Source organism: Rugamonas rubra (assembly GCF_900114705.1).
Taxonomy (GTDB): domain Bacteria; phylum Pseudomonadota; class Gammaproteobacteria; order Burkholderiales; family Burkholderiaceae_D; genus Rugamonas; species Rugamonas rubra.
This window is the reverse complement of record NZ_FOTW01000008.1, coordinates 110,949-226,291: the sequence shown is the minus strand read 5'-3', so window position 1 is coordinate 226,291 and position 115,343 is coordinate 110,949. Positions and strand designations below refer to the sequence as shown.

Here is a 115,343-nt window from a genome sequence, read left to right as displayed (position 1 = left end):
GGTCCAGCTTGGGACCGCTGCGCACCACGTAGCACTTGTCCGGGTCCATGCCGCCGCGCTCGACGGCGATCTTCTTGTACGACTCGTTGGTGGCGATCGACACGTCGGCCGTCTTGAACGACCAGCGCTCGAACAACACCATCAGCTTGTAGAAGAAGTCGCGCCGGCCGAACTTGGCCTCGTACAACTCGGGGTTGATGTCGTGGTGGTCGAACAGGAACTTCTTGCCCATCGTCAGCTTGAAGAAGCCGCCGATCAGGAACAGCAGGTCGGGCGGGTTGCAGGCGTGGATGATGTCGAAGCCGCGGGCGAACTGCACTTTCCAGGCCAGCCGGAAGGTGTGGAACAAGGCCAGCGAGTACTCCACCAGATAGCCCTTGGCGCCCTCGGCCTCGAGCGGCAGGCGGTAGCGGTGGATGTGGATGCCGTCGATCAACTCGTAGCGGCCCTCGTAGCCCTTGCCGGTCGGACAGATGATCGACACCTCGTAGCCGTTGGCGTGCAGGGTGGTCGCCTCCTGCCAGACCCGGCGGTCGAACGGCGACGGCAGGTTCTCGACCAGGATCAGGACGCGGCGCTTCTTACCAGCAAATGCCATCGTACTGACCTCCGCTTTGCTCGGTGCTGATGCGCACCAGGTCGACCACGCTCTGGCCCGGCTTGAGCAGGCCCGGCAGCGCCTTGAACTCGGCCGCGCCGTTGCCCACCACGATGGTCTCGGCGAAGGCCAGCACCTCCTCCATCGAGTCGACCATCAGCTTGGAGATGTGCGGAATGTGGTTCAGGATGTAGTCCTGGTTGGCGCCGGTCAGCGCCGCCAGGTTGACGTTCTTGTCGTACAGTTTCAGCTCGTAGCCCTTGCCCAGCAGGTGCTCGATAACGTCGACCAGCGGCGATTCGCGCAGGTCATCGGTGCCGGCCTTGAACGAGAAGCCGAGGATGCCGACCTTGCGCGCGCCCTTGTCCATGATCATCTTCAGGCCCTTGTCGACCTGCTTCTGGTTGGACGGCAGGATGCTGTTGAGCAGCGGCAGGTCCAGGTCCAGGCTGCGCGCCTTGTAGGTCAACGCGCGCACGTCCTTGGGCAGGCAGGAGCCGCCGAAGGCGAAGCCCGGCTTCATGTAGTAGGACGACAGGTTCAGCTTGGTGTCCTGGCAGAAGATCTCCATCACCTTGTGGCCGTCGATGCCGACCGCCTTGCAGATGTTACCGATCTCGTTGGCGAAGGCCACCTTGACGGCGTGCCAGGTGTTGTCGGTGTACTTGACCATCTCGGCCGTCTCGACGTTGGTGCGCACCAGCGGCGCCTCCATCTTGGCGTACAGCTCGACGAGCAGCGCGCCGGCCCGCTCGTCACTCTCGCCGATGACCGTCTTCGGTGGGTGGTAGTAGTCGTAGACCGCGGTGCCCTCGCGCAGGAACTCGGGGTTGTTGCAGACGCCGAAGTCGACGCCCGCCTTCTTGCCGGAGGCAGCCTCCAAGGTCGGGATCACCAGGTTGCTCATCGAGCCGGGCAGCATGGTGCTGCGCGCCACCACCACGTGGAAGGCGTCCTTGTCCTTGATGGCGGCGCCGATCTGCTCGCAGACCTTGCGCACGTGGCTCAGGTCGAGGTTGCCGTTCAACTGCGACGGCGTGCCGACGCAGATCAAGGACATGTCGCTGCCCAGCACGGCGTCGCGCACGTCGACGGTGGCGCGCAGCAGGCCGCTCTTGACGGTGGCGGCGATCATCTCGCCGATGTCCTTCTCGATGATCGGCGTGACGCCCTGGTTGATCAGGTCGACCTTGGTGCGATTCGGATCGACGCCGATCACCTCGTGGCCGTCGCTGGCCAAACAACCTGCCGATACCGCGCCCACATAACCCAGGCCAAAGATACTGATTTTCAAAATATGCTCCTCAAAAAATGGTTATTCCGTCGGTGACCAGTGGAATTCGGTCACTATTTCCGTCGTGCCGTTGATGCTCCCCCGCCACACGGCGGTGGTGATCGGTGATTTTTCGTCGAACTTGCGCGAGATCCAGCCGCCAATCGGCGTCTCGCTGGCGCGCAGCAGTTGCGCACCGGCGCCGAAGGCGCAGGCCAGCGTCAGGCCGAGGCGCCGTCCGCGCGCGCGCACCCGCGCGCCGTCGAGGCCGACTTGACAGCCTTCGGCGAAGTGCCAATGCAGCGCCACCTCGTGTTCGCCCCGACATTGTAATATGTCTTTTACAACAACACGGTTTTTCTGCGTATCGAACTCGACCTGGCGGCGGTGCGTCAGCGGATCGGACAGCCGGCAATAGCCATCGTGCTGGCCGTCGAACAACTGCACGGGTCCCGAGGGCTGGTGCGCCAGCAGGCTGGCGTTCGCCTTGCGCAACCACATGAAGTTGCCGCCGATTTCGGACTGGTCCTGGCCGTCGACGCAAACGGTGTTGTGCGCGGCGGTGCTGCGGAAGTAGTCGCGCCACGCCTTTTGCGTATGGTAGGCGTAGGTGCCCGGATCGATCAGGAACTCCTCGCCGCCAAGCGACAGGGTGAACGCCAGCGCGTCGGCGTGGCCGTGGGCGGCGATCGACAGGTAGCCGAGCGGCGCGCAGTCGGCCACCAGGCGCACCTCGGCCGGCGTGCCGAAACCATTCCCGAGCAGATAGTAGCCGCCCTCCGGGAAGGCCTGCACCGGGCGCTCCTCGGCCGGCGCCGCCAGGGAGTCCCAGCCGAGCAGGCCGGCCGCACCCAGCAGCCAGCGGCTCTTGTCGTCATAGGCGCCAGCCTTGCGCTTGAAGTCGGCGCGGCCGAACAACACGGCGCAACTAGCTAGCAGGGAGCGGTACGGCGACCATGCGCCGTCGTGCGCCAGACGCACCATCTGGGCGTCGTCGGCGTCGCCGATCATCGGCATGTTGCCACCGGCGTCGAGCAGGGCCGCGATGAAATCGGCCAGGCGTTCGAGCCGCTCCAGATAGGCCGCCGAAAAACCGGCGCCGTGGACCTGGCCGAACAACTGGCACAGCAGCATCATGTCCATCACCTCGTGCTGATAGTAGACCGCCTGCTCGCGGTTGACGCCGTCCGCCGTGTTCTGCTTCAGGGCCTCCACCTCCAGGCCCCGCCGGGCCAGCGCCTGCCAGCGCGCGCTGGCAGGCCAGCACGGCCAGACCAGGCTGGCGACGAACAGGCCCATGTACTCGCCGAACAGATGGTTGTTGGCCGATGAGTGGCGCGAAAAATATCCCTGGATGAAATGGCAGTGCTGGTAGACGCTGTCGAGCCACTGGCGCTGGAAGCGCTGTCCCTCGGCGCCGGCGAACAAGGGTGAACTGGCGCCGCCCAGCAACTCCCAGGCGCACGCCCAGTTGAGCAGGCGCACCGCCAGCTCAAGCGAACTGGTCCAATGTACGCCCTGCGGATAGGGGCACTGCTCGAACCAGGATTGCAACAGCGCGCGCGCGCCGTCGGCGTAGCGCTGCTCGCCGCTGACCCGCCACGCCTGGGCCAGGGTGACCAGCTCGAGATGGCGGCTCGGCTCCCACAGGTATTTGATGTCGCCGACCACGCGCTCGCTGCGGTAGTCGATCTGCTTGCCCAGCCCCATCGGCGCGTGCGTGCCGGTCTTGGGGTCGCAGTTCCAGCGCGGCGGAAAGCCCAGTTGGGCGCCGCGCAGGGCGAACACGTTCCAACGGCCGGCCAGGATGGCGTCGGCGGCGGCGGCCAACGCCACCGCGTCGACCTGTGCCGGCGCCTCGCCCAGCAGGGCCGGCATGGCCCCGGCCAAGCGCGGCGCCGGCACTTGCGCAACCAGCCCCAGGCCGAACTTGCTGGCCTTCTTCTGCGCCAGCTGGCGCACGCGCCAGAGGATTTCCGGCAGCCCCATCAGTTTAAGACGGTTGATCTTCCAGGCGAGCGTAGTCATCGTGCGGCGAACCCCAGGCTGAGGTAGACCGACTCGAGTTGCGGCAGCACCGCTTGCGCCGAGAAGGTGGAGGCCACCTTGCGCCGCGCCGCCTCGCCCATGCGCCGCGCCAGCGCTGGGTCGGCCAGCAGGCGCGACCAGCGCTCGGCCAGCGCCGCCACGTCGCCCGGGGCGACCAGGAAGCCTTCGACGCCGTCGCTGACAGCCTCGGGGATGCCGCCGACCGGGGTGGTCAGCACCGGCAATCCCGCCGCCATCGCCTCAAGCACACTCATCGGCAGGCCCTCGCTGTAGGAGGGCAGCACGTACACCACAGCCCGCGCCAAGCGGGCGGCCTTGTCGGCGCTGGAGACCCAGCCCAGTAGGTCGACGCGGTCGGCGATGCCCAGCGCCTGCGCGCGCGCACGCACCTGTTCCACCTCGCCGTCGCCGCCCAGTTGCAGGCGCAGCGGCAGCCCGGGCTGCGCTGCGCGCACGGCGGCGGCGGCGCTGAGCAGATCGTAGCTGCCTTTGTTGTGCCCCAGACGGCCGAGGAACAGCGTCTGTCCGGCGACCCGCGCCTCGTCGCCCGCCGGCTCTGCCAGCAGAACCGGGTTGTAGATCGCCGTGATGTGGCGGTTGCCGCTGATGCTGGCGACCCAACTCTTCCAGGTCTGCGACAACACCACAACGTGGGCCGCGTGGTCGAAGACGTAGCGCACCAGCCGTTTTTTCACGGCCCCGCAGTCGCGTTCGTAAAAATCGTGGAAGGCGCCGCTGTGCAGGTGCAGCACGGCAGGCACACGAAACGCGAAGGCGGCCAAGAAGAACACGGATTTGCGCCAGAAGCTGGCGCGGCGCGAGACGTGGACGTGCAGCAGGCCGACCTGGCCGCGCAGCAGGAGGCCGGCGAAGCGCCACAGGGCTGCGGCGAGGATGCGCAGCTTGGCGCCGGCGCCGCCGTCGCAATGGGTGGCGATGTACTCGATGGGCAGGCGCTCGAACAAGCCGGCGGCGCGATACACGTTGACTACGGCGGAGATGCCACCCATGGTGTCGAAACGTGTTCCTATCATTACTATTTTCTTCATGCTTCCTCGTTGCTGAATGGAATTCGCGGGCGGGCCACGCCATCGCCAGACATGGCGGCCCGCAGCCGGCGCAACGATCCGCTGCGCGTCGGCCGACATTCTATCAAGTTGTCACGGAAATAATGCTATGCACGACACAATTTATGTTTCTGGCGGCATTTGGCCCGGCCGCCGCCGCGCCACCTGGGCCGCGCCGCTTGAGTGGCGCGGCGCAACGACACGAAGGCCTGCGGTTTATTTGCCGGAGGCGCGGATCGGCTTTGCGGGCACTCCGGCCACTCTGCTCCCCGGCGCGACGTCGGACAAGACGACGGCACCGGCCGCCACGACGGCACCAGCGCCGATCACCACCGGCCCCAGAATTTTGGCCCCCACACCCAAGAAAACGCCATCATGGATGACGGGCACTTCGTGCCTACCGGCCCGTCCACCGATTACAACTTGGGCACCAACATAGATATTTGAACCCAACACGGCCCGCTCGTGCACCACGACGCCCAAGCCCTGATAGGCAAAGGTCACCCCCTTGCCCACCTTGACCGACGGCGGCAACACCACGGCGAAAAGAATCCGGTTCAGCAAATACAGGCAGCGCGGCAGGAGCGGCACCCCCATTCGAAACAGGCAAGAGTAGAGACGAAAGATCTGGATCAAAGGTGGGCTCCCTACATTACGCCGGGCGCGGCGCCGGCTTCAGATGACTTGCCTGTTAGGGCGCCATATCGCCGCCCAACTACCTCGGCCAACACTCGATAGCTCCGGTGCTGCTCAATATAGCCGGGTCCCGAACTGGCGCGCGCGCGCGCCAGTTCGGGGTCGGCCAAAATCCGCAACATACCGTCGGCCAAGGCCTCTGCGGTACTTTCGGTTAGGCTGCCGGACTGACTCGACGCTAACACCTCGACCTGGTCTGGATTGTCGTTCCCCACACACGGCAGCGCCAGTGCCAGATACTCAAGGATCTTCGTCGGCGAATTGGTGTCGAGCAGCGCCCCCCTCGGCACATATGACACGGCCAGATCGGACCCGGCCAGTAGAGGCCAGGCTTGGCGCGAGGCCATCCAGCCTGTGACATGCACGGCCTCGGACAAGCCGAGCTGCGCCGCACTGGCCAGCAGCGAGTCCAGGTCGGGGCGGTAGGAGGCGTCGCCGATCAGCAACAAGCGGGCCGTCGGATGAACACGGCGAACATGACCCAATGCCTCGACCACAACGTGCAGGCAGCGAGGTCGGTCGAGCGTCCCCAAATAGGCGATGACGGGCAAACCTTGCCAGCCATCGAGACGCTCTGGCACCACCGCCTGCGGATTCAGCACCTCCGTGTCCACCCCCATCGGCACCGCGCTCATCTTTTCGCGCGAAATACCCTGCGCCGCGACAACATCCAACATCGCCGCGCTTTGTACGAAGACGTGCTTAGCGCCGGGCAAAACAACCCGATTCAGAATCCAACGCTCAGTCAAGCCCTTGACCAACACGGCATACGCGCGTAGGCCACCGCCGGCGGCGATCTGAGCGCGCGCGTTGTCGATGCGCCCGTTGCACATCATGAACGACATCCAGTACACAAAAGGTATACCCTTCAGCCGCGCAAAAAGTAGGGCCAGCCAGCCGATGGCGACCATGTCGCGCACTTGGATCACGTCGTAGTTCGACTTGTCGACGCGCCAGAGCTGACGCAAACAAAGCGCCAAGTAGGCAAGCTCACGACGCAAGCGATTCGGCGAATATGCGGAACAACTCAATCCGGGCCGGTCCGTTGCACCCGGTGCGGCGGCGCTGGCCGGGCCGACCAGGTGACAATCGACGCCCAGCCTCGGTAGATAGCGTCCGAATAGGACGGCGACGTCGGCCCGGAACGTGGGCAGCGGTTCCGGAACGAATTGCAACAGCCGCAGCCGTGATGGGAAATTCAATGCGAGCCTCCAACAAAAAAAAGGAAGCGACGGGAGTCGCTTCCGATATGACCGCCCAGCGACGGTGAGGACCAGCGGCCGGAGCGCCCCAAGCGGCGCGCCCCGGCTTGCGTTAGGGCTGTAGCGTGATCGATTGCGTGCCGACCGTCAGCGACCGCCCATTCGACGTGGTTGTCAAGGATACCACAGGATGCTTGCAACCGACGTCCAATAGCATAAGGAACTCGGCCGACTTCAACGCGCTGGTCTTGACATATGCGCCGTGGAACTCGGTGGAGCCCGGTTTCGGCGCCGGCCCGACGATCGACTTGTACACCTGTCCCGAACTGTTAGGGATCGGCCTGACACAAACCGACTGGTCGATGTTGACGATCTTGGCCTCACCAGTGCCGCTGACGTTGATGGCGACCGGCGCGTGCAAATTCCATTCGAACGTTCGCGCCGTCGCCGAGGCCAGTTTGTCGAGCACAACAAAGGCGTCCTGACTACGGAGATACCAGACCTGGCGGCGCGCCGACGTCAGCGCTCCGGCAAAAGCGGCCGTCGCATCGCCCTCGACGAAATCGACCGCCGTGGAAGCGGAGAAGCCAACGATCTTGCCGTTACGCACCATCGGCTCCTTGTAGCCCTCGGTGCGCTGCCCCTGGCCGCCGTCGAAGGTCACCGCGTTCTTCGACTTGGTGGCGCGATACCAATCTGTCCACATCGGCGAGTTGTACCAGTCGTACCAGCCGGTGCCGATCAACAGCTTGCGGCCGCCGCGGTTGAGGGTGAAGCCGTTCTGGTCGCCGTGGCTGTGGTTGAAGGAACCGTATGGGCTGGACTTGAAGTAGAACGAGGTGCGTGCCCGGTCGGCGATGTTGCTATGGATGGCGGCCCAACCGATACTCGGGTAGTAGGCGGAATTGGGCGGCGGCGCGCTGCTGGTCGCGCGCAGCACCGGCAACGGGTAGGCGATCTGCAACTGGGTCAAAGGATCCTCGTCGCCGGCGATGTTCTTGTAGAACCACGCGGCTTGGGGTGAGTTGACCCGCGAGGCGAGCGCCTTCATATAGCGCAGATCCGGCGTTTCCTCGTTGCCGTCGCCAAAAGTATGCGAGGGTGTGCCGGGAGGCGTGAAGTGCATGAAGAACTGCAGAAATCCACGTGTCCAAGGCTTGCTGAAGATATCGATCCCCGTTGCCGTGCTCATCGGTTGCCAGACCTGCAGCGCGGCATCGATCGCATATTGACCATAGGCCGTGCCGTTCGAGTAGCCGCCCTCCGGACCGCTCCAATGGAAGATGTAGTTGACGTAGTTGCGGAACGAGAAGTCGAACCAATCAACTGCGGCGGGAACATCGCCCAGCGCAAGCGTCGCCACCATCGCCAAGTAGCCCAAATTCGAGCCGCCGTGTTCGTCGAACGGCATCTGGTCGAGCCAGCCGTTCTTGCTGGACAAGTCGTTATACACGTCGGCGGCGCGCTGACCGGCGTTCTTGACCCACGCCGCGCGTCGCGTCGCGTCCAGATCCGCAGCCAGGAAGTCGGCCGCCTTCAGCAGAGAGGCGGCAATCGGCAAGGTTATGATGTCGAACTGAGCGTAGCCGGTCGGCCCGGCCGGACTGAGGCCAGCGAGCTGGTCGCCGCGCAACAAGGCCTCGCCCAGGTAGGCGCGGTCGCCGGTCAGGCGGAACACCAGGGCCGCTGCCTCAAGCTGGCGGCGGACGATGTTAACGTGCGTGCGGATGTTGGACCACTGGGCGTTGACATCAGCGGTTACCACTTTGGTCGTGGTCAGCTTCCACATGCTGTCCTTGACGGGCGGCTCGGAGGTGATGACGCGCTTCACATCGGCCATCAGGCGGGTCAGCGCGCCCCCACGCTCGGCGACCATCGCCGCACTCCAGGCGCTGCGCACCGGCATACCGGCAGGCATGGCGCGCGGCCGTGGGCGGCTGAGAATGGACGCGCGCATCACCGCCGATTCCGGCACCTCGAACACGGCCGAACTGGCGTTGAGGACGAAGCTGCGCGGCGTCGACCATTCCTGCGTCGTGGCCGGGCGTACCCGCCACGAGTAGGTGCCGGCGGTCATCGCACGGGCGGGCCAGTACCAGTTCTTCAGTACCGTTACTGTCGTGATCTTGCCAGCAGTCGGCCCGCTGATTTCCAATACATACGCCGACGGATTGGTCCCGTGGCGCGACCAGGAGAAGGCGGGAGGATTTTGCGCCTGTGCCTCCAGATTGGTGGGCAACGGACGTGTCGCCAACGGATCGGTCGACTGTGCCCAATCAGCATGGCAGGGGATCCAAACGACGGCGGCAGCAATCAGCAGCGCGTGCCGAGCAAGGCGTGATGTATTGAATGGCATAGAATTCTCCGGATGCGAGAAGAAGTGCGAACGATTGATTGACTATGGGCGCAAGTCAGTGGCGAGTGCGCCGCCGGTGGTATAGGACGGAGCCATCTGCCGAAAAAAAATCTTACGATAAACTAAAGTATCCCGAGGGAATTACAAACTAACTTGCTCGACCTCATCATTACTATACAACAGAAGCCGTCAGGACAGCCTATTTTTTCCACCAAGCCAGTTTTTGCACCGTTCTACAACACCCATTCCACCCGGCACACACATCAGTAAGGTGGCCCACCAGCGCTTCGCGCACGGCCCACGACGGATTGTCGCCAGTTGCCGCAAGGCCGCGTGGCGCCGCCCATCAAGCAAGGCGGTGCGGGCCAAGCTGACACGCGCATCGGAGACCAACCACAGCGCCGCCTCGCGCATCTGCGCCGGAGTCTCGCCGTCGAGCGCACGCTTCTCGAGCCGCGCCAGCGCCGGCAGCAACGTCCGCACCGAGTTGCTAGCGACGAGACTTCCAGCGACGGCAACACGGTAGGCGACCAGCGGCGACGGGCAGTAAATCAGCTGCAATTTTTCCATCAGACGAAACCACAAATCAAGATCCTCGCCCATCGATTCTCCAGGCGGGAAAAACGGCCCAAACGGCAGCAACTCGGCGCGACGCACCGCGACTGAATTGGTGCAAAACAGCGAGCCGAAGCGCAGTCGGTAAAAACCATTCTCAACCACTTCGAACTGGGCCGAAACAGACATGACGCCAACACCCGCATCCTGGGATCCATCTGGAATACGTTCGTAGCCGGTGGCATAGAAAGCGCCAGCAGGGTGCCGCGTAGCCATCGCTACTACAGTTTCCAGATAACCGGGACGATACCAGTCATCGGCATCCAAAAAACAGATCAGTTCGCCAGTCGCAGCCTCGATGCCGAAGTTCCTCGCTCGAGACACTCCACCGTTCGGCACCCGAAACAAGCGAACCTGGGGTTGATTCATCGCTGCAACCAACTCGGCGCCATTGTCCAGCGACCCGTCATCTACGACAATAATCTCGACGTCGCGGTGGGATTGCGTCAAAACCGACCGAATCGCCGCCTCGACAAAAGGCGCTTTGTTGTAAAGTGGAATGATAACCGAACAGAGCATCACTATGCGACCTCAGCGAGGGCACGAGCCTGAGCAGGCGCGATTTGCGGCGACTGCTGCAGCGCTTCAGCGCGTTGTTTCCAAAATGCCGCTAGGACGATCAGGAGCAACAACTGCATGAGTTGCTCGGTGCCGAAGCCGATCAGCGCCAGCGGCACCTCGCTGAAGGAGCGCGAGAGCATCAACAAAAAAAGTGCGCCGGACAGACCGTGGCTAGCACGCAGCGTCTTCAGCGTAAACGCCAGCATTGCAGCGGCGTACAAGAACAACCCAGCGGCGCCAACAGCCCCGGCACTGGCCAGACTCTGGTAAAGCTGATTGTGAGCATGATAGGCATAAGGAATACGGATTTGCAGGCGGTAGGCGTCGTCGAAAATAGTCAAGCCGTAACCGAACACCGGATTGCGGTACCACTCTTGTATCGCGATCCGCCAGATTTGATCGCGCCCTGTCAAACTCACCAGTTCGGCCCCCGCGCTGGAGTCGAAAAAGCGTGCAATGCGGTCACCCATGCCACCGAACATGAACGCGACGCAGATCACGGTCAGCCCGCCCAGCGCGCAGATGATAACGACAACCGGGATGTGAGGGCGGCGAAAATCTAACAAGCGTTTGCTAACCGAAACGCCGGCCTGAAAATAGAAAAGGCTACAAGATCCAAGCAGAAACGCGATATAGCTAGATTTCGACTGGGTCAGCAACAATGCAACTCCGCCAACACACCAGGCTAAGATGGTCATCCAGCGCCGCCGGTAGGGCGAGTGCCACAAGCAGAACAGGAACGCCGCAGCAAGCGGCCCCAGACTGTTCGCATGGGTGTTGAGACCGGCCAGACGGATGTGCACACCGGGAAGGATGCCGACGTAATTGTGGCTCATCACAAGCTCCGGCCGAATTGCCCCCGCCGCGAGACCGGCCAACACAAAGACAAATACGCCGTTGCGAAAACTGCGTACCGCCGCCTCGCCCTCGGCGCGCGAAGTGAGCAAGGCGGCAGCTCCGGCAGCCGCGAACATAAAGTAATCTTTTAGCAATGATGGATGGGCCGACCATAAGGCTGCGGTGACGATGTTGCCAGTGTAGTAGGCACAGAAACCAACCATCAGTAAAGTGGGCAGCGATGCCCGCTGGCGCCCGGCGAGAGCAAACTGGCCCAAGCGTTCCAACGGAATCAACAACAACAGCAAGGTGGCGATACGACTGGACCAAGCTACCACCGCGTGCTTGGTCGGAGGCGGGCCCGCCAGCAACTCGTCAAACATGAACAGATTCCGGTGTGACAACAGCGTCGCGATACCGATGGAGAACAAGACCGGATAGAAAATATAGGGCAACAACCCATCCCGATGCTTGTGTCCAAGGTGAAGCAGCACCGCGATCGCGAAGACCAACGAGAAGGCGATGACCAGCACAACCACGCCATAGATAATCAGTTCCATGCTTTTCTCTTATCCTTTATTGCAAGCGCTAAGGTAACCGGACAGGCGCCCCGGCAAGGGCGGGCTGAAGCGCGCAAGCATCGTCGCCACGCGCGCGCCTAGCACACGCGGAAACAACAACACCACCAAGACAACAACGCCGACTCCGGCCAGCGCACCGCCGGCGAGTGGCAGCATCGGCGCCCTCCCCGCTAGCCGCCCCAGCATTCCGCCCGCCAAGCTGGCGCCGGTGGCGATCAGTACCACAACTACACTGCGTCCGGCCATTGGCGCCAAATCGGCAACACCGATGCCGAGCCGGCGGCACGCCGCTGCGCCAACAACTAGAGCACGCGCCAGCAGACTACCGGCGGCGATCAAGGCAACAGTGTCGGCGCCCCTTCCGGCGAAGGTGGGCAGCGCGTAGAGCATGGCCAACAACACCGGCAACTGCAGCAGACTCTCCAGATGCTTGCCACCCGTGTTCCAAAGGATGGGCGTCGACATGCCCCAAGTGATGTAAAGCGGCATGGCCAACGCCAAGATCGCGAACAAAGACGCGGAATCCGCCCAGGCTGGGCCGTATACGGTGCCGATCAAATCCCCCGCGATGCATGCCAAGGCGACAAACATCGGCGCGATTACGATCCAGATCATGGCGATAACGGACAGATAGGCCTCGCGCAGCCGCGCCCGATCATCCTGTAGCCTCGCCCCTGCCGCCAGGAACGCCGGCTGCAGGGCCGTGAGAAACAATGAGTTGGGCGTGTTGGCCAGGTTGTAAGCGATGTTGTATAGGCCAACCGCGTGCGCATTCAAGTAGCGTCCAAGGAAGATCCGGTCCAGATTGTTGAGAAACCAGTTGCACAGATTCGTCGCGAAGACCGTCACCCCGACCTGCGTGAAATCGCGCGCGCCGGGATACCACAACAAGGGCCACCACGAATGCGGGTGGCGCAGAATGCTCAGCAGAAAAGCGGAAAGCGTCTGGGTCAACCAGGCTGCCACCAGCGACCAAACACCCAAACCCATATAAGCGCAGCCGATGCCCACTACCAGATAGCCGACGACGTAGCTGGTGATCTGAATGATATTGAGCGCGCGAAAATCCATGTTCCGGCGCAGCAAACTACTCGCCGGCGCGGTGACGGCGCTGATCACGCAAGTCAAACTCAGCCAGCGAACGATGGGCTCGACGCGCGGCTCGTTGAAGTACTGGGCCACCATCGGCGCCAGCAAGAACAACAGAACCGTCGCCACACCGCCGGAAATAAACTGCCAAGTGAAGGCGAAGCGGATGTCCTTGTCGTCGATCTGTTGGTTTTGGATCAAGCCCCAGGAAAAACCGAAGTCCGCCAGAAAGTTGCTGAATGTCATCACGATCAAACCCAGCGCGAACAAGCCATAAACCTCCGGGCCCAACATGCGCGCCAACACCACCTGGGTGCACAGCTGCAGCGCGAAGCGGGCGACGGTGCCGACCACGGCCCATTTGACCGCACTGACGCTCTTGCGCTCAATATCGTGGCCCGCGCTCATGCTGGCGGCCGTAAAGACGGAGCTCGCGCTGGCCGCCAGGAGGGGAGTATCGTGTGAAGCAAAATAGGATTCCTGATTAAAAAGAAGGAGCCGGCAGCCAAGGGACGAGGCCCGCCGCCGCCGCGCGCTATCCGTTGAAGGTGCCGATCAGGCGCGTCCGGTCTTTGCTCTTGATGTTGTCCAACAAGGCCTGGACGAACTGCGCCTGCACGCCGTAGGCGCGGTTGACGTCGGTGTCGATGGTCGACACCCGCACCAGCATGCCGTCGGGCACCGTGCCCTCCAGGCCGTAGCGAAGCCGCTGCAGGCGCTGCTGGAAGTCGGGCCGGGTCATCTTGTCGCCGATAGTGATCCAATACGTGATCGGTTCGCTGCGGTTGCCGCTGACGGCCAACAGGCGCTTGACCGGCAGCACGCCGTAGCTGGTGTCCAGACTGACGAACTGGTCCTGTTTGATCTCGAAGCCCTGCGAGGCGTAGCACACCTCGGGCCGGTGCACGCCCATGCTGTCGCCTTGGTCGCCGCCGTAGGCCATCGACAGCATCACGCGGTCGCCGTTGCGGTTGACGTAGGTGCGCGACAGTGTCTGGTTATAGATCCGGTCCAGCCTCGCCTGCGTGTCCGGATCGACCTGCAACGGTACTATCGTGTCGTCGACCCGCCAGTCGGCGAAGGTGGCCGGAATCATCGTGTCCAGCTGTAACTTGTCGCGCCGGTCCGCCATCTTGTTGGTCGGCGCCACGATCTTGCTCAGGCCGGCCGAGGACACCATCAACAGGCACATCACCATGCTGGCCACTACTGTTTTTTTCATGTCTAGATCTCCTTAGGCCGCAGTCGCGGCGCGTTTCTTCACCACCCACTGCAGCACCGAGTCAAGACACAGTATCAGCACCAGCGCGGTGATGAACAGCACCATGCCGGCGAAGCCGTGCAGGAAGCCCTGGCCGGCGGCGTCGCCGAAGAAATAGGTGATCAGCGTCAAGGTAATGACCCGGATCACGTTGGCAGAAAACGAGATCGGAATGATCAGCAGCGCCAACGCAATGTTACGGAACGGCGAGGTGTGGCGCACCACGTTCAGGTAGAACAGCCCCAACGCCTCCAGCGTCAGCAACGTCTGCAGACCGGCGCAAGCGTCGGCCACCAGCAGTTGGTACTGCCCGATCTGCAGGATCACGCCGTTGCGGGCGATCGGCAGGCCGGCGGCATAAAGGATGTGCTCGGTCGCGTACGACACCGCCATCTTCATCGGCATGGTCAGCTGGCTCACCAGAGGTCCCGGCAGCGGCACCATGAACAACATGAAGAAGAATGGGAACCAGACGGCGGCCAGGGCCTTGCCGCCGCGCTTGAGCAGAAGGATCGCCGCCGCCAGCATGATCAGCGACAGGATCTCCATCGACAAGATCTGCTGCGAACGGCCCAGCACGTACATCGCCAGCGCGACGACCAGCAACGGCCAGCCGGCCGGCGTACCGGCGCGCCCGGCGCTGCGCGCCAGCATCTCCGGCCACTGGCGGTAGATCAACCAGGCCGACAAGGCCAAGATGATGGGCCCGTGGGCCTGCTCCTCGGTCGACCAAACGCCGCGGAACAAGCCGTACACGGTGGGCAGCAGCAACGCCAGGAAGCCCAGCGCCAGCGGCAGCCATTCCGGCAGCAGCTCCCGGTCGGCGAAAAGGCGCGCCAGTGCTGGCCGATTACCTGGGGGATTCATCAAAAATCAACCATGACGGAGCCAACCACCTCGACACCGTTCTGCCCCATCTGCTCGGTCATCGAGCTGATGCTGGACATCAGTGTCTTGTTCTTGCGTGCCACCAGCAACACGCCGCCAGCGCGCGCGGCCACGGCCAGCGCGTCGGAACCGGTGGCGAACGGCGCCACGTCGTAGATCACGGCGTCGTAGTTGGCCTCCAATTGCGTGTTCAGGCCGCCGAACGAGGTGCGGCTGAGCAGCTCGGCCGGGTTCGGCGGCAAGGTGCCGGCGCCGAGCAGCGACAGGGCGACAAAGGCGTTGATCTTGGCGATGGCGTCCATTTCGGCGCGCCCGGCCAACATGTCGGACAGGCCCTGCTTGGCGGTCACGCCGAAGATCTCGCCCTGCTTCGGATGGCGCAAATTGGCGTCGACCAGCAGCGTGCGCTCGCCCAATTGCGAGAACACCACCGCCAGGTTGGCGGCGAACAGGCTGGCGCCGTCGCCGGAGTCGATGCCCAGCACCACCAACGACTTGCGGCCGCGGGCGAACCACCGCAGCATCAGCTGGCTGCGCACGGCGCGCAGCACCTCCACCTGCGGGCTGAACGGTTGATAGGCGGCCACCAGCAGGGGCGAGAAGCGCCCCTCGCCCGGTTGCAGATAGGGGTAGTCGAACTGGCGCGCCAGCACTTGCTGGATGTCGGCCTCGGTAATCAGGCCGAGCCGCTGCGCCGCCTCGCCGAAGCGGATGCCCAGCTCTTTCTGCATGCGCAACACGCGCTCGGCGTTCTCCGGCGTGATCTTGCCGGACTCGAGCAGCAGTCCGCCGATGCTGGAATCGGCGCCGCGGGGTGGCGTGGAGAGGGGGGTGACAGGTTGCATTTTGTGGGGTTCCATCTTAGTTAAGACGCAGGCGTCGCGGCAGCAGGGCGTTCAGTCGCGCGTTACCATGGCGCTTGGGCGCCCAGTCGACCACGCCGAAGACGGGAATCTGCAGGGCCTCGCGCAAATCGTTCTCCGAACGGACGCGGCGGTTGAGCAACTCGACCATGAAGGCCAGGCCGACGCCGAGGAACACGCCGAGGAACAGCGACAGCAGCACGTTGCGCACCACCTTCGGACCGTCCGGTTCGATCGGCGCCACGGCCGGGTTGAGCACGGCGATGTCCGACTGCTCCGACTGGCCCTCGATCTTGGTCTGCGAGAAGCGCTGCGAGGCCGAGTCGAAGGCGCGCTGGGCGCTCTCGACGTCCTTGGCCAACACGCCCATCTCGTCGCGGGTGCGGTTGAGCTCGAGGACCTTGTTCTTTTGCTCGAGCAGGGCGGCGCGCACCGAAGCCTCGCGCTGTTGGAAGATCTGCGCGTTGTTGCCGACGCTCCGGGAGGCGACGCGGATCTGCTCGTCGAGGTCGCGGCGCATCTTGTCGACCTCAGCCTTGGCGCTCTGGTATTGCGGATGGTTGCGGTCGAGGCGCTGGGCGATCTCCGACAGCTTGGCCTCGGCGTTGCCCAGGCCCACCTTCAGGTTCTGGATCAGCGCGTTCGAGGCCACGTCGGGCGACTCGCCGGAACTACCCTGCGCCATGCGTTGGCGCGACTGCGCCTCCATCAACTGGCCCTGGGCGCCGACCAACTGGGCCGACAGGTCGTTCAAGCGGTTCGATTCGACGTCGAGGCGATTGTCGACACTGACGATGCCGTGTTCCTGCTGGTACTTCGACAGCCGGCTTTGCGCCTTCTCGACGTTGTCGCGCAACGCCTTGGTTTGCTCGTCGAAGTACACCGAGGCCTTCTTCATCGGCTCGACCTTCAACTGGATGCTGACTTTTTGGTACTCCTCGGCGAAGGCGTTGGCGACGGCGGCGACGAACTGCGGGTCGGAACCCTTGAAGCTGATGTCTACCACGCTGCTTTCCCGCGCCGGCACGATCTCTAGCTTGCGCAGCAACAGGTCGGCGAGCCAGTCGCGCACCGAACCGCGGCCCTCGGTTGCCGAGTTGAACTGGGCCACCACCGCCGGGCTGGAAGCCAGCTTCAGCTGGTCGACCACCTGCAGCGCCACCTTTTTGCTCGAGGCGATATCGATCTGCGTGGCCATATAGCCGGGCAACAATTGGCCGGGCATGGTCACGCCGGTCAGCGGGTCGACGCCCTTGTAGTTCAACAGCAGGGTGCTGGTGGCCTTGTATGACTTCGGCAACAACAAACTCACTGTCAGCGCGGCGAGCACCGTCAGCAGCAGCGTGAAGAAGACGAGCTTCTTGCGCGCGCCGAGGATCAGCAGAAATTGGGAGAGATTCATATATAAAACTTTCTAAGCGAAAAAGACGCCATTGGGCGTTCCGGACCGCGCGACAGGCGGCTTAGAACAGGCTTTCCTTGACATACACGACGTCGTCGGTCTGCAACAGGTCGTCCTGTTTGGCGTTGATAATCTGCACCACGCCCTGGCTGTCGCGCCGTTTGATCTGCATGCCGCGTTCGGTCCCGCGCGGGGTAAGTCCGCCACCGGTCGACAGCGCCTGCACGACGGTCATCGAGCGCTCCAGGCGGAAGGTGCCGGGACGCTGCACCTCGCCATAGATGTAAAACCGCGGAGCGCGTTCAACATAGATGATGTCGTTCGCCGCCAGGTCGACGTCGCGTTCCAGGTCGCCGCTGCGCACCATCTGGATCAGGTCGATCACCTCTTTGCTGGCCTTGCCGCCGCGCTTGCGGATCAGCGTCAGGCTGTCGCCGCCGTCGCCGTTGATGCCGCCGGCCACCGCGAGCATGTCGACCACACTGCGCTTACCCTCCAGCGGATAGCGGCCGGGGCGGAACACCTGGCCCAGCACGGACACCTGCTGGCTCTGGATCGAGGTAACGATCATGTTCACCTGGGCCTTGCGCACGAAGCCGCCGCTCTCGAGCATGCTGGCGATTTTCTTCTCGGCGCTCGACACCGACAGGCCACCCAGCGCGACCTCGCCGATCAGCGGAAAGGTGATGGCGCCGCTTTCACTGACGCGCGTCTCCAAACCGAGGTCCGGGCTGCCGTACACCGACACCTTGAGCACGTCCCCCGGACCGAGCAAAATGTCCGCTGCCGATGCGCTGCCGAAACCGAAGGCAATCAACAGTGCCATCATCCAATACGTGAGTCGTTTCATGGTGTACCCATATCTAAAGTCAAAAAAATAGTCTTCGCCGGCGCGCCGGATCCGCTCCAGCCTATTTCAGGCCGGCAACGCCACGCTCGTTGGCCTCGTTGCTTCCACTCGCCGAAGCTGCCGGCGCGGCGGCAGGCGCGGCGGCGGCGGCAGGCGCGGCGCCCTTGCCGGGAGCGATCGTCTTGTCCAGGTATTCGATCTTCGCCGCCGCGCGCAAACGCGCCAACTCGGCGTCGGCCGCCTCCTTGTTCTTCTTGTTGAACAGGAACTGTTCGATCTGGCCGGTGGCCTGCTCCAGCGTGACCGGATTGTCGCGGATGTCGGCGATCGAGATCAGCAGTGAGCGCTGGCCCTCGCGGATGATGAACAACTGCCCCTTGGGCATCGCCAACAGCTTGGACGACAATTCCGGCGGCAAATCGGCCGTCGAGCGCGCCAGCTGGGTGCGGCCGAACTTGATCTTGTGCGCGTCGAGCCAGGCCGCGACCTCGTCGAGCGACTTGGCCGCATCCATTGCCGCCTTCAAGGCGTCGTTCATGTCATTGCTGGCGATGACCAGCTCCTTCATGTCGATCTGCTTGCGGCGCACGAAAAATTCCGGATGCTTGTCAAAGTAATCAGCCACCTCGGCCGGCGTCGGCTTGGCCGGCGTGCCGATGCGTTTTTGCATATACGCCTGGGCCACGATGAGGGCCTTGGCCCGTTCGATCGACTGCACCACCTTCGGGTCGCGGTCGACCTTATCCTTGGCAGCCTCGTTCATCAACAGTTGGCGGTCGACCAGCGACTGCAACAGCTGCTTGCGCGCGCTTTCCTGTTGCTCGCTCTGCACACCGGCGCGCTGCATTTCCTCATTGAGCTGCAAGACCGTGATCTCCTCGCCGTTGACGCTGGCGAGCGCCTGGCCGGACTTTTTCTCCTTCTCGCCGCAGGCGCCCAGGCCGACAGCCACGGTGACGAGCAAACCGGCGCACAGCAAGCGCCTGCCTGAACCGATTTTTTTAGTTTTCATCAAACCTGCGATATCAAAATGGTTCAAGATAATTCCTTTACGATTCATGGTTCGGTATGCCCGACGGCGGCCGAGGGCGACGCGCCATCGCCGGCCAATTCTGCCACACGATGCGAGAACGGCCACCGCCGATTGGTTTTTTTGCGAGGGGAAGTATGCAACCCCGGCCCCAACATTGTCAATATTGTAAAATTATGGTGGTGCGATTGTAATAATATCAACGAACAAGGTATTATAGCAACAACTATTCGTTCCCGCGCGCCGGCGCGCGGCTCAATGCGCGTTTTCGCGCGCCAGCACCACCTTCACCGTGCACAAGATGATCCACAAGTCCAACCACAGCGACCAGCTTCGCAGGTAGTCGAGATCGTAGCGGATCCGCGCCTCCATCTTATCCAGCGTCTCGGTTTCGCCGCGCAGCCCGTTCACCTGCGCCCAGCCGGTGATGCCCGGCTTGACCTTATGGCGCAGCATATAGCCCTTGATTAGTTTCCGGTACTGCTCGTTGTGGGCGACCGCGTGCGGACGCGGTCCGACTATGCTCATCCGGCCCTGCAGGACATTGATGAACTGCGGCAGCTCGTCGAGCGAACTGCGGCGCAAGAAGGCGCCGATCCGCGTCACCCGCTGGTCGTTCTTGGTGGCCTGCACTACTTTGGCGCCGTCCTCGGCGACCGTCATCGAACGGAACTTGTAGACGATGATCTCCTCACCGTACAGGCCGTAACGCCGCTGGCGGAAGATGACCGGCCCCGGCGAAGTCAATTTGACGGCCAGCGCAATGATCAACATTAGCGGCAGCAGGGCAAGCTGGATCAGCAGGGCCAACAGGATGTCACTGGCGCGCTTGACCATGCTGTTGAAGCCGGTGAACGGGCTCTCGCAGATGGCGATCACCGGCATGCCGCCGACATTGTCGAAACGCGCCTGCATCAAATCGAACACATAAATGTCCGGCAGAAAATAGACGGAGGCGGTGGTGTCCTGCAGCTCGTCAAGCAGCTTGCGGATGCGCGGCTGGGCCGAGATCGGTTGGCTGATGAAGATCATCTTGATGTGGTGTTCGCGCACAAAACCGGCAATATCGGACATTTTGCCGAGCATCGGATGGGCCAGGTCGGGCGGGCGGCGGTCTTCGGTGCGGTCGTCGAAGAAGCCGCGCACGGCCATGAACAGATTGGGGTTGCGTTCGATGGTGTTGGCGAACTTGATGCCGACGTCGTTGGCGCCGATAATCGCGACCGAGCGGACCTCGCTTTCCTTGCCCGGGTCCGAACCGATCTTGCGCACCGCCAAATGGCTGACCAACAAGATGAAGGGAGTGGAGACAAACCAGCACGCCAGCACGGCGTCATCGTAGTGGTAGGCTAGGCCGCTGACTATGCCCAGCATGGCGAGGATCAGCGCGGTAACGATCCAACCAGCGAAAATATCGCGTGAATAGGCCAGCATGCGGCCGCTGCGCCAGGTGCGGTATGGGTCGACGTGTTGGTAGACCGACGAGGAAATGAAAAACGCCAACACCATCAACACCAGCGAATAGCCGGTGAATGGCTCGGCCAGCAGGAACGACGTCAGGTACAGGGTGCCCATGACGATCAACGGATCAAGCACCCGCTGGAAGAAGGAAATTAAGGGAATATCGTTAACCGTCATGTGAATTCTTAAAACTGCGCGCTAACGTTGAAGGAACCGCCATTCGCGCTATAGTTGCCGGTGCCGACCAGGGGGCTGCCCGACCGGCTCTCGCGGAACAGTCCCGCGTTGAGCTGAACGGTCGGCAGCGGCGCGTAGGTCAGTCCCAGGTTGGCGCTGCGGATCGAGTCCTCCGACGAGCCGGAGAAGGCGATACCATTGATCTTGGCGAAGTCGCGCGTCTCGCGCCGCAGCGAGGCGTCGGCGCGGAGTTTGGCCGAAATGTCCCAGGCCGCCGCCACGCTCCCCCCCTTGTTGAAACTATTGCTGACGAGATTGCTCTCGACGGCGGCGAACTCGCGCCATCCCGCCACGGTAAACGCGAGTTTGCCCAGCGGGCGCCATTCGACGCTCCCCCTGCCGTTCGCGCCGCTGGCGTCGCGCCCAGTAAAGAACCTGTGCTCGCGGCGGGCCCAGCCGACCAGCATCTGCAACTGGGTGGTGCCGCTGAAGCGCCAGTTCACGTCGGCCTTCAACTCGTCCTGCGAATAGCCGTCGTCGACCAACACGCCGCCCACGCTGCGCAGGTTGGCATACGCGCCCTTCAGACGGCGCAGTTGCAGGCCGACCCGGCTGCCGCTCGGGGCCAGGTAGTCGATCCCCATATTGGCGACATCTTCACTGCGGTCGTTGTAGCGCTGGGCCGGCAGATCATAGGAGAATTTCTCCTGCGCGAAGCCGCCGCGCAACTGCCAGCTAGGATGGAAGCGCCAGGCGCCGTCGACATACTCGCGGCGCTGGGTGCGCAAATTGCGCTCATTGGAATGGTAGTCGGTGAACGGAGTGAGGGTCTGGACGTACTTGCCACCCAAGTTGCCAGAGAGATGGTTGCCTAGATGCCACTCAAGGGCGGCCAAGAAGTCCTTGGCGTTGTAGTCGAGCTGGTCGTAATGGGAGAACTTGACGTTGCTCAGCTTAGCCTGCCCGGTCAGGATCTGGCGCCCCAGCGGCCGCTCGAACGACACGCCTACCGCCGTCTGGCGCATGGTGTCGGAGCGACTGCCGGCGAACCCGGCGACCTCGTCGGGCAGGCGGAACAAATTGTCGTCATAGCTGTAACCGAGCGTGACGAAGGGATGGATGGTGTCGCTGAGCGCGGCCGACGCCGGCAGGCTCACTGCCGTGGCGAGCAACAAGGCCAGAGGCTGAAAGGAGGACAGCGGCCGCTTGACGGCGAACTGATTCCGACCTGAATCTTTTTTTAGCTTAGAACTCAACATTGGTAGTCGTCTTTGAGAGAGATCAAACAGCGGCAAATTATATTACCAGTAAGTCCAGTGACCAGTGGAAATAATCCATGCACCCAGTAGTCCATTGGTGACACCGTGGGCAACAATCGGTATCCACAGCGAACGACTGCGCATATACAACAGGGTGTAAACGGCGCCCGCCACCATACCGGCGAGCCAAAGCGTGTGCTCGACGCCGAATAATAACACCGTGACAATAAAAGCCTTGGTTTTTACCCGCGCGGGGTCGACCCGCAGAAAATCGGCGGCCTCGATCCAGCGCAGCAGAAAGGAGCGCCAGAACAGCTCCTCCATTACCGGCACCACCAGAGCGGCGCCGCCGATGCGGATCGCGACCAGCGACCAGTCTATGGCGCCGTCAACGCGCGGATCGAATCCGCTCGAACTGCCGATCTGCATCCAGGAAGCGTTCAAACTAATCCACAGCACCAGCACGACCACGCCGGCAACCACCGCCGTCGCCAGCGCCGCGACACCGGGCAAGGGGCCGCTCAACTCGGTGTAGTGTCGGCGGCAGGCCAGCAACACAGCAAGTACCGCGACGATCTTCACCGTGTAGAGCCAGCGCAGCTCGGCGGGCGCGAAACCCAAGCGACCCAAGACGTCGGCCAGCAGGATGAACGCGAGGTAAACCAGGAAAGGCAGCACCCGCGGCAAGGCGGCGCGGTCAAACACGGCGGCTCCCGCAATGCGGCCGATATCGCGACCGGCCGGTCGCTTGGAGAGGGGACTTGCCATCAACTAGGAGCATGAATCTTTCCATTATGCAAAACGTAAGATTGTTTCGGCCACCCCTTGGCGCCCGAAACAATGCACATGGTACAACAAATCATGATGTTGTTGTAGAGGCATTTTTACGCGCCCGCCGACGCGCCCTCTCCAAGCCTGGCTAGCCGGCCTTGCCCGCCTCGATCGCCTCCCAGCGCTCCAGCGCCGCCAGCAGCTCGCCCTCGATGGCCTCCATGCGGCCGTTGACGCGCTTGGCCTCGGCCGCGTTCTTCTTGTAGAAGTCCGGGTCCGACAGTTGCAGCTGCAGCGCGGTCTGTTCGTCCTCCAGCGCGGCGATCAGCTTGGGCAGCTCGTCGAGCTCGCGCTGTTCCTTGAAGCTGAGCTTCTTCTGCTTGACCGCCGGCGCCGCCATGCTGCTGACGGCGGCCGCCTGCTCGGCCTTGGCGCTGCCCTTCGAGGCCGGCGCCACCGGCGTCGGCGCGGTGCGCACGCGCTCCCAATCGGTGTAGCCGCCGACGAACTCGCGCCACTTGCCCTCGCCCTCGGCGACGATGACCTGGGTCACCACGTTGTCGAGGAAGGTGCGGTCGTGGCTGACCAGGAAGACGGTGCCGGTATAGTCCTCGAGCAACTCCTCGAGCAGCTCCAGGGTGTCGATGTCCAGGTCGTTGGTCGGCTCGTCGAGCACCAGCACGTTGGCCGGCTTGGCGAACAGGCGCGCCAGCAGCAGGCGGTTGCGCTCGCCGCCGGACAGCGACTTGACCGGCGAGCGGGCCCGCTCGGGGGCGAACAGGAAGTCGTTCAGGTAGGTCATCACGTGGCGCCGCTGGCCGTTGATCTCGACCCAGTCGCTGCCCGGGGCGATGGTTTCCATCAAATTCGCCTCCTCGTTGAGCTGGCTGCGCATCTGGTCGAAATAGGCCACCTGCAGCTTGGTGCCGAGGCGGATGCTGCCGGTGTCCGAGCTCTCCTGGCCGAGGATCATCTTGAGCAGGGTGGTCTTGCCGGCGCCGTTGGCACCGATCAGGCCGACCTTGTCGCCGCGCAGGATGGTGCCGCTGAAGCCCTGCACGATGACCTTGTCGCCGTAGGTCTTGGAGACGTTGTCCAGGTCGGCGACGATCTTGCCCGAGCGCTCGCCGGCCGACACGTCCAGCTTGACCTGGCCCTGTTGGTCGCGGCGCGCCACGCGCGTCAGGCGCAAGGCCTCGAGGCGGCGCACGCGGCCCTCGTCGCGCACCCGGCGCGCCTTGACGCCCTTGCGGATCCACACTTCCTCCTGGGCGAGGAACTTGTCGAACTTGGCGTTCTCCACCTCCTCGATCTCCAGCTGCTCCTCCTTGCGCACCTGGTAGGCGCTGAAGTTGCCCGGATACGACAGCAGACGGCCGCGGTCGAGTTCGATGATGCGGGTCGCCACGTTGTCGAGGAAGCTACGATCGTGGGTGATGAACAGCACGCTGCCCTTGAAGTCGCGCAGCAGGCCCTCGAGCCACAGGATGGAGGTGAAGTCCAAATGGTTGGTCGGCTCGTCGAGCAGCAGCACGTCGGGCGCCGAGACCAGGGCGCGGGCCAGCGCGACACGCTTCTGCATACCGCCCGACAGCGTTTTCATCAGCATGTCGCCGGTCAGGTTCAAGCGGTCGAGCACGGTGGCCACCTTGTTCGGCAGGCTCCAGGCGTCGGCCGCGTCGAGAAGCACCTGGACGTCGTGCATGCGGTCCATCACGGCGTCGTCGTTGCCCATGCCAAACTGGCCGGTCAGCGCGTCGTACTCCTTGAGCAACGCGGGCAGCTCGCCCATGCCGGAGGCGACGGCGTCGTACACGCTCATCTCCGGATCGAACACCGGCTCCTGCTCGACGTAGGCGATGCGGATGCCCTGCTGCATGGTGAGCAGGCCGTCGTCGAGCTTGAAGCGGCCCGAGATGACCTTCAGGAGGGAGGACTTGCCGGTGCCGTTGCGGCCGATCAGGCCGACGCGTTCGCCCGTTTCGAGGGAGAATTCCGCGTGGTCGAGCAGCGCGACGTGGCCGAACGCCAGTTGCGCGGAGGAGAGAGAGATGACTGCCATAGTGATGAGGGTGTCCGAGCGGGTTCCGTTGTAGCAGGAAAAACCGCCGATTAGATGAATGGAGCCGACATTGTACCGATACTCTGGCAATTGGCACCATATCTTGTAAAAGTCTCAGCTATAATTGCAAGCGTTTTGACCATCTTGCCCCTGCCGGCGAAGGGCAAGACAGCGCCTGCCGGTTCAGTCATGCCGAACGGCATGTGGCCCAGCATCGGTCTGGCCGCCACGTCCTCCCCGTAGCACAATGGATAGTGCACATGCCTCCTAAGCGTGGGATACAAGTTCGATTCTTGTCGGGGGGACCATTCCCGGCCGCCAGCGGCGGCCACCAGCGAGACCTCCTTTTTTCATAGGATCACTATGCGCATCTTGCGGTTCATGGGCTACCCGATCAACAATTTCAGCACGCTCGAACGCATGATGCTCGCGCAGGCCTCCCGCCTGGGGCAACTTGGACACCAGGTTGAGATCGTCTTCGACGGCATCAAGACACCGGCGGCGGCGATCCAGGCGCAGGCCTTCGCACCCGCCGTCAAACTGCACTTCGACCTACCCAGCACGTTCGGCCTGAAACGTCCGCGCGCCATGCTGGCTTATCTGCGCTCGGCCAGACGCATCATCGCCAACGGCAATTTCGACATCGTCCACCTGTATTTCGATCCGGGTGCGCGGCTGTTGAACCAATTGGCCCGCCTGTTCCCTCGAGTCAAGTTCATCCGCACCATCGGCAGCACACCAGTGCCGACCGGCACGCGCCGCTATTTGGACGGGATCAAGCGGCGCAAGTGGGTGTTCGATCTATCGCAGATGAAAAGGGTCATCTGCGTGGGCGAGCACATCGGCGAAATGCTGGTCCAATTCGGCCTGCCGGCCGATCGCGTCCTGGTCATCCCGAACGCGACGGACATCGAGCGTTTCCGGCGCCACACCCCTGCCCCCGCGCTCGCCTCGGCCGGTCTGCGCCTGGGCTTCATCGGCCGCCTCAACCCGGTCAAGAACATCGAGTTGATCATCCGCGGCATGGGCGTGCTGGTACGCCAGCACCAGGTGCGCGACGTCACGCTCACTCTGATCGGCGACGGCCAGATGCGCGCGGCGCTGGAACAGCTGGTCATAGAGGAAAGTGTGACTGACTACGTGCGCTTCGCCGGCCCGGTGAGCGACATTCCGGGCGCCCTCAACAAAGAGATCGACCTGTATGTCCAGGCCTCGCACAACGAAGGATGCCCGGCGGCCGTCATCGAGGCGATGGCCTGCGAGGTGCCGGTGCTGCTGTCGGACATCCGCGGCCACCGGCAAGTCGCCACGCCGGACGTGCACGGCAGCTATTTTGCCGCCGGCGACACCGCCGACTTCGTGCGCCGCGTGCTCCAGGTGAGGGGAAACTATGGTCACTACCAGCGCCTGGCGCAGCAGGCGCGCACGCACATCGTCGCCACCTACGGCATCGACGCCTGGATCGCCCAGGAACTTGCCGCCTATACGGCGCTGCTGGACTAGGCGGCAGCCTTGCCGCGGCGCAGGATGGCCAAGCCACCCAAACCGAGCAACAGCATCAGGTAGGCGCTCGGCTCCGGCACCACGGCAATCGAGAACACCTGGATCGCGCCATAGGTGACGTCCGGCTGCGTGTAGCGGGAACCGTCGAGAATGCTCGCGTAGAAGTTCCCCTCGTTTGGATCGATGTAGGAATACAGCAGCGACACGCCGCCGGTTTGCAGGTCGTAGGGCACGTACAGATCGCGCCCCATGCCGAAGGTCGGACCGGAATTGATATTGTTGTACGCCTGGTAAGCCCCCACCGTGTCATAGACGTAACCCTTCGGCGTTTGGCGGTGGATCTGGCCGGCGGTCAAGTTGAACAAGAACGAAGTGCGCTGGGCGTTGTCGTACGTCATGTTGTACTCGCCGGAGGACGCCCAACTGCGCGGATTGTAGCCGCCGATCACCCAGGTCTGGCCCTTGCCGTTGCTCGCCTCCATCACCGAGAAGGTAGCGCCCTTGCCGTCCACCGCGTGGTGGAAATCCAGCGCCGTGTCGCCCGCCGCCTTGGTGTAGATGTTGGTCAGGGAGAGCGGGCCGCTGCCCAGCCAGCTGGCCAGCTGGCTTTGGTAGGCGGGACTCAGCAGCGACACGTCGGCTGACGCGTTGCCGCAGGCGCCAAAAGTGGCGGCGATCGCCAGCACAGCCGGCACAATGTTAGAACGAGCTTTCATTTCTTCCCCTTCGTGTTTGACGATGACCAGCAATTTGCCAAATATACCATATTGACATAAAGCCTTATCAATAATTTCCACAAAGCATGCGTCAGTGTTTCACTCATCTTCTGATGCCAAGCTGCGAGGACACAGAGAACACGATCTAACCCAGCGTCTCGCCAACGCAAGGGTGCTCCGCCACTTGTCGCCGTGACGCAAGGTGCGCTTATGCTTGGCGTTTCACCATCCAGTTTGCAAACTGGGTGCAGCAGGTGTAACCGAAAAACCGTTTACACAGAATCCAGCCTGCGGCGCACGCTGTATTCGCCCAACAATACCCGCGCCCGCCTTATTGCAACTGTTGCGCCAAAAGACGTGCTGCAAGCTCGTGGGCGACGCTGTTCCAGTGTCCATCCATGGGCATATAGTCCATGCGTTCGTGGAACTCGGCCCAATGACGCTGGAACTCGGGCTGCATGTCGACCACATCGAAGCCTTGCGCCCGCGCCAACGCCACGAAGGCAGGCAGCCCAGTGCCCTTCCACGCAGGACCCTGCCTCTTGCCTGCATAGACAGCGTTGCGATCACCATCGACCAGGAAAATGAAACGAATGTCGTTGTTCTTTCCAAGGATATGCAACTGTGCAAAATAATAGTCGAGAACGGCGGCCTTGCTTGCGCCGTCGTCGCTCTTCGGCGCACCCGCAGCGGCTCGCTTCGTTGTCGACACCCAGTCGCGTAATTTCAAGTTGTAATAGGCATAGCGAAACAAAGCCGAACGCAGCATCAACTGCTTCGAATCCGACTCGTGGTATGGCTCATGCAATATGCGGATGCTGCCGTCGTCCAGTTTAAAGCCGCTATGGCCCCGTCCGGGCTGGTCGAGCAAACCGCTAATGTCGTTTTCCTCTACGAACAATACGATGTTGCGAGGATGCAAGCGCGGTGCGTAGTATCGCGCTATTTCAAGCGAGTCGGCCAAGCCGTTGCCGGAGGCCGAGGCGGCATATACGGCGGCGCCAGACAATTCCGCCAGTCGTCCCTGCACCGTCTGAGGATAGTCAAGCATCAGGCTTTCAATAAAACTGTCGCCGATCACCAAGGCCCTCGCCTGGTCTGCGAAATCCGGCGAGTTGTTGAAGCCCTGCAGATTGGTGGCACCACGGCGGGCATTTGCCATCGCCCAACCAAAGGAATAGGTGTATCTCAATTGGGGCAAATAGCGGTTAAACGGGATCGCCGGGCTGGTCGATTGCAGGCGCAAACCAGAGACGACGGGCAGCAATTGGAACGCCGCCTCCAAGGAGAGTGCGGTCAGCAGGAGGCCGACCACAAAGCCAAAAATTACGCGCATAGGTTTCATTAGAAATTGAAGTACAAGAATTCTGACACGCCGCGGGTCTCACTAATGGCCAACAACAGGGCGCTCAGCAGTAACAAGGCGCCGAGCAGCATGCCTCCAAGTCCCTGTTCGAGCCGCCGCTCCTGCTCGCGCCGCAAACCGGTGCCGAGCACTTGATAAATATTTGGCATCAGGAAGGTGATCGCCGCGCATGCTGCCAGCCAAACGAGACAATTGTTCACGTCCATGATGCGGTTGATGCCTAGGCTGGCGCCGCTAACCGACAGCATCGTGCCGCCCGCCATTGCCTTCAAGATGGCACACGCACTGGCCACGGAGTTAGCGCGGAAGAACACCCAACCGACCACCACCGCCAGCAAGGTCAGCAAGGTGCCGAGCACCCGGATGCACCAATTATCGCGCCCGGCGAGCAGATGGCGCAGACCGTGGTTGCACACCAAGTAAAAACCATGCAGGCCGCCCCATATAACAAAAGTCCAGTTCGCGCCATGCCACAAACCGCCAAGCAGCATGGTGATGACCAGGTTCAGGTAACGTCTCGCATCACCATCGCGGTTGCCCCCAAGTGGGATGTACAGATAGTCCCGCAGGAAGGTCGACAGCGTGATGTGCCAGCGCCGCCAAAACTCGATAATTGAACGGGACTGGTACGGCGAATTGAAATTTATCGGCAACACGATGCCAAACATATACGACAGGCCATATGCCATGTCCGAATAGGCCGAAAAATCGAAGTACAGTTGGAAGGTGTAGGACAGCGCACCCGCCCATCCCTCCAGCATGGTCAGATTGCCTTGACTGACGTCGAACACCGGGCCGACATAGCGAGCCACGCCGTCGGCCAGCACGACTTTCTTGAACAGGCCGGAGGTAAAGAACAGCAAACCGAGGATCAGCCGGCCGCGACTAAACACATGGGAATCCGGCTGATCGAACTGCGGCATCATCTCTTTGTGATGCAGGATGGGGCCGGCAATCAGGTGGGGGAAATACGTGACGAACAAACCATAGCTTTCCGGCTTAGTTTCACGCACCTTGCCAGCGTTGCAATCGACCAGATAGGCAATTTGTGTAAAAGTGAAAAACGAAATTCCGATGGGCAAAGCGAGTCCCAATTGCTGGTAGGGGCGACCGATCAATAAACTAAAATTACCCAGAAGGAAGTCAAAGTACTTAAAGAACACGAGCAAGCTCAAATTTGCAACCAGGCCGACAATCAGCCAACGCTTGGCCGACAGCAAGTCGCCTGCGGCATGCAGGTCCGAGATCTTCCTCCCCATCCAAAAGTTGCAGCATATCGAGCCCGCCAAAATGGGGAAAAAACGAATATCCCAATAGCAGTAGAAAGCGACGGAAGCCAGCAGTAGCGCAACAATGGAACCGCGCAACGAGTACCGGGAACAGAGGAAATATACAAGCAGAGTGAGCGGCAGAAAGACTGCAAAGAAAGAAAATGTATTAAATAGCACTGAAGAATCTCAATAGAGGGACAAAAGCCGCGCTGTACAACAGGCGGCATCCAAAATGTTATTGCGCGATCCATCCTGCAGCCATGCCGGCTACTGGCAATGCGGAGTGGTTGGCGAGACTGCGGGGCTGCCGGTAAAACAGACAAATTGGTTAACATCATTGGTGCATTAATTTCCCGCAACGATGCACCAAGCGGACGTAGAGCCGCACGAGTCATGATAAGAACGTGAGGCCGCATGCATCAGGCAAAATATAACATATCGTCCAGCTGAGTTTGCATTTTTACACATTTTTTCACTGCTGGGAATCCTCCAACGGCGCAACGGCAGTCACCTCGATCTCCACCCTGGCCCGCTCCTCCAGCAAGCCGGCCACCTGCACCGCCGTCATCGCCGGGTAGTGCGCGCCGATCACCTCGCGGTAGGCCGCGCCGACCTCCTTGTAGGCGCCGACGTATTCCTTCTTGTCGAGCACATACCAGGTCATGCGCACGATGTGCTCGGGCCGCGCGCCGGCCTCGGCCAGCACCGCCACCACATTGAGCAGCGCCTGGCGCACCTGGCCGGCGAAGTCGTCGGTGTGGAACACGCCCTGCCCGTCCCAGCCGATCATGCCGCTGACGCAGACCATCCTGCCGCTGGCGGCCACGCCGTTCGAGTAGCCACGCGCTCGCGCCCAGCCCTCCGGTTGTAAAAATTCCATGAAATTACCTTTATGATATCTTATGCCGTTTGCACCGCCGCCGGCGCACCATTGAGCAACTCGCGCGCGATGATCAACTGCTGCACCTCGCTGGCGCCCTCGTAGATGCGCAGCGCGCGGATCTCGCGGTACAGCCGCTCGACCGGGTGCTCGCTGACCACGCCCAGGCCGCCGAAGATCTGCACCGCCGCGTCGATCACCTGCTGCGCCGTCTCGGTCGCCGTCAGCTTGGCCATCGCCGCCTCCTTGGTCACCCGTTCGCCGCGGTCGCGCTGCCAGGCGGCGCGGTAGGTCAGCAGGGCGGCGGCGTCGATGCCGGTGGCCATTTGCGCCAGCTTGGCCTGGGTCAGCTGGAAGTCGGCCAGGCGCTGGCCGAACATCTGCCGCTGCTGGCAGTGCGCCAGCGCCTCGTCGAAGGCGCGGCGGGCGAAACCCAGCGCCGCCGCCGCCACCGAGGTGCGGAACACGTCGAGCGTGGCCATCGCCACCTTGAAGCCTTGGCCCGGCTCGCCGACCAGGCGCGCCGCCGGCACGCGGCAGTCGGTGAAGCGCAGCCGCGCCAGCGGGTGCGGCGCGATCACGTCGATCCGCTCGGCGACGGCGAAGCCGGGCGTGTCGGCGTCGACGATGAAGGCGGAGATGCCGCGCGCGCCGCGTGTTTGGCCCGGCTCGGCGCCCTCGCCGCTGCGGGCGAACACCACGTAGAAGTCGGCGATGCCGCCGTTGGAGATCCAGGTCTTCTCGCCGTTGAGCACGTAGTGGTCGCCGGCGCGCACGGCGGCGCACTGCATGGCGGCGACGTCGGAGCCGGCCTGCGGCTCGGACAGGGCGAAGGCGGCGATGGCCTCGCCGGCCGCCACGCGCGGCAGGTAGCGGGCGCGGTTGGCGGCGCTGCCGAACAGGCTGATGGCGCCCGAGCCCAGGCCCTGCATGGCGAAGGCGAAGTCGGCCAGGCCGGCGTGGCGCGCCAGCGTCTCGCGGATCAGGCAGATGGCGCGCGTGTCGATGGCGGCGCCGGCGCCGCCGTGCTCGACGCCGGCGACGGCGTGGCGCAGCCAGCCGGCCGCGCCGAGCTGGCGCACCAGCGCGCGGCAGGCCGCGTCGACGTCGGCGCCGTGGCCGTGGCCTATTTCAGCGGCGGCCCAGGCGTCCAGCTCGCGCTCCAGCGCGGCGTGGCGCGGCTCGAAGAACGGCCACTCCAGATACGATTTGTCGGACATATCAGTCTCCCTCGAATTGCGGTTTTTGCTTGGCCACGAAGGCGTGGTAGGCGCGGTGGAAGTCGTTGGTGGCCATGCAGATGGCCTGCGCCTGCGCCTCCGCCTCGATGGCCTCGTCGACGCCCATGTTCCACTCCTGCTGCAGCATTTTCTTGGTCATGCCGTGAGCGAAGGTGGGGCCGTCGGCCAGCCTCTGCGCCAACGCGCGCGCGGCCGCCAGCAGCTCCTGCGGCTCGTGCAGGCTGTTGAAAAAGCCCCAGCGCTCGCCCTCCGCGCCGCCCATCGAGCGGCCGGTGTAGAGCAGCTCGGACGCCCTGCCCTGGCCGATCAGCCGTGGCAGCAGCGCGCAGGCGCCCATGTCGCAGCCGGCCAGGCCGACGCGGGTGAACAGGTAGGCTGTCTTGCTGCGTGCCGTGCCCAGGCGCATGTCGGCGGCCAGCGCCAGCATGGCGCCGGCGCCGGCGCAAATGCCGTCGATGGCGGCCACCACCGGCTGCGGGCAGGCGCGCATGGCCTTGACCACGTCGCCGGTCATGCGGGTAAAGGCCAGCAGGCCGGGCATGTCCAGCTTGGTCAGCGGGCCGATGATGTCGTGCACGTCGCCGCCGGAGCAGAAGTTCTCGCCTGCGCCGGCAATGACGACCGCCTTGACGTCGTCGGCGTAGGCCAGCGCGCGGAACAGCTCGCGCAGCTCGGCGTAGGAGTCGAAGGTCAGCGGGTTCTTGCGCTCGGGGCGGTTCAGGGTCAGCGTGGCGACGCCGTCGGCCACATCGAAGAGGAAGTGGCGCGCCTGGTAGCCGGCCAGGCTGGCGCGGTTGCCGGGCAGTTGTTGGGCTTCGCCGGGAAGGTATCGCATGGTGGTGTCCTCGTTATGGTTTGTCGTCGGGCGCGTTCAGGTGCCGCTTCATTTGCGACAGCAGCGCGATCAGCTGGCCCTTGTCGGCGCCGGACATGTCCTGCAGCAGTTCGGCGATCCAGCCCTCGTGCACCGCCGCCATGGTGGCGAAGGCGCGCCGGCCGGCGCCGGTCAGCTTGACGCTGTAGGCGCGGCCGTCCTTGGGGTCGGGCACGCGCACCACCAGCTTCTCCTGCTCCAGCTGGTCGGTGATGCCGGTGATGTTCCCGCCGGTGACCATCATGCGCTTGGACAGCTCGCCCATGCGCAGGCCGTCCGGGTAGCGCTCCAGTTGCGCCATCAGGTCGAAGCGCGGCAGCGTGATGCCGAAGCTGGCGCGCAGCCGGCTGCGGATCTCGTTCTCGATTTTGACGGTGCACGACAGCATGCGCAGCCACAGCTTGAGCGACTGGTGGTGGTCCTCGGTCAGGCGGCTGGACAGGTCGAGCACCGGCTCGCTGTGCTCGTCGGCGTCGGCGCCCTCGGTGTTAGCGGAAAATGACATGGGGTTCCTTGCTGGCTGCTCTCATTGGTGTGTTCACATGACCTCGCCGCCGGCCACGGCGATGGCCTGGCCGTTCATTGCGGACGACTCGGGCAGGCACAGCCAAACCACGGCGTTGGCCACCTCCTCGCACTGTACTAGGCGTTGCTGCGGATTGGCGCCGGCCAGTTCGGCGCGCGCCTGCTCCTCGCTGCGGCCGGTCTTGGCGACGATGTTGGCCACCGCCGCGCGCACGATGTCGGTCTCGGTGTAGCCGGGGCAGACGGCGTTGACGGTGACGCCCTTGGCGGCCACCTCCAACGCCAGCGCCCGCGTCAGCCCGACCGCGCCGTGCTTGGCGGCGACGTAGGCCGAGACGTAGCGGTAGCCGACCAGCCCGGCCGTCGAGGCGACGTTGACGACGCGGCCCCACTTTGCCTCCAACATGGCCGGCAGCGCCGCCTGGGTGCAGTGGAACACGCCGTTCAGGTTCACCGCCAGCATGCGCTGCCACAGCGCCGCGTCGGTCTTCAGGAAGGTCGCCGGTTCCGCCTGGCCGGCGTTGTTGATCAGGATGTCGATGCGGCCGAAGCGCTCGGCGGCGCGGGCAAAGGCGCCCTGCACCGCCGCCTCGTCGGCCACGTCGAGCGCTTCGACGCCGACCTCGCCGAGCGCGTTCATGTCGCGTTGCGCCTCCAGCAGCGCGGCCGCGTCGCGGCCGGCCAGGGTGACGCGCGCGCCGCGCAGCAGCAAGGCGCGCGCGCAGGCGGCGCCGATGCCGCGCGCGCCGCCCGTCACCAGCGCGTGCTTGCCGGCCAGTGTGCTCGATAGTGTCGTCATGTCCTCATCCCTCCAGCAGCTTGGCCGCCACCTGCTGCGGACTGAGGCCGCCGCTGGCCGCCGCCAGTTGCCGCTCGCGTTCCAGGTTGCGCTCCAGCTGCTGCTTGCCCGGCTGGTACTGCTTCGGCCAAGCGACGGCGTGGTAGCCGATCCGGGCCGCCTCGGCCAGGGTCCAGGCCGGGTTGGCCAGGTGCGGCCGGCCCACCGCGCACAGGTCGGCGCGACCGGCGGCGATGATGCCGTTGGCGTGGTCGGCCTCGAAGATGGAGCCGACGGCGATGGTGGCGATGTCCGCCTCGTTGCGCACGCGGTCGGCGAACGGGGTCTGGAACATGCGGCCGTATACCGGCTTCTCGCGCTTGCTCACCTGGCCGGACGAGCAGTCGATCAGGTCGGCGCCGGCTGCCTTGAACAGGCGGGCGATGGCCACCGCGTCGTCCGGCGTGATGCCGCCCTCGACCCAGTCGTGCGCCGAGATGCGCACGCTCATCGGCTTGTGCTGCGGCCAGGCGGCGCGCATCGCGGCGAACACGCGCAGCGGGAAGCGGCAGCGGTTTTCAAGACTGCCGCCGTAGTCGTCACCACGCCGGTTGGTCAGCGGCGAGATGAAGGACGACAGCAAATAGCCGTGCGCGCAGTGCAGCTCCAGCCAGTCGAAGCCGGCCTCGTCTGCGGCCAGGGTGGCGCGCACGAAGTCGGCCTGCAACTGCGCCATGTCGGCCTCGCCCATCTCCCGCGCCGTCTGCGACACGCCGGCCAGGTACTGCTGCGGCGAAGCCGCCCACAGCGGCCAGTTGCCCTGCTCCAGCGGCTGGTCGATGCCGTCCCACATGGCGCGGGTCGAACCCTTGGCGCCGGCGTGGCCCAGTTGCAGCGCGATCTTGGCGTCGCTACTCGCATGGACGAAGTCGACGATGCGCTGCCACGCCGCCGTGTGGGCCGGCGTGTACATGCCGGGACAGGCCGGCGTGATGCGCGCCTCGGCCGACACGCAAGTCATCTCGGCGAACACCAGCGCGGCGCCGCCCAGCGCCCGCGCGCCCAAATGCGCCAGGTGGTAGTCGCCAACGACACCGTCGACGGCGCTGTACTGCGCCATCGGCGAGACCAGGACGCGGTTTTTCAGCGTCAGGCCGCGCACCTTGAACGGCGTGAACATCGGCGGGACCGCCAGGTTCGCCGCCGGCGCCACGCCGGCCTGGGCGAAGGCGCGCGCGGCGAACCAGCTTTCGAAACCGGCCACGTAGGCGGCGTCGCGCAGGCGCAGGTTCTCGTGCGACAGGCGCTGGCTGCGCGTCAGCATCGAGTAGGCGAACTGCGGCGCCTCCATCGCGCTGTAGCGTTGTACGTTCTCGAACCACTCCATCGAATTGCGCGCCGCGCTCTGGATCTTCAACACCTCCACCGCGCGCAGCGACTGGTAGGCCGCCAGCGCCGTCTTGGCATCGCCGTGCGCGCCGAAGCAGCGCGCCAGTTCGATGGCGTCCTCCAGCGCCAGCTTGGTGCCGGAGCCGATCGAATAGTGTGCCGAGTGGGCGGCGTCGCCCATCAGCACCACCGGGGTGGCGCCGTTCCAGTGCACCCACTGTTCGCAGACGATGCGCGGGAACTTGATCCACACGCTGGAGCCGCGCAGGTGGGCGGCGTTCGACAGCAACGCGTGGCCGTCCAACTGCTCGGCGAACAGCTGCTCGCAGAAGGCGATGCTCTGCTCTTGGCTCATCTCCTCCAGGCCGGCGGCGCGCCACACCGTCTCCGGCGCCTCGACGATGAAGGTCGAGGTGTCGCCGTCGTATTGGTAGATGTGGGCCTGGAACCAACCGTGCTCGGTCTGCTTGAAGGCGAAGGTGAAGGCGTCGAACTTCTTCTTGGTGCCGAGCCAGACGAAGCGGCACTGGCGCGCCTCGATCTGCGGCGCGTAGGTGGCGGCGTAGCGGCTGCGGATGCGGCTGTTCAAACCGTCCGAGGCGATCACCAGGTCGGCGCCGTACTTTGCCGCCAGTTCCTGGTCGTCGGCGACGTCGGTCTCGAACACCAGTTCCACGCCCAGCTCCTCGCAGCGCTGCTGCAGGATGTTGAGCAGGCGCTTGCGGCCGATGCCGCAGAAGCCGTGGCCGCCCGAACTGACTTTGGCGCCCTTGAAATGGATGTCGATGTCGTCCCAGTGGTTGAACGATTGCAGGATGGCGCGCGCGGTCTCCGCGTCGGCGTTCATCAGATTGCCCAGGGTCTGGTCGGAGAACACCACGCCCCAGCCGAAGGTGTCGTAGGGGCGGTTGCGCTCGACCACGGTGATGCGGTGGGCCGGGTTCTGCTGTTTCATCAACAGGCTGAAATACAGGCCGGCCGGACCGCCGCCTATGCAAACGATATTCATGGAATTCTTCACGAAGTGGTGGCGGCGTCGCGCAGTTTGAAGCGTTGTAGCTTGCCCGTCTCGGTGCGCGGCAAGGCGCTCAAAAAGCGCACCGCGCGGGGATATTTGTATGGGGCGATCTGGCCCTTGACGAACTCCTGCAGCTCGGCCGCCAGCCGCGCGCCCGCCTCGTGGCCGGGCTTGAGCACGACGTGCGCCTCGACGATCTGGCCGCGCTCCTCGTCGGCGCGGCCGACCACGCCGCATTCGGCCACCGCCGGGTGGCGCAGCAGCGCGTCCTCCACTTCCGGCCCTGCGATGTTGTAGCCGGCCGAGATGATCATGTCGTCGGTGCGCGAGCGGTAGTAGAAGTAGCCGTCGGCGTCCATCTCGTAGGCGTCGCCGGTCAGGTTCCAGCCGTTCAGCACATAGTCGCGCTGGCGCTCGTCGGCCAGGTAGCGGCAGCCGGTCGGTCCCTTCACCGCCAGCCGGCCGATCACGCCGGGGCCGACCGGCTGGCCGTCGCGGTCCAGCACACAGGCCTGGTAGCCGGGCACCGGCTTGCCGGTGGCGCCGGGGCGGATCTGCTCGTCGGCCGCCGCGATGAAGATGTGCAGCAGCTCGGTGGCGCCTATGCCGTCGATCATTGCCAGGCCGCTGGCCCGCTGCCAGCTCTCGCGCGTGGCCAGCGGCAGCGCCTCGCCGGCCGACACGCTTTGGCGCAGGCTGGACAGGTCGTACTTTGCGGCCAGCGGCGCCATCTGGCGGTAGAAGGTCGGCGCGGTGAAGCAGACCGTGGCGCGGTGCCGTTCGATGGCCTGCAACAGCGTCTCCGGCGTCAGCTTCTCCAGCAGCACGGCGCTGGCGCCGACCCGCAGCGGGAACAGCAGCAGGCCACCCAGGCCGAAGGTAAAGGCCAGCGGCGGCGTGCCGATGAAAACGTCGTCGGCGCGCGAGCGCAGCACCTCGCGCGGGAAGCAGTCGCAAATGGCCAGGATGTCGCGCTGGAAGTGCATGGTGCCCTTGGGGACGCCGGTGGTGCCCGAGGTGAAGCTGATCAGGCAGATGTCGTCGGCCGCCGTGTCGACGGCGTCGAAGCGCTCCGGCTGCTCGGCCATGCGGGCTTCCAGCGAGTTGGCGCCCTGCGCCGCATCGCCGGCGTCCGTGCCGGCATCGAGGCCGGCATCGAGGCCGAAATACAACAGCGTGGCCGGCACGCCGGGCGCGGCGTCCAGTTCGGCGCGCAGGCCGTAAGCGCACAGCGCGGCGTTGACCTCGGCCTTGGCCAGGATGGCGCCCAGCTCGCGCGCGCGCAGCAGCGGCATGGTCGGCACGGCGACCATGCCGGCCTTGAACACGGCCAGCACGCAGGCCGCCATCATTGGGTTGTTGGCGCCGCGCAGCAGCACGCGGTTGCCCGGCACCAGCCCCATCGGGCCGCGCAACACGTGGGCGATGCGGTCGACCTGGCGCTGTAGTTCGGCGTAGGTCCAGCTTTGCGTGTCGCTGCGGATCGCCAAACGCTCGCCGGCGCCGTCGGCGACGGCCGCGTCCAACAGCTCGGCGACGCAGTTCAGCCGTGCCGGGTACTGCAGCTGCGGCAGGTCGAAGCACAGCTCCGGCCACTGCTCGGGCGGCGGCAGGTGCTCGCGCGCGAAGTGGTCGGTGTGGGCACTGGCACTGCTGTCGGGCGGTGTGGTCATGGTCGGCCTGAGGTGGGATAGGAGTATCGGATCAGCCTGCGAGCAGATACTTTAAACCTAAACTATCTCGACTTCAAGCGCAATCTTGCCGACTGGTGGCGACCGAAACCCCGAAGCAAAATCTAGGGTCAGACCCTAGGGTCTGACCCTGGCTCTTTGCCGCGGGGTGGTTTGGGCGCCGCTGGCGCCTTGGCATTGGCGGCAAATCAGGCGGCGCCGGCTTGGCGCACCTCGGCGGATTGCTGCAGCACGGCGCGCACCACGCCGGCCAGCGCGGCCTGCACGGCGGCGCTGGCCAATGGCGCTGGCGCCGCCGCTGCTGCTGCTGCTGCGCCGGCGGCCGGCGCCAGCGCCTGCAAGGTGGCGGCGGCGCCGTCCAGGCCCAGCGTGAGGCAGCCGGCGCGCAGCCGCTCCAGGCGCAACTGGGCCTCGCGCTGCTCGCCGCGCGCCAGCAGCGCGCCGATGTCGCCGCCGGCGGCGTCGAGCTGCTTGTGGAAGCCGTCCAGGTAGACCAGCAGGCGCTCGTGGTTGATGCCCAGGCGCTGCAGCGTCGCCGCCGGCGCCTCGGCCTGGTACAACACCTCCGGCGCGGACGCGCGCGCCTCCCCCGCCGGCGCGAGCAAGGGGGCCAGGTGCTGGCGCACCTGCTCGGCCTGGAAGGGTTTGACGATGAAGCCGGCGGCGCCGGCCTTGTCGGCCGACTGCACGGTGTCGTCGTCGTTGGCCGAGGTGACCAGCACGAAGGGCATGCCGTCGAACGCCGGCTCGGCGCGCACGCGCTGCAACAGCTCCATGCCGGACAGGCGCGGCATGCGCAGGTCGCAGAAACAGATCGCCGGACGCAGGCCCTGCTCCAGCTGGCGCCAGGCGTCGGCGCCGTCCTCCGCCTCGAGAATCTCGAAACTGCCGCAGCTGTCGACCAGGTGCATCAGCACCATGCGCGACACCACATCATCATCGACCACCAATACTTTCATTCATCTCTCCAGTGCCGCGCGCGGAACAAGGCCATCAACATGGCAGCCGCGCCGGATCTTACAGACAAACGGCGGCGCCGAACAGGGCGCCGCCTCGATAACATTTGGGCCGCCACTCGGCCGCCACTCAGGCCGGCAGCGGATGGCCCAGCAGGCCGCGCAGCGGCGCCAGGCCGGCCACCACGCTGGGCCAGTCGCCGGCGTCGGCGGCCCGCTCCAGCTCGGCGCACAGGGTCTGCAATTCCTGCTCCTCCAGATAGGCGGCGCTGCCCTTGATGCCGTGCAGCAGGCGCGCCGCGCCGTCGCCGTCCTGCTCGGCCAGGGCGCGGTCCAGCTCGGCCAGGCGGGCCGGCACGTCGGCGTTGAAGGCGGCGCGCAGGCGCGCGCGCAGGCCGGCGCCGCTGCCGCTGTAGTGGCCCGCCGTCGGCGCCGGCTCGGCCGCCACGCCGAACATGGCGTCTAGCTCGGCCACGCTGGGCATCTCCGGCGCCTGCAGGCGCGGCGCCATGCGCGGCAGCGCCACGCCGCGCTGCAGCTGGCGCTCGATGGCGCGGCTCAGCTGGAAGTGCAGCGCCGACTCGTCGATCGGCTTGGTCAGGAAGTCGTCCATGCCCGAGCCCAGGTAGCGGCTGCGGTCCTCCTCGCTGGCGTTGGCGGTCAGCGCGATGATCATCAGCTCCTGGTCGCGCACCGGCGCCTCCTCGCTGCCGCCCGAGCGGATCAGCCGGGTGGCGCTGGCGCCGTCCATCTCCGGCATGCGGCCGTCCATCAAAATCAGGTCGTAGCGGGTCATCGAGCAGGCCTTCACCGCCAGCGCGCCGTTGGCGGCGATGTCGACCTTGTGGCCCAGGTCCTCGAGCATCATGCGGATGATGATCTGGTTGGTCGGGAAGTCCTCGGCGCACAGGATGCGCAGCTGGTGGCTGTGCGGCTCGCGCGGCACGTGCGGCACCAGCGGCGGCGCCACGCCGTCGGCCAGCGGCAGCTCGAAGGCGAACACGCTGCCCACGCCGGGCGTGCTGACCACGCTGATGGCGCCGCCCATCAGCTCGACCAGTTGGCGGCAGATCGCCAGCCCCAGGCCGGTGCCGCCGTAGCGCCGGGTGGTGGTGCTGTCGGCCTGCTCGAACTTCTGGAACAGGCGCGGCATGGCGTCGGCCTCGATGCCGATGCCGGAATCCTCCACCGTGAAGCGGATCAGGTTCAGGCCGGGCGGAGGCGCCGGCTCGGCGATGCGCTCGACCCGCATGCGCACCGCGCCGCGCTGGGTGAACTTGAAGGCGTTGCCGACCAGGTTGACCAGCACCTGGCGCAGCCGGGTCGGGTCGCCGACGACGAACTGCGGCAGGGCCTCGCCGAACTCCAGGTCGAACTCGACGCTGTGGGCGGCGGCCTGCTCCTCGAACAGGCTGACCACGTTCTCCACCGTCGACGACAGGGCGAAGTCGATGTTCTCGATGCTCAGCTTGCCCGCCTCGATCTTCGAGAAGTCGAGCAGGTCGTTGATGATGGCCAGCAGCGACTGGGCGTTGGCCTGGCCGCGCAGGATCTGCTCGCGCGTGCTGTCCTGCAGCGCGCCGTCGCGCAGGGCGAAGCCGAGCATGCCGATCACGCCGGCCAGCGGGGTGCGCATCTCGTGGCTCATGTTGGCGAGGAACTCGGACTTTTGCCGCGTCGCGTCCTCGGCCTTTTGCTTGGCCAGGCGCAGCCGCTCGTCGTTCTCCTGCAGCGCGCGGTTGGCGCGCGCCAGCTCCTCGGTGTTCTGCCGCACCTGGCGCTCCTGCGCCAGCAGCTGCTCCTGGGTGCGGCGCAGCGCCTGCAGCGCGTCCTCCAGCTGCTGGTAGGCGCGCGCGTTCTCCAGGCCGGCGGCGGCGTGCGCCGCCAGCGCCTGCAGCATGTCCATGTGCACCCGCTGGTAGGCGTTGCGCTGCATGCTCTGCACGCACAGCACGCCGATCACCTTGTCGTTGGCCAGCAGCGGTGTGTACAGCATGGCCAGCGGGATCTCCGGCATGGCGCCGTTCTCCAGCGGCGTGCGGGTCAACAGGTCCAGGCCCTGGGCGCCCATGTAGTCGGCATACTCGGCGTAGAAGTCGTTGATGAACACCTCGCGCCGGTTCAGCAGGCACCACACGGCCAGCTGGTTCGGCTGGTCCAGGCTGCGGCTGTACGGCAGCGCGCGCACGCCGCCCTCCAGCGCGAAGGGGAACTCGATGACGCCCTGCTCCTCGCGCAGGAAGCCGATGCCGAACATCTGCGCGTCCATCAGGTGGTGGACGTGGCGGTACAGCGTGCCCATCGCCGTCTCCATGTCCAGCGTGGCGTTCATCTCGCGGCCCAACTCGCTGAGCACCGAGATGTTGCGGTGCGCCGTTTCGACGTTCTCCTTCTGCCGCTCGACCTCCTGCTTCTGCCGCTCGGCGTCCATGCGGCGCTGCTCGGCCTCGGCGCGCTGGCTCTCCGCCTCCAGCCGGCGCTGTTCCAGCTCGCCTTTCTGCTGCTGCAGCAGCTGGTTCTTCTGTTCCACCTCGGCGGTGCGCAGGCCGACCTGCTGCTCGAGCAGGCTCTTCTGCCGGCGCATGCCGCGCATGCGCGCCTGGTAGGCGGCGGCGCCGGCGCCCAGCAGCAGCAGCGCCACCAGCAGGCGGAACCACCAGGTCTTCCAGAACGGCGGCAGGATGGTGATCTCCAGCGTGGCGGCGTTGTCGTTCCAGATGCCGTCCTTGTTGGCCGCCTTGACGCGGAACACGTAGCGGCCCGGGTCGAGGTTGGTGTAGGTGGCGAAGCGCTTGGTCGAGTCGGTCACCACCCAGTCCTCGTCGAAGCCCTGCAACTGGTAGGCGAAGCGGTTGCGCTGCGGCGCGGCGTAGTGCAGCGCGGCGAATTCGAGCGAGAACACCGAGTCGTGCTCCCGCAGGGTCAGGGCGCTGGTGTGCTCGATGGCGCTGCTCAGCACCGCGCCGTGCTCGCCCTGGCCGGCGCGCACCGACTTGTTGAAGACCTGCAGGTCGGTGATCGCCACCGTCGGCGCCACGCTGTTCTCGCGCACCTCCTGCGGGGCGAAGGCGGTGATGCCGTTGAAGCCGCCGAAGTACAGCGTGCCGTCCGGCGTGCGCAGCGCCGAGCCGTCGAAGTAGGCGCCCTCGATGGTGCCGTCGGCGCCGCTGTAGTTGCGGAACAAGCCGGTCTCGACGTTCAGCCGCGAGATGCCGCTGTTGGTGCTCAGCCAGAGGTTGCCGACGCCGTCGGGCAGGATCGAGGCGATGGCGTCGTCGGCGATGCCGTCGCGGCGCAGGTAGCGGCGGAAGCGCACGCTGCCGTCGGCCGCCGTCTCCATCTTGTTCAGGCCGGCCGCCGTGCCGACCCATATCGCGCCGCGCGCGTCCTCGTACAGGTAGTGCACCTCGTCGTGGCTCAGGCTGAACGGGTCCTTCGGGTCGCGGCGGAAGTGGCGGAAGCGGCCGCTCTTGCGGTCGAGCAGGTCGAGGCCGTTGAAGGTGCCCACCCACAGCCGGCCGCGCCGGTCCTCGAGGATCGGGCGCACCACGTTGTCGGCCAGGCTGTCGCTGTCGGCCGGGTCGTGGCGGTAGGTCTGCGTCGCGCCCGTGCGCGGGTCGTAGCGGTGCAGGCCGCCGCGCGAGGCCACCCACAGCAGGCCGCCGCGGTCGCCGACGATGTTGCGGATGGTGTCGCTGCCCGGGTCGCCGCGGGCGAAGCTGACGTTGCTGAACTGGCCGCTGGCGGCGTCGAGCCGGTTGACGCCGCTGCGCCCGCCTATCCACAGGTTGCCGGCCGGGTCGCGCCACAGCGCGTTGACCAGGTCGTCGGACAGGCCGCCCGGCCGGTTCGGCTCGTGGCGGTAGAGGCGGCCCTCGCCGCTCAGCGGGTCGAAGTGGTTCAGGCCGCTGCTGGTGCCCAGCCACAGCCGGCCGCGCCCGTCCGGCACGATGGCGCGCACCTTGTTGTCCGACAGCGTGCGCAGCTGGTCGGCCTGGCGCACCACGCGGGCGAAGCCGCCGCTGCCCAGGTCGACCCGGCTGACGCCGTTGTTCCAGGTGCCGACCCAGAAGGTGCCGACGCGGTCGCGGAACAGCGCCGAGATCTGGTTGTCGGCCACGCTGTGCGGGTCGCTGAACTGGTGGCGGTAGGGCACCAGGCGGTTCTCCGCCGGCAGCCAGCGGTACAGGCCGTCGGCGTTGCTGCCGACCCAGAAATGGCCCTCGCCGTCCTGGTACAGCGCGGTGACGGCGCCCGGCGCCAGGCCCTCGGCCTCGCCCAGGCGGCGCCGCCGCGGCTGGTCGCCGAGCAGGTTCCACTGCTCCAGCCCGGCCATCGTGCCGACCCACAGGGTCTGCGCGCTGTCGACCTGCAGCGCGGCGATCGAGTTGAACTTGGAGTCGGGCCGGCTGTCGAGGCGGAAGTGCTGGAAGCGCGCCGCCCCCGGCGCCAGCATGTCGAGCCCGGTGGCGGTGCCCACCCACAGGCGGCCGGCGGCGTCGCGCGCCAGCGCCAGCACCTGGTCGTCGACCAGGCTGCCGGCGTCGGCCGGATCGTGGTGCCAGCTGGTGAAGCGCGCGCTGGCCGGGTCGAAGTGGTGCAGGCCGTCGCCGCTGGCCAGCCACAGGCCGCCCAGGCCGTCGTCGAGGATGGCGCGGATGTGGCGGTTGCCGTTGCCGCGCTTGGCCGACTCGCGCGGCAGGAAGTGGCTGAAGGTCTGGCTGCGCGGGTCGAACAGGTCGAGGCCGCCGTCGGTGCCCACCCACAGCCGGCCGGCGCCGTCCAGGTGCAGCACGCGCACCCAGTTGTCGCCCAGGCTGCTGGGGTCCGACACCACGCTCTTGTAGGTGGTGACGCGGTAGCCGTCGAAGCGGCTCAGGCCGGCCTGGCTGCCGAACCACATGAAGCCCTGCTTGTCCTGGGCGATGGCCAGCACCGACTCCTGCGCCAGGCCGTGCTCGACGCCGAGCTGTTCGAAGCGCAGCGTGCGCGGCGGCGCCGCCGCCGACGCCGCGACCGCGCCCAGGCCCCACAGCAGCAGGGCCGGCATCAGCAGGTGGCAACAAAGACGTCTTAACAACCGCACTAGCGTGACTCGTTCACAGTAAAAAAAGTATTGGGGGCGCGCGTGACGCCAAACCAACCCCGCAAGCTAGGGGTCTGACCCCATGCGGGGTCAGACCCCGACGTATGCGTCGCGGGGCGGGGTGCAGCCGGCTAAGCCGCTCACGAACCGAAGAAGGCTAACACATCGGCCTTACGCGCCTGGGTGTCGCGCTGGCCGAGACGGATCAGCTCGCAAGTATACGTCGATTCGAACAACAAATACGAGGCCAGCGCCGAGCCGCGCGCCTCGGTCGCGCCGATGCCCGACAACATGGTGCGGATCGGCGGCGGCAGGCTGGCGATGTGGCGGCTGGCGATGTCGTCGAGCCGCTCGGACGGCGCGATCACCAGCAGCTCGACCGGTTTGAGCGGGGTGTTCACCAGCAGCTCCGGCGGCAGCATCGACAGGGTGCGGTTGATCCGCTCGAGCCGCTCGATGTCGACCGCCAGGCTGTCGAGGAAGATCGAGGACATGGCGTGGCCGGCGATCTGCGCCAGGCTGGGGTAGCGGGCCGACTCGCTGGCGTCGCGCGCCGGCTCGGTCAGGCGGCCGGCGCCGACCACCAGCACCTTGCTGGCGCCGAGGTGGATGGCCGGCGAGATCGGCGCCAGCTGGCGCATCGAGCCGTCGCCGCAGTATTCGCGGTGGCCGCCCAGGTACAGCGGCGTGGCCGGGAAGATGAAGGGGATCGCCGCCGAGGCCAGCAGGTGCTCGATGCCGATCTGGTCCTGCAGCGCGATGCGCTGCATGCGCACCCAGGGCGCGATCTCGGCGGCGGTCTGGTAGAAGGTGATGTGCTGGCCGCCGGTGTAGGACGAGGCGGTCACCGCCAGCGCGTGCAGCAGGCCCTCGGACAGCGCCGTGTCCAGGCGCGGCAGGTCGAGCATGCGGTGCAGCAGGCTGGCCAGCGGCGTGTTGTCGAGCAGCGACTGGGGCGGCGCGGCGCGCCATTTGCGCAGCAGCCAGCCGAACGACAGCAGCGACAGCCAGCGCGCGCCGGAGCGCAGCACGCCGAGCGAGTCGGCGCGGTAGACCTGGTCGACGCTGATGTGCTGCCAGACGTCGAGCAGCTTCTGCACGCCCTCGCCGAAGTTGTCGGCGCGGCAGGCCAGCGCGGTGGCGTTGATGGCGCCGGCCGAGGTGCCGCAGATGATGTCGAAGGGGTTGCGCGCCGGCGGCCAGCCGGCCTCCCACAGTATTTCCGATATAGCCTGCAGCACCCCCACCTGGTAGGCGGCGCGGGCGCCGCCGCCGGTGAGGATCAGGCCGGTTTTCTTTTGAATTCCCATACGACAAGATTAGCAGGGTCTGCACTGTTTGGGGAGGCTCGCCCAGCCTTTAGAGCCTCCTTACCACAGTCAGTCGCCGCGCACCGCCCCCTCGCGCCGCGGGTCGGCGCCGCCGAACCAGTGTTCGCCGGCGGCCGTCCGGCGCCGCATGATGCCCTGCAGGCCGGAGTTCTGCTCCGTCTCGCGCACCTCGTGGCCGCGGGCGCGCAGCGCGGCGACGACCTCGGGGGCGACGCGGCCGGCCTCCAGCTCGGTCGGGCCGTTGCGGCTGCCCAGGTTGGGCAGGCTGATCGCCTGCTGCACGTCGAGGCCCCAGTCCAGCGTCCCCACCAGCACCTTGGCGACGTAGTTGATGATCGCCGAGCCGCCCGGCGAGCCGGTGGCCAGCAGCAGCTTGCGCGTGCCCTTGTCGAACACCAGCGTGGGCGACATGGCGCTGCGCGGCCGCTTGCCGGCCTGGACCCGGTTGGCGACGGGGCCGTCGGCGTCGGCCGACTCGAAGGAGAAGTCGGTCAGCTGGTTGTTAAGCAGGAAACCGTCGACCATCTGGCGCGAGCCGAAGGCGTCCTCCACCGAGGTGGTCATCGAGACGGCGCCGCCGAAGCCGTCGACCGCCACCAGGTGCGAGGTGGACGGCCGCGCCGTCTCGCTGTCGGCGCCCCAGGCCACCGTCATGCCGGGCGGCGTGCCGTGCTTGGCGCGGCCCATCGAGCGCTCGCCGATCAGCGCGGCGCGCTGCGCCAGGTAGCCCTTGTCGAGCAGGGCGTCGACGCCGCGCCCCGGCAGCGGCACGAAGTCGGTGTCGGCGACGTAGCGGTTGCGGTCGGCGTAGGCCAGCCGGCCGGCCTCGCTGAACAGGTGGATCGCCTCGGCGCCGTAGCTGCCGTTTTGCGGCGGGTAGGCGGCCAGGTTCTTGTTCTCCAACATGCCCAGCATCTGCGCGATGGCGATGCCGCCCGACGACGGCGGCGGCATGCCGCACACGGTCCAGGCCTTGTAGTCGCTGCAGATCGGCGCGCGTACCTTGGCCTGGTAGCCGGCGATGTCGGCCAGGCTCAGCTTGCCGGGATTGCGGGCATGGCCGGCCACCTTGGCGACGATGTCGCGGGCGATCCGGCCGGTGTAGAAGGCATCGGCGCCGCCCTTGGCGATCTCGTGCAGGGTCTGCGCCAGCGCCGGGTTCTTCAGCACGTGGCCGACCGGCCAGGGCCGCTTGTCGGCGTCGAAGAAGTAGGCGGCGGCGACCGGGTCGCGCACCAGGTACTTGTCCCACGACAGCAGCGCGTTCAGGCGCGGGCTGACGGCGAAGCCGCCCTCGGCCAGCTTGATGGCCGGGCCGAACAGCGCGGCCCACGGCAGCTTGCCGTGCTGGCGGTGGGCCAGCTCGAGCATGCGCAGCACGCCGGGCGCGCCGACCGAGCGGCCGCCGATGACGCCGGTCTCGCGCGAGACGGGCTTGCCGTCGGCGTCCTGGAACAGGTGCTCGTCGGCGCTGGCCGGCGCCGTCTCGCGGCCGTCGAAGGCCTGGATCTGTTTGGCGTCGGCGTACATCAGGAAGGCGCCGCCGCCGATGCCGGACGACTGCGGCTCGACCAGGGTCAGCACCAGCTGGGTGGCGATGGCCGCGTCGACCGCGCTGCCGCCGCGCTTGAGCATTTGGTAGCCGGCGTCGGCCGCCAGCGGATTGGCCGCCGCCACCATGTACTTCTGCGCCGACCAGCCAGCCTTGGCGGCGTAGCCGGTGGCGATTTCGGGGGCGCGCTGCGGCGCCTCCTGGGCCAGCGCCGGGCTGGTGAATGCGGCGGCGCCGGCCAGCAAGGTGGCGCCCAGCAGCGCGGCGGACAGCGCGCGGTTCTTCAGATGTGGCATGCAGCCTCTCATAAAAATGGGCCTTCACGGCCTATCGGAACGCCGGCAAAACCGGCGGCACAGATCGAGGGTCAGACCCTAGGGTCTGCCCCTGAGGCCGCGCCGGCTGAATTCACCAGCATCCCTGGCTCCGTGAAGCACCCAAAAGAAAAACGCGCGACCTGGGCCGCGCGCCGATGACTCTGGCATCCTACACCAAAAACCGTTTACACCTTACTTGGGTTGCATGCGGATAGCGCCGTCCAGACGGATGGATTCGCCGTTCAGCATGACGTTCTCGATGATGGCGCGGGCCAGCTGGGCGTACTCGGACGGCTTGCCCAGGCGCGGCGGGAACGGCACCATCTTGCCCAGCGCGTCCTGCACCTCGCTCGGCATGCCCAGCAACATCGGGGTTTCGAAGATGCCCGGGGCGATGGTCATCACGCGGATGCCGCTGCGCGACAGGTCGCGCGCCATCGGCAGGGTCAGGCCGACCACGGCCGCCTTCGAGGCGGCGTAGGCGGCCTGGCCGATCTGGCCGTCGTAGGCCGCCACCGAGGCGGTGTTGATGATGATGCCGCGCTCGCCGTGCTCGGCCGCTTCGGTCTTGCCCATCGCGTCGGCCGCCAGGCGGCACATGTTGAAGGTGCCCACCAGGTTGATGTTGACGGTGCGCTGGAACACGTCGAGCGGGTGCGGGCCGTCCTTGCCGACGGTCTTGACGGCCGGCGCCACGCCGGCGCAGTTGACCAGGCCGCGCAGGGTGCCCTGCGCCACGGCTGCGGCGACCACGGCCAAGCCGTCCGCCTCGGAGGTGACGTCGCACTTGACGAACACGCCCTTCAGTTCCGCCGCCAGCTTCTCGCCGGCCTCGACCTGCACGTCGGCCAACACGACCTTGCCGCCGGCCTCGACGATCATGCGCGCGGTGGCCGCGCCCAGGCCCGAGGCGCCGCCGGTGATGATGAATACATTGTTCTGAATCTGCATGTCTGTCCTCAATTCGAAAATAGATGGAAGGGTTCGGCCTCTGCACGGACCTTGGCCGATCGAAATGTCGCGCGCGACGCTTACATATAACGTTTACGTAAACGTCAAGTCGACGGCAATTGTAGCGAATTTCCGCGCGCGGCAGCAAAAAAGTTCTTCGTGGGGGACGGGGGAGCGCTCAAAACCATAGCCCAAGGCTCGGACTTCCCACCTTGGTGCCGTGCGTACGGGGCAGGAGTCCCTCGTCACCCCAGGACGGGTTCCCGCTTGTTGGCAGACCGCTTCGAAGGGCGTACCGCCCGCGTCGTCGAAGCATCCTGCTGGCTCATGCCGATACGTACATAGCGACGCATCAGGTCGTTCTTGCTGGTGCGGCTATCGAACGCTTCGACGCGCAGCTTCTCGTCCAACTTAGGGTCCATGTGGACAGTACGCAGCACCAACGCAGGGCCGCCGCGAGCGCCCTCCACCTTGAACAAATTGGGTTGCAACTTCACAGCCTTGATTCCCGCCACCAGGTACGTCCGAAACAAGTCCGCCTTGCTGACCTGCTTGGCGAGTGCCTCCTCACGCAACTGGTCGTCTATGTCAGGGTCGACGTAGACGGTGCGCAGAACCAGATTTTCGGTGGACATAATGAGCTCCGCAGTAGATACAAAACATATATACGTATACATATCTCTCGACCGCATGTCAAGCGGAGGGAGAGTCCCCTACCGATAGGCCCGCAAGATGCGGTCGGACATGCCGCCCAAGACCATCAAGCTGGCAAATCCAGGCCCCACCCGCTTCGATAGCATGGGGGCATGCAGCAGGGGCAGCTTCCAGTGTGGCGCCACATATTGGAGTTCGTCGCCTAATGATGCTTCAAGGTCTTGGTCCCGCGCTCCGGCGGGCCACTGCGGGAGCAGAGGCTTGAACCAACGCGAGTCGAATCCGGTGGCGTCAATGAGAATATACGGTTGAATCACAATTTGCGTGGCGTTGCCTTGCGTCACCGTCACAGACAGCTGCTCCTGGCCGTTCACGGCCTTGACCACGATGGAGTCGACTTTGCCGTCCCTGATGGCGAGGTTTTCTGCTGCGGACACCTTGTCGATCACCGTGGCCCAGACCACCCCGCGATTGAGACGATTGAAAAATTCGTCCTGACTGGCCGAAGACAAAGTCTTCCACGTGTCCTCCTCGCTAAAAAGCTTGTTCTCGAACAGACTGTCCACCCTGGTGTGCAAAACCGCGCGGGTAGCCACGACCTGAACGGCATGGCTCATGCAGCCATTCGACAACAGCCAGGCCAACGTTGCTGCGGCCGTGCCACCACCACCGATGATGAGGATGTCGGTATCGAACTGGCCGAAGGTCGGAGAACCCATGGTGGGGATGAGCGCCGCCACCTCACTGAGCCGACGCCAGAAGTCTTCACCGTTGAAGATGCGTGAACATGTTGCCGGCCGCCCCGCATCGTCCAGCACCTGCAAGGGCTTGGCAGGGCCCGGCCCAGTCATCACCACGCCATCAAAAAGGTCCGCATGCGTTTGGCGGGTTCCTGCCGCGTCCTCGTACTCGACGCTCCACTGGCCTCCCGATTGTTGGACTTGAGTGACCTTGCCAAAAACTGGGTTGTTACCCGCCCGCTTCAACGCCCACCGCAAATAGTGCGCGAACATCTTATGTTTGGGAGGTTTGCGCCCGGCGTCGACCCAAGCGCTGTAGGCCTGCGCGCGGCTTACCAAGAATTGCTGCCACGAGTAGTTCAGCATACCTGCGTCCGCCGTCCGGCCGTACAAAGACTTGTAGGGAAACCCAAGGTCGCGCTCCGCCAGAGTACACAGCCGTTGCTCCCCATCCGAATAGCCGTCGCCACCTTCCCAGGCGGCACCGATGGATTTCTTTTCGAAGATGACAACTTCCGTATCTTGCAGCTTGAGCGCCTTCAATACTTTGGTCTTGACCGCCAAGGCGACGGCTTTCGGACCTCCGCCGACAACTGCAACGCGCTTGCGAACTAAGACCTGTTTAGCCATTCTTGTTTTCCCCGTCATGTCTGTTGGCAAGGGGCGCTTTCCACGACACCGGTGCGTTACCACCTCGCTTCACCTCGACTAGGCACCACACCGCCGTTGCATACGCTTCATTCCACCGGGCTACCGGGCCGACGCTTACCAAGGACATCTGGCTGGCGCAGAGACTCAGAGGCACTGCAACCAGATGCCGTTGCGCTGGCACAGCTTGCCGTTCGGCGCGACGGTGGTGTTGCCGACGCCGTTGCCCTGCCAGGCGCCGCCGGCGTCGTAGCAGCCGCCGGCGCCGCAGTTGCCCAGCGGCTGGGGCGGACTCGGCGCGCGCAGCGGCGCGGACGGCGGCAACGGCGGCATCGCCACGCGCGGCGGCGCGGCGGGCGACGGCATCGGCTCGACGATCTGCGGCACCGGCCGGCGCGGCATGGGGCGCTGCGGCGGCGCGGTGCGGCAGGGTTGCCGCGCCAAGTGCTTGCCGTCCGCGCTCAAGGTGCAGAACGGCAGGCTGGCGTAGGCCTGCCCCTCCAATGGTCGCTGAGGCGCGGCGGTCGACGCGGGCGGCGGCGGCGTGCTCGGCGCGGTCACGGCCACGGCCGGAGCTGGAACTGGAGCCGGATCGGCGCCCTGCCCCGCCGCAGCCCAGGCATAGCCGCAAGCCAGCAAGCCGAGCACGGCGGCCAAAATCAACGCGGTTTTTTGGTAACTCATGGCGACACCTCGCTGTGCGCATCGTGTCATTCATTATCGGCCGGCCCGGCGCGCGTTACCAGCAATGGAAACAATTGTTCACGTTTGTGGCCGCGCCAAGGAAAAATGTCCAGCCGAAGCTCAGGCTGGACATTCAATTGGGCACTTGCTTGCCCATTCGGCGCGGCTGGCCCGGCGCCGCCGACCCTGCTACTTGGCAGGCTCGGCGGGCTGCGGCGCGGCGGACGCCGACGCCGACGCCGACGCCAACTCCACCGGCAAGGCCGGCGCCATGCTGGCCGGCGCCGGCGCGTGCAACGCCACCGGCGCGGCCGGCGCCGACACGGCCAGCCAGCCGGTGGCCGGCAGCAGCGGCACCAGCAGCAGCGCGACGATGTTGATGATCTTGATCAGCGGGTTGACGGCCGGGCCGGCGGTGTCCTTGTACGGGTCGCCGACGGTGTCGCCGGTGACGGCGGCCTTGTGCGCGTCCGAGCCCTTGCCGCCGAAGTTGCCGTCCTCGATGTACTTCTTGGCGTTGTCCCAGGCGCCGCCGCCGGTGGTCATCGAAATGGCCACGAACAGGCCGGTGACGATGGTCCCCATCAGCATGCCGCCCAGCGCGGCCGGGCCGAGCAGCATGCCGACCACGATCGGCACCACCACCGGCAGCAGCGAGGGCAGGATCATCTCGCGGATCGCCGAGGCGGTCAGCATGTCGACCGCCTTGTCGTACTCCGGCTTGCCGCTGCCGTCCATGATGCCCTTGATGTCGCGGAACTGGCGGCGCACCTCGACCACCACGGCGCCGGCGGCGCGGCCCACCGCCTCCATCGCCATGGCGCCGAACAGGTAGGGAATCAGCCCGCCGATGAACAGGCCGACGATCACCATCGGGTTCGACAGGTCGAAGCTGACGCTTTTGCCGACCGATTCGAGGGCGTGGGTGTAGTCGGCGAACAGCACCAGCGCGGCCAGGCCGGCCGAGCCGATGGCGTAGCCCTTGGTGACGGCCTTGGTGGTGTTGCCGACGGCGTCGAGCGGGTCGGTGATGGCGCGCACCGACTCGGGCATGCCGGACATTTCGGCGATGCCGCCGGCGTTGTCGGTGATCGGGCCGTAGGCGTCGAGCGCGACGACGATGCCGGCCATCGACAGCATCGAGGTGGCGGCGATGGCGATGCCGTACAACTGGCCCAGCTGGTAGGCCACCAGGATGGCGGCGCACACCGCCAGCACCGGATAGGCGGTCGACTTCATCGACACGCCCAGGCCGGCGATGATGTTGGTGCCGTGGCCGGTGGTCGAGGCCTCGGCGATGTGGCGCACCGGATGGAAGTCGGTGCCGGTGTAATACTCGGTGATGTAGACCATCAGCCCGGTCAGCACGATGCCGACCACGGTGCAGCCCATCATGCTGGTGCGCATGGCCTGCTCCGGCCAAATCTGCCAGGTGACCACGGCGAAGCCGACCAGCGACAGGCCGGCGGCCCACCATAGCCCGGTGTACAGCGCCGACATGATCTTCTTGCCCGGCGTGTGCTTGACCATCGAGCAGCCGACGATCGAGGCGAGGATGGAGACGGCGCCCAGCAGCAGCGGGTAGATGATGGCCGAGGTGGGCGCGCTGGCGATCATCAAGGCGCCCAGCAGCATGGTGGCGATCAGGGTCACCACATAGGTTTCGAACAGGTCGGCGGCCATGCCGGCGCAGTCGCCGACGTTGTCGCCGACGTTGTCGGCGATCACCGCCGGGTTGCGCGGGTCGTCCTCTGGGATGCCGGCCTCGACCTTGCCCACCAGGTCGGCGCCGACGTCGGCACCCTTGGTGAAGATGCCGCCGCCGAGGCGGGCGAAGATGGAGATCAGCGAGGCGCCGAAGGCCAGGCCGATCAGTGGTTTGATGACGTCGTGCGGGCTGAGCGGCACGCCGCCGGCGCCCTGCTGGGCCACCAGCATCATGTAGAACAGCACCACGCCGAGCAGGCCCAGGCCGACCACCAGCATGCCGGTGATGGCGCCGCCCTTGAAGGCGACGTCGAGCGCCTCGTTGATGCCCTTGGTGGCGGCCTGCGCGGTGCGCACGTTGGCGCGCACCGAGACGTTCATGCCGATGAAGCCGCAGGCGCCCGACAGCACGGCGCCGATCAGGAAGCCGAGCGCGGTCTGCATGCCGAGCAGGGCGAAGATCAGCACCAACAGCACCACGCCGACGATGGCGATGGTGCGGTACTGGCGCGCCAAATAGGCCGCCGCGCCCTGCTGGATGGCCAGGGCGATTTCCTGCATGCGCGCGTTGCCGGCGTCCTGTTTCAGGATCCAGCTGCGCGACCATAATCCATACACCACGGCGATCAGGCCGCACGCTACCGCAAACCAAAGACTAGCTGCCATATTGTCCCCTTCTTGTTATTGATCAAGCATACAAACCACACTCAGATAACCGCCAACGCGCCGGGTAGGCGCGCGCAGCCAACCAACCTGCGAACTGCAACACTTTGATACTCCGCCCGCGCGGGCGCGGACGTGGAACGAAAACGGGACGGCAACGAGCATGGGGCGCGCGGCGCGCGGCGCGAAAAGCGGGCGCAAAAAAAGCGGACGCTCGGTCCGCTCTACTGTAACGCTTATTCGGCCAGCGCGGCAAACGCGGCGTCGCGAATTTCTTCCACCGGACCGACGCCGGCGATGCGACGGTACTTCGGCGCGCCGGCTTGTCCCGACTGGGCCCAGTTGTTGTAGTAACCGAGCAGCACCTTGGTTTGGTTGTGGTAGACGTCCAGACGCTTCTTGACGGTCTCCGCCTTGTCGTCGTCGCGCTGCACCAGGTCTTCACCGGTGATGTCGTCCTTGCCTTCGACCTTGGGCGGGTTGAACTTGACGTGGTAGACGCGGCCCGAGGCCGGGTGCGAACGGCGGCCGTCCATGCGCTCGATGATCGATGCGTCGGGCACGTCGATCTCCAGCACGTAGTCGACGTTGATGCCGTTGTCCTTCATCGCGTCGGCCTGCGCGATGGTGCGCGGGAAACCGTCGAACAAATAGCCGTTGGCGCAGTCGGCTTCGGTCAGGCGGTCCTTGACCAGACCGATCATGATGTCGTCCGACACCAGTCCACCTGCGTCCATCACCTTCTTGGCGGCCATGCCCATCTCCGTGCCGGCCTTGATCGCGGCGCGCAGCATGTCGCCGGTCGAGATCTGCGGGATGTTGTATTTTTCTTTGATGAAATTAGCCTGGGTGCCCTTGCCTGCACCGGGTGCTCCTAAAAGAATAAGACGCATGAAAAATTCCTAAAAAACGATGTTTGGATGGTTGGTATTGGAAACAGTAGAAGTGCTGCGAATCTGACTATCTTGGTACGAAACTTACCACAGAACTCCCGCGCCACGCCAGTTTATGAGCAAAATGACATGGCTTATCGTCGGCCGGCGTGGGGAAAGTGATGTTCTATGTGAATATCGTGATGCGATTTCAGTTATATCGTTTATTCCTTACTGGCAGCTGAATCGTAGTGCCGCCGCACGCGCGCCAGATCCTCCGGCGTGTCGACGCCGGCGGCCGGCGCCGCCTCGGTGACATGGACGGCGATGGCGTGGCCGTGCCACAGCACGCGCAGCTGCTCGAGCGCCTCGATGGACTCCAGCGGCGACGCCTCCAGCTGCGGATAGGCCTGCAGGAAGTCGTTGCGGTAGGCGTACAGGCCGATGTGGCGCAGCGGCACGTAGCCGGCCGGCAGCGCTTCCTTGCTTTGGGCGAAGCCGTCGCGGTGCCACGGTATGGTCGCGCGCGAGAAGTACAGCGCCCTGCCCGCCTTGTCCAACACCACCTTGACCACGTTGGGGTTGAAGGCGTCGGCGGCGTCGTGCAGCGGATGGGCGCAGGTGGCCATCGGCACGCTGGCGGAGATGCAGTCGGCCGCCGCGCGCAGCAGCGCCGGGTCGATCAGCGGCTCGTCGCCCTGCAGGTTGACCACCACGGCGTCGGCCGCCAGGCCCAGCGCGTGCGCCACCTCGGCGATGCGGTCGGTGCCGGACGGGTGGTCGGCGCGGGTCATGCACACCTCCACGCCGTGCAGCTCGCAGGCGGCGCGGATCTCGGCGTGGTCGGTGGCGACGATGATGCGGGCGGCGCCCGCCTCGCGCGCGCGCTCGGCCACGCGCACCACCATCGGCTTGCCGCCCAGGTCGGCCAGCGGCTTGTTGGGCAGGCGGGTCGAGGCCAGGCGGGCCGGAATGATGACGACGAAGGACACCTTATTCCACCGCGTCCTGCAGGGTGCGCGCCTCGTCGGCCCACATGATGGGGATGCCATCGCGGATCGGGTAGGCCAGGCGGTCGCCGCGGCAAATCATTTCCTGGGCTTTTTTATCGTACTCCAGGGGGCCCTTGCAAACAGGGCAGACCAGAATATCAAGCAGGCGAGCATCCACGGCATTTCTCCACAATTTGTTCGGCCAGCGCCGCGTCGATGCGCGCTGTCACCGGGACGACCCACAGTCTCGGGTCGTCTTTGAGATCTTCAATTCGCGCACATTTTACTGCATCCTTCTCGGTCATCAAGATCATATCGGCCTGCAGGGCGCCGAACGGCTGGTCGAGGAAATCGTGATGGTCGGGCAGCGGCAGCTCCTCGAAGCGCAAACCGGCGGCGCGCAGCATGGCGAAAAAACGCTGCGGATTGCCGATGCCGGCCGCCGCCACGATGCGCAGGGCGGGCTGGGCAGACGGACCGGGCTGGCTCGATTGGCCGGTCGGGTCGGAGTCGCCGGACTGGTTCGCCGGGCCGAGCCGCTCGGGCCGGGCCAGCGCGCTGAGCGGGCGCCGCTGGCTGCGGTCGCGCAGCTGCTCGGCCATCTCGCCGACCAACTGCATCTGCACCGCGCGGCCCTCGGCGGCGCCGGTGGCGGCGACCAGCGCCGGCGTCAGCTCCGGCGCGTTGATGACGGTGAAGTCGCGCCAGCGCGACGGCGGCTCGCGCAGCGGCCCGGCCGGCAGCAGCCAGCCGTTGCCGGCGCCACGGCCGTCGAACAGGATGATCTCGACATCGCGTTGCAGCGCGTAGTGTTGCAGGCCGTCGTCGGTGAGCAGGATGTCGACGCCGGGATGGGCCGCCAGCAGCGCGCGGCCGGTGGCGGCGCGGTCGCGCCCCACCATCACCGGGCAGCCGGTGCGCTGGAAGATCAGCAGCGGCTCGTCGCCGACCTGCTGCGGCGTCGAGCCGGCGTCCACCGCGCGCGGCGTGGCGGCGGCGCTGCCGTGGCCGCGCGAGACCACGCCCGGCCGCATGCCGGCCGCTTGCAGCGCCTGCACCAGCCAGATCGTCAGCGGCGTCTTGCCCGTGCCGCCGATGAAGATGTTACCGACCACCACCACCGGCACCGGCAGCCGCGACGAGGCCAGCAGGCCGGCGCGGTACAGCCGCGCGCGCAGCGCGCTCAGGGCGCGGAACAGTAGCGAGACGGGCCACAGCGCGCAGGCCAGCGGGCCACGGCGCAACCAGGCGCGCGTCAGCGTGGTTTCCAATGCGGCAGTGCGAGTCGGTCGGGTGGAAGGCATGGATAAAGAGGTAATGTGAAAAAAGGGGCATGATTGAGCGTTACCCCGTACCCCGGATGCCGGGGTCAGACCCCATGCGGGGTCTGACCCCTTTCGGCCGCATTGCGGGGTGGGTCGTCGCTCAGCAAGCTGCCTGGGGTAGCGGCCTTACTTGGCGCCGCCGGTCTGCGCGGCGAAGGTCAGCTTGTCGTAGCCGGCCATGCGCGCCGCCTCCATCACGTTGATGACCATCTGGTGCATCGCGAACTGGTCGGCGTTGATGATCACCACCGGGCTCTTGTCGCCCGGCTTGGCGCCGGCCTTGGCGGCCTCCTGCATGGCGGCGGCCAGGCCGGCCACGTCGTGGAAGGACACCGGTTCCTTGTTGATGGTGTAGTTGCCCTTGGCGTCGACGGTGATGTTCAACTCGTTGGGCCGCTCGACCGCCTTGGCCGCGTCGGCCGTCGGCAGGGTGATCTGCAGCTCGGTGAACTTGCTGTAGGTGGTGGTGACCATCAGGAAGATCAGGATCACCAGCAGCACGTCGATGAAGGGGATCAGATTGATCTCGGGATGCTCGCGGCCCTGCCCTTTGCGGAAGTTCATGCCCATCGCGTTCTACTTTCGCTTGCAGTGGACGATGTCGACGAACTTCACCGCCTGCTGCTCCATCTCGATGATGAAGCTGTCGACCAGGGCGCGGAAGTGGCGGTAGAACACCAGCGCCGGCATGGCGATGGCCAGGCCGAAGCCGGTGTTGTACAGCGCCACCGAGATGCCGTGCGCCAGTTGGGCCGGATTGGCGCCGCTGGCGTTTTGCGAGCCGAAGATCTCGATCATGCCGACCACCGTGCCGAACAAGCCCATCAAGGGCGCCAGCGTGGCGATGGTGCCCAGCGTGGTCAGGAAGCGTTCCAGCATGTGGGCCACGCCGCTGCCGGCCTCCTCGATCGACTCCTTCATCACCTCGCGCGGCGAATCGATATTGCGCAGTGCGGCCGACAGCACCACGCCCAGCGGCGAATTCTTCTCCAGCTTGTCGATGATGTCGGGGGTGATGTTGCCGCTGCGGTAGACCTGCACCACCTCGTCGAGCAGCTTGCGTGGCAGGATTTTGCGGCGGCGCAGATACAACAGGCGCTCGATGATCAACGCGGTGGCAACGATGGAAGCGATCAACAACAGCCAGATAGGCCAACCTGCAGCTTGAAGAATGGCGAGCAAAACGAACTCCTGTGTGGATAAACCGGCCGGGATCGAATCCGCCGGCTAGGGCTGGCGACAAGGGCGCAACCCAAAGGCGCAATGTAACTTGTTGGGCCGCGCTCGGCAAGTGGCGATTCGGCCGGCGCAGGGTGGCGGCGCCGGCCATTGCTGCGGGTTTTGCACATGTTCTGTGGATAAGATTGTGCGCAAGCCAATTGACAGTCGGGAAGACCGTTGATTTCAAAGGAGAATTCAGGTGTGCGCAAAAACGCAGCAAAAATCCGATCGTCGTTTGCGCGGCATCAAACAATCCACAGAATGCTGAGCTTGTGGAGTTCTGCACATTTTCTGTGGACAAAATTGTGCGCAATGCCATCAATGCCTAGCTAAGCCATTGATTTATATAGACATAGTCAAGCAGCCTAAAATAGTCGCAGCGCCGCTCCGGGCAGCCGACCATGCTGGCCGAATATACTCAGCAAAAGTTGTGCCTACTTCTGCACATATTCTGTTGATAAGATTGTGTGCAACGGTGGACATCAACAGCTAAGTCATTGATAAATATTAATATTATACCCGTGCGCAAAAATAGGGCAATCGCCCTTCCTGGGTGGAAGATATCCACCGGACCGGCTGTTTGGAGCCGGCCGCAGCGACTAAGGACACCAAAAGTGGCAAAACTCTCAGTTCTGCACACAAACTGTGGATAAGATTGTTAGCAAGGCCCGTGGCTAAGTATCAAGTGCTTGATTTGTATGGGTATTTTTACCATGCGTAAAAAAAACGCATGGTAAAACCTGCGCCGACTCGGTCGCGCCCGCGCCAGCGGGCCGCCACGCCAGACCACGGTTCTGCACATTAAATGTGGATAAGATTGTTAGCAATCATTCTCACCAACCTCCAAGTCTTTGTTTTTAAAGAATATTTAAGCAATGCATAAAAATATGGCAGATCGGCAATATTTGTCGACTTCTGCACCGGAGCGGCCGTTTCCACCACCCAAATACGGCAGGTAATCGATTTAGTCTCGCTATCGGCGGCAACACTACACTTCTGCACATTTTGTGTGGATAAGATTGTGCGCAAGCTAGGTGATGGCCCGTGAAGTCTTTGATTTATATAAGATTTATTGCCTTGAGTAAAAACAAGGCAGCCAGCTTCCGCAGTGGAAAACGCGCGCGTTCGCCCTCCGCCAGTTATTTGGCGCCATTCGCCGCGTGGGGACAAGTCGCGAGTTCTGCACATCTTCTGTGGATAAAATTGTGCGCAAGACGGCAGATAAGAGACTAAGTCATTGATTTGTAATAATATACTTTCCCTGCATAAATTTTGCGCAGTGGCAAACAAGCAATACGAAAAAGACTATCGCTCACACAAAGTTCCACACATCTTCTGTGGATAACTTTGTGCGTAACTGCCGGTGGCAAACCCAAAGTGCTTGATCCGTAAGGCTTTTTTGCCTCTGCATGCAAATGCGGCAAAAATATTTACCCTTAATAATCAAATGTTTACAATATAACCTTGCCGTTTTAGTTGATATATGACATAAGCATGACCGCCACCAATTTTTGTGGATAGCTTATTTTTTCGACATCATGAACCACAGCGACGACACCGATTTCAGCCCTCCTCCACCGCCCGTGATGACCGTCACGGCGCTCAACCAGGCCGTTGCCCGCCTGCTGGAACGCTCCTTTCCGCTCAGCTGGATCGCCGGCGAGGTGTCCAACTTCACCCGCGCCAGCTCGGGCCACTGGTACTTCACGCTGAAGGACGACGCGGCCCAGGTGCGCGCCGTGATGTTCCGTGGCCGCGCCCAGCACGCCGGCTTCATCCCGCGCGAGGGCGACAAGGTCGAGGTGCGCGCCTTGGTGACGCTGTACGGCGCCCGTGGCGACTACCAGATCAATGTGGAGGCGATCCGCCGCGCCGGCGTCGGTGCGCTGTTCGAGGCCTTCCAGCGGCTCAAGGAGCGGCTCGGCGCGGCCGGTCTGTTCGACCAGGACCGCAAGCGCGCCCTGCCGATGTTCGCCCGCACCATCGGCATCGTCACCAGCCCGCAGGCGGCGGCGCTGCGCGACGTGCTCACCGCGCTGAAACGCCGCGCGCCGCACATCCACATCGTGCTGTATCCCACGCCGGTGCAGGGCCAGCAAGCGCCCGAATTGATCGCCCGCGCCATCGACACCGCCTCCGAGCGCGCCGAGTGCGACGTGCTGATCGTTTGCCGTGGCGGCGGCAGCATCGAGGACCTGTGGTCGTTCAACGACGAGGCGGTGGCCTACGCCGTCGCCAACTGCAGCATGCCGGTGATTTCCGGCGTCGGCCACGAGACCGACTTCACCATCAGCGACTTCGCCGCCGACCTGCGCGCGGCGACGCCGACCGCCGCCGCCGAGCTGGCCGCCACGCCGCGCGCCGACTGGCTCGCCTCGCTGCGCGCCGACGCCACCGACCTGCGCCGCGCCATGCGCCGCGCGGTGGGCGAGGCGGCGCAGACCTTGGACAACCACACGCGCCGCCTGCTCAGCCCCGCCGCGCAGATCCGCCAGCAGCGCTTGAAGCTGCTGGCCTTGTCAACGGCGATGACGCACGCCAACCGTGCGCCGCTGGCGCAGGCGCGCGGTGCTTTGGATCGATTGAGCGGTAGATTGGCGGCGCAGCGGCCGGACGTGCGCGCGGCGCGCCAGCAGCTGGCCGGATTACAGCATCGCGGCGCGCTGTGCATGGGGAGTTTGCTGGGGCAGCGGCGCGACGCGCTGGGCGCGCTGGCGGCGCAGCTGGAGCTGCTCAATCCGCAGCGCACGCTGGAGCGCGGCTACGCCATCGTCACCGACGCCAAGGGCGCCGTACTACGCTCGCCGGCCCAGCTCAAGCCGCGCCAATCGCTCACCGTGCGCCTGGCCGAGGGCAGCGCGCAGATCGACGTGGCGGCGGTGCAGCCCACGCTGGACTGATTTGTCGAGAAAAAGCAGAGAGTATTTGGATCGCGCCGCTAAGATATCCAATATCCTCTCTGCATTTTGCTACAACAGGTCAGCAATAAGGCATTGACGTTGGCAGGGAGCCGTCGCCGAAACCTTCCCAAAAGAGGTGTCAGCATGACAACAACCTCGCTCCCTGCAGCCATGCCCGACGATTACGCCGACTGGCTCAGGCAACTCAAAACCGACATCAGTAGCGCCCGGCAACGGGCCGTACTGGCCGTCAACGCCGAACTGGTCCGGCTTTACGGCCGTATTGGACATGACATCCTGCAAAGGCAACAAAGCCAAGCCTGGGGTTCGAAGGTTATCGACCGACTGGCGCGCGATCTCAAAGATGAATTTCCTGATATGCGGGGTTGGTCGTCAAGTAATCTGAAATATATGCGCTTTTTTGCGCAGCATTGCCCGGCTGGACAATTCGGTCAGCAGCCTGCTGACCAATTGCCGTGGTTCCATATCGTCACGTTGCTGACCAAGCTGCGCAGCGTCAACGAGCGAGAATGGTATGCGTCGCAGGCCGTACAGCACGGCTGGTCGCGCACGACACTGGAATTGAACATCAAGAACCATTTGCGGCAACGTCAGGGGGCTGCGGTAAGCAATTTCATGATCAGCTTGCCGAACGCTGCCTCCGCCCTGGCACAGGAAGCCCTGAAAGACCCCTATCTGTTCGATTTTATCGGTTTGGGCAATGATGCGCAGGAACGCGAGATCGAAGATGGACTAATCCGTCATATCACCCGCTTCCTACTGGAACTTGGCGCCGGCTTTTCCTTCGTCGGGCGGCAATTCCGGCTTGACGTGGCCGGCGACGAATTCTTCATCGACCTGCTGTTTTATCACACGCGCCTGAAATGCTACGTGGTCGTTGACCTGAAAGCCGGCGCCTTCAAACCCGAACACGCTGGCCAACTTAATTTCTATCTTTCCACGGTCGATGCCCAGATCAAAGCCGAGGATGACAAGCCAACCATCGGCTTGTTACTGTGCAAGCAGAAAAACCGGCTGGTGGCGGAATATGCGCTGTCCGGCATCGACAAACCGATAGGCATCGCCGAGTACCAATTGCTACGCGATTTACCGGAATCGCTGGAGCGCAGCCTGCCAAGTATCGCCGAGATCGAGGCGGAACTGGCAGGCAACACGGATTGATCCTGTAGCTACTCCGCCGACAGCATGGCCGACATGCCGATCAGCGCCGGATAGTCGTCGGTGATGACGAAGGTGGCGATCTGCGCCAGATAGTCGGAGAAGCGCCCCTTCTGCTCGAAGCGGGCGCGGAAGCCCGAGCGGGCGAAAAAATCGCCCATGCGCGGCACGATGCCGCCGCCGATGTAAATGCCGCCCTTGGCGCCCAGGGTCAGCGCGACGTTGCCGGCGACGGTGCCGAGCATTTCGCAAAACGCCTCCAGCGTCTCGACGCACAGCGGGCAGTTGCCGCGCAGGCCGCGCTCGACGATCTCCGGCGCGCTTAAATTCTCCGCCTCGACGCGGCCGCGTTCGGCCAGCGCGCGGAACACCAGCCCCAGGCCGATGCCCGACACCAGCCGCTCGCTCGACACGTGCTCGTGGAAGCGGCGGGCGTAGCGCAGGATGTCGATCTCGCGCTCGCTCATCGGCGCGAAGGTGCTGTGGCCGCCCTCGCTGTCGAGGGCGATCCAGCGCGCGCCGGCCGGCACCAGGCCGGACACGCCCAACCCGGTGCCCGCCCCCACCAGCCCGACCACGCCGCCGGCGCGCGCCGTGCCGCCGCCGATCTGCCGCATGTGGCCGGCGTCCAGGTGCGGCAAGGCGCTGGCCAGCGCGGTGAAGTCGTTCACCACCACCAGCGATTTCAAACTGAATTGCGAACACACCGCCTCGATCGAGAACGACCAGTGGTGGTTGGTCATGCGCACCCAGTCGCCGTCGATCGGGTTGGCGATGGCGATGCCGGCCAGGCGCGCCTGGTAGCCGCCGGCGGCCACCGTGGCCGGCTGCGCCAGGTAGTGCACCAGCGCCGCGCCCAGGGTCGGGTAGGCGGCGCAGTCGGCCGTCCAGATCGCCTCTATCCGCTTGGGCGCCGTCTCCACGCCGAAGCGGGCGTTGGTGCCGCCGATGTCGGCCAGCAGGCGCGGGCCGTTGATGAAACCGGGGAAGCTGTCGCGTTGCATGGTTGTCCTTGAGGTTCCGTGGTGCGGGCGCGGCGGGCGGTCCCACTGACCGCCGCGCCCGGCGATCAGAACTTCATCGACACGCGCGCACCGAACGTACGGGGCTGATTATAGAACGCGCCGTAGATTTGCTGGGTCGGCTGGCAAGGCATGCCGGTGTCGGTGCACAGCTCCGTCACGTCCAGCTTGACCGCCTTGTCGGTGGCGTTCTGCACGAACAGCTCGGCGGTGTAGGCCTTGTTGCTCGGCTGGTAGCGCACACTCAGGTCGAGCGTGGTGTAGGCGTCCTGCCGCTTCACGCCGGCGTGGCCCGGCACGTCGCCGTTGAAGGCGCCGCTGCCGATGAAGGAATCGCCCTCGTAGTGCACCGCCGCGCGCGGGGTCAGCTGGCCGCCGCCGAGCGCGAAGTCGTGCTCGTACTGGATGGTGGTGGCGAACTTGGGCGCGTGCTTCATGGTGGCGCCGCCGACGTTGACCAGCGGCGCGGTCGAGCCGCAGGACTGGCCGTTGGCGCGCGCCGCGTCGACGTCGCAGGACAGGAAATCGTCGTACACCGCCTTCAGGTAGGTGGCGTTGCCGGTCAGGCGGTCGATGCGGGTCGGACGCCAGGTCCATTCCGCCTCGATCCCCTTGACCGTGGCGCCGGCCGCGTTGAAGTTGGCCAGCACGCTGTTGACCACCTGCGATTCGAGCTTGTCCTTGTACTTCATCCAGAAGGCGTCCAGGTTCAAGGTCAGCTCGCGGTTGAACAGGTCGGACTTGAAGCCGATCTCGTAGCTGGTCAGTTTTTCCGGCTTGGTGGTGGCGCCGCCGTCGCCGATGGCCGGCGAGTGGAAGCCGGTGGTGACGGAGCCGAACAGCAGGATCTGCGGCGCCAGCTTGTACTCGACGCGGCCGAGCCAGGTCGACTGGCTGTATTTCAGGTCGGCCGAGTTGTCGCCCGGGGTGTTGCCGCAGCCGGCCGCCGTCACCGCGCCGCCGGGGCCGATGTTGTGGCTGTTGATCAGGCCCGAGCCGGGCGTGACCAGCTGGCGGATCTGGTCGGCCGTCAGCACCGTGGTGCCCAGCGGGACGTTGGCCGGCCAGTTCGGGCAGGCCCAGTTTTGGCCGCCGATGTCGAACTTGTGGTCCTTGGTGTAGCGCGCGCCGGCGGTCAGCTTGATCTGCTCGGTCACCTGCTGGCTGATCTGGGCGAAGGCGGCGTTCGATTTCAACTGGCGGTTGCCCTGCTTGAACGACATCGCCGAGGCGTACTGGCCGACGGTCGGCTGGACGAAGATCACCGAGCCGTTGGCGACGTCCTGCGCCACCGTGGCCTGCGAGATCTGGCTGCGGTCGATGTCGAAGCGCACCTTGTTCTTCTCGCCGAAGACGAACAGGCCGCCGACCCACTGGAACGGCGCGTCGTTGTCGGAACGCGCCTGCAGCTCGTGCGAGTAGCTGTCGAACTTGGCCCACTCGGTGCGGTTCTCCGATTTGAAGCCGGGGAAGACGCCGGCGTCGGCGTCGTTGGCGTTGGTGCGCTGGTAGCGGCTCCAGCTGCCCAGGTAGGTCAGGTCGAGCGACTCGGTCGGCTTGTAGTTGAGGCGGCCCTTGTAGGTCATGATGGACTGGTCGAGCATGCCCGGCGTGTCGATCAGCGCCGAGCGCAGCTCCTGGCCGGCCTTCGGCTCGGCCGCCAGGTAGACGTTGCCGGCGCCCTGGTCGTGGAAGTAGTCGGCGATGAAGGTGCCGCGCAGCTCGGGCGTGATCTTCCACAGCAGCGAGGCGCGCACGCCCATCTGGTCGTTGGCGCCGTACTTCTTCGAACCGGGCAGCACGTTGGAGCCCTGGCGGAAGGCCACGGTGCCGTCCTGGCTGTCCTTGATGGCGGCGATGCGCAGGCCCAGCGTGTCGCTCAGCGGGATGTTGACCATCGCCTGCGTCTGCAGGTGGTGGCGGTCGCCGACGGTCATGCCGGCGGTGCCGAAGAACTTGTCGGTGCTGGGCGCGCCGGACACCAGGTTGACCGCGCCGGCGGTCGAGTTGCGGCCGTTCAGCGTGCCCTGCGGGCCGCGCGCCACCTCGACGTGGCTCAAGTCGTACATCAGCGCGGTGGCGCCCTGCGGCCGCGGCGAGTAGATGCCGTCGACGTAGAAGGCCACCGCCGGATCGCCCAGCTCGGTGTGGTTGGCCGAGCCGACGCCGCGCATGTAGACGTGCACGCCGCCGGAGTCGCCGTGCTGCTCGACCACCAGGCTGGGCACCATCGCCGTCAGCGAGGCCAGATCCTTGACCTGGTTGTTGGCCAGCGTGTCCTGGCTGTAGGCGGTGATCGCCAGCGGCGTCTCCTGCACGAAGGTGTTGCGGCGCGTCGCCGTGACGACGATGCGGTCGACGCTGTCGGCGGCGGCCGGCGCGGCGGCGGCGGGAGCTGCGGTCGGAGCGGCGGCGCCGGTGGCGGCCTGCTGGGCGAAGGCGCTGCCGCCGGCCATCAGCGCGATGGCCAGCGCCATCCGGGTTTTTTTCAGGTGGTTCATTTGTCTATCCTCTATTTCCGTTAATTAAATGATGTCACATAGCTCTTTGGCTACTGCTGCACATGCATTGCTGTGCTCAAGTTGAGTTCATGGCGGGCCCCCGTTTAGCTTTCTGCATTTTCGTGTTCAATGTGCGGCCAGGGCGCGGCCGGCCGGGTCGAATAGGAAGGCCTTGTTCTGCTGCGGCACGAAGCCGATGCGCTGCTCCGGCCGCAGTTGTGTGGCCTGGTCGCCGTGCAGCTTGATGGCCACCGTGTGCGCGCCGCCGTCTAGCGTGGCGTGGACGATCTGCGCGTCGCCCAGCTGCTCGATCAGGCTGATGCGCGCCGGGCAGCCCTGCTCCGGCGCGACGATGCTCAGGTGCTCGGGGCGGATGCCCAGGGTCAGCTTGCCCAGGTCGCCGGCGTGCGGCAGGGCGAAGCGGCCGGCCACCTCCAGGCAGGGCAGGAAGTTCATGCGCAGCGCGCCGATGAAGCCGGCGACGAAGCGGCTGGCCGGCTGTTGGTACAGCTCCAGCGGGGCGCCGACCTGCTCCATGTGGCCGCCGTTGAAGACGGCGACGCGGTCGCCCAGGGTCATCGCCTCGACCTGGTCGTGGGTCACGTAGACCATCGTGGTGCCCAGCTCCTGGTGCAGCTTGGCCAGCTCGATGCGGGTCTGCACGCGCAGCGAGGCGTCCAGGTTGGAGAGCGGCTCGTCGAACAGGAACACCTTGGGCTGGCGCACGATGGCGCGGCCGATCGCCACGCGCTGCCGCTCGCCGCCGGACAAGGCCTTCGGCTTGTGGTCCAGGTGGTGGCTGATCTGCAGGATCTCGGCGACCTTGTTGACCGCCTCGCGCACCTGCGCCTCCGGCACCTTGGCCATCTTCAGCGCGAAGCCCATGTTGTCGCGCACCGACATGTGCGGATACAGCGCGTAGCTCTGGAACACCATGGCGATGCCGCGCTCGGCCGGCGGCACCTCGTTGGCCAGCGTGTCGCCGATCAGCATCTGGCCGGCGCTGATGTCCTCCAGCCCGGCGATCATGCGCAGCAGCGTCGACTTGCCGCAGCCGGAAGGGCCGACGAAGACCATGAACTCGCCGTTGGCGATCTCCAGGTCCAGCCCTTTGACCACCTCCGGGCCGTCGCCGTAGGATTTGCGGATGCCGCGTAAAGAGATGCTGGCCATGCTTACTCCCCCGCGCCGCTGGCGCCGACCGCGCCGACGGCTTTGCCGGCGTGGTGGTATTGGCCGGCGCGCTGCCGGGCGATGAAGCTGCGATACCACAGCGCGCTGTCCTTCAGCGTGCGCTGCTGGGTCGCGTAGTCGACGTAGACCAGGCCGAAGCGCTTGGCGTAGCCGGAGTTCCACTCGAAGTTGTCGAGCAGGCTCCAGTAGAAGTAGCCGCGCACGTCGACGCCCTGCTCCATCGCCGTGGCGATCGCCTGCAGGTGGCTGCGCACGTAGTCGATGCGGCGGGCGTCGTCGACCCGGCCGCCGGCCAGCTGGTCCGCCTCGGCCATGCCGTTTTCGGTGATGTAGACCGGCGGCAGCTGGTACTCGCGGTGCAGCGCCTGCAGCAACTCGCTCATGCCCTGCGGGTAGATCTCCCAGCCCATGTCGGTCAGGCCCAGCTTGGCCTCGGGCAGGCGCGGCGGCGTCTCGGTGCTGACGAAGGCGCGGAAGTAGTAGTTCACGCCGAGGAAGTCGAGCGGCTGCTGGATATCCTTGAAATCGTTTTCAAAGATGGACAAACGAGTCGTGTCGATGGCTTTCAGTGCCAACTCCGGGTAGCGGCCCTTGAAGATCGGGTCCATGAACCACTGCACCGAGCGGGCGTATTCGAGGTCGGCGGCGGCCTTGTCGGCGGCCGAGTCGGTGGCCGGGGTGGCGGTCCACTGGTTCAGCACGATGCCCAGCTTGGCCGGCGCTTTGACGGCGCGCATCGCCTGCATGGCCAGGCCGTGCGACAGCAGCAGGTGGTGCGACACTTGCAGCGCGGCGACCGGGTCTGCCACGCCGGGGGCGAACTGGCCGTTACCGTATCCGAGGTTGGCGCTGCACCAGGGCTCGTTGTGGGTGGCGATGGTGGCGACGCGGGCGCCGAAGCGGCGCGCCACCTCGGCGGCGTAGGCGGCGAAGTGGTGGGCGGTGTCGCGGTTGAGCCAACCGCCCATGTCCTGCAGGCCCTGCGGCAGGTCCCAGTGGTACAGGGTCAGGTGGGCGGTGATGTTCTTCTCGCGCAGCTTGTCGAGCAGGCGCGAATAGAAGTCGAAGCCCTTCTCGTTCCAGGCGCCGTGGCCGTCCGGCTGCACGCGCGACCAGCTGACCGAGAAGCGGTAGGCGTTGACGTTGAGCGAGGCGATCAGCTCGACGTCCTCGGCGTAGCGGTGGTAGTGGTCGCAGGCGACGTCGCCGTTGCTGCCGTCGATGACCTTGCCGGGGGTGTGGCTGAAGGTGTCCCAGATCGAGGGGCCTTTGCCGTCCTCGGCGGCGGCGCCCTCGATCTGGAAGGCGCTGGTGGCCACGCCCCAGGTGAAGGAGGCGGGGAAATCAAGCTTGTCGGTGTGGTTTGGCATGGTCGTTGAGTCGAAAAAAGTCGGGTTAGAAGTCGTTGAAACTAGCGGGTCGGCGGGGCGATGGGACGCACTATCCCCAGGGTCAGACCCTAGCGCCAAGGCGGGGAGTCTGACCCTATATTTTCGCCGGCGGATTTTCTGGGTCTGGCGCGGGGTCAGCCCTTGACGGCGCCCTGGGTCAAGCCCTCGATCAAGCGCTTCGAGGCGACGAAGAACATGATCAACAGCGGCAGCACGGCGATCGCGGCGCCCACCATCAAGGCGCCCCACTCGGTGTTGTTGGGCGCCTGGATGCTGCGCAGCGCCACCGGTATGGTGTAGTTCTCCACCGAGCGCATCACCACCAGCGGCGTGATGAAGTTGTTCCACGAGTTGATGAAGGTGATCAGGCCGAGCGTGCCCATGGCCGGGCCGATCAACGGCAGCACCACGCGCCAGTAGATGGCGAACTCGCCGCAACCGTCGATGCGGGCCGCCTCGATCAGCTCGCGCGGGATCGCCGTGCCGATGTACTGGCGCATCAGGAAGATGCCCAGCGCGCCGGCCGCGCCCGGCACGTACAGGGCGCGCGGCTGGTCGAGCCAGCCGATGAAGTCCATCAGCATGAAGGTCGGCACCATGCCCATGAAGGCGGGGATGATCATCGAACCCATGACGATGGCGAACAGCGGCTGCTTGAAGCGGAACTCGTAGACGGCGAAGGCGTAGCCGCCCAGCGAGCAGAAGAACAGGGTCAGCGCGGTCTGCATCAACGCCACGTACAGGCTGACGCCGATGTTGCGCCAGAACGGCAGGCGCTCCTCGAGCAGCTTGAGGTTGTCCAGCGCCGAGGCGCCGAACCAGGCTGGCGGCGGGAAGCTGAAGATCTCCGCGCTGGTGTGGGTGGCGAAGACGAACATGAAGTAGAACGGCGTGAACATGATCAGCGCGCCGATGCCGACGATGCCGTAGGCGCCGAACTTGGCGCTCCATGCTGCGGCGGCGCCCAGGCCGTTCGAACGCGCCGCGCTTGCTGCCATTGTTGCGGATGCTGCGCTCATCGTGCGCCCCTTTCATTGCGGCTGAAGATGCGGTTGTTGATCCAGGTGCTGCTGGCGATGAGCAGGAACAGCAGCCAGGAGATGGCCGAGGCGGTGCCGAAGTCGCCCGACGAGAACGCCGTTTTGTAGACGAACATGGCGGTGGTCAGCGCCGCCTGCCCCGCCCCGCCGGACTCGCCGACCAGGATGAAGGGCTCCTCGAAGGTCTGCAAATTGCCCATGATGGTCATGGTCACGGCCAGGTACATCATCGGCCGCAGCTGCGGCAGCGTGATGTGCCAGAACTGCTGGCGCTTGCTGGCGCCGTCCAGGGTGGCGGCCTCGTATAGGTCGCGCGGGATCACCTGCAGCGCCGAGATGTACAGCACCAGGTTCCAGCCCAGGTAGCGCCAGAAGATCACGAAGGCCACGGCCGGCTTGATGAACTGCGAGTTGTTGAGCCAGTCGATGGGCTCGGCCGGCATCAGGGAACCGAGCAGCGGCACCTCGCCGAGCGCCTTGAGCAGCAGGTTGATCTCGCCGTACTGGCGCGAGAACAGGGTGTTGAACACCATCGCGATGGCCACGCTGGAGGTGATGAAGGGCAGGAAGTAGGCGCCGATCACCAGGTTGCGCGAGCGCTTGAAGGTGTTGTGGATATAGGCCGCCAAGGGGATCGCCACCAAGTGCTGCGGCACGCCGGAGGCCAGCGCCAGCCACAGCGTGTTGCCGAGCGACTTGAAGAACCAAGGGTCGTTCAGCGCGAAGATGTAGTTGTCCAGGCCGACCCACTGCATGGCGGTGATGCCGCTGGCGGCGTCCCACTGGTTGAACGACAGGTAGATCGAAAACAGCAGCGGGAACAGGCTGAAGGCGCCGAACAAAATGAAGAAGGGGCTGATGAACAGGTAGGGTGCCCACTTCTTCGAGTCGAAGCGACGGCGCGCGCCGCCACGCCGGCTTGGCGCGGCGCCGACCGGCTCGATGGCCTTGAACGGGCCGAGCGCGGGCGCGCTCACGGGCGCCCCCGGAGCGTGTCCTGCCGCTGCCGATTCGAGGCAGTCCGCAACGTGGTGGGCGCCTTGGTCCGCTGTGTGGTCTGGTGCATGCTCATCTCCATTCATCAACGGCGCGCCCGGCGCTCGATCAGCGCCTTGGCGTCGCGCAGCGCGGTCTTGATGTCCTTGTTTTGCTCCAGGACGTTTTCCAGCTCGCTGTTGACGACCTCGTTGGCCATCCAGTCGTATTTGTCGACGCGGATCACCGGGATTTTGACGGCGGTGTCGCGCGCCAGCTGGCGCGTCTTCTGGCCGCCGAAGTAAGGCTGCGCCTCGTCCATCGCCGGGTCGCCGTGCGCCGCCAGCAGCGACGGGTAGCCGCTGATCTCGCGCAGGGCCGTGAGCTGGACCTCCTTGTTGGCGGTCATGAACTTGATGAACTCCCAGGCCTCGGCCTTGTTGACGGCCTTCTTGGGGATCGCGTAGAAGGAGCCGCCGTAGGAGGCCAGCGCGCCGCCCGGCAGGCCGCTGGCACGCCACTGTCCCTTGTAGTCCGGCGCCAGCCACTTGGCCAGGTGGCCGCCGAACCAGAAACCGCTCATTTGGCTGGCCACCTTGCCGCGCTTGAAGCCCTCCGACCATTCGCTGGTCCAGGCCACCGTCTTGGTGTCGATGCCGGCGACGCGGGCCGCCTTGGCCAGCTCGAAGGCGCGCACGAAGCGCGGCGAGTCGACCAGCACCTTGCCCTTGTCGCCGAAGTAGATGCCCTCGCCGTCTTTCAGGTTGGCGCGGATGTAGATGTCCTTCAAATCGCCGGCGCGCGCCAGCAGCATGGCGCCGGTGGCGGCCTTGAGCTTTTTGCCGGCCTCGATGTAGGACTCCCACGAGCGGGTCAGCTCCTCCTCCTTGATGCCGGCCTTGTCCATCAGGTCCTTGCGGTAGAACAGCATGCCCGGGCCTATGTCGGCCGGCATCGCCGCCAGGTTGCCGCGCGAGTTGGTGGCCTGCGGGTAGGTGTAGGAGACGAACTGCTTGCGGTACTGCTCGGCAGCATATGGCGGCGCCAGCAGGTCGTCCAGCCCCTTGGACTCGGCGAAGATGCCGATGTAGCCGAAGTCGACCGCCACCACATCCGGCAGGTGGGCGCCGGCCGCCAGCGCGGTGGTCATGGAGTTGTGGTGGTCCTCGATCTGCAGGCTGACCAGCTTGATCTTGATTTCGGGGTGCAGCTTTTCCCACATAGGTAGCGCTACCTTCACCGCCCGGTCAAGATCCGGGAAGGAGGCTACGGTGATGGTCGCCGGGGCGGCGCCCACCTGTGGCGTGGCCACGGCGCAGAATGCGACGGCGCTGGCCATGGCGGCCGATATCCTTAACTTCATTGTTTTGTCTCCGATTATTCGTTTGCGTTTTCTATCTTGAAAACGTTTTCACATCATGCATTCATTAAATACCGCTTTTTGTTTGAAGTCAATCGCAAATCGGGGCCGGCGGAATCGAGGATTGAAGCACAGAAAGTTCCGCCGGGGCGCGCCGCCGGCCGGCGACGCCCGCCAAATCCCGTCCTCCCCTATGAAAAGCCGGTCGCGCGGCGGGCCGTGGCGGCGCACCGTTGCGCTCCGGTCAGTTGTGAAAAATATGCAACAATACTTGAAAACGTTTTCAACATTGCGTGACGTGATTCCCAAAAAGCGCCGAACCCGCCCGCTGCGATGCATTTTGGCCGGGTGGCGGGCGATTTATGTTACCCTTTCGCTGAAAAGGTTTTCAGGCCCGACCTGGCAACCGCGCATCGCACCGACAGGAACCACTTTGACCCACGACGACCAGCCCACCCCGCCATCGACCCTGATGGATGTCGCACGCCTGGCGGGGGTGTCGCCGAGCACGGTGTCGCGCATTCTCAACGGCACCGCCCGCGTCTCCGAGGACAAGCGGCAGGCCGTGCTGGCCGCCATCGCGCAGATGAACTTCGCCCCCAACCAGATGGCCCAGGCCCTGAAGAAGGGCCGTTCGATGACCATCGGCATCGTGGTGCAGGACATCTCCAGCGCCTTCTTCGACGAGAACCTGCGCGGCATCGACGACGGCCTGAAGGGCACCGGCTACGCCTCGGTGATCGTCAGCGGCCACTGGAACCCCGAGGAAGAGGCCGAGCGCATCCGCCTGCTGCTGGGGCGCAAGGTCGACGGTATCATCCTGTTGTCGGGCCGCATGTCCGACGAGGCGGTGCGCGCCTTCTCGCTGCAGCGCCCCATCGTCTCGACCGGACGCGAGCTGCACACCCGCAGCGCGCTCGGCATCAAGCTCGACAACGAGCACGGCGCCTGGATGGCGACCCACCATTTGATCGAACTGGGCCACCGCCGCATCGCCTTCATCGCCGGTCCGCCCAACAACATCGACGCCGAGGAGCGCCTGGCCGGCTACCGCCGCGCGCTGCGCGAGGCCGACCTGCCCTTCGACCCCAAGCTGGTGGTCGAGGGCAACTTCATCGAAAGCGGCGGCCTGCTGGCGATCAACCACCTGTTCGAGACCCAGCAGCAGTTTTCCGCCGTGTTCGCCGCCAACGACCAGAGCGCCTACGGCGTGCGCCTGTGCCTGTACCGCAAGGGCATCCGCGTGCCGGACGACATCTCGCTAGTCGGCTTCGACGATCTGCCCGGCTCCTCCTACACGACGCCGCCGCTGACCACGATTCGCCAGCCGCTCTACGAGATCGGCCTGCTCAGCACCAACGCGCTGTTGCGCCTGATCAACGGCGAGACGGTCGACACGCAGGTGCCGCCCCTGGAGTTGATCGTGCGCGAGACCACCCGGCGGGTGCGCTAAGCTGTCCATTCCGGGCTAGGCCGGGCGCGCTGTTCCTGTGGCGCGACAATCGCACGCACTCCTGCACCGTTCGCGCATCCGCTTTACAATGATGGTCGTTTCGGCAAAAATCGTCTTCTGTCTCAAACCACTAAGGAATAACAAATGGAACATACCCTGCCACCTCTGCCGTATGCAATGGACGCCCTGGCGCCCCACATCTCGCAAGAAACGCTGGAATACCACTACGGTAAACACCACCAAGCGTATGTCACCAACCTGAACAACCTGATCAAGGGCACCGAGTTCGAGAACCTGTCGCTCGAAGAGATCATCAAAAAATCCTCCGGCGGCATCTTCAACAACTCCGCCCAGGTATGGAACCACACCTTCTACTGGAACGGCCTGACCCCGACCGGCAGCGGCGCACCGACCGGCGCGCTGGCCGACGCGATCAACGCCAAATGGGGTTCGTTCGACAAATTCAAGGAAGAGTTCACCAAGTCCTGCGTCGGCAACTTCGGTTCCGGCTGGACCTGGCTGGTGAAAAAGGCCGACGGTTCGGTTGACATCGTCAACACCTCGAACGCCCTGACCCCGCTGACCACCACCGACAAGCCGCTGCTGACCTGCGACGTGTGGGAACACGCCTACTACGTCGACTACCGCAACGCCCGTCCAAAATACGTGGAAACGTTCTGGAAACTGGTCAACTGGGAATTCGCCGGCGCCAACTTCGCCTGATCGATTTTCGCTAGACCACCCGCCGCCGGCCCGTGCCGGCGCGGCGGGTGACAGAAAGCCTGTGCCTCGCGGCGCAGGCTTTTTTTCATCTCTCCCCCGGGACGCGGAAGCCGCCCCCCAACCGCAACCGGGGTCAGCAGCAACCGGGGTCAGTGCCGACATTCGTACACGAGCTCAGCTGTAAAGAGGTTCGGCGGCGTTGCTATGGTTGAGGTCGTGTCCGAATGTCGGCACTGACCCCGGGGCTTAGGGGCTTGGCGTCAGGACTGCAGCTGCAGGGTTTTGACCACCTTGTTCTCGTCGCGCTCGCCGGCGCCGGAGGCCCTGTTCTTGCTCTCCTTGCGGATCGCGATCAGGCGGTCGCCGACCAGGCTGTAGACGCTCTGGTCCTCGTTCTTCGCCTCGAAGCTGATGACGATGAAGGCGCGGCCGGAGGCGTTCTGCGTCAGCCGGCTGGCCAGCGGCACGCCGTCGGCGGCGATCCACACGTGCAGCACACCCTCGAAGTCCTTGATGTATTTGCGGTCGCGGTCGCTCAGCGTGTCGATCGAGGTCTCGTAGGTCAGCAGGCGGGCCGCCTTGCCGCCGTAGGTGTCGGCCTTTTCGCTCTTCCACACCGCCTTGTCGAGCACGCGCTGCAGCTCGCTGGCCGCCGAGATCATCGGCCGCAGGTCGTTGGGGGCGAACTCGCGCGCCGCCATCAGGGTCGGCGTCTTGGCGTTCGGGTTCTTCGCCTGGGCGTGCGCCTCGGCGTCCATGCGCGCCAGGATCTCGCGGCCGTAGGACAGCTGCATGCCGCGCACGCTGTCGTCGATGAACACGCTGGCCGCGCCATGGGTCTCCTCGGCGTCCTTGCCCTCGCCGGCGCGGCGCCAGGTCTTGGTTTCCAACAGCGCCTTCAAGGGCGCCTGCGCCTGGCAGCGCTCCAGCGCCGCCTTCAGGTCGGCCTGGCCGTCGGCGCGGGCGGCGTGGCCGCACAGGGCCAGGGCGGCCAGCAACATGGTGTGGGATAAGCGCATGCGGACTCCTTAGGGTTCTTGGCGCAGACGGCCGGCGGCCATGGTCAGCGTGCGGCCACAGCGGGCGGCGATGTTCAGGTCGTGGGTGACCAGCACCAGCGTCGAGCCGCGCTCGCGGTTGAGGGCGAACATCAGCTCGACCACGGCGGCGCCGGTGGCGGCGTCCAGGCTGCCGGTGGGCTCGTCGGCCAGCAGCAGCGGCGGCTCGGTGACGAAGGCGCGCGCCAGCGCGACACGCTGCTGCTCGCCGCCGGACAGGTACTTGGGATAGTGGCCCAGCCGGCTCGACAGGCCGACCCGCGCCAGCATCGCCTCGGCCCGGGCCTGGGCGTTGGCGTGGGTGAAGCCGCGCAGCTCCAGCGGCAGCATGACGTTCTCCAGCGCCGTCAAATGGGCCAGCAGCTGGAAGGACTGGAACACGAAGCCCAGGTTGTTTTGCCGGAAAACGGCGCGGCCGTCCTCGTCAAGCTTGAAGATGTCGACGCCCTCCAGCGCCACCGTGCCGTCGCTGGGCGTGTCCAGGCCGGCCAGGATGCCCAGCAGGGTCGACTTGCCGGAGCCGGAGGCGCCGACGATGGCCAGGGTCTCGCCGGCCTGTACAGCGAAGTCCACCTCGTGCAGGATGGTCAGCTCGCCGGTGGCGTCGGCCACCCGCTTGGACAGCTGGCTGACCGCGATGGCCGGGCGCAGCGCGGCGCGGTCTAGGTTCATATTCGTCATGGGTGTCCCTCGTTTTGGTTCAAATTGTTTTGCGACGGTTTGCTTCGGTGCGTGTCGTTCATCCGGTTCAGGCCTGGCGCAGGCTGTGCAGCGGCGGCAGCTTGAGCACATGGCGCAGGCCGAACCAGCCGCCGGCCATGGCGCAGACGGCGCCGGCCAGCAGACCGCCCAGCCACAGCGGCGCCGACCACGTCCACTCCAGGTGGAAGGCGTAGCGCGCCAGCGCCCAGCTGGCGGCGCTGGCGCCGGCGGCGGCCAGCAGGCCGGCCAGCGCGCCGGTCAGGCCGTGCTCGACCCACTGCGCGCGCGCCAGCTGGCGCCGGGTGGCGCCCAGCGCGCGCAGCAGCGCGGCCTGGCGGCTGCGCTGGTCCTGCGCGCCGGCCAGCGCGGCGTACAGCACCATCAGGCCGGAGGCCAGCGTGAACAGGAACAGGAACTCGACGGCGTGGCTGACCTGGTCCAGGGTGCGCTGCATCTGCTCGATGAAGGCGGCCACGTCGAACACGCTCAGGTTGGGGAAGTCGCGCGCCAGCTGGTGGGCGAAGCGTTTGTCCTGCGGCGGCACGTGCAGCGCCGCCGCGTAGGACAGCGGCAGGCCGGCCAGCGAGTTCGCATGCGTGTCGAAGATCATACTGGCGCGGCGTTGGCGCCAGTCGACCTTGCGCAGGCTGCTTACGCGCAGCGTCAAGTCCTGGCCGGCGACGTCGAAGGTCAATTGGTCGCCCAGCTTGAGCTTGAGCCTCTGCGCGGTCTTCTCCTCGACCGAGACCTCGCCGTGCCGCTGGCCGTACCAGGCGCCCGCCGTGATGCTGCTGGCGGCGTCCAACAGGCTGGTCTGACCGATGTCGAACTCGCGCTCCAGGCTCTCCTTGGCCTCGGCGCCGGTGCCTGCGTCGACCGCGGCGCGGCCGTTGATCAGCGTCAGGCGGCCGCGCGTGCTGGCGCGCAGCTCGGCTTGGCCGACGGCGCGCATGCGCGCCTCGACGGCGTCCCTCTGCTCCGGCTGGATATTGACGACGAAGTGGTTGGCGGCGCTGGCCGGCGTGGCCAGGCGCCAGGAGGCCAGCAGGTCGGCGCGCACCACGGTGAGCAGCAACAGGGCGGTCAGGCCCAGCGCCAGCGCGACGATCTGGGCGACGGTGGCGGCCGGCCGGCGCAGCATGTCGGTGATGGCGAAGCGCCAGGCCGGCTGGCGCAGCAGCGGCCGGGCGCGGCGCAACAGGCGCAGCGCCAGCCAGGCCAGCAGGCCGAACAGCAGGCCGCCGAGCAGGAAGGCGGCGGCGCCGGCCAGCCCGAGCACAACATCGCCGGTCTGCCACAACAGCAGCGCGGTGAACATGCCGAGGCCGAGAGCGTAGCCGGCCAGGCTCAGCGCCTTGGGCGCGCCGGCGTCGCCGCGCAGCAGGCGCACGTGGGAGGTGTTGCGCAGCTGGAGCAGCGGCGGCAGGGCGAAGCCGACCAGCAGCACCAGGCCGGTGGCCAGGCCTTGCAAGGCGGGACGCCAGCCGGCCGCCGGCAGGTCGGCGGCGGCCAGCTTGCCGAGCCACTCGATCAGCACGAAGTGGGCGGCGAAGCCGCACAGCACGCCGGCCACGCTGCCGGCCAGGGCCACCAGCAGGAACTCGAGCAGGTACAGGCGCAGCACCTGGCCCTGCGCCATGCCGAGGCAGCGCAGCATGGCGCAGGCGTCGACGTGGCGCAGCATGAAGCGGCGTGCCGCCATCGCCACGGCGACCGCCGCCAGCAGCGCCGACAGCAGGCCGACCAGCGAAAGGAATTGCTGCGCCTGCTCCAGCATGGTGTTGGCCTCGGAGCGGCGCGACTCGAACGATTCGATCTGCACGCCGCCGCCCTGCGCCGTGGCGCTGCGCGCCTTGGCCCATTGCGCGTAGCCGGCGACGGCGGCCGGCTCGCCGGCCAGTAGCAGGCGGTGGGTGGCCAACGCGTGCTGTTGCAGCAGGTGGGCGGCGTCCAGGTCGGCGCGCGCCATCATCACGCGCGGCGCCAGGTTCATGAAGGCGGCGCCGGCGTCCGGCTCGCTGGCGATGCGCTCGGCCACCAGCAGTTCGCTGTCGCCGATGCGCAGGCGCGCGCCGACGCGCAGGTTCAGGTTCAGCATCAGCGCCTGGTCGACCCAGACGGTGCCGGGGGTGGGCAGCGCGGCGGTGGCCACGGCGGCGTCGCCGCGCGCCAGCGTCAGCTTGCCGCGCAGCGGATAGCCCTCGCCCACCGCCTTCAGCGCCACCAGCAGCGAATTGGTCTGCTCGCCCTCGCCGGCCACGGCCATGCTCAGCATGGTGACGGTGTCGGCCGCGCGCAGGCCACGGCGCAGCGCCTCGGCGCGCCACTCGGGCGCCAGCGGCTGCTCCGACTCCAGCCGCAGGTCGGCCGCCAGCGTCTGGTGGGCGTCGCGGTTGAAGGCGGCGCCCATGCGGTCGACGAAGAAGTTGACGGCCGATAGCGCCGCCACCGACAGCGTCAGCGCCGCCAGCAGGAAGCGCAGTTCGCCGGCGCGCCAGTCGCGCAGGGTCATTCTCAGCGAGAGTCGGAACATGGTGATCCAGATGATGACAGGAGCGGGCAGTATGGCAGCGCCCGCCGCCGCCCGCCTCGGCCGTGCGACGGAACGCGGCTAGTCGCGATGGGTGGCGAATTTCGGGGACTAGGCGGTCTGGCGCCGCCGTCCGCCGGGCCGCACGGCGGGCGGCTCGCCGCTGCCGGTGCGGGCAGTCCGGCTCGAACGCCAGCAACGTGGTGCTGCGCCGAACACGCCGCTCGCACTGTGGGATTTACTCGCGGTATTGAAGGCACTTGGCCTGCGCCTCACCGCGCAAGCTACCACCACGCAGGCGACGGAACTGCCTCCCCAGCCTGCCAAGACGCATACGCCCCAGCTTTAACGCCGGCCATACCACGCCTGCCCCTGCGGCAGGTGCGCGAACGCGGGCGGCGCGGCCGTGCCGCCCGCCCGTTCCTGGCACCCACCCCGGCCTCAACGGTGGTGCTTGCCGCCCTCGGCCGCCGCGTCGAAATCGGCCTCGACGCCGAGGTCGAGCAGCGGAATCGACTCGATGTGGTCGACGTCGATGTCGGCGCCGTCCGGCGCCACGTTGTCGCCGTCGGCGCCGGCGCGCTCGCCGGTGCCGGCGGCGTCGGTGTCGCTGTCGAGGTAGACGTCGGCGACCACACCACCAAGCTCCACATCGTCATCGCTGCCGCGCCCCAGCGCCGGGTCGAGCTCGGGCGCCAGGCCGGCGCCGCCGTGCACATCGCTGCCGCTGTCGGAACTGTCGCTCGGACCGAGCGCGCCCGTGCCGTGACCGCGCCCCAGCGTGCGGTCGGTGCCAACCGGAATGTTGGCGGGGTCTAGTGTGCTGCCGGACATGAAGGCCTCCTTCTGTGCGTCATGAAATTGCGAAGCTTCATTTGAACAAGCCCCGCGCCCGCCGTCGGTGCGCCACCTCTCGTAGATTGCTATGTTCCCGATAGTAATTTTTTATTTTACAAATGTACTATTCAGAGATATAGTACTTGCATCCAAACGCGATACGACTCATCCGGCATCGCGTCGGAAGCAAGTTCGACGACCGGTAGGTGGCAGTCCGGCCAACAAGTCCGTAGCGCCACAAAGCCTTTGGCAGGCCGTTCCGCAGCGTGCGGGCGCCGCCCCTACCTCATCAGGAGAAACACCATGAACAGCAAACACCTCATCGCCGCCCTCGTCACCCTCGCCGCCGCCGGCAGCGTCTTGGCCCAATCGGCACCGGCCGGCGACAAGGCCGCCAGCGACACCAAGGCCGTCAGCGGCAACCAGGTCGAGTATCCAAAGGCCACCACCAGCGGCGTGACCCGCGCCCAGGTGATCGCCGAACTTATCGAAGCGCGCAAGAACGGCACCATCCCGGAAACGGAAGCCGACTACGACGTCGCCCAGACCAAGAAGCACTTCGCCAAGTAAGCCGCACCGGTAAAGAGCCGCCCGCCCCAACCCGGCAGGCGGCCCATTGACACCCTCTCCCACCCAAACGCCGCCATGACACTGATCCGCACCTTGACCGCCACCGCCTTGACGCTCGCCCTCGCCGCCTGCGCCGACATGGGCCACGTCAAGCCGCAGGCGCAGCAGCTCAAGCCAGCCGAACTGAACGCCGGCAGCGCCATCGCCGCCGCCGACGGCAAGGCGGCATGGCCGACGCAGGCCTGGTGGGAGAGCCTGCACGATCCCCAATTGAACCAGCTGGTCGACGCCGCGCTGGCCGACAACCCCGGCCTGCACGCCACCCAGGCGCGGGTGCGCCAGGCGCGCGCGCTGGCCGGGGTGGCCGAGGCGGCCACGCTGCCCAAGATCGACGCCAACGCCAGCGCCGACCGCGAGCTGTACTCGGCGCACAGCACGGTGCCGGCCCCGCTGGCCGGCAACTACGCCTGGAAGAACACGGCCGCGCTGTCCGGCTCCTACGACCTGGACCTGTGGGGCCGCAACCGCGACCTGCTGGCCGCCGCGCTGGGCGAGGTGCAAACCGTTTCGGCGGAGTCGCAGATGGCGCGCTTGGCGCTGCAGTCGGCCATCGTGCGCAGCTACATCCAGCTGTCGTTGGACTACGCGCTGCAGGACACCATCGTCGCCAACCTGGCGCAGCGCCAGCGCATCCTCGAGATCACGCGGCGCCGCCAGGCCGCCGGCTTGGCCAGCGACATCGACGTGAGCAGTATCGAGACCACGCTGCCGGCCGGCCGCCGCGACCACGAGCAGATCGGTGCGCAGATCGCCCTGCTGCGCAACCAGTTGGCGGCGCTGATCGGCAAGGGACCGGGCGACGGCGAGGCCATCGTCCGGCCGACGCTGGCGCTGGACCACGCGGCGGCGCTGCCCAGCGCGCTGCCGGCCGAGCTGCTCAGCCGCCGGCCCGACATCGCCGCCCAGCGCTGGCGCGTCGAGGCGGCGGCGCAGCGCATCAAGGCGGCGCGCGCCGACTTCTACCCGAACATCAACCTGGCCGCCTTCGCCGGCTTCCAGTCGATCGGCTTTAGCCACCTACTCGACACCCACTCGGCCATGCGCGGCGTGACGCCGGCGATCAGCCTGCCGATCTTCGAGGGCGGCCGCCTGCGCAGCCAGCTCGGCGCGCAATCGGCGGCCTACGACGGCGCCGTCGAGCAGTACAACGCCACCGTGGTGCAGGCCCTGGCGGAGGTGGCCAACGCCGTCACCCGCGCCGCCTCGGCGCGCGAGCAGGAACGCCTGAGCCGGCAGGCGCTGGCCTCGGCGCGGCGCGCCCACGCGCTGGCCGAAAAGGCCTGGCGCGCCGGCATGACCGACTCGGTCGGCGTCATCAACGCCCACATCGCCCTGCTCAACGAGGAGCAGCAGCAGGCGCAGATCGTCGGCCGCCAACTGGACAACTACGCCGAGCTGATGGCGGCCCTGGGCGGCGGAATTAAACTGGATTTGCCGTGAAGCTTAGATAGTACAATCAAGCCTTTCGAGACAAGCAGAGGAGAAGGCGATGAGCAGTTTTGAAGCCACAAAAAAGCGCCTGCAAAATATCCATGCACGTATGCCGGACTTCCCGGAAGACATGGTGCGCCTGTTACGCATGACCTACCACATCCAAAAACGGATGAAGGACCTGAGTAACGCGGCGCTGCGCAAATACGACCTGGTCGACGCCAGCTACATGGTGCTGGCGGTGCTGTACGGCTCGGACGACGAGACCTCGACCGCCTCCACCTTGGGCGAGGCCTGCATGGAAAAGCCGGCCAACCTGACACGGGTCTGCAACGACCTCGAGACGCAGGGCCTGATCGTGCGCGGCAACCGTCCCGGCGACCGCCGCTGCGTGATGATCTCGTTGACCGACGCCGGCCGCGACCTGGTCGCCCTGGTGCTGCCGGAAGTATGGCGAAGCACCATGCGCGCCTATGAAGGCTACAACGCCGACGAAGTAAAACTACTGGAATCCCTGCTCAAACGACAGCTGGACAACCTCGAAAACGCCACCTAGCAAAGCCCACCGACCACCATGCCCCCAGCGCCCTCCGCCCCACCATCTTCCCCGGCCACGAGAGCGCTCCAGTGGATCGGTGCGCAGGCGCGCGACTGGCGCGGCAGCGAGGGCGAGCGCCTGATCTTCGTCGCCAAGACCATGCTGGCCGCCTTCGGCGCGCTGTGGCTGGCCTTCCGCCTCGGCCTCGACTCGCCCAACACGGCGATGACCACCACCTTCATCCTGGCCCTGCCCAGCAGCGGCATGGTGCTGGAAAAAAGCTTCTACCGCCTGCTCGGCACCCTGGTCGGCTGCGCCGGCGCGCTGCTGATGATCGCCCTGGTGCCGCAGCAGCCGGTGCTGCTGTTCCTGGTGCTGGCACTCTGGGTCGGCCTGTGCACCGGCGGCGCGGCGATGTACCGCAACCAGCAATCCTACAGCTTCGTGTTGGCCGGCTACACCGCCTGCATGATCGCCATTCCCGCCATCGACAATCCGGCCACCGTGTTCACGTTGGCGGTGACCCGCGTCAGCGAAGTCGGCCTGGGCATCATCTGCGCCGCCGTGGTGCACGACACGCTGCTGCCGCGCCACCAGTCGCGCCAGGTGATGCGCACCGTGCAGGCGCGCTACAGCCGCTTCCTCGGCTTCTGCCAGGAGGTGCTGCAGGGCCGCCTGACGCCGGCCGAAACCGAGCTGACCCACCTGCGCTTCGCCGCCGACATCGCCGCCCTCGAATCGGGCCGCGCCGCCGCCTTCTTCGAGGCCGCCCACGCCCGCTCGCACACGCGCCAGCTGCACGCCTTCAACGGCGCCTTCATGGCCGCGCTGACCACCTTCTACACGCTGCACCGGCTGCTGCACCGGCTGCGCACCGGGCCGGCCGGCCCGGTGCTGGCGCTGGTCGAGCCGCTGCACACCACGCTGGCCGGCGCGCTGCGCGACGACGCCAGCGTCGCCAGCCTGGACCAGGTGGGCGTCCGGCTGGAACAGAAAATCGGCGCCGCCCGCGCCGCGCTGGGCCAGGTCGAGCGGGCCTGCCGGATCGACTTCGACACCGCCGTCGAGCTGCTCGAACGCTTCGCCCTCGACATGCGCGCCTTCGTCGCGCTGTACCACGGCCTGACCCAGGCCAAGCGGCAGCAGGTCAGCGACCCGGTCGCCTACAGCCCGAAGACGCCGCCGGCCATCGTCGTCGGCAGCGGCGTGCGCGCCGCCAGCGCCTTGCTGGCCGCCGCCGCCGCGTGGTACTGGCTGGCCTGGCCCTACGCCGCCAACGCCATGCTGATGATTACCGTGTTCAGCGCGCTGGCCTCGTCGTCGCCCCGGCCGACCATGATGGTCAAGCAGGTGCTGATCGGCTTTTTGTTGTGCTGGCCGCTGGCCTTCGCCACCGAGTTCTTCGTCGTCATCCACGCCAACGACTATCCGATGCTGGTGCTGGCCGCCCTGCCCGTGTTCGTGCTGGGCGCCTACCTGACCACCGATCCCAAACGCGCCGGCATCGGTGTCGGCATCAGCCTGTTCGCCGCCCAGGTGGTGGCGCCGTTGAACCTGATGCACTACGACGTCAACGGCTTCTTCAACACCACGCTGACGCTGGTGCTGGGCGTGGCGGTGGCCTACGCCATCTTCGCCGTGGTGCTGCCCGAGCACACCATGGGCCAGAAGGACCACATCGCCGAAGCGCTGTGGCGCGAGGCGCTGGCCACCTGCAAGGCGCCGCTGCCACAGCTCAAGCAGCGCTTCGACAACCGCGTGCGCGACCTGCTCAACCAGCTCAACGCGGCGGCCGGGCCGACGCCGGGCAAGGCGGCGCGCGCCGTGGTGCGCCAGGGCCTGACCCTGCTGGAGCTGGGCCACTCGGTGATCGAGATGCGCCAGCTGGTCGCCAACTCGCAGCTGCTGGCGGTGCGCAACGCGCTGGAGCTGGCGGTCGACATGCTGGCGCGCTACCTGCGCGCGCCCACGCCGGCCAGCTGCGCGGCGGCCCAGTTCGCCCTGCTGCAGGCCGGGCCGACGCTGCGCGCCGAGCTGCCGGACGCCGGCCCGGAACGCGAGCAGCGCCTGCGCACCGCGCTGATCGACCTGCATTCCATTTACACATCCCTGCGCGACCAGATGGCGCAGTTTCCAGGAGACGCACATGCTGCAGACCGTCCACACCATGCCGCGTGAGCTGGCAGTTTTCGGCGTGCTGCTGCCGACCATCCTACCGCTGTTCCTGTTCAGCCTCGTGCTGCAGGGCGCGCTGGACTGGGTGCTGGGCCGGCTCGGCCTGTACCGCCACCTGTGGCATCCGGCGCTGGTGCGCATGTGCCTGCTGGTCTGCATCTTCGGCGCGCTGATCACCACGCTGTACACCTAAACCAGAATCCAACCTTTTTACCGGAACGCCAAACGTGAACGCATCCAAGATCATCCGCCACTGCATCACCCTGCTGCTACTGGCCGCCGCCCTGTGGGTCGGCCGCAGCGCCTGGGACCACTACATGGAATCGGCCTGGACCCGCGACGGCCGCGTCAAGGCCGACGTGGTCAGCATCGGCGCCGACGTCGCCGGCACGGTCACCGAGGTGCTGGTGCGCGACAACGAGCTGGTGCGGCAGGGCCAGGTGCTGTTCGTCGTCGACAAGGCGCGCTACGAGAACGCGCTGGCGCAGAGCGAGGCGGCGCTGGCCGCGCAGCAGGTGGAAAAGGGCCGGCGCGCCAAGGAGGCCGGCCGCCGCGCCGGCCTCGATAGCAGCATCGTCTCGGCCGAGAGCCGCGAGACGGCCGAATTCGCCGTCGGCACCGCGTCGGCGCAGTACCAGGCGGCACTGGTGGCGCGCAACATGGCGCGGCTGAACCTGGAGCGCACCGTGGTGCGCGCGCCGGCCGCCGGCTACGTCACCAACCTCAACGTGCACGTCGGCGACTTCGCCGCCGTCGGCGCCGCCAAGCTGGCCGTCATCAACCGCGAGTCGTTCTACGTGGTCGGCTACTTCGAGGAGACCAAACTGCCGATGCTGGCGCTGAACGACCCGGTGGAGATGCGCATGATGAGCGGTGGCGCCGTGGTGCGCGGCCACATCGAGAGCATCGCCCACGGCATCACCGACCGCGACGCCAGCACCGGCCGCGAACTGCTGGCCGACGTCAACCCGACCTTCAACTGGGTGCGCCTGGCGCAGCGCGTGCCGGTGCGCATCCACATCGACCAGCTGCCGGCGTCGCTGCAACTGGTGGCCGGCACCACCTGCACGGTGGTGCTGACGCCGCGCATGGCGGAGGCCAACCATGGCTAATCCAGAGCACAAAAGCGGCATCGACCGCTTCGGCGTGATCCGCCTGTTCCTCGACGCCGCCCAGCTGGGCAGCTTCTCGGCCGCCGGCCGCAAGCAGGGCATGTCGCCGGCCGCCTCCAGCGCCTGCATCCAGCGGCTGGAGGCCTCGCTCAAGGTCAAGCTGTTCGAGCGCACCACGCGCCAGCTGCGGCTGACCGAGGAGGGCCGCATCTACCAGCACTTCAGCGAACAGGCGCTGGCGCTGATGGTCGAGGCCGAGGCCAGCCTGCACGCCGGCAGCGACGTGGTGCGAGGCACCGTCAAGATCTCGGCGCCGTCGGACATCGGCCGCAATGTGCTGCTGCCGATGCTCGACGCCTTCCGCGATCTGCATCCCGAACTGCGCTACGCGCTGGTGCTGACCGACGCCACCTCGAACCTGGTGCAGGACGATATCGACCTGGCGATCCGCTACGGCCAACTGCCCGACAGCGACATGGTGGCGCGCCTGCTGGCGCCGAGCCGGCGCGTGGTCTGCGTGGCGCCGGCGCTGGCGGCGCGGGTGGGCCTGCCGCAGACGCCGCAACAGTTGGCCGAGCTGCCCGCCATCGTTCTGGTGACGCCGCTCGGCGCCATGAACGAGTGGCGCTACACGGCGCCGGCCACGGTAGCGGCCGACGCCAGCGACAAGGCGCCTGGACGCCGCGCCCATTCGGTGCGCGTGCAGCACTACAACCAGAGCAACGACGGCGAGATCGTCCGCAAGTGGGCGGTGGCCGGCCGGGGATTCGCCTACAAGTCCATCCTCGACATCGCCGACGACCTGCGCGCCGGCCGCTTGCAAACGGTGTTGGACGACTACTTCACCGACAGCGCGCCGCTCAACCTGCTGTACCACCGCAACCGCTTCCAACCGCCGCGCATCGCGCTGCTGATCGACTTCCTGCTCGATCGCTTCGGCCGGCTAGTTAGCTAGCCCCACCCCGCAATGCGGCTGAAAGGGGTCAGACCCCGAGGGGTCTGACCCCGGCCTCCGGGGTGCGGGGTCAACGCTCAATCATGCAAAAATGCTTGGCGCGGCCGCCTACTGCTGCACCACGCCCATCTGCCGCAACAGCGTCAGGTTGTCCTCCAGATGCCAGTTGTCGGCGATGCGGCCCTTGACCACGCGGTACAGGTCGAAGGCCTGGAAGTCGATCGCCTGCCCCTTGCCCTGCACCTTGCCGAACTGGCCGGTGAAATGCCCGGTGAAGTGCAGCCGCACGGTGACGCGGTCGCCGGCGGCGACCATGTCGGTCACCTCCACTTTCAGATCGGGCACGGCGCCGCGGAAGGTGCGCGAGGCCTGCAGCGGGCCGGCCGTGCCCTGCTCGCGGCCGGGTGGCAGTGTGCGGTCGGTGAAGTCCACGGCCAGCGCCTGCTCGGCGTAGGCCGGATCGCCGCTGTTCCAGAAGGCGGCGTAGCGGCGCGCCGCCAACATAACCGCCTCCAGCTCGGGCGACGGGGCGGCGCTGGCGATGTGCTGCGGCACGGGCAGCACGGCATCGCTGGCCAGCACGGTCATCGAGACGGCGGCCAGCACGGCGGCGCTCAGCACGGGAAGCAGCGGGGATTTGTTGAACATGGTGAAGTCCTGGGTGGGTGGATGGAAACCGCATTGTCATGTTTCCACCCAGGATTGATAATGCAGCCACGTTTTGAATCATCTTCTTGTTTTTATTGAAGATGACGGCGCAGGCCTAGCGCGCGCCGGCGGCGTCGATAAACGTGCCGCTGACGTAGGAGGCGGCGGGGCTGAGCAGCCACAGGATGGCCTCGGCCACCTCCTCCGGCTGGCCGCCGCGCCCCATCGGCACCGAGGCCGCCATGCGGGCGACGCGGTCCGCGTCGCCGCCGCTGGCGTGGATCTCGGTATAAATCAAGCCCGGCCGCACGCAGTTGACGCGGATGCCCTCGGCCGCCACCTCCTTCGACAGGCCCAGCGTCAGCGTGTCGACCGCGCCCTTGGAGGCGGCGTAGTCGATGTAGACGTTGGGCGAGCCGACCTTGGCCGCGCCCGACGAGACGTTGACGATGGCGCCGCCCTGCCCGCCGCTGGCGGTCGACATGCGGCGCACCGCCTCTTTGCAGCACAGGAAGTAGCTGATGACGTTGGTGGTGAACACGCGCTGCAAGCGCTCGGCCGACATCTCCGTCAGGCGACACTGGGTCTCCAGGATGCCGACATTGTTGACCAGCGCGGTGATGGCGCCAAGCTGGGCGTCGACGGTGGCGAACAGACGCAGCACGTCGGCCTCGACGCCCACATCGGCCTGCACCGCGATGGCCTCGCCGCCGGCGTCGACGATCTGCCGGCGCAGCGCCTCGGCGGCGGCGGCGTCGCTGCGATAGTTGATGCAGACCGCGTAGCCGCGCCGGCTGGCCAGCAGCGCCGTCGCCGCGCCGATGCCGCGCCCGCTGCCGGTAATCAGGATCACTTGTTTCATGTCATGCTCCATGCTCGATTCGTCAAAGCGGAAATCATAGCAAGGATCGGATGGTGGCGACTACATACCCGGTCCGGTTCGGGCTAGCGCCGTTGTCGATATGGCGCGGGACATGATCAACCTTCAATGTAAGTCAACTTGGCTCCATCCGCCAACCGCGCGGACGCAAGGTGGATCGCGCTATAATCGTCGTGAGTCCCCACTCCGAACCGGAGCCAATATGAAACGATTTATGTTTCGTTCAAGCCAACAAAACTCAAGAATATACCCATCTGCAAAAATTCCGGCAGTCTCTCCTCCCGGCGAGCCGACAGCCGGTAACTGGAACGATGAGCACGCTGCTTTTCTAGCCGAGTACAACAAGCTCATTGAAGCGGAAGGCGTAGCGTTGGAAGAGTTCCGCTTGTTTTGAAATGGCGCGATTTGATATCCATCGCAACACTGCTGCATCCCGGGCTTCGGCACCTTTCCTCATTGACGTACAGAACAACAACGTCAGTGGCCTGGGGACACGAGTGGTTATCCCGCTAAGAACAATTCAGTCTTTTTCTCGCTTTGTCGACATCGTCCCGAATGACTTGTGCCCCATTCTCCACCTTGCCGGTGCGCGATACTTTCTCTCTACTGCTGAGCTTGCGGCCATGGGGAGCGAGAGACTGGGCGCATTCATCACCTCGGGCGCCATGTATCAAAACGAAATTCTGGCAGCACTAGACCGCCTTTTTGGTTCGTACTGATTCGATATCAATGCCAGCAAAGGAAAAGCCCGCATCAGCGGGCTTTTCCTTGCATGGCAAACGGCGTCGGCGTGGACTACGGCCGCACGTGCGTCAGCGCGTAGCCGACGTGCTGCCACCAGTGCTCGCGCGAGTGGACCGACTTCAGGCACTTCTTGTCCAGCTCGCCCTTGAACACCGGATCGGCGCACATCGCCGTGTACAGCGCGTTGCGCTGGTTCTCGGCGTTGATCAGGGCGATGGTCAGCCAGAAGATCAGGCCCAAGGCCAGCACCAGCACGCTCCAGGCGATGTGGTTGATGTAGCTGCGCTCGTACAAGTCCTCGATGTTGGGCTCGGACTCGCGGTACATCTTCATCACGCCCTTTTCGACGTCGTTCTCTTTTTCGCTCATATTATTTCTTGGCCGCCTTTGGAGCCGCCGCCGTTGCGCCGTTCTTTTCCTGGTTGGCCTTGGCCACCAGCGCGTCCATCACTTGGAACAGCGCCGCGTGCGCCGCCGGCACCGGCTTGCCGACACCGGCCATGGCCGGCGAGGTGACGTAGTGGCCGTCGATGACGATGCTCGGTGCGCTGTCGAGCTTGTACTGGCCGATCAGCTGCATCGAACGCTTCATCTTGGTTTGGACCGCGAAGGAGTTGAAAAATTCCAGATACTTGGCCTTGTCGACGCCGTTCTTGACGACGAAGTCGAGTATGCCGGCGTCGGTGTTGAGGCGGTTGCGCTCGACGTGGATGGCGCGGAAGATTTTTTCATGGATGCCGCTGCTCAGCAGGTTCATCGCCTCCAGCGTGATGAAGGCGTGCGCCTGCGGATCGGTCAAGCCGTTGGCCATGTGCAGGCGGCGGAAGATGATTTTGTCGCCCTGCTGCTTGACCCAGTCGGCCATCACCGGCTCGAGCGCGTTGCAATGGGGGCAGTGGTACATGAAGACCTCGACCACTTCGATCTTCTTGCCCGTGTCGGCGCGCACCGGCGTGTCCAGCGTCAGGTAATCGGTGCCGTTTTTCGGTTCGGCGGCAAAGGCGCCGGAGGCGGAGGCCATGAAGGCGACGGAGACGAGCAGCAGACGCAGAAGACGCATAACAAAATCCTTGTTCGATGGGGTTGGCACACGCTGTGGGAAACAATGGTGCGATCGCCGCGAGATTACCACTTTTTTCGCGGCGTTTTCAGGCTTGGGCGCAAAAATCGGCGATTTGGCGCCAAATTAAGCCGGCTTTAAGGGCGGCGGGCGCGCGCCAGCTCCAGTTTCTCGCATAGCTGGGCGGTGCCGTCGGCCATGCGCGGCGTGGCGCGCGCCATCAGGTCGCCGCTCAACTCGAACAGATTGCCGCGCTGCAGCGCCAGCATGCCCTTGTACGGCCGCCAGATCGCCAGGCCGCTGTCGGTCGCGCTGTCGCCCTCGTGGCGCTCGCCGCCGACGATGGCCTCCGGGTTCTGCTGCACCACCGCCTCGATGCCGACCGACGGCGCCAGCACCTTCAAGCCGCCGAACACGTTGCGCCCGCCGCACAGGCGGATCGCGTCGCCGACGATGTGCTCGTCGTTGAGGGTGTAGAGCGGCTTGTCCCATATCTGGTAGAACAACCGCACCGGCGGGCGCTGCGCGTACTTGGCGCCGAGCGCGGCGATCTTTTGCCGGTAGTCCCTGGCGGCGGCTTGCGCGGCCGGCTCGGTGCCGAGCAGCTGGCCGAGGCGGATCAGCGAGGTGGCGATCTCGTCGAGCCTGGCCGGCGCGCTGTAGTAGATCGGCAGGCCCAGGCTTTTCAGTTGTTCGATCTGGCGCGAGCTGTTGCCGCCCTTCCAGACCACCAGCAGGTCGGGCTTGAGCGCCAGCACCCGCTCCAGGTCGATTTGCTCGTTGCTGCCGACCAGCGGCAGGCGCTTGGCGGCGGCCGGGTAGTCGCTGAAGTTCATGCCGCCGACCACGTGCTCGCCGCCACCGGCGGCGAACAGCAGCTCGGTGATGTGCGGCGCCATGGCGATGACGCGCTGCGCCGGCTTGGCCAGCGTGACGGTCAGGCCGGCGTCGTCGCGCACAGATATGGCGGCCGGCGTGGCGGCGTGGGCGGCGGGGCTGTGGATGGCGGCGCAGAGCAGCGCCAGCGGGGCCAGCGCGCGGGCGCGGGAGGGAATAGGATGGGACATCGTGGCGGTCTCCAAAAAGAGCTGTTCGTCGCAGGTCGGCGGGACGCCGGCCCCGCTTGCTTGAGCTACACCCAAGGACGAAAACCAAGGGTCAGACCCTAGGGTCTGACCCTGGCGCTACGCCGTTGGGTGAATTTTCTAAGAGCTGGGTCGCGGACTTAGAAGTCGTAGCGGGCCGATACCTTCATCTGGCGGCCGGCACTGGTGTAGATGCCGCCACGGCAGGCGAAGGCCTGGGAGAAGTACTGCTTGTCGCCCAGGTTGAGGGCGGCGAGCGCCAGTTCCCACTGGCCGAACTTGCGGGCATAGCGCGCGTCGAAGGTGGTGAACGATGGCATGCGCGACGAGCAGCTGTTGGTGAAGTCGTCGCCGTAGCGCTGGCTGTCGACCCACTGCGCGCCGAAGGCGGCGCTTTGGCCGTCGGCCGGCGTCCACGCCAGGCGGGCGCTGAGCACGTTCTTCGGCACCAGGATCATCTCGCGGCCGGCGTTGGCGCCTTCGGTGAAAGTGGCCTGCACGTGCTGGTAGTGGCCGCTGACGGTCCAGTCGGCGGCAACCACGGCGCTGGCGGACAGCTCGACGCCCTGGCGCTTGGTCGGGTCCAGGTTGGTGTTGGCGCCGTAGCCGATGGTTGGATCGTAGAACAACTCGTTGCGCAGCTTGTGGCGGAACACGGCGGCGGTGAACTTTCGCTCGGCGTTGCCGTAGCTGGCGCCCAGCTCCAGGTCGTGCGAGGTTTGCGGCCGCAGCGGCGTGTTCAGCTTGGGCGTCAGCGCGTTCTCGTCGGCGTTGGCGACGCGGTAGCTCTGGCCGGCCTTGGCGTAGGCGGTCAACAGCGGCAGTACCGTGTAGCTGCCCTGCAGGTCCCAGGCGTTCAGGCCCTGGGTGTTGTCGTAGCGGGTGGTGCCGAAGCCGATCGGATCGGCGAAGCCCTTGTCGAACAGCTCGCGGCGCACGCCGGCGGCCAGGCGGCCGTCGTGGGCGGCGTCGAAGCGGATCTCGTCGCGCAGGTAGATCGCCTTGGAGCGCTGGGTCGCCTCGGCGGCCGACGACGGGAAACCGGCGTAGCTGCTCTTGGTGTCGCGCTCCCAACGGGTCAGGTCGATGCCGGCCACCAACTCGTTGAGCATGCCGCCGACATTGCCCAGCTGGCGCAGACGCGGCGAGAACTGGGTCTGCTTGCTGTCGTACTGGGCGGCGAAGATGTTGGCGCCGCTGCCGTAGCTGGCCTTGACGGTCTTCTGCCGGTGCGACAGTTCCGCCGCCAGGTCGAAGCCGGCGACGCGCTGGCTGATGAAGGCGGTGACGCGGTCGCTGTCGAGCGAGCCGAAGTCGTCCGGCGTCTTGGTCTGTTGCGGGTTGGCCAGGTACTCGCTCATCTTCAGCGAACCGGCGAAGCGCGAGTCCTGGCGCAGGCTGTCAAGGCGCACGCCCATGCGGCCGGCGGCGGTGAACCATTGCGCGCCGCCGCTGAAGTTGGTTTGCTTGTAGTCGTTGTTGTCGCGGTAGTTGTCGGTCTGCTGGGTGCCCAACGTGGCGTCGAGGGCGAAGCCGTCCCAGGCGCGCGCCACCGAGCCGCGCGCTTCGCGCTGGCCCTGCTGGCCCACTTCGGTGTAGACGCTGCCGCTGCCGTTCTTGCTGGTCGGCCGCTTGGTGACGATGTTGATGACGCCGCCGGTGGCGCCCTCGCCGTACAGCACCGAGCTGCCGCCACGGGTGATCTCGATGCGCTCGACGGTGTCGATGGCCACCGTGGTCAGCACGGCGTTGAGCAGTTCGTTCTCGGACAGGCGCACGCCGTCCAGCACCACCACCATGTTCTGGCTGCTGGCGGCGCCGAAGCCGCGCAGGTCCAGGCTGAAGTCCGGGCCGCCGTCCAGGCTCTGGCGGCCGTACACGCCGCCGATCTTGCGGATCGCCGAGTTGACGTCGTTGATGCCGGCGCGGCGGATCTGGTCGGCGCTGATGACGGTGGCGCCGATCGGCGCGAAGGCCGGGGCGCTGTCGAAGCGGGCGCCGGTGACGACGATGGGGGCCAGCGTCTGCGCGGCGGTTTGCGCCACGGCGGGCGCGGCGGCGAAGCACAGCGCGACGGCGGCGGCCAATGGCAGGAACGCCGGCAGGCGGCGGGTAGCGGAGAAGGTCATGATGGATCGTTTTCGAAAAAGGCATCCGCCTGCGTCCCCGCAAGCCGGAATGGAACGGAAGGCGCCGCCACGGACTGCTCCGCGCGGCGCTCCCACCTGTCTGGCCGGTATCCGGGCTGGCAAGTCGGACCGCCTCACCTTCCTATGCGTACGCATAGTGGTCGTCGAGACAGCCTGCCGCCCGATTGCGCGGGGCGGCGCTTGCGTTACCGTTGCGGGGGCAGCACACCTTGGCCGAGCTTGCTGGCAGCGGCCTTGTGTTTCCCGTTTAACTGCGCACGTGGTCACATGCGCGGGCACCAAAACGCGGGCATTATACCGCCGGGCACGCCTGCGGCATGACGGATTTCGACAACAGACGGTGGCGCCGGCGCCCGACATCATTCATAAAAACTGAACGATGCATATAGTTTTGCCCGATTGATCCACATCTATTGAATGACTATGATGTGGACATCACTTCACGGAGCGCCACCATGTCCAGCACCCTACTTCCCACCTATTTCCTGTCCCACGGCGGCGGCCCCTGGCCGTTCATGAAGGAGCAGGTCGGCGGCACCTACGACCAGCTGGAAGCCTCGCTGCGCGACATTCCGCGCCAGCTCGGCGTGACGCCGAAGGCCGTGCTGGTGGTCACCGCGCACTGGGAGGGCCGCGACTTCCTGCTCTCGGCCGGCGCTAAGCCGCCGATGATCTACGATTATTCCGGCTTCCCGCCGCACACCTACCAGATCCACTACGACGCGCCCGGCGCGCCGGAGTTGGCGGCGCGGGCCAAGGCGCTGCTCGACGGCGCCGGCCTGCCGGCGCAACTGGACCACGAGCGCGGCTTCGACCACGGCACCTTCAGCGCGATGTATCCGGTGTATCCGCGGGCCGACGTGGCTATCGTGCAGCTCTCGCTCAAGCACGGCCTGGACCCGCTGACCCACCTGCGCGCCGGCCGCGCGCTGGCCGCGCTGCGCGCCGAGGGCGTGCTGATCGTCGGCAGCGGTTTGAGTTTCCACAATCTGCGCGCCTTCAACGCCAGCGGCGCGGCGGCCTCGCACGCCTTCGACCAGTGGCTGCGCGAGAGCATGGCGCTGCCACCCGGGCAGCGCACGGCGCGCTTGATGGAATGGGAAAGCGCGCCGGCGGCGCGCGTGGCGCACCCGCGCGAGGAGCATCTGCTGCCCTTGATGGTGGTGTTGGGCGCGGCCGAGCAGGAGGCGGCGACAGTGCCCTACCACGAGGACAAGTTCTTCGGCGGGCTGGCGGTGTCGAGCTTCCGCTTCGGCGCGGCGGCGCCGGGGTGATGCCAGCGGCCGGGCGCCAGGGTCAGACCCTCAGGGTCTGACCCTCGAGTCACGCCGCCGGGCTGCGGCAGCGGACTAGCTGCCGCGCTTGCCGTTGGCGGCGGCGCGCGCCTTCTCGGCCGCCAGGATGGCGGCCTTTTCGGCCTTGGCGGCCATCTCGGCGGCGTGTTCGGCCAGCAGGGCCTGGCGCGTCTCCGGCGTCTCCAGCGAGATGCGGCCGAGGATGCCGCTGCGGTAGTCGCCGAGGAAGGTGTGCGAGGCCTTCTCGAAGTCCAAATCGCCGCCCTTCTGGCGGAAGCCGCGCCGCGCCGCCACGCCCTCCACCACGGCGATGCCGTCCATGCCCTCGGTCTTGAAACCGTAGCGCGTCGCCAGAAGGGCCGGATAGCGCTGCAGCAGCACGTCGGCCAGGAACACCGCGACCTCCTCCTCGATCAGCGCGTTCGAGCCGATGGCGTGGCTGGCGGCCAGCATCAAGCCGTCGCTCGGCAGGGCGATCTTCGGCCACAGCATGCCGGGCGTGTCGACCAGGATGGTGTTCTTGCCCAGGTAGAGCTTCTGCTGCTGCTTGGTGACGGCCGGCTCGTCGCCCACCTTGGCGACGCGCTTCTTCAACAGCGCGTTCATCAGGGTCGACTTGCCGACGTTGGGAATACCCATGATCATGATGCGCAGCGGCTTGGTCGGCACGCCGCGGTGCGGCGCCAGCGACTTGGCCAAGTCGGGGATGCGCGCCACCTCGGCCGCCTTCTTGGTGGTCATGGCGTAGGCGGTGACGCCCTCCTGGGCGTTGTAGTAGGCCACCCAGGCCGCCGTGGCGGCCGGATCGGCCAGGTCGATCTTGTTGAGGATCTTCAGACAGGGCCGCTGGCGGAACAGGCGCAGCTCCTCCACCATCGGGTTGCAGCTGGCCTCGGGCAGCCGGGCGTCGACCACCTCGATCACCAGATCGGTGTTCTCCATCTGCTCCGCCGCCTTCTTTTTGGCGGCGTTCATGTGCCCCGGATACCATTGAATTGCCATGCTATTGCCTTCAAAATCGTTCTATCAATCCGCTATTTTACCTGCTGCCCCCGGCGCCAACCAGAATTGCCGCCGAGCGCCCCACTTTCACCTGTATAGATTTGTCGCAGACTCGGATATGATGGGGCACTTTTTTACCGATCCATGACTTTTTTATTAACTTTACACCACCCGGAGTGTTGAAGATGAGACAAGCCGCAGCACCGACGCCGAAGGAAATCACCGTACGCGGGATCATCCTCGGCGTCCTCATTACCCTGGTCTTTACCGCCGCCCAGGTCTATCTGGGCCTGAAGGTCGGTTTGACCTTCGCCACCTCGATCCCGGCGGCGGTGATCTCGATGGCCCTGCTGAGCGCCTTCAAGGACGCCACCATCCAGGAAAACAACATCGTCCAGACCATCGCCTCGGCGGCCGGCACGCTGGCCTCGGTGATCTTCGTGCTGCCCGGCCTGATCATGATCGGCTGGTGGGCCAAGGTGCCGTTCTGGCCCACCTTCGGCTGCTGCGCCATCGGCGGCGTGCTCGGCGTGATGTACACCATGCCGCTGCGCCGCGCCCTGGTGTCGCAGTCCGACCTGCCGTATCCGGAGGGCGTCGCCGCCGCCGAGGTGCTGAAGGTCGGCATGGCCTCGCGCAACGGCGCGGCCGAAGGCAAGGCCGGCCTGCTGGCCCTGGTGTGGGGCAGCCTGGCCTCGGCCCTGTTCGCCGCCGGCAGCGCCGTCAAGGTGATGGCCGGCGAAGTGGCGATCTACTTCAAGACCGGCGCCGGCGCCACCGGCATCGGCGCATCGAGCTCGCTGGCCCTGCTCGGCGCCGGCCACCTGATGGGCATCACCGTCGGCATCGCCATGCTGGCCGGCCTGCTGATCGCCTGGGGCGTGCTGGTGCCGCTGATGACGGCGCTGCATCCGGCGCCGCTGCTGTCGGCCGCCGAGCAGGCGCTGTCGGTGTGGAAGACCGACGTGCGCATGATGGGCGCCGGCACCATCGGCGCGGCCGCGCTGGTGACGCTGGCCGGACTGGCCAAGCCGGTCATCGGCGGCTTGAAATCGGCGCTGGAGACTGCCCGCCTGGCCAAGGCCAACAAGGGCGTGGCGCTGCCGCGCACCGAGCAGGACCTGCCGCTGTTCATCGTCGGCCTGGTCACCATGATCTCGATGGTGCCGGCCGGCTGGTTGCTGGCCACCTTCCTGCAGGGCACCGTGCTGGCCGAGCTGGCCTGGCCGCTGGTGGCCGTCGGCATCGGCTACATCATCATCGCCGGCATGTTCGCCGCCGCCGTGTGCGGCTACATGGCCGGACTGATCGGCTCGTCGAACTCGCCGGTGTCGGGCATCGCCATTTTGACCATCCTCGGCGCCGCGCTCAGCGTCGGCATGGTCGGCCGCCACGTCATGGGCCCCGAGGTGGCGCAAGCGCTGGTCGCCTTCGCCCTGTTCGTCACCACCGTGGTGCTGGCGGTGGCGGTGATCGGCAACGACAACCTGCAGGATTTGAAGACCGGCCAACTGGTCGACGCCACGCCGTGGAAACAGCAGGTCGCCCTGTTGGTTGGCGTGTTCGCCGGTTCGGCCGTAGTGCCGCCGGTGCTCGACCTGCTCAACCACGCCAACGGCTTCGCCGGCGCCGCCAACGTCGGCGTGATCTCCTCGACGCCGCTGGCGGCGCCGCAGGCGGCGCTGATCTCCACGCTGGCCAAGGGTGTCATCGGCGGCAACCTGCCGTGGCACCTGCTGGGCTATGGCGCCGCGCTGGGCCTGGGCCTGGTGCTGCTCAACTACCTGCTCAAGAGATTCAGCGACAACAAGTACAGCCTGCCGCCGCTCGGCGTCGGCCTGGCCATCTACCTGCCCAGCGCGGTCACCGCGCCGGTGGTGGTGGGCGCCGTCGCCGGCTACCTGTTCGAGCGCGCCATGGCGCGCCGCGCCAGCGGCGAGACGGCCAAGCGGCTGGGCGTGTTGATCATGTCCGGCTTCATCGTCGGCGAGAGCCTGTTCAACGTCGCGCTGGCCGGACTGATCGTCATGTCCGGCGACGGCGAACCGCTGGCCATCGCCAACAGCATGAGCGAGGCGCAGACCATGATCGTCGCGCTGATCGTCGGCATCGTCGTCGTCGCCGGCCTGTACTCGTGGTCGGCCAAGAGCGCGCGCAGTTGCGCCGCTTGATGCGACCGGCTTGACATGAGAAAGGAGCCGCGGGCGACTGCGGCTCCTTTTTTTTCGCCGGGATTACTTAGGCGCCAGCGGCTCCAAGACCACCTACAGGCGAAGAGCCGGGGTCAGAGAGCCGGGGTCAGGAGAGCCGGGGTCAGTGCCGACATTCGGACACAGACTCAGCCGAGGAGAGCCGGGGTCAGTGCCGACATTCGGACACAGACTCAGCCGCAATCGATCGGTGAGAAGGGATATGGTTGAGGTCGTGTCCGAATGTCGGCACTGACCCCGGCCTTCCGGCCTTCCGCTGCGGGTGACCGCGGCTCCTTTCTTTTTACTGGCGCCAGTTCAGGCCGCGCCGCCGGCTCAGGCGGCGCGCGCCTCCAGGCGCGGCGCGGCGGGCTGGCCGCCGCCGCGTCCGTCGCGCCGCGACGTGCCGATGGCCTGCGCCGGCGCCTTGGCGCGGCCGCCGGCCGGCGCCAGCCGGAACACGCTGACCGCCTGCGTCAGGCTGCCGGCCTGCTCCAGCAGCGCGGCCGAGGCGGCGGAAGCTTCCTCCACCAGCGCGGCGTTCTGCTGCGTGACGCCGTCCATCTCGATGATCGCCTGGTTGATCTGCTCGATGCCGGCACTCTGCTCCTGGCCGGCGGTGCTGATCTCGTCGATGATGGCGCTGACGCCGTCGATGCTGGTGACGATCTGGCGCATCGTCGCGCCGGCCCGCTCCACTTGGGCGTTGCCGGCGTCGGCCTGCTGCACCGAGTCGTCGATCAGGGTCTTGATCTCCTTGGCCGCCGCCGCGCTGCGCTGGGCCAGCGTGCGCACCTCGGTGGCCACCACGGCGAAGCCACGACCCTGCTCGCCGGCGCGGGCCGCCTCGACCGCCGCGTTCAGGGCCAGGATGTTGGTCTGGAAGGCGATGCCGTCGATGACGCTGATGATGTCGCCGATCTTGCGCGCCGAGGCGTTGATCGAGGCCATCGTGTCGACCACCTGGGCGACCGCAGCGCCGCCCTCCTTGGTCACCTCCAGCGCGCTGCGGGCCAGCGCGCTGGCGCGGTTGGCGTGGTCGGCGTTGTTGCGCACGGCGACGGTCAACTGCTCCATCGACGAGGCGGTCTCCTCCAGCGAGCTGGCCTGGTGCTCGGTGCGCGCCGACAGGTCGACGTTGCCGCTGGCGATCTGGCCGGAGGCGGTGGCGATGCTGTCGCTGCCGCTGCGCACCCGGCCGACGATGTCGACCAGGCTGCCGTTCATGTCCTTCAAAGCCTGCAGCAGCTGGCCGGTCTCGTCGCGGCCGCCGTCCTCGATGCGGCTCGACAGGTCGCCGGCGGCGACGGTGCGCGCCACCTCGATCGCCGCGCGCAGCGGCCGGGTGATGGAGAGGGTGATCCACCAGGCCAGGGCGACGCCGAGCAGCAGCGCCAGCGCGCCGAAGCTGAGCATCAGGGTGCGGGCCGAGCCGATGTCGCCGCGCACCTCGGCGCCGCTGGCGTTGACCAGCTGGCGCTGGAACTGCGCCATTTGCGTCACGCTGTCCTGCAGGCGGTCGAGCGCCGGCAGCGTCTCCTCGAGCATGCGCGCCTTGGCCTCGGCGCGCTGGCCGGCGGCCAGCTGCTGGTCGACCTGGCCGAACGAGGTGACGTAGACGCGTCGATCCTGCTTGAAGCGCTGCAGCATCACCTTGGCCTCGTCCTTGTAGAGCAGGCGGTCGAGCGTCTCGACGGCGCCGTTGATGGCCAGCTTGTTGGCCTCGATGCGGCGGCGGATCTGCTCGACGCGGGCGGCGTCCGGCTCGAGGAACAGCTCGAGCGTGCGGCGCGCGTTGGCGCGGGTGCGCGAGCTGATGTCGGCCAGCGCCTCGGCCTTGACCCAGTCCTTGTCGATCATCCGCGCGCTGGTCGCGCCGATGTGGTCCAGCCGTACTAGGGCGAAGGCGATCAGCGCCGCCGTCAGCAGCAAGACCAGCGCAAAGCCGGCGCCCAGACGCCGTCCGATAGTCCAATTCCCGATGTTCATCTTGGTTCCTCAATGTGTGCGCCGCAGGCGCGGGCGGGTGCGGCGGGCAGGCGGCCGCGCCGGCGGGGCGTCATGCGGCGGGCCTGGCCGCGCCGACAGGCTCCCGGCCGGCAAGACAAAACGAGGATGGAAAAACGGCGTTGTCTGAGTGGGGGCGGCGGGGAGGATGTTGCCCTACGTAAACATGATAGCGATATCAGGCGGGGGATGAAATATCCAAGAGGGACTATTGCGCACAGTGGATTCCCCCACAGGACTAGTCACAAAGGACTAGTCGCGCAGGCGACCTCGGCGCGGCGGCTACAGCTCGGCCAGCGCCTTGACGTGGGCCACCACGCTGCGGCCCAGCGCCGACAGGTTGTAGCCGCCCTCCAGGCAGCTGACGATGCGGCCGCCGGCGTACAGCTTGGCCACCGCCATCACCTGCCCGGTGATCCAGGCATAGTCGGCCTCGACCAGGCCCATGCCGCCGATGTCGTCCTCGCGGTGGGCGTCGAAGCCGGCCGAGACGAAGATCATCTGCGGGCGGAAGGCGTGCAGCGCCGGCAGCCAGTGCGCCAGCACCGCCTCGCGCACCGCCGCGCCGCCGGAATGGGCCGGCAGCGCCACGTTGACGCGGTTGGCGGTGTACGGCTCGGGCGGCGTGTAGGGGTAGAACGGGTGCTGGAAGAAGCTGACCATCAGCGCGCGCGGATCGGCGGCGAAGGCCTCCTCGGTGCCGTTGCCGTGGTGGACGTCGAAGTCGACGATGGCGACGCGCTGCAGGCCGCGCGCGTCGAGCGCGTGCTTGGCGGCGATGGCGACGTTGTTGAACAGGCAGAAGCCCATCGGCTCGCTGGGCCGGGCGTGGTGGCCGGGCGGGCGGATCGAGCAGAAGGCGTTGTCGAACTCGCCGTCGATGACGGCGTCGGTGGCCGCCACGGCGGCGCCGGCGGCGCGCTGCGCGGCCTGCCAGCTGTGGGCGTTGAGCGAGGTGTCGCCGTCGATCGGGTAGTCGTCGGCGCCGGCGGCCGGCGTGTTGTCGCGCACGATGGCGATGGCGTTCTTGCTGTGGTTGCGCTCCAGGTCGGCCATGGCCACCAGCGGCGCCTGGCGGTGCTCCAGCAGGTCGTTGATCTGCGCCCGCATCAGCTGGTCGGAGATGGCCTGCAGGCGGGCCGGCGACTCGGGGTGCCAGTCGCCCATCTGGTGGCGCAGGCAGTCGGGATGGGTGTAAATTGCTGTGGTCATGGTATTCGTCTCTGCCGCCGCGATCAATGGGTATCCGCTGCGCGCGTTCTCGCATAGAATCCCTAGACCGGTACTTTATATTGTTCAAAACTGCCGATGGCGCTAATCTACCACGCCGGCGCGCTTTTCCGCTGCGCCGTCGGCCGAAGCGAGGCGCCGTCGGCGCCACCCAACCAGCCCAGGGCCACCCTCTCGATGTATTCCAAATTGCACGCCGTGGCCGAGCAGGTCGGCCAGATCATCGTCGGCAAGGAGCGCCAGATACGCCAGGCGCTGACCTGCCTGCTGGCCGGCGGCCACCTGCTGATCGAGGACGTGCCCGGCGTCGGCAAGACCACGCTGGCGCACGCGCTGGCCATCTCGCTGGGGCTGCGCTTCAACCGCATCCAATTCACCAGCGACCTGCTGCCGGCCGACGTGGCCGGCATCTCCATCTACCAGCGCGAGCAGGACGCCTTCGTGTTCCACCCCGGGCCGATCTTCACCCAGGTGCTGCTGGCCGACGAGATCAACCGCGCCACGCCGAAGACCCAGTCCGGCCTGCTCGAGGCGATGGAGGAGCGCCAGGTCAGCGCCGACGGCGTCACCCGGCCGCTGCCGGAGCCCTTCTTCGTCATCGCCACGCAGAACCCGACCCACCAGGTCGGCACCTTCCCGCTGCCCGAGTCGCAGCTCGACCGCTTCTTGATGTGCCTGTCGCTGGGCTACCCGGACGCCGCCGCCGAGCGCGCCCTGCTGATGGGCGAGGACCGCCGCGTGCTGCTCAAGGCGCTGCCGGCGGCCATGACGGCCGAGCAGCTGGGCGCCGCCCAGCGCGGCCTGCGGCAGATCCACTGCTCGGCCGCGCTGGTCGACTACGTGCAGGCGCTGGCCCAGGCCTCGCGGCAGAGCGGCGCCTTCGCCGAGGGCATGAGCCCGCGCGCCGCCATCGCCCTGCTGCAGGCGGCGCGCGCCTGGGCCGCGCTGGAGGGGCGCGACCACGTGCTGCCGGAGGACGTGCAGGCGGTGCTGCTGCCGGTCTGCGCGCACCGCCTGCGCCCGCTCAAGTCGGCCCACGGCGCGGCGCTGGCCAGCCGCGACCTGGTGCTGCAGTTGCAGGCCTCGGTGCCGCTGTAGCCGCATGTTGGCGCGCCTGCGACAGCTGGCCAGGGACGGCGCCGACCGCTGGCTGTTCCAGCTCAGCGCGCCCGAGGCGGGCGAGGTGCTGCTGACGATGCGCCGCGTCTTCATCGTGCCCAGCGGCCCCGGCCTGGCCTTCGCCGGCCTGCTGCTGCTGATGCTGGTCGGCGCCGTCAACTACAACCTCGGCCTGGGCCACGCGCTGACCTTCCTGGCCGGCAGTTGCGCCGTCGCCGACATGGTCATGACGGCGCGCAACCTGGCCCTGCTGCGCCTGTCGCCCGGCCGCGCCGCGCCGGTGTTCGCCGGCGAGGAGGCGCAGTTCGAGCTGCACCTGCACAACCGCACGCGGCGCGACCGCTACGCCGTCTGGATCGACGTGCACGGCGCCGCCGCGCCGCGCCAGGCGGCCGACGTGGCGGCCGGCGCCAGCACCAGCGTGCTGCTGTCGGCGCCGACCGCGCGGCGCGGCTGGCAGCACGCGCCGCGCCTGCAATTGAGCACGCGCTTCCCGCTCGGCCTGTTCCGCGCCTGGAGCTACTGGCATCCGGCGCTGCGCGTGCTGGTCTACCCCTACCCCGAGGCGGACGCGCCGCCGCTGCCGACCCAGGGCGCGGCCAGCGAGGACGGCCAGGGCCAGGTCGGGCTGGACAACTTCACCGGCATCCGCCCCTACCAGCCGGGCGACCCGATGCGCCACCTCGCCTGGCGCCAGATCGCCCGCCACGACCCGGCGCACGGCGGCCAGCTGGTCAGCAAACAATTCGACGGCGGCGCGGTGGCCGAGCTGACGCTGGACTTCGAGCAGCTGCCGGCGCGGCTGGACCTGGAGCTGCGCCTGGCGCGCCTGGCCAGCTGGGTGCTGCTGGCCGAGCGGCGCGCCCTGCCCTACTCGCTGCGCCTGCACGGCCGCACGCTGGGGCCGGCGCTGGGCCAGGCGCACCGCGCCGCCTGCCTGCGCGCGCTGGCCTTGTACGGGTTGGAGGACGAGGCATGAGCCGCCCGGCCCGCTGGCTGCGCCTGGCCCGGCAACTACCGCGCGACAAGGCCGACACCCTGCTGCTGCTGGCCGCCGCCGTGCTGGTGCTGCTGCCGCACTTTGGCCACCTGCCGCTGTGGACCAGCGCCACCGTCTGCGCCACGCTGCTGTGGCGCGCCGCGCTGACCCTGCGCGGCAAGCGCCTGCCGCCGTTGTGGCTGCTGCTGCCGGTCTCGCTACTGGCCATGGCCGGCGTCTACCGCTCCTTCCACACCCTGCTCGGGCGCGACGCCGGCGTCGCCATGCTGGCCCTGCTGCTGGCCTTCAAGCTGCTCGAGATGCGCGCCCGGCGCGACCTGTTCGTGGTGGTCTTCCTCTGCCTGTTCCTGCTGCTGACCACTTTCTTCTACTCGCAGACGGCGCTCACCGGCCTGGGCATGCTGTGCACCGTGCTGCTGCTGCTGACCGCCCAGCTGTCCTTCCAATACACCGGCGCGGTGCCGCCGCTACGCCGCCGCCTCGGCCTGGCGGCGCGCATCGTCGCCGCCGCGGTGGCGCCGGCGCTGCTGCTGTTCCTACTGTTCCCGCGCATCCAGGGGCCGCTGTGGGGCCTGCCGGGCGACGCCCACGGCGCCCGCAGCGGCATGTCCGACAGCATGTCGCCCGGCAGCGTGGCGGCGCTGGCGCTGTCCGACGAGGTGGCCTTCCGCGTCCGCTTCCTCGATCCGGCGCCGGCGCCGGCGCACAGCCTGTTGTACTGGCGCGGCCTGGTGCTGGGCGACTACGACGGCCGCACCTGGCGCCGCCTGCCGCGCCTACGCGGCGTGTTGCGCCCGGAGGTCCACGTCGGCGCGCGCGGCCAGCCGCTGCGCCACGAGGTGACCATGGAGGCCAGCGGCCAGCGCTGGCTGTTCCTGCTCGAACTGAGCGACCCCGAGCTGCACCTGGCCGAGCACCGCCTGGGCAGCTCGGACGAGCTCGAACTGTTCACGCAAAGCCCGATCGAGCAGCGCCTGCGCTACACCACGCGGGCCTGGCTGGACTTCAGCGTCCAGGCCGACGCCAGGCCTGAGCAGCTGCAGCGCTGGCTGCAACTGCCGGCCGGCTACAACCCGCGCGCGCTGGCGCTGGCCGCGCGGCTGCGCGGCGCCACGCCGCAGGCCTCGGTGCAGGCGGTGCTGCGGCTGTTCCGCGACGAACCCTTCGTCTACACGCTGAACCCGCCGCTGCTGGGCCGCGACGCCGTCGACGACTTCCTGTTCGCCAGCCGCGCCGGTTTCTGCGAGCACTACGCCGGCGCCTTCGTCGTGCTGCTGCGCGCCATGGGCGTGCCGGCCCGCGTCGTCACCGGCTACCAGGGCGGCGAGCGCAACCCGCTCGACGGCTACCTGAGCGTGCGCCAGTCCGACGCCCACGCCTGGGCCGAGGTGTGGCTGGCCGGCGCCGGCTGGCGCCGCGTCGACCCGACCGCCGCCGTCGCGCCGGAACGGGTCGAGCGCGGCCTGGCGCGGGCCCTGCCGCCGCCCGCGCCGTTCAGCCTGGCCGGCCTGGGCCAGCTGATGCGCCTGGGCGACAACGCCCCCGCCTGGCTGCAACAACTGCGATTTAGCATGGGCGCGATGAATAATGCTTGGAATCAATGGGTCCTGGATTACAATCCAGACAGGCAGCGGAGTTTCCTCGAAGAACTAGCCGACACCCTCGGCAACGCCCGCGCCGGCGCCGGCCTGGCGCTGTGCGCCGCCGTGCTGTGGTGGCTGCGCCGGCTGCGCGGCCGGGTTCGGCCGGAACCGCTGGCGGCGTTGTACGAGGAGTTCTGCCGGCGCCAGGCGCGCCACGGCTTCGTGCGCGGCGCCGCCGAGGGTCCGCAGGACTACCTGGCACGCCTGAGCACGATGGACGCCAGCGCCGAAAAACACGCTGCCATGCGCAGTTTTCTGAATTTGTATGGCACGCTGCGGTATGGGCGCGCCACACCCGATGAGAGAGCGGCGTCGCTGACGACGCTGAACAACCTGTTACCTTTATGCCGATGACTTCCCTACTGCGCCACCTCCCCCTCCGTCCCCGCCACCTGCTGGCCTTGTTGCTGGCGGCCGCCCCGTTCAGCCAGGCGCTGGCGGTCGACCAGTACGGCTACAAGCTGCCGCCCAGCAAACAGAGCAAGGCCAAGGCCGAGGCCAAGGCCAAGCAAAAGAAAGGCCCGCCGCCGATCGACTACAACGGCGAGTTCGTCAACTTCGGCCAGTGGAAGGAGGTGCGCCTGTTTATCGACGGCCTGGTCGATAAGAACGGCTTCCAGCGCGCCGAACTGGAGGCGCTGCTGGGCCAGGTGCGCTACGTCGAGTCGGCGGTGCAGCTGATCAAGCCGGCGCCACCGGGCAAGCCGAAGAACTGGCAGGCCTACAGCCGGCTGACCGTCGAGCCGGTGCGCATCGACGCCGGCGTCAAGTTTTGGAACGAGAACCGCGAGACGCTGGCGCGCGCCGAGGCGCTGTACGGCGTGCCGGCCGAGATCCTGGTCGGCATCATCGGCGTCGAGACCGTCTACGGCCGCAACACCGGCCGCTTCCGCGTGCTCGACGCGCTGACCACGCTGGCCTTCGCCTATCCGGAGGCGCCGGCGCGCCTCGAGCGCATGGCCTTCTTCCGTAGCGAACTCGAGGCCGCCCTGCTGTACGCCCGGCAGAACGGGGTCGACCCGCTGCAGCTGCGCGGCTCCTACGCCGGCGCCGTCGGCATGCCGCAGTTCATGCCCAGCAGCATCTTGAAATACGCCGTCGACTTCGACGGCGACGGCCGTATCGACCTGCTCAACTCGAGCAACGACGCCATCGGCAGCGTCGCCGCCTTCCTGGTGGCGCACGGCTGGCAGCGCGACACGCCGGGGCCGCTGGTGATCGCCGCCCAGGTCTCGCCCAACCGCAGCTGGGAACCGCTGCTGGGCCGGGGCTTGAGCGCGAATTTCCTCGCGCCGGACTTGACGGCGGCCGGCGTCGCCACCACATCGGCCTTGCCGGCCGGGGTGCGCTATGGTCTGGTGGACTTGCAGAACGGCGCCGAGGCGACCGAATATTGGCTGGCGACCAACAACTTCTTCGCCATCACGCAATACAACCGCAGCTATTTCTACGCCATGTCGGTGGTCGAGCTGGGGCGGGCGGCGAAGCTGTCGCGCGGCGGCGAGATGTAAGGAAGCGTAAAGAGGCTTGCCGGCGAAAGTTGCAGAAGGTATCTTTTACTTTACCATTTGCAACATCACCGGTATGCTCGAAAGAAATTCATTTCATGCAGCAACTTCGGCGGAATTATCTTATAATTAACTTTATGGATTCAATAAAACACTTGCGCCACGCAGCTTAACATAGCAAACCGTGTATAATTCTCACACAATGTTGCATAAGGACAACGAGCGCGCGCACTCAAGACATTTTTTTATTGCTTATGAGTATTAGATTGCGTGCTGCTGTACAATTGTGTATATATTATGAATCTTGTTATCCCGGAATCCGTCCGTGTGTGAATTCGTTCCTTAGTGAAGGATGAACATTAACGCAGCAGCGAGCTCCGAGTGTTTTTTACTTTGCAGGACAACTTTACAGAAGGAACAAACGAAATCATGACAAACCAAGTCGGCATTGATATGAACAACGAGTCGGATGGCGATGATCTGTTGCAGTACAACCCTAACCGGTTGCTGGACACGCTAATCGAAAACCTGCGCCTGAAAAACGATGCCGCGCTGTCGCGCGCATTGGAAGTGGCGCCACCGGTCATCAGCAAGATCCGCCACCACCGCTTGCCGGTCGGCGCCTCGCTGCTGATCCGCATGCACGAGGTCAGCGACCTCAGCATTCGCGACCTGCGCTACTTGATGGGCGACCGCCGCAACAAGTTCCGCATCAGCGACAAGCAGTTCAAACCTAAAGAAGGCGAACCAGGCCAGGGCTGATCCCTGCCGGTTGCCAGACTCTGGCACTCCCTCCCCTCACGAGGGGGAGAGGGAAGCACTATTGCATGACGTCAGGCCGGGAACACCCCGGTGGACAAATAGCGGTCGCCGCGATCGCAAACGATGAACACGATAGTCGCGTTCTCCACCGTTTGCGACAGGCGCAGCGCGATCTCGCAGGCGCCCGCCGCCGAGATGCCACAGAAAATCCCCTCTTCGGCCGCCATGCGGCGCGCCATTTGCTCGGCCGCCGCCTGCGTCACGTATTCGATCTGGTCGACCCGCGCCTTGTCGTAGATTTTCGGCAGGTAGGCCTCCGGCCATTTGCGGATGCCGGGGATCTGCGAACCCTCCTCCGGCTGCGCGCCGACGATCTGCACCGCCGGATTCTGCTCCTTCAAATATTGCGACACGCCCATGATGGTGCCGGTGGTGCCCATCGCCGAGACGAAGTGGGTGACGCGGCCGCCGGTGTCGCGCCAGATCTCCGGGCCGGTGCCCTCGTAGTGGGCGCGCGAGTTGTCGAAGTTGCCGAACTGGTCGAGGATGATGCCCTTGCCGTCCTTTTGCAGCTGCTCGGCCATGTCGCGGGCGTATTCCATGCCGCCGGTGCGCGGCGTGAGCATGATCTGCGCGCCGTAGGCGGCCATGCTCTGGCGCCGTTCGATGCTCAGGTTTTCCGGCATCAACAGCAGCATCTTGTAGCCGCGCAGCGCCGCCGCCATCGCCAGGGCGATGCCGGTGTTGCCGCTGGTGGCCTCGATCAGGGTGTCGCCCGGCTTGATGTCGCCGCGCTCCTCGGCCCGCTTGAGCATGGACATGGCGGCGCGGTCCTTGACCGAGCCGGCCGGGTTGTCGCCCTCCATCTTGCCGAGGATGATGTTGTGGCGCGCCGCCGCGTCGGCGCCCGGCAGGCGGGTCAGCTGCACCAGCGGCGTGTTGCCGATCGTGTCTTCCAGAGTCTTGTAGGCCATCATCTAATCTTCTTCCGAATTCTGCAAAACGACTATTTTAATCCCAGACGGGGCGCCGCGTGCGGCCGAGGCCGCCGGCTCAGCGCGGCAGGCGGAAATGCATGAAGGAGTACGCCAAGCGTTCGCCATCGATGCGGAACATGTCGGCGATCTCGCCGCTCTGCTCGAAGCCGCAGCGCAGGTACAACTGGCGCGCCGGCGCGTTGGCCGACAGCATCTCGAGGTCGACCCAGTCCAGCTGCGCCTGGCCGCCGGCCCAGGCCAGCGCCGCCTCGACCAGGTCGCGGCCCAGGCCCAGGCGGCGGAAGGCGCGGTGCACGCCCATGCCGAGCAGGGCGCGGTGGGCGGCGCCGCCGTCGGGCCGGGCGCGCAGGTCGACATGGCCCTGGATGCCGTTGGCGCCGGTGGCGACCCAGGCGCGGCGCCAACCGGGCTGGTCCAGCGGCAACGCCAGTGCGGCGCGGAAGGCCGCCTCCTTGTCGGGCGCAAAGCGGGACTGGCCGCGCGGCATCGGCTGGAACAGCGCCGCGCCGTCGCGGCCGTTGTCCTGCAGATGCTCGTTCAAATAGGCGAAGAAGGCGTCGAGGTCGGCCTCGACTACAGGCCGAATGGCAGAGTGCGCGGACATGCGAAACCGTGTAAAAAGTGGAACAACGATTGTAGCAGCAAGGTGCTGCCGCTTGCGCTAGACTGCCTATATCTTTGCAACCCCATTTCCCCGAAACGACCATGGCCACACCCCCTATCGAATTCATTCCCGACGCCGGCCAGGACGAGGCCGTGCCGGCCGCCACGCTGAACATCGAGGCGCGCCGCCACCAGATCTTCCCCGTGCTCGGCGCCGCCGAGATCAAGCGCATGCACCGCTTCGGCCAAGTGCGCCAGTTCGCCGACGGCGAGCCCATCCTCGAAGCCGGCCGCACCGCCTTCGGCCTGGTGGTGGTGCTGTCGGGCCGCATCGCGGTGACCCGCTTCGACGGCCTGGGCAACACCTGGCCGGTGGTCGAGCACGGCCCCGGCCAGTTCGGCGGCGAGGTGGCCCAGCTGTCGGGCCGGCCGGCGCTGGCCAACGCCCACGCCGTCGGCGCCGTCGAGGTGTTGGTGATCAGCTCGGAGTCGCTGCGCGCCCTGGTCATCGCCGAGGCCGAGCTGGGCGAGCGCATCGTGCGCGCCCTGATCCTGCGCCGCGTCGGCCTGCTCGAGGCCAACTCGGGCGGCCCGGTCATCGTCGGCCCGCGCGGCCACGGCCGCATCCACCACCTGCAAAGCTTTTTGGCCGCCAACGGCCACCCGCACACCGTGCTCGACCCGCAAACGGACAGCCAGGCGGCCGAGCTGATGGCGCTGTACCAGCCGACGGCCGACCAGCTGCCGCTGGTGGTCTGCCCCGACGGCGTGGTCAAGAAGAACCCATCGCTCGCCGAGCTGGGCCGCTGCCTCGGCCTGCTGCCCGAGCTCGACGAGAACAAGGTGTGGGACGTGATCGTCGTCGGCGCCGGCCCGGCCGGCCTGGCCACCGCCGTCTACGCCGCCTCCGAGGGCCTGTCGGTGCTGGCGCTGGAGACGCGCGCCTACGGCGGCCAGGCCGCCGCCAGCGCGCGCATCGAGAACTACCTCGGCTTCCCCACCGGCGTGTCGGGCCGCGCGCTGGCCGGCCGCGCCTTCGTCCAGGCGCAGAAGTTCGGCGTCGAGATCGCCATCCCGGCGCCGGCGGCGCGGCTGATCTGCGACACCTATCCGCTGCAGGTGGAGATGTGCGGCAGCGGCACCCGGCTCAAGGCGCGCAGCGTGGTGCTGTCCTGCGGCGCGCGCTACCGCCGGCCGTCGCTGGCCAACCTGAAGCAGTTCGAGGGACGCGGCGTGTACTACTGGGCCTCGCCGATCGAGGCCAAGCTGTGCAAGAGCGAGGAGGTCATCCTGGTCGGCGGCGGCAACTCGGCCGGCCAGGCGGCGGTGTTCCTGTCCGGCCACGCCGCCAAGGTGCACATGGTGATCCGTGGCGAGGGGCTGGCCGCCACCATGTCGAGCTACCTGATCGAACGCATCGCCGCCACGCGCAACATCGTGCTGCACACCCACACCGAGATCGTCGCGCTGGAGGGCGACGAGGACGGCCTGCGGCAGGTGCGCTGGCGCAACCGCCTGAGCGGCCAGGAGCAGGACGCCGACGTCTGCCGCGTCTTCCTGTTCATCGGCGCCGACCCCAACACCGGCTGGCTGGGCGACTGCGGCGTCGACGTCGACGACAAGGGCTTCATCCGCACCGGCTTCGACGTCACCAAGGCGCAGTGCCACGCCAACTTCAGCCGGGGCGTCTACCCGCCCGAGCTGCCGGCCCGCGCCGCGCTCGAGACCAGCGTGCCGGGCGTGTTCGCCATCGGCGACGTGCGCGCCAACTCGACCAAGCGGGTGGCGGCGGCGGTCGGCGAAGGCGCCGCCGTGGTGTCGCAGATCCACGCCTTCCTGGCCAACCTGCCGGCCGGGCAGCGCGGCTGAGCGGCGCGGCGGGCGGCGCGGCGCCGCAGTCGAGAACGCACGCGAGCGTGGCGCCGCGTCAGAATCGCGGCCCCAGCAGGCGGCGGTCGAAGCTGAACGGGCGCACCACGCTGAGCGCCACCAAATCGAAGTCGGGATGCAGCGGATTGATGACGACGTTACCCTCCTCCGGTAGCAGCGCGGAGGGAACCGCCATGCATAACTCGCCCATACGGCTGAGCCAGTTTCCGCCAAACGCTTGCGCGCTGGCGGAAACCGGCATGGCGTTCCAATCGAGAGGCAAGTCGACAAGACCGGGACGGTAGACGGAGACGTCGTCAGGCAACTCGACCGCCACCAAAACCAACGGCGGCAAGGGTAGCGAGCCGAGGTGCGCCAGCGCTTCCAGGGCGCATATCGCCACCGAGGCGCCGGCGTAGAAGGCCGGCAAGTTCGGCGGATTCCAGCGCCCGCCAAAGCGCGCCGCGCCGGCACACAGGCGATCCAGCGCGTATGCCCGGCGGGCGATACGCCACAATTTCACAGGGCGCCGCCGGTCGCGATTGCGTTCAAGACCTGGCGCACGGCAGCGGCGCCAGGCTCGGTGTCGAGGTAGTCGATCGGCGCGGCATCGCTGAAGATGCGGCTTGGCATGACCAGCCAGCGCTTGGCCAGTTCCTCGTCCTCGAACACCTCGCACGCCATATTGGCGACGTCGGCCATTCGCCAAATACGCTCGGAGACGGCGGCATCCAGGTTGGCGGCCTTGCGGGCCAGGGTGAACGCGGTGGTCTCGGCAACCCGCGCGACAACGCGGATCTTCGCGGTCGGCAACTTGAAATAGTCGCCCGCCTCTTTCAGAAAGGCGGCGGGCAAGCCGCGCCGGATCAACTCGATGACCTGGGCGACTTCGCGCTGTCGCATGTGGACCAGAGCGACAAACGAACTCTGCGACGGCTCCGGCGGACGCGGACGCCGACGCGCGGCGGCGCGCCCGACGATCTTCGATTGCTTCGGCACAAACATGATCGATGCCTCCAATATGAAGTTGACGATACACCAAATGGAGGCACCTTGCCATGTTCGCGATCAGGAGCGGCGCGGCCAGCTCCACCGCGCTGGAGAATGCGAAAAAAAACCCGCGCGGCTCGCGCCGGCGGGTCCTTGTGCCGACGTGGCCTGGCGGCCACGGCACGGCGGTAGGCTTACTTCTTCTTCGGCGCCTCGGCGGCGGCGGCCTTGTCGGCGGCGGCACCCTTGGCCGGCACCGAGGCGGTGGCGGCGGCCGGCGGCATCGCGGCCGGCATCGCTGCGTCGGCCTTGGCCGGTTTCTCGACCTTCTCGCCCTTGCCGGCCTTGGCCGGTTTTTCGGCGGCCGGCTTGGCGGCGGCGCCGTCCTTCGACTTGCCGTTCACTTGCAGGCCGGCCTCGGACAGTTTGAGGGCGCTCTTGTCGCCGAGGCCTTTAACGCGTTTTTCCAGATCGGCCCAGTCCTTGAATTCGCCTCCCTTGCTGCGTTCCTCGATGATGGCCTTGGATTTGGCCGGGCCGATGCCCTTGATGCTGTCCAGCGCGGCCGCGTCGGCCTTGTTGACGTCGACCTGGGCGAAGGCGAAGCTCATCGCGGCGATCAGGGTGGCTAGCGCCAGCAGTAGTTTCTTGAACATGGCAATATCTCCGTGGTTGGTGGAAAAAGCAAGGGCGAAGGTCGCGCCTTGAACCAACTTAACGCCCGGTGCTGTGATCGGTTGACTTAAAAACATGATCAAGACTGTATCCATATCAAATCGTCCCCGATCTATACGCAACACGCACCGCAACAGCTGCGTCAAAATGACGCAGCTGTTGCGGGCTGACGCCGATGGACATACACTGGTTCGGCTGGCGAAGCCATACCGTGGCAGGGCCGACAAGAAAGGTAGGACATATGAACACCCCGGGAAATAGGGACCGGATTACTAACCGGGTTCCCCAAACCGTAGCAATCAAGCTGCAGGAGGCCGCCGATCTCACCGGCTCGACACTGAACCAGTTCATGGTTCAAGCTGCTCTTGAGAAAGCCGAAAAGCTTATCGCCCGAGAAAAGATCATCTATTTCTCAAAAAACGATGCTGCCATGATCATCAATCTACTTGATAAACCAGCAAAACCAAATGCTGCGCTAGTGAGGGCGTTTGAGCGATTCAAACAGAGGGAAATAGAAAATGGCAACGAGAGTCGTCCCGCTGGCGCCAACACACCAAGTGCCGAAGTTTGATTGTGGAAACGATGACTTGAACTTGTTCTTACAGGCTACGGCAGGGCAGCACCAGCGCAAGCTCATTTCAAAAACCTATGTTCTAATCGATGATGCTGCACCAACAGAAGTGATGGGATATTACTCCCTGGCAGTACGGGGCATGGTCCCAAAAGACGAATTGCCACCGCAGATGGCAAAGAGATTGCCTCGTGAAGTGCCCGGCTTCACCCTAGCCAGGCTGGCTATTAGGGAAGACCTCAAAGGCCAAGGCCACGGTGAATATTTGCTCTTTCACGCCATAGACCGCGTGGCACGCGTGGCCGGCGAGGTTGGCGGATACGCTGCATTCGTCGACGCGAAGGATGAAAAGGCTGCCGCGTTCTACCGGAAATATGGCTTCACCGCATTCCCTGATGACCCGTTGACCTTGTGTCTGCCGTTCGCAGCGATTCCGAAGTAAAACTAAAGCGCCGTTGGCGCTTCTTACGGACGGTGCGCCGCCACGGCGTCACCGTCCATTCCATCGGTCGACTAGCCGAACAACTCCTCGCGCGTGACGGTGGCCGTGCCCAGCTTGCCGACCACGATGCCGCCGGCGCGGTTGGCCGTTTGCACCGCCTCGTGCCAGTCGCGCCCGGCGCCCAGCATGGCGGCCATGGTGGCGATCACCGTGTCGCCGGCGCCGGAGACGTCGAACACCTCGCGCGCGTCGGCCGGCATGTGGAAGATCTCGTGCTCGGTGTACAGGGTCATGCCCTCCTCCGAGCGGGTCAGCAACAGCGCGTCGAGCTGGAGCTCGCGGCGCATCTGCTGCGCCTTGGCGGTCAGCTGCTCCTCGTTGCCCCAGCCGCCGACCACGCGGCGCAGCTCCGACTTGTTCGGCGTCAGCATGGTGGCACCGGCGTAGCGGCCGAAGTCGTCGCCCTTCGGGTCGACCATGACGATCTTGCCGGCGGCGCGCGCCGAGGCGATCATGTCGGCCACGTTGACCAGGCTGCCCTTGGCGTAGTCCGACAGCACGATCACGTCGTAGTCCGGCAGCAGCGCCTTGAACTGCATCAGCTTGTCGCGCAGCACGGTGTCGGTCGGCGCCTCCTCGAAGTCGATGCGCAGCATCTGCTGCTGGCGGCCGATGACGCGCAGCTTGATGATGGTGGAGATGGCCTCGTCGCGCTTCAGGTAGCTGTGGATGCCGCCGCCGGCGAGCAGCCGTTCGACCTCGTCGCCGGCCTCGTCGTTGCCGACCACGCCGAGCAGGCCGGCGTGGGCGCCCAGCGCGGCGGCGTTGCGCGCCACGTTGGCGGCGCCGCCCAGGCGCGCCTCGCGCCGCTCGACGCGCACGATCGGCACCGGCGCCTCGGGCGAGATGCGGGCCACCTCGCCGAACCAGTAGCGGTCCAGCATGACGTCGCCGACCACCAGGATGCGCACCTGGTCGAGCGCCGGCGCGGTGAATTGGGTCAGGGTGTTAGGCATGGCGTCCTCTCAGCTGCGGGTCAAGACGGAACGGCCGATGCCGTGGTACTCGAAGCCCGCCTCGGCCATCACCTGCGGCTCGAACAGGTTGCGGCCGTCGAAGATCACGGCCTGCTTCAAGGCCGCCTTGATGCGGTCGAAGTCCGGGCTGCGGAAGGCCTTCCATTCGGTGACGATGACCAGCGCCTCGGCGCCGGTCAAGGTGTCCATCGGGCTGCTGGCGAAGCGGACGCGGGCCAGCTGCTCGGCGTCGAAGTCGAGCGCCAACACGCGCTTGGCCTCGGCCATGGCGACCGGGTCGTACACCGCGACCGTGGCGCCGCCGTCGAGCAGCTGCTTGAGCAGCACGCGGGCCGGCGCCTCGCGCATGTCGTCGGTGTTCGGCTTGAAGGCCAGGCCCCAGACGGCGAAGTGCTTGCCGCTCAAATCGGCGCCGAAGCGCTTGGCCACCTTCTGGCCCAGCACCAGCTTCTGCTTGTCGTTGACCGCCTCGACGGCGCGCAGGATCAGCAGGTCCTGGTCGTACTGGCGCGCGGTGCGTTCGAGCGCCTGCACGTCCTTCGGGAAGCAGGAGCCGCCGTAGCCGGCGCCGGCGTAGAGGAAGCTGTGGCCGATGCGTGGATCGGAGCCGATGCCGTGGCGTACCGCCTCGATGTCGGCGCCGACCTGGTCGGCCAGGTTGGCCAGCTCGTTCATGAACGAGATGCGGGTGGCCAGCATGGCGTTGGCGGCGTACTTGGTGAACTCGGCCGAGCGCACGTCCATCCAGAAGGTGCGCTCGTGGTTGCGGTTGAAGGGCATGTACAGCTTCTTCATCAGGCCGTGGGCACGCGAGCCTTCGGCGCTGCTGTCGCAGCCGATGACGATGCGGTCGGGCCGCATGAAGTCCTCGACCGCCGCGCCCTCCTTGAGGAACTCGGGGTTGGAGACGACGGAGAACTTGGCGCCCTCGGCGCGCGCGTCCAGCTCGGCCTGCACGGCGGCCTTGACGCGGTCGGCCGTGCCGACCGGCACGGTGGACTTGTCGACGATGACCTTGAACTCGGTCATGTGGCGGCCGATGCTCTTGGCGGCGGCCAGCACGTACTGCAGGTCGGCCGAGCCGTCCTCGTCGGGCGGCGTGCCGACGGCGATGAATTGCAGGGTGCCGTGCGCCACCGAGGCGGCGATGTCGGTGGAGAACTGCAGGCGGCCGGCGGCGCGGTTGCGCGCCACCACCTCCTCCAGGCCCGGCTCGTGGATCGGGATGCCGCCGGCGTTGAGCATGGCGATTTTCCTTTCGTCGACGTCGAGGCAGAAGACGTCGTTGCCCAGCTCGGCCAGGCAGGCGCCGGTCACCAGGCCTACATAGCCGGTGCCAATAATGGTGATTTTCATGTGTGTGTTCCGCCTACTTGGTTGCAAACCCCGGCCCGGCGGCGCGCTGGCGCCGGCCGCTTCCGGGGTCGGGTTAATTCATCACGTTGAGTTCTTCGGTGCGGCGCGGCGGGTAGGTCTCCCAGCGGCTGCAGCCGGGACACTGCCAATAGAACTGGCGTGCCTTGAAGCCGCAGTGGCTGCACTGGTAGCGCGCCAGCTTCTGGGTGTAGCCGTGCACCAGGTTCTTCACCATCGACAGCTCGGACACCAGCGCCGCCGGCGCGTCCATCATGCGCGCCTCGAGCAGCTTGTCGAGGCCGAGCAGGGTCGGCGTGCGGCGCAGCTCGGCGCTGACCAGCTGCTTGGCCGCCTCGACGCCGTCGAGCTCCAGCACGGCCTTGAACACCACCTCGATCAGGTCGATCGACGAGGCCTGTTCCAGATACGATTTGAGCAGGTTGACGCCCTCCTGCGGCCGGCCGACCTTGCGGTAGCCGTCCATCAGGCGCTGCGCCACCAGGGCCACGTGCGGCACGCTCTGCTGCTCGACGCGGCGCCAGCTGAGCAGCGCGCCCTCGACGTCGCCCTGGGCCAGCTGGGCGTCGCCCACCAGCATGGTGGCGCGCACGTTGGTGCGGTCGACCTGCAGCGACTTCTCCAGCAGCGGCAAGGCCTGCTCGGGATGCAGGTGGACCAGCGCGTCCTGCGCCAGTTCGCAATAGAACTGCGCCACTTCCTTCTGGCGCGAGCCGGCGCCGGCCTCCTGCAGGCCCAGCGCCGCCTCGATGGCGCGCGGCCATTCCTTCTCGCGCTGGAAGATCTCCAACAGCGCGCGGCGCGCCTGCACCGCGTACTGGCTGCCGGTCAGGCGGTTGAAGGTCTCCTCGGCGCGG

At 66.3% G+C, this 115,343-nt stretch carries 97 protein-coding genes, 1 tRNA gene and 1 riboswitch (2 of these 99 cut by a window edge); of the genes, 25 read left to right on the top strand and 73 right to left on the bottom strand.

Annotated elements, in window-relative coordinates; all coding sequences use genetic code 11:
* From BM252_RS08855 to BM252_RS08760, 20 genes are all read right to left on the bottom strand, one after another.
* Positions 1-598 carry the 5' end (the start) of a glycosyltransferase family 4 protein gene (locus BM252_RS08855; RefSeq protein ID WP_093386408.1) on the bottom strand. Its footprint begins 653 nt before the window's first position, so the window shows 598 of its 1,251 coding nt (coding positions 1-598); it begins with the start codon at positions 596-598; its stop codon lies off the left edge, out of view.
* Positions 582-1,892, bottom strand: a complete 1,311-nt coding sequence (locus tag BM252_RS08850) for a nucleotide sugar dehydrogenase (RefSeq protein WP_093386404.1) — start codon at positions 1,890-1,892, stop codon at positions 582-584. Before BM252_RS08850 ends, BM252_RS08855 begins: the two co-directional genes overlap by 17 nt.
* 21 nt (positions 1,893-1,913) lie before the next feature.
* The gene (locus BM252_RS08845) at positions 1,914-3,899 is read right to left on the bottom strand and encodes a heparinase II/III family protein (protein ID WP_093386402.1); all 1,986 of its coding nucleotides are present in this window, start codon (positions 3,897-3,899) and stop codon (positions 1,914-1,916) included.
* Complete coding sequence (locus BM252_RS08840) at positions 3,896-4,969, bottom strand: glycosyltransferase family 4 protein (RefSeq protein WP_174900464.1); 1,074 nt, start codon at positions 4,967-4,969, stop codon at positions 3,896-3,898. Before BM252_RS08840 ends, BM252_RS08845 begins: the two co-directional genes overlap by 4 nt.
* Before the next feature lie 234 nt (positions 4,970-5,203).
* Positions 5,204-5,623, bottom strand: coding sequence for a serine acetyltransferase (locus BM252_RS08835; RefSeq protein WP_174900463.1), 420 nt, complete (start codon positions 5,621-5,623; stop codon positions 5,204-5,206).
* Positions 5,624-5,634: 11 nt separating this feature from the next.
* Positions 5,635-6,885, bottom strand: a complete 1,251-nt coding sequence (locus tag BM252_RS08830) for a glycosyltransferase (RefSeq protein WP_093386397.1) — start codon at positions 6,883-6,885, stop codon at positions 5,635-5,637.
* Between the two features lie 112 nt (positions 6,886-6,997).
* A complete protein-coding gene (locus BM252_RS08825) occupies positions 6,998-9,241 on the bottom strand; it encodes a DUF4962 domain-containing protein (protein ID WP_093386394.1) in 2,244 nt (747 codons plus the stop codon).
* A gap of 189 nt (positions 9,242-9,430) precedes the next feature.
* Positions 9,431-10,375 carry a glycosyltransferase family 2 protein gene (locus BM252_RS08820; protein WP_093386392.1) on the bottom strand — a complete coding sequence of 315 codons (945 nt, stop codon included), beginning with the start codon at positions 10,373-10,375 and terminating at the stop codon, positions 9,431-9,433.
* Between the two features lie 2 nt (positions 10,376-10,377).
* Positions 10,378-11,814, bottom strand: a complete 1,437-nt coding sequence (locus tag BM252_RS08815) for an O-antigen ligase family protein (RefSeq protein WP_093386389.1) — start codon at positions 11,812-11,814, stop codon at positions 10,378-10,380.
* A 9-nt stretch (positions 11,815-11,823) separates the two neighbouring features.
* A complete protein-coding gene (locus tag BM252_RS08810) occupies positions 11,824-13,332 on the bottom strand; it encodes a lipopolysaccharide biosynthesis protein (RefSeq protein ID WP_093386387.1) in 1,509 nt (502 codons plus the stop codon).
* A 127-nt stretch (positions 13,333-13,459) separates the two neighbouring features.
* Positions 13,460-14,146 (bottom strand): exosortase-associated protein EpsI, B-type, encoded by a 687-nt coding sequence (gene epsI / locus BM252_RS08805; protein ID WP_093386384.1) that lies wholly within the window; start codon positions 14,144-14,146, stop codon positions 13,460-13,462.
* 12 nt (positions 14,147-14,158) lie between these two features.
* The gene (xrtB, locus tag BM252_RS08800; RefSeq protein WP_093386382.1) at positions 14,159-15,052 is read right to left on the bottom strand and encodes an exosortase B; all 894 of its coding nucleotides are present in this window, start codon (positions 15,050-15,052) and stop codon (positions 14,159-14,161) included.
* Positions 15,052-15,918 carry a chain length determinant protein tyrosine kinase EpsG gene (gene epsG, locus BM252_RS08795; RefSeq protein WP_093386652.1) on the bottom strand — a complete coding sequence of 289 codons (867 nt, stop codon included), beginning with the start codon at positions 15,916-15,918 and terminating at the stop codon, positions 15,052-15,054. The genes xrtB and epsG overlap by 1 nt, the downstream gene beginning before the upstream one ends.
* Positions 15,919-15,934: 16 nt before the next feature.
* Positions 15,935-17,338, bottom strand: a complete 1,404-nt coding sequence (epsF, locus tag BM252_RS08790) for a chain length determinant protein EpsF (RefSeq protein ID WP_093386379.1) — start codon at positions 17,336-17,338, stop codon at positions 15,935-15,937.
* 61 nt (positions 17,339-17,399) lie between these two features.
* Entirely contained in the window at positions 17,400-18,188 is a 789-nt protein-coding gene (gene epsE, locus BM252_RS08785) for a polysaccharide export protein EpsE (RefSeq protein WP_093386375.1), read from the bottom strand.
* 61 nt (positions 18,189-18,249) lie between these two features.
* Positions 18,250-19,200, bottom strand: a complete 951-nt coding sequence (locus tag BM252_RS08780; protein ID WP_093386373.1) for an EpsD family peptidyl-prolyl cis-trans isomerase — start codon at positions 19,198-19,200, stop codon at positions 18,250-18,252.
* A gap of 273 nt (positions 19,201-19,473) precedes the next feature.
* The gene (locus tag BM252_RS08775; protein ID WP_093386370.1) at positions 19,474-20,856 is read right to left on the bottom strand and encodes an undecaprenyl-phosphate glucose phosphotransferase; all 1,383 of its coding nucleotides are present in this window, start codon (positions 20,854-20,856) and stop codon (positions 19,474-19,476) included.
* An 8-nt stretch (positions 20,857-20,864) separates the two neighbouring features.
* Positions 20,865-22,031 carry an XrtB/PEP-CTERM-associated polysaccharide biosynthesis outer membrane protein EpsL gene (gene epsL / locus BM252_RS08770; protein ID WP_245774162.1) on the bottom strand — a complete coding sequence of 389 codons (1,167 nt, stop codon included), beginning with the start codon at positions 22,029-22,031 and terminating at the stop codon, positions 20,865-20,867.
* A 126-nt stretch (positions 22,032-22,157) separates the two neighbouring features.
* Positions 22,158-22,883 carry a CAAX prenyl protease-related protein gene (locus BM252_RS08765; protein WP_093386365.1) on the bottom strand — a complete coding sequence of 242 codons (726 nt, stop codon included), beginning with the start codon at positions 22,881-22,883 and terminating at the stop codon, positions 22,158-22,160.
* A gap of 151 nt (positions 22,884-23,034) precedes the next feature.
* Complete coding sequence (locus BM252_RS08760; RefSeq protein WP_093386363.1) at positions 23,035-24,948, bottom strand: ATP-binding cassette domain-containing protein; 1,914 nt, start codon at positions 24,946-24,948, stop codon at positions 23,035-23,037.
* 233 nt (positions 24,949-25,181) lie between these two features.
* Between BM252_RS08760 and BM252_RS08755 the strand changes: the two genes are divergently transcribed.
* Positions 25,182-25,256, top strand: a tRNA-Arg gene (locus BM252_RS08755).
* A 55-nt stretch (positions 25,257-25,311) separates the two neighbouring features.
* A complete protein-coding gene (locus tag BM252_RS08750; RefSeq protein ID WP_093386360.1) occupies positions 25,312-26,451 on the top strand; it encodes a glycosyltransferase family 4 protein in 1,140 nt (379 codons plus the stop codon).
* Here the strand turns inward: BM252_RS08750 and BM252_RS08745 are convergent.
* From BM252_RS08745 to BM252_RS08625, 25 genes are all read right to left on the bottom strand, one after another.
* On the bottom strand, positions 26,448-27,167 hold the full coding sequence (locus BM252_RS08745) for a PEP_CTERM-anchored TLD domain-containing protein (RefSeq protein WP_093386358.1): 720 nt from the start codon (positions 27,165-27,167) through the stop codon (positions 26,448-26,450). The genes BM252_RS08750 and BM252_RS08745 overlap by 4 nt on opposite strands.
* 331 nt (positions 27,168-27,498) lie before the next feature.
* Positions 27,499-28,503 carry an alginate O-acetyltransferase AlgX-related protein gene (locus BM252_RS08740; protein WP_093386355.1) on the bottom strand — a complete coding sequence of 335 codons (1,005 nt, stop codon included), beginning with the start codon at positions 28,501-28,503 and terminating at the stop codon, positions 27,499-27,501.
* A gap of 8 nt (positions 28,504-28,511) precedes the next feature.
* Entirely contained in the window at positions 28,512-29,981 is a 1,470-nt protein-coding gene (locus tag BM252_RS08735; RefSeq protein WP_093386353.1) for an MBOAT family O-acyltransferase, read from the bottom strand.
* 295 nt (positions 29,982-30,276) lie between these two features.
* The gene (locus BM252_RS08730; protein WP_093386350.1) at positions 30,277-30,684 is read right to left on the bottom strand and encodes a RidA family protein; all 408 of its coding nucleotides are present in this window, start codon (positions 30,682-30,684) and stop codon (positions 30,277-30,279) included.
* 20 nt (positions 30,685-30,704) lie between these two features.
* Entirely contained in the window at positions 30,705-31,904 is a 1,200-nt protein-coding gene (locus BM252_RS08725; protein ID WP_093386348.1) for an acyl-CoA dehydrogenase family protein, read from the bottom strand.
* Between the two features lies 1 nt (position 31,905).
* Positions 31,906-32,760, bottom strand: coding sequence for an enoyl-CoA hydratase family protein (locus BM252_RS08720; protein WP_093386345.1), 855 nt, complete (start codon positions 32,758-32,760; stop codon positions 31,906-31,908).
* Between the two features lie 13 nt (positions 32,761-32,773).
* Complete coding sequence (locus tag BM252_RS08715) at positions 32,774-33,304, bottom strand: MarR family winged helix-turn-helix transcriptional regulator (protein ID WP_093386342.1); 531 nt, start codon at positions 33,302-33,304, stop codon at positions 32,774-32,776.
* A 33-nt stretch (positions 33,305-33,337) separates the two neighbouring features.
* Positions 33,338-34,123 (bottom strand): SDR family NAD(P)-dependent oxidoreductase, encoded by a 786-nt coding sequence (locus BM252_RS08710; RefSeq protein ID WP_093386340.1) that lies wholly within the window; start codon positions 34,121-34,123, stop codon positions 33,338-33,340.
* Between the two features lie 4 nt (positions 34,124-34,127).
* Positions 34,128-36,500: a bifunctional salicylyl-CoA 5-hydroxylase/oxidoreductase gene (locus BM252_RS08705; RefSeq protein WP_093386649.1), complete on the bottom strand. Its 2,373-nt coding sequence runs from the start codon at positions 36,498-36,500 to the stop codon at positions 34,128-34,130.
* A gap of 8 nt (positions 36,501-36,508) precedes the next feature.
* Positions 36,509-38,182 (bottom strand): AMP-binding protein, encoded by a 1,674-nt coding sequence (locus BM252_RS08700; RefSeq protein WP_093386337.1) that lies wholly within the window; start codon positions 38,180-38,182, stop codon positions 36,509-36,511.
* Between the two features lie 206 nt (positions 38,183-38,388).
* Entirely contained in the window at positions 38,389-39,159 is a 771-nt protein-coding gene (locus BM252_RS08695) for a response regulator (protein ID WP_093386335.1), read from the bottom strand.
* 127 nt (positions 39,160-39,286) lie between these two features.
* Positions 39,287-44,206, bottom strand: coding sequence for a two-component regulator propeller domain-containing protein (locus tag BM252_RS08690; RefSeq protein WP_093386332.1), 4,920 nt, complete (start codon positions 44,204-44,206; stop codon positions 39,287-39,289).
* Positions 44,207-44,382: 176 nt separating this feature from the next.
* On the bottom strand, positions 44,383-45,552 hold the full coding sequence (locus BM252_RS08685) for a patatin-like phospholipase family protein (protein WP_093386330.1): 1,170 nt from the start codon (positions 45,550-45,552) through the stop codon (positions 44,383-44,385).
* 69 nt (positions 45,553-45,621) lie between these two features.
* On the bottom strand, positions 45,622-47,421 hold the full coding sequence (ggt, locus tag BM252_RS08680; protein ID WP_093386327.1) for a gamma-glutamyltransferase: 1,800 nt from the start codon (positions 47,419-47,421) through the stop codon (positions 45,622-45,624).
* A 213-nt stretch (positions 47,422-47,634) separates the two neighbouring features.
* Positions 47,635-48,393 (bottom strand): SDR family NAD(P)-dependent oxidoreductase, encoded by a 759-nt coding sequence (locus BM252_RS08675; protein WP_093386325.1) that lies wholly within the window; start codon positions 48,391-48,393, stop codon positions 47,635-47,637.
* 245 nt (positions 48,394-48,638) lie between these two features.
* On the bottom strand, positions 48,639-49,028 hold the full coding sequence (locus BM252_RS08670) for a hypothetical protein (protein ID WP_093386322.1): 390 nt from the start codon (positions 49,026-49,028) through the stop codon (positions 48,639-48,641).
* Positions 49,029-49,106: 78 nt separating this feature from the next.
* Positions 49,107-50,417, bottom strand: a complete 1,311-nt coding sequence (locus BM252_RS08665; RefSeq protein WP_174900462.1) for a SidA/IucD/PvdA family monooxygenase — start codon at positions 50,415-50,417, stop codon at positions 49,107-49,109.
* A gap of 165 nt (positions 50,418-50,582) precedes the next feature.
* Positions 50,583-51,119 (bottom strand): hypothetical protein, encoded by a 537-nt coding sequence (locus tag BM252_RS08660; protein WP_245774161.1) that lies wholly within the window; start codon positions 51,117-51,119, stop codon positions 50,583-50,585.
* Between the two features lie 189 nt (positions 51,120-51,308).
* Positions 51,309-53,492: a sodium-translocating pyrophosphatase gene (locus BM252_RS08655; protein WP_093386314.1), complete on the bottom strand. Its 2,184-nt coding sequence runs from the start codon at positions 53,490-53,492 to the stop codon at positions 51,309-51,311.
* 233 nt (positions 53,493-53,725) lie between these two features.
* On the bottom strand, positions 53,726-54,382 hold the full coding sequence (adk, locus tag BM252_RS08650) for an adenylate kinase (protein WP_093386312.1): 657 nt from the start codon (positions 54,380-54,382) through the stop codon (positions 53,726-53,728).
* 203 nt (positions 54,383-54,585) lie between these two features.
* On the bottom strand, positions 54,586-55,353 hold the full coding sequence (gene kdsB / locus BM252_RS08645; protein ID WP_093386309.1) for a 3-deoxy-manno-octulosonate cytidylyltransferase: 768 nt from the start codon (positions 55,351-55,353) through the stop codon (positions 54,586-54,588).
* 1 nt (position 55,354) lies between these two features.
* The gene (locus BM252_RS08640; protein ID WP_082219489.1) at positions 55,355-55,531 is read right to left on the bottom strand and encodes a Trm112 family protein; all 177 of its coding nucleotides are present in this window, start codon (positions 55,529-55,531) and stop codon (positions 55,355-55,357) included.
* On the bottom strand, positions 55,512-56,657 hold the full coding sequence (gene lpxK / locus BM252_RS08635; protein WP_093386307.1) for a tetraacyldisaccharide 4'-kinase: 1,146 nt from the start codon (positions 56,655-56,657) through the stop codon (positions 55,512-55,514). Before lpxK ends, BM252_RS08640 begins: the two co-directional genes overlap by 20 nt.
* A gap of 147 nt (positions 56,658-56,804) precedes the next feature.
* On the bottom strand, positions 56,805-57,242 hold the full coding sequence (locus tag BM252_RS08630) for an ExbD/TolR family protein (protein WP_093386646.1): 438 nt from the start codon (positions 57,240-57,242) through the stop codon (positions 56,805-56,807).
* Positions 57,243-57,254: 12 nt separating this feature from the next.
* Complete coding sequence (locus BM252_RS08625) at positions 57,255-57,860, bottom strand: MotA/TolQ/ExbB proton channel family protein (RefSeq protein WP_093386304.1); 606 nt, start codon at positions 57,858-57,860, stop codon at positions 57,255-57,257.
* Positions 57,861-59,437: 1,577 nt separating this feature from the next.
* On the opposite strand from BM252_RS08625, the gene xseA reads away from it, so the two are divergent.
* Positions 59,438-60,799, top strand: coding sequence for an exodeoxyribonuclease VII large subunit (gene xseA / locus BM252_RS08620; RefSeq protein ID WP_093386302.1), 1,362 nt, complete (start codon positions 59,438-59,440; stop codon positions 60,797-60,799).
* A 144-nt stretch (positions 60,800-60,943) separates the two neighbouring features.
* Entirely contained in the window at positions 60,944-61,981 is a 1,038-nt protein-coding gene (locus tag BM252_RS08615; RefSeq protein ID WP_093386299.1) for a PDDEXK nuclease domain-containing protein, read from the top strand.
* A gap of 8 nt (positions 61,982-61,989) precedes the next feature.
* Here the strand turns inward: BM252_RS08615 and BM252_RS08610 are convergent, their stop codons facing one another.
* The 7 genes from BM252_RS08610 to BM252_RS08580 form a co-directional block, all read right to left on the bottom strand.
* Positions 61,990-62,982, bottom strand: coding sequence for a glucokinase (locus BM252_RS08610; protein WP_093386297.1), 993 nt, complete (start codon positions 62,980-62,982; stop codon positions 61,990-61,992).
* A gap of 65 nt (positions 62,983-63,047) precedes the next feature.
* The gene (locus BM252_RS08605; protein WP_093386294.1) at positions 63,048-65,501 is read right to left on the bottom strand and encodes a TonB-dependent receptor; all 2,454 of its coding nucleotides are present in this window, start codon (positions 65,499-65,501) and stop codon (positions 63,048-63,050) included.
* Between the two features lie 126 nt (positions 65,502-65,627).
* Entirely contained in the window at positions 65,628-66,674 is a 1,047-nt protein-coding gene (locus BM252_RS08600; protein WP_093386292.1) for an ABC transporter ATP-binding protein, read from the bottom strand.
* Between the two features lie 2 nt (positions 66,675-66,676).
* A complete protein-coding gene (locus BM252_RS08595; RefSeq protein WP_093386289.1) occupies positions 66,677-68,065 on the bottom strand; it encodes a GH1 family beta-glucosidase in 1,389 nt (462 codons plus the stop codon).
* Between the two features lie 155 nt (positions 68,066-68,220).
* Positions 68,221-69,105 (bottom strand): carbohydrate ABC transporter permease, encoded by an 885-nt coding sequence (locus tag BM252_RS08590; RefSeq protein WP_093386287.1) that lies wholly within the window; start codon positions 69,103-69,105, stop codon positions 68,221-68,223.
* Positions 69,102-70,103 carry a carbohydrate ABC transporter permease gene (locus BM252_RS08585; protein ID WP_245774160.1) on the bottom strand — a complete coding sequence of 334 codons (1,002 nt, stop codon included), beginning with the start codon at positions 70,101-70,103 and terminating at the stop codon, positions 69,102-69,104. Before BM252_RS08585 ends, BM252_RS08590 begins: the two co-directional genes overlap by 4 nt.
* Before the next feature lie 104 nt (positions 70,104-70,207).
* Positions 70,208-71,464 carry an ABC transporter substrate-binding protein gene (locus BM252_RS08580; RefSeq protein WP_093386282.1) on the bottom strand — a complete coding sequence of 419 codons (1,257 nt, stop codon included), beginning with the start codon at positions 71,462-71,464 and terminating at the stop codon, positions 70,208-70,210.
* Between the two features lie 469 nt (positions 71,465-71,933).
* Here BM252_RS08580 and BM252_RS08575 point away from each other — a divergent pair, with 469 nt between their 5' ends.
* Together BM252_RS08575 and sodB are read left to right on the top strand one after the other, a co-directional pair.
* Complete coding sequence (locus BM252_RS08575; RefSeq protein WP_093386644.1) at positions 71,934-72,914, top strand: LacI family DNA-binding transcriptional regulator; 981 nt, start codon at positions 71,934-71,936, stop codon at positions 72,912-72,914.
* Positions 72,915-73,058: 144 nt separating this feature from the next.
* Complete coding sequence (sodB, locus tag BM252_RS08570) at positions 73,059-73,637, top strand: superoxide dismutase [Fe] (protein ID WP_093386279.1); 579 nt, start codon at positions 73,059-73,061, stop codon at positions 73,635-73,637.
* 260 nt (positions 73,638-73,897) lie between these two features.
* On the opposite strand, the gene BM252_RS08565 is transcribed toward sodB, so the two are convergent.
* The 4 genes from BM252_RS08565 to BM252_RS08550 all read right to left on the bottom strand — a co-directional run bounded on the left by BM252_RS08565 (position 73,898) and on the right by BM252_RS08550 (position 78,761).
* Positions 73,898-74,656, bottom strand: coding sequence for a hypothetical protein (locus BM252_RS08565; RefSeq protein ID WP_093386277.1), 759 nt, complete (start codon positions 74,654-74,656; stop codon positions 73,898-73,900).
* Between the two features lie 9 nt (positions 74,657-74,665).
* Positions 74,666-75,376: an ABC transporter ATP-binding protein gene (locus tag BM252_RS08560; protein ID WP_093386274.1), complete on the bottom strand. Its 711-nt coding sequence runs from the start codon at positions 75,374-75,376 to the stop codon at positions 74,666-74,668.
* 67 nt (positions 75,377-75,443) lie between these two features.
* Positions 75,444-77,930, bottom strand: coding sequence for an ABC transporter permease (locus tag BM252_RS08555; protein ID WP_093386272.1), 2,487 nt, complete (start codon positions 77,928-77,930; stop codon positions 75,444-75,446).
* Positions 77,931-78,368: 438 nt separating this feature from the next.
* Complete coding sequence (locus BM252_RS08550) at positions 78,369-78,761, bottom strand: hypothetical protein (protein ID WP_093386269.1); 393 nt, start codon at positions 78,759-78,761, stop codon at positions 78,369-78,371.
* A gap of 306 nt (positions 78,762-79,067) precedes the next feature.
* Here BM252_RS08550 and BM252_RS08545 point away from each other — a divergent pair, with 306 nt between their 5' ends.
* The 7 genes from BM252_RS08545 (at position 79,068) to BM252_RS08515 (ending at position 85,605) form a co-directional block, all read left to right on the top strand.
* Positions 79,068-79,334: a DUF4148 domain-containing protein gene (locus tag BM252_RS08545; protein ID WP_093386268.1), complete on the top strand. Its 267-nt coding sequence runs from the start codon at positions 79,068-79,070 to the stop codon at positions 79,332-79,334.
* Between the two features lie 75 nt (positions 79,335-79,409).
* A complete protein-coding gene (locus BM252_RS08540; protein WP_093386265.1) occupies positions 79,410-80,834 on the top strand; it encodes an efflux transporter outer membrane subunit in 1,425 nt (474 codons plus the stop codon).
* Between the two features lie 49 nt (positions 80,835-80,883).
* Entirely contained in the window at positions 80,884-81,381 is a 498-nt protein-coding gene (locus tag BM252_RS08535; RefSeq protein WP_093386263.1) for a MarR family winged helix-turn-helix transcriptional regulator, read from the top strand.
* Between the two features lie 18 nt (positions 81,382-81,399).
* The gene (locus BM252_RS08530; protein ID WP_093386260.1) at positions 81,400-83,541 is read left to right on the top strand and encodes an FUSC family protein; all 2,142 of its coding nucleotides are present in this window, start codon (positions 81,400-81,402) and stop codon (positions 83,539-83,541) included.
* Complete coding sequence (locus tag BM252_RS08525; protein WP_425442275.1) at positions 83,510-83,731, top strand: DUF1656 domain-containing protein; 222 nt, start codon at positions 83,510-83,512, stop codon at positions 83,729-83,731. The genes BM252_RS08530 and BM252_RS08525 overlap by 32 nt, the downstream gene beginning before the upstream one ends.
* A gap of 34 nt (positions 83,732-83,765) precedes the next feature.
* The gene (locus BM252_RS08520) at positions 83,766-84,650 is read left to right on the top strand and encodes an HlyD family secretion protein (RefSeq protein WP_093386258.1); all 885 of its coding nucleotides are present in this window, start codon (positions 83,766-83,768) and stop codon (positions 84,648-84,650) included.
* Entirely contained in the window at positions 84,643-85,605 is a 963-nt protein-coding gene (locus tag BM252_RS08515) for a LysR family transcriptional regulator (RefSeq protein WP_093386255.1), read from the top strand. The genes BM252_RS08520 and BM252_RS08515 overlap by 8 nt, the downstream gene beginning before the upstream one ends.
* A 108-nt stretch (positions 85,606-85,713) precedes the next feature.
* Here BM252_RS08515 and BM252_RS08510 read toward each other — a convergent pair whose 3' ends face one another.
* Positions 85,714-86,253, bottom strand: coding sequence for an ester cyclase (locus BM252_RS08510; RefSeq protein ID WP_093386253.1), 540 nt, complete (start codon positions 86,251-86,253; stop codon positions 85,714-85,716).
* Between the two features lie 115 nt (positions 86,254-86,368).
* Positions 86,369-87,115, bottom strand: a complete 747-nt coding sequence (locus BM252_RS08505; protein ID WP_093386250.1) for an SDR family oxidoreductase — start codon at positions 87,113-87,115, stop codon at positions 86,369-86,371.
* Between the two features lie 220 nt (positions 87,116-87,335).
* On the opposite strand from BM252_RS08505, the gene BM252_RS29975 reads away from it, so the two are divergent.
* Together BM252_RS29975 and BM252_RS32195 are read left to right on the top strand one after the other, a co-directional pair.
* On the top strand, positions 87,336-87,527 hold the full coding sequence (locus BM252_RS29975; protein ID WP_139236354.1) for a type II toxin-antitoxin system CcdA family antitoxin: 192 nt from the start codon (positions 87,336-87,338) through the stop codon (positions 87,525-87,527).
* Position 87,528: 1 nt separating this feature from the next.
* Entirely contained in the window at positions 87,529-87,852 is a 324-nt protein-coding gene (locus tag BM252_RS32195) for a CcdB family protein (RefSeq protein ID WP_093386248.1), read from the top strand.
* A 76-nt stretch (positions 87,853-87,928) separates the two neighbouring features.
* Here BM252_RS32195 and BM252_RS08495 read toward each other — a convergent pair whose 3' ends face one another.
* From BM252_RS08495 to BM252_RS08480, 4 genes are all read right to left on the bottom strand, one after another.
* On the bottom strand, positions 87,929-88,246 hold the full coding sequence (locus BM252_RS08495; RefSeq protein ID WP_093386245.1) for a hypothetical protein: 318 nt from the start codon (positions 88,244-88,246) through the stop codon (positions 87,929-87,931).
* A 1-nt stretch (position 88,247) separates the two neighbouring features.
* The gene (locus BM252_RS08490; protein ID WP_093386243.1) at positions 88,248-88,937 is read right to left on the bottom strand and encodes a thiol:disulfide interchange protein DsbA/DsbL; all 690 of its coding nucleotides are present in this window, start codon (positions 88,935-88,937) and stop codon (positions 88,248-88,250) included.
* 137 nt (positions 88,938-89,074) lie between these two features.
* Positions 89,075-90,004: a cobalamin-binding protein gene (locus BM252_RS08485; protein WP_093386638.1), complete on the bottom strand. Its 930-nt coding sequence runs from the start codon at positions 90,002-90,004 to the stop codon at positions 89,075-89,077.
* 158 nt (positions 90,005-90,162) lie between these two features.
* Positions 90,163-92,151 carry a TonB-dependent receptor gene (locus tag BM252_RS08480; protein ID WP_093386240.1) on the bottom strand — a complete coding sequence of 663 codons (1,989 nt, stop codon included), beginning with the start codon at positions 92,149-92,151 and terminating at the stop codon, positions 90,163-90,165.
* An 85-nt stretch (positions 92,152-92,236) separates the two neighbouring features.
* A riboswitch (cobalamin riboswitch) is annotated at positions 92,237-92,469 on the bottom strand.
* A 158-nt stretch (positions 92,470-92,627) separates the two neighbouring features.
* Here BM252_RS08480 and BM252_RS08475 point away from each other — a divergent pair.
* Complete coding sequence (locus tag BM252_RS08475; RefSeq protein WP_093386238.1) at positions 92,628-93,446, top strand: DODA-type extradiol aromatic ring-opening family dioxygenase; 819 nt, start codon at positions 92,628-92,630, stop codon at positions 93,444-93,446.
* 75 nt (positions 93,447-93,521) lie between these two features.
* Here the strand turns inward: BM252_RS08475 and ylqF are convergent, their stop codons facing one another.
* Positions 93,522-94,469: a ribosome biogenesis GTPase YlqF gene (ylqF, locus tag BM252_RS08470; RefSeq protein ID WP_093386235.1), complete on the bottom strand. Its 948-nt coding sequence runs from the start codon at positions 94,467-94,469 to the stop codon at positions 93,522-93,524.
* Positions 94,470-94,654: 185 nt separating this feature from the next.
* Between ylqF and BM252_RS08465 the strand changes: the two genes are divergently transcribed.
* Entirely contained in the window at positions 94,655-96,640 is a 1,986-nt protein-coding gene (locus BM252_RS08465) for an OPT family oligopeptide transporter (protein WP_093386233.1), read from the top strand.
* Positions 96,641-96,994: 354 nt separating this feature from the next.
* Here BM252_RS08465 and BM252_RS08460 read toward each other — a convergent pair whose 3' ends face one another.
* Both BM252_RS08460 and BM252_RS08455 read right to left on the bottom strand, forming a co-directional pair.
* Positions 96,995-98,647 carry a methyl-accepting chemotaxis protein gene (locus BM252_RS08460; protein ID WP_093386231.1) on the bottom strand — a complete coding sequence of 551 codons (1,653 nt, stop codon included), beginning with the start codon at positions 98,645-98,647 and terminating at the stop codon, positions 96,995-96,997.
* 300 nt (positions 98,648-98,947) lie between these two features.
* Positions 98,948-99,877: a histone deacetylase family protein gene (locus BM252_RS08455; RefSeq protein WP_093386228.1), complete on the bottom strand. Its 930-nt coding sequence runs from the start codon at positions 99,875-99,877 to the stop codon at positions 98,948-98,950.
* Positions 99,878-100,072: 195 nt separating this feature from the next.
* Here BM252_RS08455 and BM252_RS08450 point away from each other — a divergent pair, with 195 nt between their 5' ends.
* From BM252_RS08450 to BM252_RS08430, 5 genes are all read left to right on the top strand, one after another.
* Positions 100,073-100,993, top strand: coding sequence for an AAA family ATPase (locus BM252_RS08450; protein WP_093386636.1), 921 nt, complete (start codon positions 100,073-100,075; stop codon positions 100,991-100,993).
* A 4-nt stretch (positions 100,994-100,997) separates the two neighbouring features.
* Positions 100,998-101,993, top strand: coding sequence for a DUF58 domain-containing protein (locus BM252_RS08445; protein WP_093386226.1), 996 nt, complete (start codon positions 100,998-101,000; stop codon positions 101,991-101,993).
* Complete coding sequence (locus BM252_RS08440) at positions 101,990-104,011, top strand: transglutaminase TgpA family protein (protein ID WP_093386222.1); 2,022 nt, start codon at positions 101,990-101,992, stop codon at positions 104,009-104,011. The genes BM252_RS08445 and BM252_RS08440 overlap by 4 nt, the downstream gene beginning before the upstream one ends.
* Positions 104,002-105,168, top strand: coding sequence for a lytic murein transglycosylase B (mltB, locus tag BM252_RS08435; protein WP_245774159.1), 1,167 nt, complete (start codon positions 104,002-104,004; stop codon positions 105,166-105,168). The genes BM252_RS08440 and mltB overlap by 10 nt, the downstream gene beginning before the upstream one ends.
* Before the next feature lie 426 nt (positions 105,169-105,594).
* The gene (locus BM252_RS08430) at positions 105,595-105,927 is read left to right on the top strand and encodes a hypothetical protein (RefSeq protein WP_093386220.1); all 333 of its coding nucleotides are present in this window, start codon (positions 105,595-105,597) and stop codon (positions 105,925-105,927) included.
* 71 nt (positions 105,928-105,998) lie between these two features.
* On the opposite strand, the gene cysM is transcribed toward BM252_RS08430, so the two are convergent.
* Positions 105,999-106,901: a cysteine synthase CysM gene (gene cysM, locus BM252_RS08425; RefSeq protein ID WP_093386631.1), complete on the bottom strand. Its 903-nt coding sequence runs from the start codon at positions 106,899-106,901 to the stop codon at positions 105,999-106,001.
* Positions 106,902-106,980: 79 nt separating this feature from the next.
* Positions 106,981-107,529 carry a GNAT family N-acetyltransferase gene (locus tag BM252_RS08420; protein WP_093386217.1) on the bottom strand — a complete coding sequence of 183 codons (549 nt, stop codon included), beginning with the start codon at positions 107,527-107,529 and terminating at the stop codon, positions 106,981-106,983.
* A 101-nt stretch (positions 107,530-107,630) separates the two neighbouring features.
* On the opposite strand from BM252_RS08420, the gene BM252_RS08415 reads away from it, so the two are divergent.
* On the top strand, positions 107,631-109,397 hold the full coding sequence (locus BM252_RS08415; RefSeq protein WP_093386215.1) for an FAD-dependent oxidoreductase: 1,767 nt from the start codon (positions 107,631-107,633) through the stop codon (positions 109,395-109,397).
* Positions 109,398-109,455: 58 nt separating this feature from the next.
* Here the strand turns inward: BM252_RS08415 and BM252_RS08410 are convergent, their stop codons facing one another.
* The 3 genes from BM252_RS08410 to BM252_RS08400 form a co-directional block, all read right to left on the bottom strand.
* A complete protein-coding gene (locus BM252_RS08410) occupies positions 109,456-109,920 on the bottom strand; it encodes an RES family NAD+ phosphorylase (protein WP_174900461.1) in 465 nt (154 codons plus the stop codon).
* On the bottom strand, positions 109,917-110,402 hold the full coding sequence (locus BM252_RS08405; protein WP_139236350.1) for an antitoxin Xre/MbcA/ParS toxin-binding domain-containing protein: 486 nt from the start codon (positions 110,400-110,402) through the stop codon (positions 109,917-109,919). The genes BM252_RS08410 and BM252_RS08405 overlap by 4 nt, the downstream gene beginning before the upstream one ends.
* A 179-nt stretch (positions 110,403-110,581) precedes the next feature.
* Positions 110,582-111,043: a ComEA family DNA-binding protein gene (locus BM252_RS08400; RefSeq protein ID WP_093386210.1), complete on the bottom strand. Its 462-nt coding sequence runs from the start codon at positions 111,041-111,043 to the stop codon at positions 110,582-110,584.
* Positions 111,044-111,303: 260 nt separating this feature from the next.
* On the opposite strand from BM252_RS08400, the gene BM252_RS08395 reads away from it, so the two are divergent.
* Positions 111,304-111,633: a type II toxin-antitoxin system TacA family antitoxin gene (locus tag BM252_RS08395; RefSeq protein WP_093386207.1), complete on the top strand. Its 330-nt coding sequence runs from the start codon at positions 111,304-111,306 to the stop codon at positions 111,631-111,633.
* Positions 111,634-111,649: 16 nt separating this feature from the next.
* Positions 111,650-112,075 carry a GNAT family N-acetyltransferase gene (locus tag BM252_RS08390; RefSeq protein WP_245774158.1) on the top strand — a complete coding sequence of 142 codons (426 nt, stop codon included), beginning with the start codon at positions 111,650-111,652 and terminating at the stop codon, positions 112,073-112,075.
* Positions 112,076-112,146: 71 nt separating this feature from the next.
* On the opposite strand, the gene rfaE1 is transcribed toward BM252_RS08390, so the two are convergent.
* The 3 genes from rfaE1 to lapB all read right to left on the bottom strand — a co-directional run.
* Positions 112,147-113,091 carry a D-glycero-beta-D-manno-heptose-7-phosphate kinase gene (rfaE1, locus tag BM252_RS08385; protein ID WP_093386202.1) on the bottom strand — a complete coding sequence of 315 codons (945 nt, stop codon included), beginning with the start codon at positions 113,089-113,091 and terminating at the stop codon, positions 112,147-112,149.
* A gap of 9 nt (positions 113,092-113,100) precedes the next feature.
* A complete protein-coding gene (locus BM252_RS08380) occupies positions 113,101-114,468 on the bottom strand; it encodes a UDP-glucose dehydrogenase family protein (RefSeq protein WP_093386200.1) in 1,368 nt (455 codons plus the stop codon).
* Positions 114,469-114,541: 73 nt separating this feature from the next.
* Positions 114,542-115,343 carry the 3' portion of a lipopolysaccharide assembly protein LapB gene (gene lapB / locus BM252_RS08375; RefSeq protein WP_093386198.1) on the bottom strand. The gene runs 374 nt beyond the window's last position, so 802 of the gene's 1,176 nt are visible here — the last part of the coding sequence; its start codon lies off the right edge, out of view; its stop codon occupies positions 114,542-114,544.

Bases quoted from the DNA above. Each gene is read 5' to 3' on its own strand.
- BM252_RS08655 (WP_093386314.1), bottom strand. From the start codon at position 53,492: ATGGCAGCTAGTCTTTGGTTTGCGGTAGCGTGCGGCCTGATCGCCGTG.
- BM252_RS08745 (WP_093386358.1), bottom strand. From the start codon at position 27,167: ATGAAAGCTCGTTCTAACATTGTGCCGGCTGTGCTGGCGATCGCCGCC.
- xrtB (WP_093386382.1), bottom strand. From the start codon at position 15,052: ATGAATCCCCCAGGTAATCGGCCAGCACTGGCGCGCCTTTTCGCCGAC.
- BM252_RS08590 (WP_093386287.1), bottom strand. From the start codon at position 69,105: ATGAGCGCAGCATCCGCAACAATGGCAGCAAGCGCGGCGCGTTCGAAC.
- BM252_RS08510 (WP_093386253.1), bottom strand. From the start codon at position 86,253: ATGTTCAACAAATCCCCGCTGCTTCCCGTGCTGAGCGCCGCCGTGCTG.
- BM252_RS08780 (WP_093386373.1), bottom strand. From the start codon at position 19,200: ATGAAAACTAAAAAAATCGGTTCAGGCAGGCGCTTGCTGTGCGCCGGT.
- BM252_RS08740 (WP_093386355.1), bottom strand. From the start codon at position 28,503: ATGCGCGTAATTTTTGGCTTTGTGGTCGGCCTCCTGCTGACCGCACTC.
- BM252_RS08685 (WP_093386330.1), bottom strand. From the start codon at position 45,552: ATGGGAATTCAAAAGAAAACCGGCCTGATCCTCACCGGCGGCGGCGCC.
- BM252_RS08665 (WP_174900462.1), bottom strand. From the start codon at position 50,417: ATGGCTAAACAGGTCTTAGTTCGCAAGCGCGTTGCAGTTGTCGGCGGA.
- BM252_RS08815 (WP_093386389.1), bottom strand. From the start codon at position 11,814: ATGGAACTGATTATCTATGGCGTGGTTGTGCTGGTCATCGCCTTCTCG.
- BM252_RS08820 (WP_093386392.1), bottom strand. From the start codon at position 10,375: ATGCTCTGTTCGGTTATCATTCCACTTTACAACAAAGCGCCTTTTGTC.
- BM252_RS08485 (WP_093386638.1), bottom strand. From the start codon at position 90,004: ATGTCCCATCCTATTCCCTCCCGCGCCCGCGCGCTGGCCCCGCTGGCG.
- BM252_RS08600 (WP_093386292.1), bottom strand. From the start codon at position 66,674: ATGGCCAGCATCTCTTTACGCGGCATCCGCAAATCCTACGGCGACGGC.
- BM252_RS08605 (WP_093386294.1), bottom strand. From the start codon at position 65,501: ATGAACCACCTGAAAAAAACCCGGATGGCGCTGGCCATCGCGCTGATG.
- BM252_RS08810 (WP_093386387.1), bottom strand. From the start codon at position 13,332: ATGAGCGCGGGCCACGATATTGAGCGCAAGAGCGTCAGTGCGGTCAAA.
- xseA (WP_093386302.1), top strand. From the start codon at position 59,438: ATGAACCACAGCGACGACACCGATTTCAGCCCTCCTCCACCGCCCGTG.
- BM252_RS08465 (WP_093386233.1), top strand. From the start codon at position 94,655: ATGAGACAAGCCGCAGCACCGACGCCGAAGGAAATCACCGTACGCGGG.
- lpxK (WP_093386307.1), bottom strand. From the start codon at position 56,657: ATGCCTTCCACCCGACCGACTCGCACTGCCGCATTGGAAACCACGCTG.
- BM252_RS08580 (WP_093386282.1), bottom strand. From the start codon at position 71,464: ATGAAGTTAAGGATATCGGCCGCCATGGCCAGCGCCGTCGCATTCTGC.
- epsG (WP_093386652.1), bottom strand. From the start codon at position 15,918: ATGCAACCTGTCACCCCCCTCTCCACGCCACCCCGCGGCGCCGATTCC.
- BM252_RS08595 (WP_093386289.1), bottom strand. From the start codon at position 68,065: ATGCCAAACCACACCGACAAGCTTGATTTCCCCGCCTCCTTCACCTGG.
- BM252_RS08615 (WP_093386299.1), top strand. From the start codon at position 60,944: ATGACAACAACCTCGCTCCCTGCAGCCATGCCCGACGATTACGCCGAC.
- BM252_RS08535 (WP_093386263.1), top strand. From the start codon at position 80,884: ATGAGCAGTTTTGAAGCCACAAAAAAGCGCCTGCAAAATATCCATGCA.
- BM252_RS08825 (WP_093386394.1), bottom strand. From the start codon at position 9,241: ATGCCATTCAATACATCACGCCTTGCTCGGCACGCGCTGCTGATTGCT.
- BM252_RS08460 (WP_093386231.1), bottom strand. From the start codon at position 98,647: ATGAACATCGGGAATTGGACTATCGGACGGCGTCTGGGCGCCGGCTTT.
- ggt (WP_093386327.1), bottom strand. From the start codon at position 47,421: ATGCCACATCTGAAGAACCGCGCGCTGTCCGCCGCGCTGCTGGGCGCC.
- BM252_RS08845 (WP_093386402.1), bottom strand. From the start codon at position 3,899: ATGACTACGCTCGCCTGGAAGATCAACCGTCTTAAACTGATGGGGCTG.
- BM252_RS08730 (WP_093386350.1), bottom strand. From the start codon at position 30,684: ATGGAATTTTTACAACCGGAGGGCTGGGCGCGAGCGCGTGGCTACTCG.
- BM252_RS08575 (WP_093386644.1), top strand. From the start codon at position 71,934: ATGGATGTCGCACGCCTGGCGGGGGTGTCGCCGAGCACGGTGTCGCGC.
- BM252_RS08715 (WP_093386342.1), bottom strand. From the start codon at position 33,304: ATGTCATTTTCCGCTAACACCGAGGGCGCCGACGCCGACGAGCACAGC.
- ylqF (WP_093386235.1), bottom strand. From the start codon at position 94,469: ATGGCAATTCAATGGTATCCGGGGCACATGAACGCCGCCAAAAAGAAG.
- BM252_RS08475 (WP_093386238.1), top strand. From the start codon at position 92,628: ATGTCCAGCACCCTACTTCCCACCTATTTCCTGTCCCACGGCGGCGGC.
- BM252_RS32195 (WP_093386248.1), top strand. From the start codon at position 87,529: ATGGCGCGATTTGATATCCATCGCAACACTGCTGCATCCCGGGCTTCG.
- BM252_RS08765 (WP_093386365.1), bottom strand. From the start codon at position 22,883: ATGGCAAGTCCCCTCTCCAAGCGACCGGCCGGTCGCGATATCGGCCGC.
- BM252_RS08725 (WP_093386348.1), bottom strand. From the start codon at position 31,904: ATGTCCGACAAATCGTATCTGGAGTGGCCGTTCTTCGAGCCGCGCCAC.
- BM252_RS08515 (WP_093386255.1), top strand. From the start codon at position 84,643: ATGGCTAATCCAGAGCACAAAAGCGGCATCGACCGCTTCGGCGTGATC.
- BM252_RS08705 (WP_093386649.1), bottom strand. From the start codon at position 36,500: ATGAATATCGTTTGCATAGGCGGCGGTCCGGCCGGCCTGTATTTCAGC.
- BM252_RS08840 (WP_174900464.1), bottom strand. From the start codon at position 4,969: ATGAAGAAAATAGTAATGATAGGAACACGTTTCGACACCATGGGTGGC.
- BM252_RS08760 (WP_093386363.1), bottom strand. From the start codon at position 24,948: ATGGCAGTCATCTCTCTCTCCTCCGCGCAACTGGCGTTCGGCCACGTC.
- BM252_RS08565 (WP_093386277.1), bottom strand. From the start codon at position 74,656: ATGCGCTTATCCCACACCATGTTGCTGGCCGCCCTGGCCCTGTGCGGC.
- BM252_RS08525 (WP_425442275.1), top strand. From the start codon at position 83,510: ATGCTGCAGACCGTCCACACCATGCCGCGTGAGCTGGCAGTTTTCGGC.
- BM252_RS08415 (WP_093386215.1), top strand. From the start codon at position 107,631: ATGGCCACACCCCCTATCGAATTCATTCCCGACGCCGGCCAGGACGAG.
- epsF (WP_093386379.1), bottom strand. From the start codon at position 17,338: ATGAATCTCTCCCAATTTCTGCTGATCCTCGGCGCGCGCAAGAAGCTC.
- cysM (WP_093386631.1), bottom strand. From the start codon at position 106,901: ATGGCCTACAAGACTCTGGAAGACACGATCGGCAACACGCCGCTGGTG.
- BM252_RS08775 (WP_093386370.1), bottom strand. From the start codon at position 20,856: ATGACGGTTAACGATATTCCCTTAATTTCCTTCTTCCAGCGGGTGCTT.
- BM252_RS08710 (WP_093386340.1), bottom strand. From the start codon at position 34,123: ATGACGACACTATCGAGCACACTGGCCGGCAAGCACGCGCTGGTGACG.
- BM252_RS08700 (WP_093386337.1), bottom strand. From the start codon at position 38,182: ATGACCACACCGCCCGACAGCAGTGCCAGTGCCCACACCGACCACTTC.
- BM252_RS08480 (WP_093386240.1), bottom strand. From the start codon at position 92,151: ATGACCTTCTCCGCTACCCGCCGCCTGCCGGCGTTCCTGCCATTGGCC.
- BM252_RS08420 (WP_093386217.1), bottom strand. From the start codon at position 107,529: ATGTCCGCGCACTCTGCCATTCGGCCTGTAGTCGAGGCCGACCTCGAC.
- BM252_RS08750 (WP_093386360.1), top strand. From the start codon at position 25,312: ATGCGCATCTTGCGGTTCATGGGCTACCCGATCAACAATTTCAGCACG.
- BM252_RS08400 (WP_093386210.1), bottom strand. From the start codon at position 111,043: ATGTTCAAGAAACTACTGCTGGCGCTAGCCACCCTGATCGCCGCGATG.
- BM252_RS08430 (WP_093386220.1), top strand. From the start codon at position 105,595: ATGACAAACCAAGTCGGCATTGATATGAACAACGAGTCGGATGGCGAT.
- BM252_RS08555 (WP_093386272.1), bottom strand. From the start codon at position 77,930: ATGTTCCGACTCTCGCTGAGAATGACCCTGCGCGACTGGCGCGCCGGC.
- BM252_RS08550 (WP_093386269.1), bottom strand. From the start codon at position 78,761: ATGTCCGGCAGCACACTAGACCCCGCCAACATTCCGGTTGGCACCGAC.
- BM252_RS08690 (WP_093386332.1), bottom strand. From the start codon at position 44,206: ATGCCGGCCCTGCTGCTGTGGGGCCTGGGCGCGGTCGCGGCGTCGGCG.
- BM252_RS08560 (WP_093386274.1), bottom strand. From the start codon at position 75,376: ATGACGAATATGAACCTAGACCGCGCCGCGCTGCGCCCGGCCATCGCG.
- BM252_RS08455 (WP_093386228.1), bottom strand. From the start codon at position 99,877: ATGACCACAGCAATTTACACCCATCCCGACTGCCTGCGCCACCAGATG.
- BM252_RS08610 (WP_093386297.1), bottom strand. From the start codon at position 62,982: ATGCAACGCGACAGCTTCCCCGGTTTCATCAACGGCCCGCGCCTGCTG.
- BM252_RS29975 (WP_139236354.1), top strand. From the start codon at position 87,336: ATGAAACGATTTATGTTTCGTTCAAGCCAACAAAACTCAAGAATATAC.
- mltB (WP_245774159.1), top strand. From the start codon at position 104,002: ATGCCGATGACTTCCCTACTGCGCCACCTCCCCCTCCGTCCCCGCCAC.
- BM252_RS08505 (WP_093386250.1), bottom strand. From the start codon at position 87,115: ATGAAACAAGTGATCCTGATTACCGGCAGCGGGCGCGGCATCGGCGCG.
- BM252_RS08695 (WP_093386335.1), bottom strand. From the start codon at position 39,159: ATGAAAGTATTGGTGGTCGATGATGATGTGGTGTCGCGCATGGTGCTG.
- BM252_RS08445 (WP_093386226.1), top strand. From the start codon at position 100,998: ATGTTGGCGCGCCTGCGACAGCTGGCCAGGGACGGCGCCGACCGCTGG.
- BM252_RS08675 (WP_093386325.1), bottom strand. From the start codon at position 48,393: ATGCAGATTCAGAACAATGTATTCATCATCACCGGCGGCGCCTCGGGC.
- BM252_RS08720 (WP_093386345.1), bottom strand. From the start codon at position 32,760: ATGCGATACCTTCCCGGCGAAGCCCAACAACTGCCCGGCAACCGCGCC.
- BM252_RS08405 (WP_139236350.1), bottom strand. From the start codon at position 110,402: ATGTTTGTGCCGAAGCAATCGAAGATCGTCGGGCGCGCCGCCGCGCGT.
- rfaE1 (WP_093386202.1), bottom strand. From the start codon at position 113,091: ATGCCTAACACCCTGACCCAATTCACCGCGCCGGCGCTCGACCAGGTG.
- adk (WP_093386312.1), bottom strand. From the start codon at position 54,382: ATGCGTCTTATTCTTTTAGGAGCACCCGGTGCAGGCAAGGGCACCCAG.
- BM252_RS08440 (WP_093386222.1), top strand. From the start codon at position 101,990: ATGAGCCGCCCGGCCCGCTGGCTGCGCCTGGCCCGGCAACTACCGCGC.
- epsI (WP_093386384.1), bottom strand. From the start codon at position 14,146: ATGAAAAAAACAGTAGTGGCCAGCATGGTGATGTGCCTGTTGATGGTG.
- BM252_RS08670 (WP_093386322.1), bottom strand. From the start codon at position 49,028: ATGTCCACCGAAAATCTGGTTCTGCGCACCGTCTACGTCGACCCTGAC.
- BM252_RS08495 (WP_093386245.1), bottom strand. From the start codon at position 88,246: ATGAGCGAAAAAGAGAACGACGTCGAAAAGGGCGTGATGAAGATGTAC.
- BM252_RS08395 (WP_093386207.1), top strand. From the start codon at position 111,304: ATGAACACCCCGGGAAATAGGGACCGGATTACTAACCGGGTTCCCCAA.
- BM252_RS08380 (WP_093386200.1), bottom strand. From the start codon at position 114,468: ATGAAAATCACCATTATTGGCACCGGCTATGTAGGCCTGGTGACCGGC.
- sodB (WP_093386279.1), top strand. From the start codon at position 73,059: ATGGAACATACCCTGCCACCTCTGCCGTATGCAATGGACGCCCTGGCG.
- BM252_RS08530 (WP_093386260.1), top strand. From the start codon at position 81,400: ATGCCCCCAGCGCCCTCCGCCCCACCATCTTCCCCGGCCACGAGAGCG.
- BM252_RS08490 (WP_093386243.1), bottom strand. From the start codon at position 88,937: ATGCGTCTTCTGCGTCTGCTGCTCGTCTCCGTCGCCTTCATGGCCTCC.
- epsE (WP_093386375.1), bottom strand. From the start codon at position 18,188: ATGAAACGACTCACGTATTGGATGATGGCACTGTTGATTGCCTTCGGT.
- BM252_RS08660 (WP_245774161.1), bottom strand. From the start codon at position 51,119: ATGAGTTACCAAAAAACCGCGTTGATTTTGGCCGCCGTGCTCGGCTTG.
- BM252_RS08630 (WP_093386646.1), bottom strand. From the start codon at position 57,242: ATGAACTTCCGCAAAGGGCAGGGCCGCGAGCATCCCGAGATCAATCTG.
- BM252_RS08540 (WP_093386265.1), top strand. From the start codon at position 79,410: ATGACACTGATCCGCACCTTGACCGCCACCGCCTTGACGCTCGCCCTC.
- BM252_RS08545 (WP_093386268.1), top strand. From the start codon at position 79,068: ATGAACAGCAAACACCTCATCGCCGCCCTCGTCACCCTCGCCGCCGCC.
- BM252_RS08450 (WP_093386636.1), top strand. From the start codon at position 100,073: ATGTATTCCAAATTGCACGCCGTGGCCGAGCAGGTCGGCCAGATCATC.